This window comes from Candidatus Tisiphia endosymbiont of Nemotelus uliginosus, from assembly GCF_964264755.1.
Taxonomy (GTDB): Bacteria; Pseudomonadota; Alphaproteobacteria; order Rickettsiales; family Rickettsiaceae; genus Tisiphia.
Map to the genome: position 1 here is coordinate 1,210,763 of NZ_OZ183481.1, position 115,343 is coordinate 1,326,105.

The following is a 115,343-nucleotide window of genomic DNA, read 5'->3' on the forward strand; positions in this document are numbered from 1 at the left end:
GTATAAATACTACCAGAAGTCGGTAACATGGTAGCAAGCTCTGTATAAGCAAAGGCAACAAAAATACATGTTCCACCAGCAACAGCGTAGGATAGCATAACTGCAGGACCAGAATATTTAGCCGCTACCATACCTGTTAACACAAATACACCCGTGCCTATTATAGCCCCAAGACCCAATAATATCAGATCAAATGCTCCTAAGTTTTTGCTAAGACCACTAGTCTTCCCTAGCTCTTTTATTGATTCAAAACTTTTTCTTGTTAAAAAACTCATTAATCTCTCCAATTTTAATAATAGAAAATACTCTTGTCATTCCCGCATCTAATATGTCATTCCCGCGTAGGCGGGAATCTAACCCACTACCTACGCAGGGGTGATATAAAATTTGGATTGCTTCGCCCACTAAAGTGGCTCCTCGCAATGACGTTGACGATAAATACTAATATAAAAGTATTTATGCAATTTCTCTAGTAATCCATCCCCCACCAAGAACTCGAGCATTATCATATATGACACAAGCCTGACCAGGAGTTACAGCTTTCTCTGCAGACATTAACTTTACCCTAATTTCTGTATTACTTATCCTACTAATCTTGGCAAAGGTAGCAGGACGAGTCGAACGAATCTTAACTTGCACCTCAACTTCCTCTTGGACAACCATTTCTTTACCAAGCCAGTTAACATTCTTAATAGTAAATTCAGTAGAATCTAATGCCGAATCTGGACCAACATAGACAATTTTTGTATTAGGGTCAATTCTTACTACATAAAGTGGCTCATGAAAAGCTATGCCAAGTCCACGACGTTGACCTATAGTATAGTTGATAATACCATTATGTGTCCCGAGTTCAAAGCCGTCTACATGGATTATTTTACCTTTTTCATTAACATCGGTTCGGATATTACTAATTACCTTCCTATAATCACCATCTGGTACAAAACAAATATCTTGGCTATCAGGCTTATCTGCAACGCCTAAGTTAAATCTAGTAGCAATATTTCTTGTTTGCTCTTTGCTTAATTCTCCCAAAGGAAAAGATAGATAATTTAGTTGTTCTAAAGTAGTTGCAAACAAAAAATAACTTTGGTCTTTGGCAATATCAATACCAGTATGTAATTCTTCTCCATCTATACCTTCGACTTTCCGAACATAATGACCAGTAGCAAGACAGTCAGCTCCTAAATCTTTTGCTACTTTTAGTAAGTCCTTAAATTTAACTGACTGGTTACATTGTACACATGGCGAAGGTGTTTCGCCTCTAATATAACTATCGGCAAAGTTATAAATTACTGATTCTTTAAATTTAGACTCGTAATCCAATACATAATGCGGAATATTTAGCATATCCGCCACCATTTTTGCGTCATAAATGTCTTGCCCAGCACAACAAGCATTCTTTTTCTTGGTGGCTATGCCGTGATCGTATAACTGCAGTGTTATACCAATGACTTTATGTCCTTGTTCACAAAGCATAGCAGCCACTACTGAGCTATCAACCCCACCAGACATTGCAACTACTATTGTAGATGGATTACTTATTCTATTATTCATTGCATTTATAGTAAATTTATGTTATGGTAAATATAGAATTACTTTAGTTATTGCAGGCAGTCTCCTAGATAAAAGAAACAATACATTAACCTAAATTCGATATAACAAATTATGCCAAATTCAGTTATATATAGCAGATTTTTTTGCTCCACTAATAGCTATTTTCATTATTTCTGTGATATTGCTTATTTTTTTACTTCCTAACTCAGTACATTACTATTACCCATTCTTTAAAAGGCTTATTCTTATCCAGAATTGAGGTTACATTATAATAAATTTATAGTTAAATTACAATAGGCTTTTAAATTGTCCTGAGTTTTATAATCATCCATCATTCTTAATGGCATTGTTGCATGAATAGAAATCAAGCTTGAGTTACGTGAGTGTTCACGGAGAAAAGTTAAAGTACAAGACGTCATTGCAAGCGAACTTACGTGAGCGTGACAATCCATTGTTCTTGGATTCCTTCTTGGCTTACGCCTTCTCACTAATAGATGTCTTGTACTTTAACTTTTTTTCTGTGAACGCTCACTCACAACTTATCGTTCAATATGCCGTTCTAAAGAATTACTTCTTTGCAATTTCTTCTGGTGGGTAAGGTTACTCTCTTTTTGCGATAAATCTGGCACAGATTTACTTCTTCGTAATTGTTCTATAACCGCAGGTGTTACGATTTCCTCAGCAGATTTCTTGGCAGCCCCCATAGCTTTAGTTAATGAACTATCACCTTTGACCTCAGGTTGTTCATAAAAAGGATCATGTGCTCTACCCAAATCTTTTAAAAAGCTTACCATATCTTTTGCCGCTGATACCAGTATATTACTATTTTTTTTCTTTTCTTTAGTTTCAGCTTCTTGTTCACTAGGCTTTTCATTAGATTTATCTTCCAGCTTATTTACTACTGCATGCAGCATAACTCGTTTTTGCTCATCAGTTAATTTTCTATAATCTTTGTCGTGGCTTATTTCAGTTAAAGCTTCTTGATATATATCAAATTTATTTTGTTTTTGTTCATCAGTTAACTTGAAATAATCTTTATCTCGGATTAACTCAGTCAAAGCAGCAGTTTGAATATTTTGTTTTTGGGCGATTTCACGCAGCTCTTGTAAATTCTGATAATTGGCAACATCACTCTTACGGAGTTCACCATTAATATTAATTTTAAATGCTGTGACAAGATCAGCTGATTGTTTTTCAGTTAACCCTGAGGTAATCAAAGTAATCGCTGAAGCCGTACCAGATTTAACCGCTGCAGCAATCTTAACAGGATTACCAGTGCTAGCTGCAACTATATTAGATGCTAAAATAGCTGCGTTCTTAATATTATCCATAAAAAATTTACTTGTACTAAATGCCATTTCTGCTTTGGAAGATACGTGATGATAATGTCTATTTTCTTCACCTGGGACAGATGTGGGGACATATAATTTATTTTCCAACAATTGAGCTAATTTGGAATCCAGTGTTAATAAATATTGTTGTTTGCTTATATCTCCTCGATTCTGCATTAATAGATCATTTTCTTGGGCAAGTTTACGAAGCTTTCTTATTTTAATAGTTTCAGCTACCATTCCGCCAGCTACCCCAACTAATGTTACTGCAGCCATAGCTAAGGCTATAGGGGGTGATATCCCAGATAATACTACTACTGCAAATATAGTCGTAATAACACGACTTACAGCACTACCAAGTGCAATTTTGCCTAATCTTGTATTTAACAGCCAATCTACAGCTTTGAAAACCTTGGTATTTTTTGTCCAATTCCAAGCAGATTCAGCTTTATTAATTATGTAAGAAAACGCTCTTTTTATTTTTGATTCTGTCTTTATTTCTTTATTTTCTTGTTCTAAATATTTTAGAAATTCATTTGAAATTCTAATCTCATTTGTTTTAACCGATTTTAATTTCTCACTTTTTTCTTGCTCAATTATCGACAAATCATCCTTACTTCTTACTGCTTTTGCAGGAGAAGTAGCTTCTAACTTATTTGCACGTTCAAGCTCCATATCATCAAGGCTTTTTACAACCCTTGCTTTTCTTTCTTTTGGTTGAATTATTTGATTATCTAAAGAATTACTTAGTACTTCATCTAGAGGCAACACTTTTGATTCATCTGGCTTCTCTTGACCACTAAAACCTTCATTTATAGACTCCTCAATTGCAGTACTATTCGCCTCAGAACTTTTAAGGTTTTCAAACAACGTAGATTCTTTTTCATCATATATCATAATGCACCACACTCTAAATATAACATAAAGTTAAAGACTGATTCTATAGCTTTTCCGTCTATTAGCGAGGAACCACTTTCGACAATTGTACTACTTTAGTGGCAACGAAGCAATCCAGGAAAGTGATTATATTTGGATTGCTTCGTCGGCTAACCCCTTCTCGCAATGACTGCTTTCCAATTATTACCTTCTTAAACTAACGCCCATGCACAATAACGGGGTATAGCTATCTAACTATACCAGTTTTTACCGATAATGTTTTTTGTATCGTTCCCTTAAGCTTGCTTGTAGCTTTTTTGAGATTATCCCACGCTTTCTCTTGCGTTTTATCATCTTTAAGAATAGAAGTGAACACCGTTCCCATACTTTTTAAGAAATTTTTCAAATCTTTTGTAAACGATACATTTTTATTGAATGGAACCTTATCATGCAATTTTTCAAAAATCTCTCCTGCTCCAGCAGCGTCTTTCGCTTCTTTTAACCCTTCTTTTACTGCCTTAATTACAGGAACAAATATATCCTTTATATCGCCTTTTAAATTTTTTCCTTCTTTTTCTAAATCATTAAGCATATCCGCACCAACTCTTTTAACTTCTTCAAAAGTACTTGGAGGCTTTATGTCATCACGGATTTCTCTACGCAAATTTTTAGCCTCTTTAGCAAGATCTTCTTTTATAGACTTAACTTCTTTTCGTAACTTATCTACAAGTCCCATAATTCCTCCTTTAGGTTATAATTATTTCTAATATTCTTCCAACTCTATTTCTACCGTCAACTAGTTTGCTGTGAATCAATAAGCGATTTAGGTTTTTTCGTATCAATTGATAAGGCGTGTAATCCACTAGTTAGCTCATCTGCTAAAAGATTGTTAATCATTTTATGTTGTTCTAGCAAGCTTTTTCCTATAAAAGCTGCTGAAAAAATTTTAACCCTAAAATGGCTCTCAGTAGTTCCACCAGTATGGCTGGCATGTTTGGAACTTTCATCAACTATTTCACAATAATGTGGTTTTAACACATCTAATTTGCTTTTTATTCTATTTATTTTGCTCATAATTTTATAATATAAAATTTTTACTTGTATCATTCTACTAGGATTTTAGTATTTAGTAAATTTATATTATTTGAGTTATGGTGAAATTAGATACAAAAATTAGAAATTTACAATTTGAGCTTGATAAAGTAGAGCGTGGATATTGCATCTCTTTTAAGCTATTAAATTATGACGAATTAAATGCTATGATGGCAAAAGACATTCACATAATTGACAAACTTAATAAAATTATTTCTGAAATTTGCAATGAATTAATTAGCAATTCTGTCACATCAATTTATAAACACATTGAACATGATCGAATATTATTAGTTCTACCGATATTAGACCCAAATCTAGTTAAAGAAATTGCCCTAAAAGCACATTTATTATCCCAGCTTTATGTTGATGATCTATTACCTACAGTTTATATGAATTGTAGTATTGCTAGCATAGAATTTCCCAAATTTAGCAATAAAGCTGAAGAAATTTATAATTTATTGAACTGGCTAATTTCTTATCCAGGTGACCAAAATTATTATCGTGAGTATGACTCTAAATATTATAATATAGAATACATTAAAGAGTCCAATAAACAGCTTAATCTCTTAAGAAAATCCCTATTAAACAAAACAATGGTTTTTGCTTATCAGCCAGTTATTGACCGTAAAACAATGAAAGCTCATTACTATGAATGTTTATTAAGGGTTCCTGATACAAATAACTATCTGTGTTCTGTAGGAGCAATAATCCCAGAGGCTGAAAAGAAAGGTTTAATTTTTATAGTAGATCAAGTAGTGCTAGAAATGGCAATCAAAGAATTAAACGCTAACCCAGACTTAACGCTTGCAGTTAACATTTCAAATATTGGTACATTAGATGCTCCTTTGCTAGTAATAGCAGAAAAATTATTACAAACATATGATGTTTCAGGAAGATTAATTATCGAAATTACTGAGACTAGCCTTAATCAGCATTATCAACAAATAACGTACTTCATGCACAGATTAAGAAAATACGGTTGTAAATTTGCTTTAGATGATTTTGGCTCTGGGTTTACTTCATTTAAACAGTTACAAAATCTGCCAATAGATATTATTAAAATTGATGGTAGTTACGTACGTAACATCACTAGCGATCTGCAAAGTCAAGACTTCATTAAAAGATTAATTAACCTCTCTGAGGATTTGGGTATTCAAACTGTAGCAGAATTTGTTGAGAATGGTAAGATAGCCAAATTCTTAATCAATCTAAAAATTGATGCTATGCAAGGCGATTTTTTCTCACCTGCCTCGGTTAATAGAATAAAATAATCAAATATAGTAAAGCAATTGAATTAGGTGATAATAGACTTCCTGCATAAGTCAATCTCGTTGGTGATTTTGTCGTCGAAACCCGCCTCCACTCCGTAACAATCGTCTATATACGCTGCGGTGTTCGGCTTCGTTTCTCCTAAAAATCCCCTAACTATTTTTGACTTATGCAGGAAGTCTAATATATGAGTGAGCATTCACCGTCATTGCGAGGAGTCAGTTCGCAATGACATTTTTATATATATCTATACATAACATTAAGTTAATGATTCCCTTTTAAAACTTTGATATAAAACTGGAATAACAAATATAGTAAATAGAGTACCAATAGTCATACCACCCACTATTACTAAACCAATAGACTTTTGAGCTTCGGCTCCTGCTCCTGAGGCAATAACTAATGATACTGCCCCAAAAATGGTTGCTAAAGTAGTCATTAGAATCGGTCTAAACCTTAAGCTAGAAGCTTTAGTTACAGCTTCTCTAATATTTAATCCTTGGCTTCTTAAGTTATTAGTAAATTCTACGATCATAATAGAATTTTTTGTGATCAAACCAATTAAAGTGAGCAAGCCAATACCACTATACATATTAAACGTATTACCAAATATCCAGAGTGCTAATACGCCACCAGTAAATGAAAATGGTACAGCAATAAGGATTAATATCGGATCAGTAAAACTTTCAAATTGTGCTGAAAGCACTAAGTAAATAAACAATAAAGCAAATAAGAACGTAGTAGCCATAGTACCTTCTGATTCAGCCTTTTTCTTAATTTCGCCAATATATTCTAGAATAGTGGTATTATTATCCAATAATTCATTAGCTATGTTATTCACTTGCTTTATTGCATCGGTAATTTTTTGGTTTGGGGCTAAATCTGCCGAGATGGTTACTGATCTAGCATTATTATAATGATTATAATATTTGATAGATACTTTCTCAACTATATTAGCCACGACATTTAATGGCAATAAATTATTAGTTGGTTTATTGGTTGATATCAGTATCTTACTAAAGTGTTCGATATTACTACGATGTTTTAAATTATACTGCATAGTTATATCATACAGTTCATTGCCCATTCTAAAATCACCAAGCCGCTTTCCTGCTAGCAAATATTGCAATGTTAACCCTATATTTTCTAAACTCACACCATAAAGGTAAGCTTTATCTCGGTTAACAATTACGTCAATGATCGGAGAGAAATCTACATTACCATAAACATTCATATTCATAAAAGCTGGTTTTTTCTTCATAGCATCGACGAATTTCTCTGATATTTGAACTAATTGCTCATATTCAAGCGAGGATTGCAAAGTAAATTCCACAGCATGTCCAGCATTGCCGCTAATTGGTGAACGGTGTGGCATTGCAAAAACCGATATTCCAGTTGTTTGTTGAAATTGCTGATTAAGTAAGTTTATTATAGTTGTTTGTGACATTGACCTTACTTTCCAATCTTTAAGAGGTATAAAACCATGACCATGCCACCCTTTTATTACTATCAAATAACCTGCGATATCTTTGTAAGAACTAAGTATTTTTTCAACTTCTATTATTGATTTTTCTGATTGTTCACTATTAGAACCTTGGGGACCAAAGAAGGAAAGATTCACAATGCCATTATCCTCCTGAGGAATAAACACCCTTGGGACAAAGATAAAACTAACGACTAGCAGCACTAAAGATAGGGCAATAATAAGCGAGAATTGCTTTTTATGATCAAAAGCAAGATTTAAATAGACCAAATACTTGCTTTGGACTAATTTAATAAACTGGTCAAATTTAACTAAAAACCCTAAGGAAGGTTGGTCATTTTTACCAATCATGCGACTTGCCATCATTGGCGTCAAAGTTAAAGCAACAAAACCAGAAACTAACACACAGAATGCTAAGGTCCAAGCAAATTCAATGAATAACTTACCCATATCTCCGTCAATAAAACCTATTGGTAAGAATACTGAGGCAAGTGTTATAGTCATTGCTATAATAGCAAAACCAATTTCCTTAGATGCCAGAGTGGCAGATTCCATAGCAGAATGCCCCATCTCATTGTATCTAAAAATATTTTCCAGCATTACTATTGCATCATCTACCACCAAACCAATAGCCAATATCATTGCTAAAAGGGTAAATATGTTAATAGAAAATCCTAAATAATACATGACAATAAATGTACCAATCAGCGATACAGGAATGGTTACAAGTGGTATCAGAGTGATTCTTACTGATGCCAGAAATAAATATACTACTATTATAACTAAAATTAATGCTTCAAAGATCGTGAAGAATACTGATTTGACTGAGGCATTAACTGGAATTGACGCATCATAGGCTATATCAATTGTTACCCCATTAGGTAAATTCTTTTTAATTTTATCTAGTGACGACCTAACCTCTTTAGATAACTCAAGTATGTTTGCCTTTGATTGTTTGACAAGACCAAGTATTAATGCACTTTTGTCGTTATATCTAACAATTGTATTATTTTCTGGAGGAGCTAAATACACTTTAGCAATATCTTGTAATCTTAATATACTGGCATCTGTTACTTTTAATATAATTTGTTCAAACTGTTCCGGTTTACTTAAAGAACCATCTAATCTTATATCAAAATCACGGTTGGCGGTTTTAATAATTCCTGCCGGATAATAGATATTTTGTTTTTTTATAGCATTTTCAATTTCCAACACCGACATTTTATGCTGATATAATTTTACCGGATCTGGCTCTATCCGCATAGAATAATATTTACCACCACGCACTTCTACTCGACCTATTGTTTCAAGTTTTTCTAAAAGGTTGACTACATTCTCTTGAGCAATCTGAGTTAATTGCAAATTATTATATACGTCACTACTAATGCTTAAGAACAAACTAGGATAATTATTAGCATCGTGCTTACCAATATAAGGAGCTTGCATATCTTTGGGAAATATATAGCTTATCTCAGCAATTTTAGACCGAACATCGTTTAAGGATACTTCGATATTAGCCGATGATAAAAATGTTAAAGAGATATAGCTACTACCTGTCGCACTTTGGGAAGTGATAGAATCAAGATTTTTTATAGTTTTTAGAGCCTTTTCAATACGAGTGGTAATTTCTTTTTCCATATAAAGAGCATCCGCCCCAGGATAATCTGCATATACTGTTATTACAGAAGAAGAGATATCGGGAATACCCCTAATTTGTAGTTTAGTAAAAAATACAGCTCCTAAAATAACAATTACTAGACTCAGAACTGTTGCAAATACTGGACGCTTGATGCATATTTCACTTAAATACATATAAACAAATCCTATTCAATACCAATTGTTAATTTTTTCTCAAGAATTTTGGCTAAGTTACTAATAATTATTACCATAACATAATAACAAAGCCCTGCTATTAACAGAGGCGTAAAATAAGTAAAATGTTCAGCCGATACTAGCTGAGCTCTCCGCATTAAATCCATTCCACCGATCGTTGATATAATCGATGATTCTTTGATTAGGTTAATAAGCTCATTAACCAATGAAGGTAAAATATTTCTTATAGCTTGCGGTAAGATGATATCTTTGATCATTAATCTTTCAGGTATGCCTAACGCCTTAGCCGCTTCAATCTGCCCCTTGTCAACAGCATTCATTCCAGCTCTAATTATTTCCGAAACATATGCCCCTGAATTTAATGAGAAAGCTATGGTACCTGCAGCGAATACTCCAAGCTTAATACCAATTACCCCAGGCAAACCAAAATAAATTATACTAAGTTGGATAAGTAGTGGTGTACCACGAAAAATTGATGTATAAAAATTAGCAAATAACCTTAAGGCATGACTTTTGCTTAACTTACAAATTGCTAGTAAAGTACCGATAATCAATCCAAATAACACTGAAACTAAGCTATATTTCAGTGTTACTACCATCCCTTCTATAATATATAATATAGAAGAGAAATCAAGTAATTGCTCAAACATCTAACACTCTTAAATTTCCTGAATTCGTTTCAATACAGGAGATAATTAAATCTATATTCTATAAGTCATTGCGAGACCATGTACCATTAGCTACAACTTACTTTTGCCCATATTTTTTCCACTAAAAATACCTTGTTATAAATATATATACAACAAATTAATGCTAGCACTAAGTAATTATTGACGGATATGTCTTAAATTGCTAATTTTTGTAATATCTAGATTGCTACTAGACCTTATAGGGTTAATATCTATGCCCCCACGTCTTGTATATCTGGCATAAACAGTTAACTCATCGGGAATACAAAACTTACTAATATCACAAAAAATACGCTCAACACATTGTTCATGAAACTCATTATGATTACGAAATGACACCAAATATTTTAATAAAGAACTATGGTCAATTTTTTTGCCTCGATAGCTAATTTGTACTGATGCCCAATCTGGTTGATTAGTCACTAAACAATTTGATTTAAGCAAATTAGAATATAGTACCTCATCGACGATCTTCGTATTATCTTCCAATAATTTTGGCAAATTTTGACTAATTTCAAAACTAGTAATCGTCACATCTAACCTATCGAGATTTATACCTGAAAAAGATTGCAGCCTAGTACCATCATATGACTCTAAATCTTTTAAAAACACTATTACATCTGACCCAAATATTAGACTTAAATCCCTGGTAATTAACTCTATTACTTGCTCTGAACTGCTAAGCTTAGTATTACTAAAAGAATTTAAGTAAAGCTTTAGTGATTTTGATTCTATAATATTAGGTGAATCGCTACTCACCATAAATTCCAATATCCGTATCTCAGGTTTACCAGTTTGGTTTAGCCAAGAGACCTCATAACAATTCCAAATATCAAAGCCATAAAAAGGTAAATCACCTATTATCTGTAATTGCTCTCTAGCAAATTTACGACTAATTGGCTGTAATAAACTATTATCATAAACATCTATATACGCAGTTTGCTTGCCGAGTATAGTTTCCAAATCCATTTTATTTTATCCAGTAAGTCATGTAGTTCGGATGTTCTACACCATTTAATAAATATTTAAAACCCATAGCAATCCTTAATATAAACCACACCAACAAACATATATACAATACAGGTCCAATTAGTATTATAGTGGTTATTATAGATATCATCATACCAACAAGCCCTATCCAAAAAGTACGAAGTATAAAAATGTAATGACTGGCTAAATATTTATTTTTAATATCCTTATTAATATAGGCAAAAACTGCTCCAATAATAGGTAGTAACGGAGCAACTATTCCACATAAAAATAATATATAAGTTACGACAAGATTAGTTTTTCCTGCTGCTATATATTTTTTAATTTCCTTATCCATTTTCATCTCTTCAACTTTTTAACTACTAAAATTCTTAACCACTAAGTGCATTATACTACCATATTTGATATAATCTATCTCATTATCTGTAAAAGCTTGTAATATTACGCCGATAGTTTCAATTATACCACTTTTCCTCTTGATAACACAACTAAGTTGTTTATAAGGCTCTACTTTATTACTTAAGCCTGTAATTGTAATATATTCAGAACCATCAAGTTTTAAATCACTTACCGTAGTAGAAGTGAGTACAAGCGGTAACACACCCATACCAACTAAATTTGACCGATGAATTCTTTCAAAACTTTCAGCAATTACCGCTTTTACTCCTAGTAAACTAGTACCTTTTGCTGCCCAATCTCTCGACGAACCAGAGCCATATTCTTTACCTGCAAAAATTACTAAAGGGATAGAATGAGCCTTATAATCCTGAGAAGCGTCATAAATACTCATTTGTTGACCATTCCGTTGATTGATCGTTATCCCCCCATCAATTCCAGGACACATAGCATTTTTAATTCTATTATTGGCAAAAGTCCCACGCATCATTACTTGATGATTGCCACGCCGTGATCCATAAGAGTTAAAATCTGCTGGTAAAATACCCTGCTCGGTTAAATATTTAGCAGCAGGGCTTGTTTTACTAATATTTCCGGCTGGCGATATATGATCAGTAGTAATAGAATTGCCAAAGATGGCTAATATCCTAGCAGATTCTATATCCTCCAATTCACTCGATATATGCTCGATACCTTCAAAATAAGGTGGATTATTGATATAAGTGCTATTTTTATTCCAATTATAAGTATCACTTTTAGTTACCTTAATATTTTGCCATTCCTTATCACCTAAGAATATATCACTATATTTCTCCTTAAACATTTTACAGTCAATAGATTCCTCAATTATTTTCTGTATCGAATGTTGAGTAGGCCAAATATCCTTAAGATAAACATCCTTACCATCACAACTTTTTCCTATCACATCCGTCTCAAGATTAATGTTGATAGTACCGGTGATAGCATAAGCAATAACTAGCGGCGGAGAGGCAAGATAACTAGCTATGGTTAGAGGATGTACCCTACCCTCAAAATTTCTGTTACCAGATAATACCGAAGCAACAACCAGATTGTTTTTGGTAATAGTCTCTTCTATTTCCGGCAACAGTGACCCAGAATTGCCAATACATGTAGTACAACCATAGCCAACAAGATTAAAACCTAAATCATTGAGATATTGATCAAGCCCACTTTTCTTCAGATACTCTGTCACTATTTTTGAACCAGGAGCCAATGAGGTCTTAACCCATGGCTTTTTCACTAATCCAAGTTCTACTGCTTTTTTAGCCAGCAAGCCGGCAGCAACCATTACATTAGGATTGGAAGTATTGGTACAGCTAGTAATTGCCGCTATTACGACATCACCATGACTAATTGCATATTCATCAGTCACAGGGTATTTTTTATCAATATTAACATCACCTTTGGTTAAAGAAGCTAGTTCACTGTTAAAATTACTAGCGGCATTTCTTAGGTTAACTCGATCTTGCGGACGTCTTGGTCCTGCTAAAGAAGCTTCGATAGTAGATAAATCCAACTCTAATGTCTCAGTATATTCTGGAATAATTGTCGATTCGTACCATAATGACTGTAGCTTAGCATATTGCTCTACTAATTTTATGCGATTTGGCTCTCTAGCCGTCAAGTTAAGATATTTGATAGTCTCATTGTCAATTGGAAAGAAGCCACAAGTAGCACCATATTCAGGAGCCATATTTGAAATAGTTGCCCTATCTGCCAATGTTAAAAAGTCCAATCCATCTCCATAAAATTCAACAAATTTGCCAACGACATTTTTCTTCCTTAACATTTGGGTAATGGTTAGCACCAAATCTGTAGCGGTAATCATCCCATTTAAAGAGCCAGTCAATTTAAAGCCAATTACCTCAGGTATAATCATTGATAGAGGCTGACCAAGCATTGCCGCCTCAGCTTCAATCCCCCCTACTCCCCAACCAAGAACTGCCAGACCATTAATCATCGTAGTATGACTATCTGTACCAACCAATGTATCCGGATAAGCAAAAGTTCCCCCTTCTTGTTGTTTAGTCCACACAACATTAGCTAAATATTCCAAATTAACCTGATGACAAATACCTGTTCCCGGGGGTACTACTTTAAAATTATCAAATACTTCCTGCCCCCATTTTAAAAACTCATAACGCTCTATATTCCGAGCTACTTCCATTGTAACATTTTTATCAAAAGCTTCACTTGTTCCATAATAATCGACTTGTACCGAATGATCTATTACCAGATCAACAGGTATCAAAGGATTAATCTTTAATGGATTCTTCCCTAGTTTTTTCATAGCATCACGCATAGCAGCTAAATCAACAATAGCCGGAACGCCAGTAAAATCCTGCATCAGTACCCTAGCTGGCATAAATGGTATCTCAGCCTCAGATTTCCTTGCCTTAAGCCATTCTTTAAATAGCAACAACTTCTCTTGGCTACCAGTTAGACGCAGAACATTTTCAAATAATATCCTTAAACTATAAGGTAAACGCTTTAACTCAAGCCCAATATCACTTGCCGCCTTATTTATATCAAAAATTTTATAAACATCCTCTCCAACAGATATTTCTTTAAGATAATCATAATTCATACTAACCACTCCAAATTTGTTTTATAGCTAACTCGACTAGTATTATGCTGTCATTGCGAGCGAACGTATGTGAGCGTGGCAATCCATTTCTAATCACTTTCCTGGATTGCTTCGTTGCCACTAAAGTGGCTCCTCGCAATGACTAAGTAATACTATTCGGGATAGCTATAACCATTAACTTTCATTTTGAGTATACACTAAAAATACCTAACACTAAGCTTTTCATGCAATTTAATTTGAAAAATATTTATATTTTATATCATCCCTGCGTAGAATGCTATACCACAACTGTTGAAAGTTAGAAGGTAGAACGGGTTTTAGATCACTTTTCCGTCATTGCGAGCCACCGTAGGTGGCGTGGCAATCCATTTTTGGTTACTTTTATGGATTGCTTCGTCGACCTAAGGTCTTCCTCGCAATGACGGTTTCTCAATTATTGTTTTCTTAAACTAACGCTTATGCGTAAGCAGGGGTCTAGATTCCCGCCTACGCGGGAATGACAATAGTGGGCGAGAATGACAAGGAGAAGCAAGAATGACAAAAAAAACCAGATTTCACTATTTTTATTAAACAATTTTAAAATTAAATCTTGACTTCTTTATGAAAAAGCTATTTTATCAATTTTGATAGTTTATATTAACTATCTTGTTAAAAAAAATGTTAACCAATGTTATTAAATAGGAAATAAATTTTTATGACACCAACACACAATATTAAAGCATCTACACGTAGTAAGTATTTTAAAACTAAGAAAAAGGAAGCTAAGAACGTAGAACAAAGTCTTACTGAAACTCAGCTTAATAGTCTGAAAAATGCCTTTAACCACCCAGATAGTGAAGAGTTACTTAAAAAATTCTCTGATTCACAAAAAACAGCCTTCCTAAAATATATTATAAAAAAATACGCCACCCTTGACGAGCAAGGAAACATTGACAAAGATATGTTTAACGAGACAGAGCAAAGCGAAGCTATCCGTCTTAAACTCGTTGAACCTGAGGCAAGTCCTCAATCAGGCAATTTGCTTGATATGGCTGCTAAGGTTATTTCATCTATTCCTAAAGGGCTTGTCTTAGGGCTAATGGCCAGCGAAGCATTGAAAAGCGTTGGAGCATTTCCTACAGAATATAATCCTAATCATCAATCTGCAGAATCTCCAGAAAATTCTAATGTAGTTCATCATAGGAGTGCTCGTGACGCTTATTATAAGGTTATCAATCAAAACGCTACTCTACCAAATCAGCACTGCTTTGTACTTGAAATGGAGCAAAATTTATACAACGATTGGCTAATGTCTTCCTCTACAACAACACTATATGCTTACTGTCAGGATAAGCCTTGCGACCAAAAAGGCAATATTGTAGGAAATAAACGAAGGATTGACTCTAGCGAGTCAGCTAGTGAACTCGCACCAGGTGCTTGGGTAGGCAAGAAATCTATAGGCCATGATAATGAAACAGTAATAACAGAATATTCCTTTGATGGACCTAAAGAAAATCCTATAGCAGGTTTTGTTACAATCGAACATACATGCCATGAACCAGCTTATCAGCTTGTAAAGGAGGCTGACCTTTTATTGGCTAAGAAGGAACCTCTAGCAGCTCTAAAAAAATACCAGGATGCTCTCGACCTACGTGAGGATTATTCTCTTGCATTGGAAGGTAGGGCTAAAGTATTAGCAGAATTAATCAAAACCACTACTGCTGAACCAACTTCTTCCACCTCTAACGAGAATTCTAGCACAACAACTACTACAGAAGCTTCTACTACTAAAGAAAATTCTTCTACTGCTATGCCGAAAGATACCAATACCCAGGCAAAATCTTCTACACCAACAGCACCACAAGACCAAACTACCCCTTCTAATGAAGAATGGACAGTGAAAGGTATAGTGGGTACTGCAGTTTCCAGTGGGGCTGCAATACTTACAGCATTGGCTGTTGCTGGTGTTCTTTACAAGAAAGGTGGCAATATTTACAATGCTTGTTTGAAGTATTTGAGTAAATCAGACCCAGAACTTAAAGATTGTAATGAGCATGGTGTATTTGAGTCAGATCAATTCATCCCAAGTAATGATAACGGTGATGCAAAGGTAACACAAGATTCATCAGTTTCACCGTCAGAAGTTTTACTGGCAGGAGCTGAGGACTCAGTAACATCAGAGGTATAAGTCGCTGAAAAAACAAAAACCGATACTATAACTAATCTACTAAGGCTCTTTATAGCCCCTCGCAATGACCTGGGTAAAACTCGTCATTGCGAGAAGCCACTTTAATTACAACAAAGCAAAAAAGTGACCAAAAATGAATTGCCACGACCACTATGTGGTCTCGCAATGACGATGAAATACTATTCAGGTTGCTATAATCATTAAACTTTTATTTTGAGTATACACTAAAAATACCCACCACTAAGCTTTTCATTTAATTTAACTTTAAAAAAATAAATATTTAAAGTAAATTATATAAGAACTTTTTAGCACACTGTTATTCACTTTTTATATAATTAAACCTTGACTTCATATATAAAGAACCTATCCTATCAATTCAGATAGTTTATTTTAACTATCTTGTTAGGTTAAATGTTAATTAATATACTAAAATAGGAAATAATTTTTATGAAAATTTTCTCTAGTTCTGCTGGACCAATATTTCTACTGGCTACTTCAGCCTTACATCCTACCGTTAATTCCTTTCCTATAGAAAGCACCACTAGTATACTCCCTAGTGATGCTTATTCTACTAGCCCAAAGGATCATACACTTTTAAGTAAGCTTGAAGGAAGTTACATTGCGAACAATTCTGTAGAAACATTGAACCATTTTTTAAAAAAATTAAATGACTCTTTAACTCTATCACAAAAACTATATGAAGAAGATTCATTTTCAAACACATTGGATGACGATTCTTTTAAACCATTCGACAATCTTCCTGAATGGAAGAAGTATAATACAAAATATCCCCCTTTAAACACATCTGCGGAAAGTACTATTACAGCTGAGACAGATTCTACTGCTACTCCACTTGAAGTAACTTCTAGTATTTCTGAGGAAAGTACTATTACAGCTGAAATAAATTCTACTGCTACTCCACTTGAAGTAACTTCTACTACTTCTGCGGAAAGTACTATTACAGCTGAAATAAATTCTACTGCTACTCCACTTGAAGTAACTTCTACTACTTCTGCGGAAAGTACTATTACAGCTGAGACAGATTCTACTGCTACTCCACTTGAAGTAACTTCTACTACTTCTGCGGAAAGTACTATTACAGCTGAGACAGATTCTACTGCTACTCCACTTGAAGTAACTTCTACTACTTCTGCGGAAAGTACTATTACAGCTGAGACAAATTCTACTGTTTCATCTACAGCATCCTCTCAAGAGCAAAACTCTAATCAAGGATTATGGTCATATTCTATAGCTTTAGGACTAACTATAATAGGGGCTGCTACTATGCTTATCAAAAATAAGTTTTGTAGTAATGAAACACAAGAAGAGTCAAATAAAGAGATGGATACGTTTGATCTATCAGATTTTTTAACTCCTGTAAACAATGTTACATTAGAACTTGATAATGTAGCACTTATGGCGGAGCCTACAGAGGATACTCAAGCATAAATGTTGTCATTTGAGCAAGTCACTCTTATTATAGAGCAAAAAAGTATCTTCACTAATATTAGTATGACTTTTTTACCGTCATCTATAGTTTATTTTCAAGGAACCAATGGTTGTGGAAAGACTTCATTACTTAGGATTGTAGCTAATATACAAAATCCAACAAGTGGCAATGTTTTGTATAAGTTATTGAATTGCAAATATTTAAAAAAACCTTATTGCAATTATATTGGACATAATCTTGGATTAAAATCTCAAATAACTGTATTAGAACATCTAAGATTTTGGTCCACAACTTACGGTTCCCTTGAAACATTAGAAGCTTCAGTACATTATTTTAAGTTATATAATATTTTGCATGAGAAATGTTACAGGCTTTCTGCTGGCAACCAAAAGAAAGTTGCCTTAGCAAAGCTCATTGCTTGCCAATCAAATTTATGGTTATTGGATGAAGTAGAAGCAAATCTAGATCAAGAAAATAAAGAATTGCTATATAATTTGATGATTTCAAAAGCAAATAATGGGGGGGTGATTTTGGCTACCTCCCACTCCAATATAGATATTAAGTCAGCACAAATAATTAATCTTGAGGATTATCTGTTGTTGAACAAATAACTTTTGATATTTCAAGAAATGAGGGTTGACTTTAGTTGTTAAAATATATATATTTTGATGTATACTTGATGGATTTCAATGTATATATTAAATGTCGAAATTATGAGATTATAGAGCGTGACAAAAATTATTAGTTCTAAATATAAGGCAAGCAGAAGACTAGGTGTAAGCCTGTGGGGCGATAGCAAAGATGCCTTCAATACAAGAAATTACCGTCCTGGTCAACATGGCCAGAATAGTATGATTAAAACTTCTGATTATGGGGTCCACTTAAAGGCTAAACAAAAGCTTAAATGTCATTATGGTCGGATTAACGAAAAACAATTTAGAAACACCTTTACTCTTGCACAAAAAATGAAAGGCAATACTGGTGAAAATTTTATAGGTCTATTAGAGAGAAGGCTTGATGCTGTTGTATACAGAATGAATATTGCCCCAACGATTTTTGCTGCAAGACAATTTGTCACACATGGTCATATTAAGGTAAATGGCAAAAAGGTTGATATTCCAAGCATGCGATTAAAAGAAGGCGATGTCATCGAGCTAAAGGAATCAGCAAAACAAATTCCTGTAATACTCGAGACAGCTAACAAACAAGAAAATACCGTACCAGGTTATTTAACTTTTGATGCTCATTCATTGTCTGGTAAGTTCGTCAGAATTCCAGTAATTTCTGACGTTCCGTACCCTTTCGAACCAGAAGTACATTTAGTAATTGAACTTTATTCAAGATAGTGGACCAACCATCTATTAGTGAGGAAGATAGTAGGTCAACTGTCGAAAGTTAGAAGAGGAAGTGGTTTTAAACAGGGAAGTTTAAAACCTGTATGTGGTCAACGTCTATTAGCGAGGAAGACCGTAGGTTTACAAACAAATCCAGAAAAGCAACCACATCCCCTCTAAGTTTGTATTTTTCTCTATCATAAACAATTTCTGTTTTTCTATTTTTTCTGCCAGGGATAACGGTAATATTATTCTGAGACTCAAGGTTTGGTCTATTTTTATTACTATCATATCCACGATCTTGGATAACATCACATCCAACGATGTCTGCGGTTAACTCTTCTACTACAGCAATATCGTTCCTATTGCCAGCAGTTAAAAATCCTTCTATTATGTGCCATGATGTAGTCATAGCAAGATGTAATTTTGCACTCATTCCTCCTTTACTTTTTCCGTTGCTTTGCCCCCCCTTTTAAACCACACCCCACCTTCCAATAGATATAGAGGTGATAAATTCAATAAAGTGATAGACATATTAAACTGTGATATTCATAGTCTTGTAAGTTTTAGCCTACATATTGAAATATACCTGGCATAAACACAATATAAATTTTATCAGTAAGTAATTTTTTCTTAGCCAGAAGACTTGACTTAGTTGGATTAATAAAGTTATATTATATAAGTGGATTTAAGAATATAAATTAATTTATGAGTGTTGTATGAAAAGTGGCAATGAAAATGATACAAGTTTAACCGTTGCCAATGAAGCGGTGAATAAGGTAGCTGAGGCTGTAATTACAGTGAGTGCTAATTTGCCAGCATCTTCTGCCGAGAAAAAAGATTTAGACGATATGGCTAAGATTCTAGTTGGTGCGATGAATGTCTTGGAAAAAAGTAACTCACTTCAAAATGTAACAGCTAAAGATATAAAAGAGTTGGAAGAAAAAGCTGAGAGCATTAAGAGTCGTTCGTCAATTGGTACCCAAATAAAGGCATGGTTTAAATCATGGTTCATCCCTCTCATTAATTTTTTAAAATCTTCGTTTAGTAAACAACATCAAGAAAAATTACAACAAGCAACAGAAGATTTTGTTAAAGGAACTGAGGATATACGGAAACAAACTATACAGGAACAAGTTGTGCAGGAACAAATAGCTGTAACTATTCCAGTAAAAGAAACCCCGGTGCAACCGTCTTTGGTGGGAACTCCTAAACCTCAAGTGATATCTACACCAGTACCGTTAGTAGTGCTAGAAAAAACCTCTATACAAGATGTTGTTCCAGGTGCTCCACCGCCCCCTCCACCACCACCGCCCCCGGCATTTACTACCCCACTTGATCCTTTGGCAGCTCGAGGTAAGGAGAAGAAGTCAGTAAATCAAGCAGTTGCAGAACCAGTAGAGGATATGGTGAATGAATTGAAAAAAAAGCTTGAGGCATGGGTGGTAAAAGCTGGTGCAGTTGAATTTAAGCCAGACTCTCCTAAACATCTTAAAGAGTTCGCTGAATTTGACAAGCTGAGAAAAGATGAGATAACCCGCCAAACTAGACAAGACGAAATAGACACTCAAAGAATAGCAGCGGCACTGAAAGCAGAAGCAGAAAAGCAAGCAGCAAGTGCAAAAGTTCCTCCTAAGGTTGAACTTAATAAGGAAGGAGGAGTACCAATACCACCACCTCCTCCACCTATACCTGGTACAGCTGGTGTTCAACCATCTAAACCAGTAGTAAACAAACCCCCGGCAGCAGGAGCGAAGGTACAGGCGAAACCTGTTCAATTTGCTGTCGATAAGAATGCTATCATGGAAGCGGCAAAAGGCTTGAGGAAACTTAGTGAAGATTCTACCCCTATAAAACCAACAGAAAAGCCTGTGACAAATTTTAAAGCACATCTTAAACCAAGAGAGAGTAATAGTAGATAACTGCTTAGTCCAAAAGTTGTAGTAAGCGTTTACGGAAAAAGAGTTAAAGTACAATACGTCTATTAGCGAAAAGGCTTAAGCCAAGAAGCAATCCATTACTGGTCATTTTTTGGATTGCTGCGTCGCCACAAAGCAGCTCCTCACTAATAGACGTTTGACGAGCAGATTTTTTATTCATCATAAGAAAATAGCAAAAAAACCGTGAACGTTCACAACCTAGTTTTATGATTGAAAGCTTTTTACCTTAAAACTTTTTCTATGGTAAGACGAAAGACCATGAAGGCTTATAGCGTTTAGATGCTCTTTCGTCCCATAGCCGAAGTTTTTGTGCCACATATATTCTGGAAATTCTTTGGCATATTCAAGTAATAAACGATCTCTAGTAACTTTTGCAATAATAGATGCTGCTCCAATAGAAATCGATAAATTATCGCCATTTACTATACTAATAAATCTTGGATCGTTAAATTTCATGTTACCATCTATTAATACTGTATCCGGTTTAACAGAAAGATTTGCCACTGATATAGTACAAGCCTTTTTAGTTGCTTCAAGGATATTAATTATATCTATCTCATCGTGATACACTATACCAACAGACCAAATATAATTTTGAGTTATTTGTTCATATAACAAATTCCTCCTTTCTCTAGTAAGTTTTTTGGAATCTTTGATACCATTTATGATTTTTGTTTGATCAATAATAACAGATGCAGCCACTACAGGACCAACTAGCGGTCCTCTACCAGCTTCATCTACTCCAGCTACTAATCCAATATATTTTTGTTCTAATTCAAACATAATACCTCTTATTTGTACAACTAACCTGATTAGTTTAGTATTTTTACATTAGTGGGAGTTGCCCCAATATCTAATGACAGTGGTAGGTATAGTGGGTATAGGTATACAACTCATGGGCAAATTTTGTAAGACCTATGTTGTTTGTAGCTGCTATGGCCACTATAAACTCTAACTCTGAACTGAAAGTATTTTATGAGAATCTGATCAATATAGGAAAAAAGAAAATAGTTGCACTGGTAACGTTAATGCGGAAGATCATTGTGATTGCAAACGCTAAGTTACGTGATTTAACTAGCTCCGCAGAAGCAATAAAAATTTAAACCAAATTTATTTAAATTTTTATTGCTAACATAATTGATCCATTCCTGGTCATTTTTTGGATTGCTTCGTCAACCTTACTGTCTCCTCGCAATGACTCTTGGTGACCGGATTTTTTATTCATCATAAAAAATAGTAAAAAAGATGTAGGGTACTATTATGTAATCGTTGAAATACCACATGTTTCATTACTTGAACCAGCTACTATATTTATAATTTCAGGAGCTTTAAACAATATTATAACCCCAGTTATAATAACTAGTGCCACTTCCCATTTTAATTGTCCTCTGAGAGTTTGAATTCCTAGAACAACTATACCAATAACTGCTATACCACGAGCCGTATTTCCACGAAATACTTTAATCATATTGCACAACACATTACCTACTGGATCAGCAGTAGCTGCAGCAGCAAAAACATCTGATGCTGCAATAATCAGAGCAACACTGCAAAGAACAAACAGCAAACGCAAGACAAAGTTATTATCAGACTGTTCAGAATAGGGTCTATAAATATTCATGTTTTACCTCATTAACGAATTATTAGACATGCAGCTGATTCTATATGGTAGTTTTTTACAATTCAAGGATTAATATAATAATAGTTGCAATCTAGTTGAATAATTGCCGGAGAATACAGGCTTGCGTGGTGTTTTAGTCACAATTTTTACAAGTTAGTTAATTCTAAAATTTATTTCCCAAGAACATATATAAAAGTGAATAAAAATAACCATACTACATCGACAAAATGCCAGTACCAAGCGGCAAATTCAAAACCTAAATGACCATTGCCTTTAACAAAATCACCTCTTCGTGCTCTATAATAACAAACAGTTAAGAATATAGTGCCAATTATTACATGAGTACCATGAAAACCGGTTGCTAAATAAAAATTAGAAGAATAGATACCGTCTTTAAATTTAAAAGTTGCATGATGATATTCGTAAGCTTGCATTAAACTAAAAAATATCCCCAATATTATGGTCAAACCAAGAGCTGTTACACAATCTTTCTGATTATTTTCCTCAACAGCATAATGTGCCCATGTTACTGTTGTACCAGATAATAAAAGAATCAATGTATTAATAAAAGGGATGTCAAAAGGATCAAATGTTTGAATAGATGCAGGAGGCCATATACCAGGCTTTACTACCCATACACCATCTAGCAATCCTACAGGAAAAAGACTTGCGTTAAAAAAGGATCCAAAAAATGCTGCAAAAAACATTATCTCTGACAAGATAAATAATGCCATACCTATCCTTAAGCCAATTCTTACTGGCTCAGTATGATGTTTTCCAATTAATCCCTCTTTAATTACATCTCTCCACCAGGAAGATAAACAAAAAATCACCGAAAAAATACCGACCCCAAAAACATATGTTCCAAATCGATATTGATGCATAAACATTATGCTACCAATAGCTAAAAGCAATAAGGCAAATGCAGTCAGAATGGGCCAAGGGCTGGGATCGACAAGATGGAATGGATGCTGTTTTCCTGGTACAGAAACAAAACTATTATTTTTAATAGACCCATGTAACATAAATTAAAGACTCATAAACAATTTATTGCTTGGTATATTCTATGCTATCTTCTATAAATATCAAGATATAGTCTTCAAAATAATCTTATTTTACTTGTTATAACTAACCCGATTAGCATTTATCTATAGTAAACTAACATCTATTTCTGGCGTCATTGCGAGCAAACATACGTGAGCGTGGCAATCCATGAAGCTTGTTTATGGATTGCCGCATCCGCCGCAAAGCGGCTCCTCGCAATCTGATGTATCCCCACGAAATTCTTGCTACATGAAACCTAGATGTCAAGCAGTTTACGAACTATTTGACACGTGGAAAGTATAATCAAAACGCTATGTATTTTAAAAAATTTCTAATTTTGAGAATTTATTGCATTTTTTGACCTGATTAAATGTTCTTCAAACCTTGTGAAGTCTAGGGTTTACTAAAATCAATTAATTGGCAACTCGCATTATTTTGCAACAATTTCGTGGGGATACATCAGCTCGCAATGACACTTAGAGAACAGCTTTATAGACAACCCCAATTAATACACCGTATCAACATAATAATGTGCCATCTCTGACCCCCTTCCATCACAAGCTACTTCTTCATTATGGTATTCTTGAACACAGCTAATAGCATCATTAATAATATTATCTTCATGTTCAAACATTGAACTAAAAAATTTAAGAAATTTATTCTGAAAATGACTAAGTTCAGATATATTGATATTTTTAAAATTGCCATCAGCAATTAAAGGCAGGTGAGCAGACAAAGCTACAAGCTGTGCGTCATTTAATCCTTTTAAGAATACTTGCAGAACATCATATTCTTTGGGTGATAATTTCATTAAGCCTTCTTTTAAAGACTCAGCTTGCTTCTCACTTAAGTTTATCGCTAATTTTGCTTCAAATTCTTCTGATATTACGTGAGTATTAACAGTATCCTTATCTTGTCCTTTTTTGTCAATATTATCGTTCTCTTTATCCTCGCTAAGAACACTAGACTCCTCAACACTTTGTGCCTCATGAAGCTTTAAGCTTTCCTCTCTAGCTTGAACATTCTTAACCAATGTTGCACATAGCTTTTCAATCAATTCTTTATTATCTTCGACATATTTCTTACCAACTTCTTTTAATTTAGCTATATTAGATGGACTAACATTATCTAACTTCGTACATCCTTTTGGCAGATTAAGTACAATTTCTATAAATTGTCCATCTTCCGATAGGTCTCGCCTAACTTCATCCGTAGCATCCTTTTCATTAGCTCTCAGAATTTTATTCACCAGGTTTCCCTTAGTTACCCAACCTATCGAACCATCAAGTTTTTTTGATGGTATCTCTCTTGGTATATCCGGTGGTTCAAAATTAAGAGCACAAATTGTCGTGTTTTTTAGCATTTCTCTTTGTTGCTCAATATTTAATCCTTCTTTAAGCTTTTTTAGGATTGATGCAGCCGGACGATTAGCCCCTAACCCTCCATCAACAAAAGCAGTACCATTATCTTCGTCAATAACAGGTTTAAAATAGGTAGGAGCAGCTGCACTACAACGAGCTGCCCATTTTGCAAGAATACCTTTGTCAGCAGGGTTATCACTATCCCAAAACTTATTAGGATTATCTTCTTTACCACTTACGTCAAAAGCAGAAATAAAAGCACGAGTTACACTATCTCCCAAAGTAGTATCACCTGCATATTCTTCTAGTGCTGCTTTAAGAGGTTTTTGACTATATTGATGCTTAAATATTTTAAGAAACCCTCCTCCAAACTTTGGTGGAAAAATTTCAGCTGCTTTATTTTCAAACATCTCTAAAACTTTTTCTGCTGAAAAAAGCGGTTCTGTTGAGCCTGGTTCTTTAGGGCGTGTCAATGCAACTGTAATTATTGCACCGACACTAGTACCAGCAATACCGTCAAATAATTTAGATATAGGCATGCATGTAATTTTTTCGATTTTTGCAAGCACCATCAACTGAGAGACTCCTTTGATCCCGCCTCCTGAGAGCGAGAGAAACATCTTTTGTAATGTTGGCATGATAACAACCTCATAAAATTTAAGTTTAATAATAAATATTATATAGCTTATTACAGCATAGTAACTATCTTGTTTAAGAAAATCAAGCAATAGATGAAATAAGTTGCTAATTATTAGATAAAAATTAATTATATAGTAACAATTATGTTACTGCGAAACTAAGGGTTGACAAAACTGCAATAATATGGTAAATAAGGTTATGATATAATTGGTTGTGTAGATTTTTTTAAAGATACTTACCACAAGAAAATAAAATTATTTTACGCTTTATAAGTTGGTTAAGTTGTCTATAATCCGATTTAATTAAATTTATTGATAAGATATAGATGAGTAAACCTAAGTCCGTTTTTTTATCAGCAATTTCAGGAAATATACTAGAATATTACGATTTCACAGTATACTCAGTATTCTCACTAACGATTGGTCGTACGTTTTTTTCTGAAAGTTCAGAATTTATGCAAATAATGTTAAGTCTCTGTGTATTTGCAGTAGGGTTTGTTACTAGACCAATAGGCGGCATATTTTTTGGTTATATTGCAGATAAATATGGTAGGCGGATATCCTTGATTATTTCTATGCTTGGTATGACTATACCAACATTCACTATGGGGTTAATCCCTTCTTATTCTAGTATAGGAATTTGTGCACCTATAATATTGATTATAATGCGTCTCTTACAAGGTTTGTGTATTAGTGGCGAAGGTGCTGGAGCGGCTATTTTTATTCTAGAGCATCATCAAAATTTACGCCCAGGTTTTACAGCTGGTTTAGTAAATGGTTCAAACATTGCTGGTACATTAATTGCTATTCTTGTAGGAATTATTATTGAGCAATATTTTCATCATCTTGACTTTGCCTGGCGTTTCGCGTTTTTATTAGGTGGAGTTCTGGGGTTGGTTGGCTTTTATTTACGCCTTCGTGTATCAGAGACTCCCATTTTTAAAATGTTAGCTGAACAGAAAAAAACTTTAAAAGCTCCTTTTATCAACGTAGTAAGGACAGCTTGGAAGGCAATGTTTTTAACATTTTGTATTGGGGCAGTTGCTAGTAGTATCACATATTTAATAAAAACTTATACCAATGTGTATTACCGCGATGTTATGCATTTTGATAATACAACTGCCCTTATTTATTTATTATATGCCAACTTTATAGCAATGATATCTATGCCATTATTTGGTGGATTAACTGATATTATGGGAAAATTTAAGGTGCTAGTTTTAGTAAGTATAGCGGGCTTAATACTAATTTTACCTACTCTATTATCTATGTCATTACCGTCCATATGGCAACAAATTTTTGCTCTAACTATCTTGGGTATTCTTGGTGGGTCAATAGCTGGAACAGCCTATAGTGTCATTATAGTGTTATTTTCTCCTGAACAAAAATTTTCTGGGGTAGCTTTTAGTTACAATTTGGGTATTGCCATGTTTGGTGGCACTTCTAGTGTTATTTCGCGTTGGCTTGTTGAAGAAACAGGTTTGTTTTATGCTCCTGCTTTTTATATTATAACTATTTATAGTATATTTTTAGTTATCATTTATTTTATGAGAAATGAAATAAGACGATTAATTAAGGCTAATAACTACAAGAGAGAAATAAATTGAGAAATTATTTTTACTTAAAGTATTAGTGGAAGAAAATTTTGGGGTATAATGTAAATAAATTGGAAAAATTATGACAACTGATAAAGAAAAAACGATAACATGGTTTAGTGATTTACGCGATCAAGTATGTAGCAAATTAGAAGAAATTGAGCTTGAATATAGTAAGGCGAAAGGTTTAGAACCAGCAAAATTCATACGAACACCCTGGGATAGAAAAAGCGGTGGTGGTGGAGTAATGTCTATAATGCGTGGCAACTTATTTGAGAAAGTTGGGGTAAATATTTCTACAGTTTTTGGAGAATTATCTTCAGAATTTAGTAAAAATATACCAGGTACAGAAAATAGTAGGAAATTTTTTGCTACTGGTATTTCTATCGTCGCTCACCTTACTTCTCCATTAGTACCAGCAGTGCATTTCAACACCCGCTATATCGAAACTGCTAATCGTTGGTTTGGCGGTGGTGGCGACCTAACACCATTTTATCCTGATAAGAATGAGACAGCAAAATTTCATACTGCTTTTAAACAAGCTTGTAATAAACATGATCCAAATTATTATCATAAATTTACAAAACAATGTGATGAATATTTTTACTTAAAACATCGGAATGAACCAAGGGGAGTAGGAGGTATATTTTATGATTATTTAAATACCGGAGATTTTAACAATGATTTTTCTTTTACTAAAGATGTAGGACAAGCATTTTTAACAATATATCCTGAAATTGTTAGAACAAAAATGTTTCTACCTTGGAGCAAGGAACAAAAAGATTATCAATTAGTACGTCGAGGCAGATATGTTGAGTTTAACTTATTATATGATCGTGGTACATTATTTGGCTTAATGACAGACGGTAATGTTGAAGCAATATTAATGTCTCTGCCTCCAGAGGTACGCTGGTAGCCTATAATTTTTCAGAGGAAAGCATTGTTAAAAAAGATAAGATATACGTGAGCATTCACAGTTTTTTTGCTGTTTTTTATGATGAATAAAAAATCTATTTGCCAAGTGTCATTGCGAGGAGTCGCTTTGTGACGACGCGGCAATCCAAAAAATGGTCAGGAATAGATTACTTCGACTACTACGTAGTCTCGCAATGACGTCTTGTACTTTTTTCCGTGAATGCTCACAGATATGCTTAATATATGACAATGCAGGACATCACATAATTTGAAAAATACAGGTTTTTCAGTATATATACTAAGTTCTGTTGACAAAATATTTTTCCAAGGATCATTTACTCATGACTAAACTTACCACTGAAGAAATTAGAAATAAATTTATAAGTTATTTTGTTGCCAATAATCATTTACACATTCCAGCTAGTTCTCTTATTCCTCATAATGATCCTAGTTTAATGTTTGTTAATTCTGGGATGGTACAATTTAAAAACGTTTTTACCGGTCAGGAAAATAGAAATTATCAAAGAGCGGTTACTAGTCAGAAATCACTACGGGCTGGTGGTAAGCATAATGATCTTGAGAATGTTGGTTATACTGCAAGACATCATACATTCTTTGAAATGTTGGGCAATTTTTCTTTTGGTGATTATTTTAAGGAAGAAGCAATATATCATGCTTGGAATCTTTTAACCAAGGAATTTGCTATAGCTAAAGAAAAACTATATGTAACGGTTTATTATACTGATGAAGAAGCAGCTACATATTGGAAAAAAATTGCTAATTTAAGCGATGAGCGAATTATTAAAATAAAAACCACTGATAATTTTTGGTCAATGGGAGATACTGGACCTTGTGGACCATGTTCAGAAATTTTTTATGATCATGGAGAGCAGATACAAGGCGGGTTGCCAGGAACGCAAGAGCAAGATGGTGATCGCTTCATTGAGATTTGGAATATGGTCTTTATGCAATTTGAACAAGTCGATAGTGATACTAGGATTGAATTGCCTAAAAAATCCATTGATACTGGTATGGGGTTGGAGCGTATTAGTGCTGTGATGCAAAATGTCTATAATAATTATGACACAGATTTATTTAAGGAAATAATCGCCTATACCGAGAATATAGTAAAAGTTAAGGTAGAAGGAGAGGCTAAGTTTTCTTACCGGGTTATTGCAGATCATTTACGAGCTTGTGCTTTTTTAATTAGTGATGGCATCATGCCCTCAAATGAAGGTAGAGGATATGTACTTAGGCGTATTATGCGTCGAAGTATGAGGCATGCCCATATACTTGGTAGTAGTGAACCTTTAATGTATAGACTGCTTCCTAAATTAGTAGAGATTATGGGAACAACTTATCCCGAACTGAGAAGGGCTGAGGATTTTGCCAGTAATATCCTGGAACAAGAGGAAATAAGATTTAAAGCAACTCTTGAAAGAGGTCTTAAATTACTTGATGATGAAACAAACCATCTTAGTAAAAATTCAGAGCTTTCAGGAGAAATAGTTTTTAAATTATATGATACATACGGCTTTCCTGTCGATTTAACTGAAGATATATTAAAATCTAAACAAATCTCCATTGATCTTGATGGCTTTAATAATAAGATGCAAGAGCAAAAAGACAGGGCAAGAAAATCTTGGTTAGGTTCGAATGAATCTAAAACAGATAAGATGTGGTTTGATATTAAAGCAGAATTTGGTAGTACCGAATTTTTGGGTTATTATTTGAATGAGGCGGAAGGTAAGATATTAGCTCTTATTAAAGATAATAAATTAGTTGATACTATAGAAACTAATGAGGAGAGATTTATTTTAATTAGTAATCAAACTCCTTTTTATGGGGAATCTGGTGGACAGATGGGGGATATAGGTTATATCAAATCTAGCAACAGTAAAATTAGAGTAGTAGATACGGTAAAATATCTTGGTTCAATAATTGCTCATATATGTATTTGGCAGGAAGGAACCACCATTAAGGTTGGAGATAGTGCCGATTTTGCTATTGATGTCAAATATCGTAATAATTTAAGAATTCATCATTCGGCAACTCATATATTACATGCAGTATTACATCAAGTACTTGGTAAACACGTAACGCAGAAAGGATCGCTGGTAGCATATGATCGTTTACGTTTTGATATTAGTCATATGGCGGCATTAACCCAAAAAGAAATTATCTTGATAGAAGATAAAGTAAATCAGATTATTACTGATAATTCAAAAGTTACCACAACATTAATGTCAACAGACGATGCTATTAAAGCAGGGGCTATGGCTTTATTTGGTGAAAAATATGATTCTGAAGTACGGGTGGTAGCGATGAATTCGCTTGAACTAAATTCACTTGAGTTATGTGGTGGTACACATGTTACTAGAACTGGTGATATTGGGATGTTTAAAATTACCAGTGAAAATGCTATTGCAGCTGGCGTTCGGAGGATAGAAGCGGTTTGCGGTGAATTTGTCTTAAAACTAATTAGGCAGAATGATGCGATGATTGAAAATATATCTGCCGCTTTAAAAATAGGTAAGAATGAACTTATTGATAAGGTTAATAGTCTAATTGCTAGTAAGAAACAATTAGAAGATCAGTTAGTATCTCTGCAGGTCTCGATGCTTGATTTGAATATTGAACAGATTGCCAAAGAATCAGTCAGTGTTTCCGATATAAAGTTTGTTTACAAGCTAGTACATAATATAGATAGTAAAATATTACGCTTATCTGCTGAACGAATAGTTGATAAGTCTGATAATCTTGTAGTTATATACATAGCTATGCCGGAAAAATCTAAAGAGGTTAGTGGTAGCACAGGGCATAATACTTGCAAATTATCAATTACAGTTGCTGTTAGTAAAAAAATCAGTAATAAGGTTCATGCTGGTAATTTGGCTAAAGAAATATCTATATTCCTTGGCGGTAGTGGCGGTGGTGGTCAAGCGAATATAGCTCAGGCAGGTGGTACAGATGTAAGTAAACTAGGAAAGTTACCAGATATGATAAAGGGGGTGTTATCAGAACTTTAACGGATTATAGTCAATTCAGGAGAAGTTGATGCTAGGAGCGATGGAGCGACGCCTATAAGTAATAGGCGAGTGACGAGTGACGACGTCACCAACTTCTCATCAATTGACTATAGATATATGGTATTTCTGACACAGATACTAAAGAGTTTAAAATGTAATATTAGAATAATTTTATGCTTTTAAGTAGTGATATGATAGTATATAATGCAGGCAATGGGTGTTTGACAATTTTTTGTTAGGCAAATGTAAATCAGTAGCTTATTTAATAATTTAAGGAGTTTGTTATGATACTAAAAAAAACCACAATAGCTTTTTTAGCACTATTTATGCTTTCTGGGTGTGGTGCAAAGAAAAAACCGATAGATACGGGTATAACTAATGAAGTTGAGGAAAGTTCTCTAGCTTCTGATTTTGAAAGACGTGCTGGTGACAGGGTGTTTTTTGCTCTTAATAAATCAGATATTTCACCTCAAGCAAAAGAACAGCTAAGTAAACAAGCTAATTGGTTAAAAAGCCATCCTAAAGTGACAGCCACTATTGAAGGGCATTGTGATGAGAGAGGGACAAGAGAGTATAACTTGGCACTTGGTGAAAGAAGAGCAGAGGCTGTTCGAAAATACTTGGCTAATAATCTAGGAGTTGAGGAGAGCAGACTTGATACTATCTCTTATGGTAAAGAGAGACCAGCTGTTCCTGGTGATAATGAAGCAGCTTGGGCACAGAACCGTAGGGCTGTAACTTCTATAAAATAAGGTATGTTAAATGATTTAAAGAATTGGAACTAAACAAGAACCAGTTCTTTAGAGCAGAAAAATATATAAAAGGGTCAGCATATTTATTGTTGACCCTTTTTCTATTATCTTAATATAATCTTTCAATAAATCTCTTTTATGTGATTAATAAGGGGTGATAGATTTTTAGGACGTACAAAATTCCCTTTGCTGCTATCAAATTACACCTTTGTTAACAGTATAGTCAATTGATGAGAAGTTGGGGACGTTGTCACTCGTCGCTCGCCTATTACTTATAGGCGTCACTCCATCGTTCCTAGCCCCAAATTCTCCTGAATTGACTATAATTATCTTTTATCTAAGATTTAAAAAAAATAAAAAATATTATCTTTATGAACATTAAAGTTAAAAGATTAGAACATTCTGTAGACATTTTGCCTGGTTATGCTACCCAGCAGAGTAGTGGTATGGATCTAATAGCAGCAAATATTGAGCCAATAACTATAAAATCACAAGAAGTAAAGTTAGTACCCACAGGAATTTGCATAGCTTTACCTACTCATTTAGAAGCTCAAATCAGACCAAGGTCAGGTTTAGCACTAAAACATGGCATTACTGTACTAAATTCACCTGGTACAATTGATGCCGACTATCGTGGTGAGATAAAGGTAGTTTTAATTAATCATGCTAAGGAAGATTTTGTAATTGAACGTGGTATGAAAATTGCTCAGATGGTTATCGCTAGATATGAACAGATATTATGGGATGAGGTGGATTTGTTAGATGAGACACCTAGAGGTTCTGGTGGATTTGGTTCGACTGGAAAATTTTAAGTTATACTAGTACTACATTTGTAGATTGAATGTGAGTGTTCACGGAAAAAAGGTTAAAGTATAAGATGTCATTGCGAGGAGGTTGCCAGACCGACGAAGCAATCCAGGAAAGTGATTAGAAATGGATTGCTTCGTTGACCTTACGGTCTCCTCGCAATGACGCTTGGTGATCAGGTTTTTTTATTCATCACAAAAAAATCGTGAATGCTCACATTCAATCTACAACTGTAGTACTAGGCTCTGTGAACGCTCACCTAATCTTTTTGTCATGTAAGATTATTGTCATGTATTTTTTGGACTAGAGATAATCCGCTAAATATACATATATAAACTGCTAATGAATATATACATTTAAATAATACTTCTTGGTAAAATATCGATAAAACTCTACTTGTAGAGAATATATTTATAAAAAATCCTAACATCACAACACCATCTACAATGGCACACACTATCAAACTAATAAAATTCCTAGTATTAAAAGAATATGCTGATGATGACTTGAGATGTAAAAATACACTTGTACTACAATATGTTGACAGCAATACAGAAACAAAAGCTGCAAACACAACTCCCTTAATAGCATAACCATTAATATAATAATCTAAATTCCATAACAAACCAAAGCTTACTATCGTACTCAACACTACAGCAATCATAGCTTTTTTCTTGCCATATAGCTCGGATATAATATTGACAGTTAACGTTAAAAAGACAAATACTAAAGAACATTGAGCTATTTTATTAAAGAAATTTAATAAATAAGTAAATATACAAAGTAACGTCACTAATGGCATGTAAAATTTATTATTAATATGGTGCATATTCCTTTCCTCTTTTTTTGGTCTAATCTTAGATAACCTGAATTATAATAACAAGTTATTCTAAAATCTGTTATATTTATAAGTATAACAGATTTTTATGATCCATTAATAGCTGTTTTCATTATTTTTGCGATATTGCTTATTTTTTTCATGTATAGACCTACCCGATAATCCAAGAAAAAAAAATAATATATAACAGCAAAAGAATTGAATGTAGCCATGTATCCGACTTATAGTTAATAAATTACTTTAAATTTACCATATAGCCCTGATGGAATTCATTGGCTTACAAACTATATTACTTATCATTCCCTCGGCTTCTAAACGAACCCATGAAAAAATCAGTTTTTTTGTAAGTCAAGGTTCGTCTTATTTACCATCATTTTAGAATGTTATTGGCACTAATATATGATTTAAGTTGATAAATTTACTATTGCCATTACAATGCTTATAACTCTAGCATTTGAGCCTTCCAATATCTCTCTAGAAACCTGGATGTTATATATTTAGACAATATATTAGTTTTTTTCGATTTAAAATATATAGTAGTATGAATAAATTTATCCTTTACAACAATGGGGAATATGTCCTAGAACACGAAGCTAAGGTTTCTTTTTTAGATAGAGGTTTTCAATTTTCAGATGGTGTGTATGAGGTTATATCAATACACCTAGCTCATCCAGTAAAATTATCAGAACATTTAGAAAGGATTAACCGATCTTTCTCTATTATCAGGATGGTACCACCATTTTCAAGTGATGAAGCGTATAAAGATATCATACGTGATTTAATGAGTAAGAATAATATACAAGAAAAGGAAATAGAAGAAGGATATATTTATATACAAGTAACACGAGGAGTAGCACCAAGAAGCAGACCTTTTCCGAAAGAAGCCAAACCTACGACTATCATTAGTGTAAAACCATATGATTTTCCAATCCGCTATAATCCTGTTAATGATAGTTATGAAGGTTATGTTAATGGAGTTAAAGCAATAACAGTACCTGATGAACGTTGGAAGCGTAGTGACTTAAAATCCTTAGCGTTATTACCAACTGTTTTAGCAAGTCAAAAAGCATCAGAAAATGATGCTTTTGAAGCTATAATGGTAAAGGATAATGGAGAAATAAGTGAAGGAACAGTCTCAAATGTTTGGATAGTTGATTCTAATGGAGTACTGAGAACTCATTATGAAGGGTTTAGTATCTTACCTGGTATAGTGAGGAAAACTATAAAAGAATTTGCTTATAAGCAACGTTTAAATTTCGAAGAAAAACCTTTTTCAGTACAAGAAGCTTTAAATGCAAAAGAAATATTCTTAACTGGTACTAGAACTAAAATATTACCAGTAACTCAACTTAATGATAACTTAATTGCAGATGGTAAACCTGGAATTATTACGATGAACTTTCTTAAAACTTATTGGGAATTTGTATATTCTGGTATTTGGTTTGATTGGTAAGTGTCCAGTAAAGGAGGTCTACCAAAAGAAATTATTCTAAGAAGCTGCCTACGATAACTAATTAATTATATTTTGAGCTATTTTTTGACGAGAATAAATATGATTTTTGAAGGAATAACGTACCTATTGCAAGAAAATCATGTTTATACTCAAATGATTTGAAGAATTGGGACGTAAAACTGCGGGGAATTCGCACACTCAAATGTACACTCCGCTCGCTCACCCCTTGTTTTATGCTCCAATTATCCAAATCATTTGAGTATATCCGCAGCTAAAAAGAGCTAAATATAGAATTATACTTTAGTTATTGCAAAGTTCCCTAGGTTCCATGAACATATAGCTAACCCGATTAGCTATATGTTCGTCTATTAGCAAGCAACAGCAAAACAATCTAAACCCAATCATTTTCTTGGATTATTTCGTTGCTACTAAAGTAGCTCCTCGCAATAACGAAGTACCGCCAATCTAGATAGCTTTAAAAATTTGTATTGCAAGCTTGGCAGTGACTTACTCTCCCATGCCTCAGGGCATAGTACCATCAGCGCTACAAGGTTTCACGTTCGAGTTCGGTATGGGATCGGGTGTTTCACTTGTGCTATAACCACCAAGCTAGCAATACAAATTTTTTACATCATAAGTCAACAAATATCTTTTACAACTCTACTTCTGCTGGTAATTTGGACAATGATGCGGTACCTGAATCCTCACATACATTATAGTACGCTGCGATTCTGAGTCCGCGTCTCCTTCAAATCCTTGCACATAAGCGAGTTTTCAAGAGGTATAGTTGGTAATTTGTTGATAAAACTGAAAACTTGGTATGTTTTTTACAGAATTAATGCTGCACACAAAGTACAACCTCAGCAAAGTAAATCAATCGAGCTATTAGTACCAGTTAGCTACACACGTTACCGTGCTTCCACACCTGGCCTATCAACGTGGTGGTCTTCCACGGCTCTGATAGGGAAGTCTAGTTTTGAGGTAGGTTTCCTGCTTAGATGCATTCAGCGGTTATCCTTTCCGTACTTAGCTACCCAGCTATGCCGCTGGCGCGACAACTGGTCCACCAGAGGTACGTCCACCTCGGTCCTCTCGTACTAAAGGCAGATCCTCTCAAACTTCCTACACCCACGGCAGATAGGGACCAAACTGTCTCACGACGTTCTAAACCCAGCTCACGTACCACTTTAATCGGCGAACAGCCGAACCCTTGGGACCTTCTCCAGCCCCAGGATGTGATGAGCCGACATCGAGGTGCCAAACGATTTCGTCGCTATGGACGCTTGGAAATCATCAGCCTGTTATCCCCGGAGTACCTTTTATTCGTTGAGCGATGGCCCTTCCACTCGGGACCACCGGATCACTATGACCGACTTTCGTCTCTGCTCGTCTTGTCAGACTCGCAGTCAGGCTAGCTTATGCCATTGCACTCTAATAGTTGATTTCCGACCAACCTGAGCTAACCATCGCGCGCCTCCGTTACTCTTTGGGAGGCGACCGCCCCAGTCAAACTACCCACCATGCATTGTCTCGGATCCTGATTCAAGGATCGCGGTTAGATATCAAGAATCAAAAGGGTGGTATCTCAAGGGTGACTCCACAGTGGCTTGCGCCACCGCTTCATAGTCTCCCACCTATCCTGCACATCTAATTCCTAATACCAGTGCAAAGCTATAGTAAAGGTTCACGGGGTCTTTCCGTCTAACCGCGGGAACTCCGCATCTTCACGGAGAATTCAATTTCGCTGAGTCGATACTGGAGACAGCGGGGAAATCGTTACGCCATTCGTGCGGGTCGGAACTTACCCGACAAGGAATTTCGCTACCTTAGGACCGTCATAGTTACGGCCGCCGTTCACTGGGACTTCAATTCAGAGCTTGCACCCCTCCTCTTAATCTTCCAGCACTGGGCAGGCGTCAGACCCTATACTTCGTCTATTGACTTTGCAGAGCCCTGTGTTTTTAATAAACAGTCGCTACCCCCTAGTTTGTGCCACCTATAAATGGTTGCCCATTCACAGGTCATCCTTCTCCCGAAGTTACAGATGCAATTTGCCTAGTTCCTTCAGCATCGTTCTCTCAAGCGCCTAGGTATACTCTACCTGTCCACCTGTGTCGGTTTGGGGTACGGTCTTTAACGAGGGTGTTATTTCCTGGAAGATATTCACCGCACACGCAATCCAATAAGCGTATACAATTTACTATCTCCGTCACATCCCTCAGGTTCAGGAATATTAACCTGATTCCCATCGATTACGCCTTTCAGCCTCACCTTAGGAGCCGACTAAGCCTGCGCAGATTAACTTTACGCAGGAACCCTTGGACTTTCGGCGAGAATGTTTCTCACATTCTTTATCGCTACTTATGTCAGCATTCTCACTTCCGATACCTCCAGCAAACTTCACAGTTCACCTTCACAGGCTTACGGAACGCTCCGCTACCATCTGCACTATTAAAGTGCAAATCCGCATCTTCGGTACATGACTTGAGCCCCGTTACATTGTTGGCGCAGGAAAACTTATTTAGACTAGTGAGCTATTACGCTTTCTTTAAATGATGGCTGCTTCTAAGCCAACATCCTAGTTGTTTTGGTTTTCCCACATCCTTTAACACTTAGTCATGATTTAGGGACCTTAGATGGCGGTCTGGGCTTTTTCCCTCTCGACTATGGACCTTAGCACCCACAGTCTGTCTGCTATGCTGTACTCGTCGACATTCGGAGTTTGGTTGAGTTTGGTAAGTCTGTAGGACCCCCTAGCTCATCCAGTGCTCTACCTTCGACGGTAATCGCTATAACGCTCTACCTAAATAGATTTCGCGGAGAACCAGCTATATCCGAGTTTGATTAGCCTTTCACCCCTAGCCACAGCTCATCCCCTACTTTTTCAACAGTAGTGGGTTCGGTCCTTCAGCGGATATTACTCCACCTTCAACCTGGCCATGGCTAGATCACTCGGTTTCGGGTCTAATTCATCTAACTAAAATCGCCCTATTCAGACTCGCTTTCGCTACGCCTACACCTAACGGCTTAAGCTTGCTAGATAAACTAAGTCGCTGACCCATTATACAAAAGGTACGCCGTCACAGAACATAAATGTCTGCTCCGACTGCTTGTAAGCATTCGGTTTCAGGTCTATTTCACTCCCCTTGTCGGGGTTCTTTTCACCTTTCCCTCACGGTACTTGTTCACTATCGGTCACTAGAGAGTACTTAGGCTTAGAGGGTGGTCCCCCTATGTTCAAACAGGATTTCACGTGTCCCGCCTTACTCAAGGACTCCAAAACTTTTTACCTATAAGGGGCTATCACCCTCTATGGCCAACCTTTCCATGTTGTTCTAGTTTTTATTCTGAAGCCACTGGCCTGGTCCGCGTTCGCTCGTCACTACTAACGGAGTCTCGGTTGATGTCCTTTCCTCCAGCTACTAAGATATTTCAATTCGCTGGGTTTGCTTCGCATAGCTATGTATTCACTATACGATACCTGCTAAGCAGATGGGTTTCCCCATTCGGAAATCTTCGGATCAAAGCTTATTCGCAGCTCCCCGAAGCTTATCGCAGCGTATTACGTCCTTCATCGCCTTCTAGTGCCAAGGCATCCACCAAATGCTCTTATTTTATTTACTTTAATTTTTTCAAACTTGAGATTGTACGATGTGTACAGAACTAATTCTGCACCATTACAGTATCCACTCGCGATCATAGAATTTTTATTAATCGCAGTGTGTATTTAGTTTTCAGCTTTATCAACTTGTCAAACAGCTACAGGATTTATTTACCCTGTGTGAAGTTTTATACCGATTATTCAAAACAATGTCAAACATTATTTTATAAATAATTCCGGAGGCAGGCTAAAGTTACAACTAATAACAAAAAATACTCCATTATAAAAACGAATAATTGACATTGCCAGGAGACTGCCTACGATAATTAATTATATTTTGTGCCGTCCCTGCTCAATTTAATGTCATACCTACTTCGGTGCGGTATCCAGATTCCCGCCTACGCATAAGCATCAGCAGAAGTAGAATTTTGCAAGAGGTCTATTTTAGTCTCTCGATTTGCTTTTTAGATAAGCCTGTTAATTCAATGATCTCATTAATAGTATTATGTTTAAGTAGCATAGTTTTTGCTATAACTTTCATTGCTTCGGCTCTACCCTCGGCTCTACCTTTAGCCTCTCCGATTTTGATACCATCTTGTAGCCCAATCTCTATCCCTTCTTCTTTCCATACTTGAGCTATACTAGGCATAAGTTCTTCTCCTTTTTCTTTAGTTAAACTATTTTTTAATATTTTTTCTAACTCTATTTTATCATTTTGCTCAATAAAGATCAAAGTATACTGTAATAGATTTCTTATATGGTCATAGCCTATTGTTATTTTACTCAATTTAGGCAAGAGATAAGAGATTTCTTGCCATCTTTTCAGTAATTGACGTTCGTGGATGTGCTTGAGGAAAAATAACAAAATCCCAGACCATACTTTTTCCTTAAGTTCTTCATCAGGAATATCATGTACATTAATAAGCTGACAATCATTTGTCCAAAAGCCTCTGGCTAAATAAATTCCATATATTGAGCGATGCGTTATATTTCTTCTTGCCATTATAAAGTATTAAGGGATAAATTAATGGAAGGCTTTTATAGTCAATTGATGAGAAGTTGGGGACGTCGTCACTCGTCGCTCGCCTATTACTTATAGGCGTCGCTCCATCGTTCCTAGGGTATGTCGTCACGAGATTGTGATTGCATAATTTTATGTGATTTGTTATTATAATTGTAGTAATAAAAATAGGCGATAAGAAGCAATGAGTTTAGCACATAGAAGACATGATATAAGCGATGAGCTTTGGAATAAGATAGAAAGTAATTTACCTGGTCAGAAAGGTTGTTGGGGAGGTATTGCAAGAGACAATAGAACTTTTATAAATGCAGTGATGTGGATATTTAGAACGGGAGCTCCATGGAGAGATTTGCCTCCTGATTATGGCAATTGGAAGAATGTACACAGAAGATTCTGTAGATGGCGTGATAATGGGATATGGGAGAATTTGCTAAATATTTTTATAAATGCTCCTGATTTTGAATGGTTAATGATAGATTCTACATTTGTAAAAACTCACAAAGCAGGACTTGGAGCGAAAGGCGGGAATCAAACGGTTAGTCGCACAAAAGGGGGCTCAATACAAAGGTACATATGGCCGTGGATGCGTATGGTATGCCGGTCAGAATTATTGTTACAGAAGGTTCCAGAAATGATTGTACTCAAGCTTGTGAGTTAATCCAGAATATGGAGGCACAACATCTTATGGCTGATAAAGCTTACGATACAAACGCCATAATAGAATCGGCTGTGAATGCAAACATAATTCCTGTAATACCATCAAAAAGAAACAGGAAGATTCAAAGAGAGATAGATAAATATCTATATAAGCTAAGGCACATTATTGAAAATACATTTCAAAAATTTAAAGAATGGCGTGGTATAGCAACAAGATATGCTAAAAATACAAAATCATACATGGCGGGTCTTTGTTTAAGGGCTTTACTAATGTGGGCTCAAATCTCGTGACGACACACCCTAGCCCCAAATTCTCCTGAATTGACTATAGCTTTAGGATTAGTAGTTAAATATAGATCACAAATGTTAATCATATATTTAAATAACCTAAATGCCATCATTTTATCAACAGTACTTTGATGTTCCAATAACAAAAAAATATAGCCATCCTGATCATTAAACTTAACAGAAAATAATACATCTGAAATAGTTTCAGAAAGGTCTGGCTCAATAAAACTATCTTTTTCTAATTTTACAGTTGTGCTATCGATTAAAGCCAGTACATCTTTAGGCAAATGAGTTGCCAAAAACTCTTTAGCAACTATTGGATTCTCCATAGATTTGCGAAAGATTTCGTCATGTTTTGGCTTGTCTGAAGTCATAATAAAATTTACTTATATATTCACCTTACCCACATCTATTAGCGAGAACACATAGTGGTCGTGGCAATCCAAAAAAAAAAAAAAAATGATTATAACTGCTTTCCTTACTTTGCTAGAGTTCCACTATGCTCTCTTTTACTTCGCTCTATCAATATTGCTTGACCAAGCTTAGATGCTGGTACTGGTGAGGCAATTTCTATTTTTTTTACAGTGGCTTTAGTTAAATCTGCATTTTCTAACAAAGGATTTGCTTTATCCTCTTCTTTTATATCACCAACAACTTTTATCTTATCTAAATTCATTGTTTTTTCTGGATGCTTTTTGTTATATTCCTGAATTGCTGGCAGAAGTGTAATTAAAGTACTGCCATCAATGGTAGCCCCTTCAAAGTCTATATGTTCTTTAAAAATAGCTTTCTTAAAAGAACATCCTTTAAGTACCGCACCTTTAATCGAACATTTGCCTAATGTTACCTTATTAAAGTTAAATCCTTCAACTTCGAAATTATCTAGGTTCATATCAATGGTCTCAAAAGACAATCCTCTTAAATCTTTATTACTTAAGGAATAATCCAGTATCGGTGAGTATTCATTAGATAGACGAGCTTCTTGACTATACTGATAAGCCCGCTCTTGAAAAATTTTAGACAAATCTCTTTTGTCATTTGGTTTAAGATTAAGCAAAATATCTACCATCATCTTGCTCATTTCTTCACCAATTACTTTTCTACGTGTTGAATTAGACACAAAATGCTTTTGAAAATTATGATTCAAAATACTAGCTACAGCTCCTACAGCTAAAGTTAGAACTTTTTTATCAAATAATAAGCCCATCAATGGACGAACCATTGCCCCATATTCTTTTTTACTATATGCAGTAGTTATTGCTCCTAGATCTTTAGAATGATCCCCTAATACCTTAACAACTGCTTCACCTTTCAGTTTTAGTTTTTTACCCATCTTGGTTTCATTAAGAAATTTCTCAACCACAGGACCGAGATCTTTAGCATGTTTTATTAAAAGATCGGGGATTTCCTTCTGTAAAACCTTTTTGACATCAGGATTATCTTTATTAAATTTAATAAGAGAATCGACTAATTTACTAACCTTTTCTGATTGTTCAGATTCAGGTGCGTTCATAGTATCTTTAGTTTGCTCAATGATTAGCCTTAAACCGTCTCTGTCTTTTAAACAATTTTCAGTAAGCTCTGTTACTATCGGCAATACATCAACAATAAACGGAATAGTTGCGGCTGTTGCATCATATACAAACTTAGGGTTCAAACCATAAAATCGTAAATTTTGTTGAACTTCTGGTTTATCCAAAAACTCTAGAATATTTCCTTTATTTTTAACAAAATATTGCGGTAGAGTATTTTTTAAGTCATAAGATAGACTTTGAACAACCTTATCAATATTATCCACAATAGACGATACCATAAATTTTTGTGTTAGTATTATTTCTTCTTTTCTGTCAGAAGATAAATTTCCACCACCAATCAACAGCTCTAAAGCAAGGTCTTGATGCTTCATATATGACTCATAGATTCCAACCACTTTAGGAGTATGATCTAATATTGTGCTACTTGCATTAATTGCCAGTGATATAGTATCGTCCAAAAACTCTTTGGACACGAATCTAGTAAATTTATCGTCTAAAATGTACCTAGCAATTTGGGTAATTTCTTTTTGATTAACTGGGTTGCGTAAAAACTCAACTAAGTCTTTCTTGACCACTGCTACCACTTGAGGACTAACAAATATTTCCAAAGCGTTTTTTATGATATTACGTCCTGATTTTTTATCAGGAATTATAAGATTCTTACAAATTTCTTGTACTTTTTTGTTTGATTCTCCTTCTAACACCCCACTTACTAAATTTACTGATAACGGTACTATTCTTCTAATAAAATCTTTATCTACTTCATCAAGTATATTAGTACCAACTTTCTTCTTGCCAACAACAGGATTTAATACAGCTTTTAAAACTGGCAATACAGCATATTTGGCTATAATGTCTTTCAAAAGATTAGATTGTTCTTCATTCAAACTAGCAACATGTCTATCAAGTACTGTACCAGCACCCTTGATCAAATGAGATGCATACTCCACTTGTTCTGTTTGTAATTTTTGTCTTGTTTCAACTAGCAACTCACCACTTGATAAATTTGAACTCACTTCTTGAAATTTAAGGAAATTTGCATACATATCATTTACATCAGGCATACTCTTAACAGTTGAAGGTAATACATTAATAGCATCAAGAAAAAATGCACCAGCCTCTTTTAACAGACCTACAGCAATATTCGGTGAATTATCTTTTTTCCGTTGCAATTCTACCTGCTCAAGTATTATTTGCTGTTCTTGGAGCTTCTGCGGGGTGATTTCTTGACCATTTTGAATAAATTTGCCTTGTAAATCACGCAAATCGCTACCAATAATATTAGTATCAACATCGATTATCGCTTTAGCCATGTTAGCCTCAGCTAATTTTGCTGCCCGTAAATTAACTCCTTCTAACCTAACCTTTTCGGCTTGAACTTTTTCCAATATTGCTTTTTGTAGGTTTGATCTTGTGAGATCAGCATTGGTAAAATTTACCTCAGTAAAATCGGCTTGCTGAGCTTCCACACATCTTATTATACTATTTGAAAAATCAGCCTTCTTGGCATAAACTTCTTTTAGTGTACTATAACTTAAATTAATTCCGTGAAGTTTGGCTCCTTCGAAAACAGCTTTGGTTAAATTAGCACATTTCATGTTAACATCTTCTAAAATCGTATTCCTAAAATTTGCATTTTGGGCATCCACCATGTTCATATTAGCTCGAATAAAATTCACCCCTTCAGCATTAATCTTTGTTAAAATAGCTTTTTCTAAATTCGCCTCATCCAATTTGACAAAACTATCTAACTCAGCTTCTGATAAATTTATACCTTTTCCTTCTATACCGTTTAGTATAGTATTTTGAAATTGTGCTTTATGTGCCTTAGCTTTACTCATTAAAGCATTCGATAAATCACTATCTATAACTTTACACTCCATTAAAATAGCCTGCTCTAATATTGCATGCTGCATTTGTACTTTTCGTAAATCTGCTGAGATTAAAGAAATACCCTCTAAATTTGCATGATTAAATGTTGAATTAGTAAATTTTGCACGATCCCAATTACCATTTTTTATATTCGCATAATCAAAATTAGAGTCGCTTATCAAAACTTCCTGACCATTAGAACCAGACATAAAAGCATGAACAAACTGGCTCTTATCAGTAACTGTTGATTTACTTAGATTACTGTTAAAGAAATTTGCGTTATCTGCTTTAACTCCAACAAAATTAGCCGCTACCAGCTCCGCACCTTCAAAGCTTGCTTCACTAACATCAGTACCATTAAACGCACATCCGGATAAAACGGATCCTGAGAAAACAGCCCCTCGTAAATCCGCCCCTGAAAAATCTAAGCCAGATAAATCGACCCTATCATGCCATTCATTATTAGTAGAAGTATCAACTCTACTTGAACAATCTGCAATAATTCTTGCTCCCTCCTTTATCTGCGATTGCTCTAATTTGCTTTTAGCAAAATCATTTAAACTTAAATCTTTATCATCCTTTCTCGCCTCTAAATATTTCTCTATATCCTCTCGAGCTAGACGTACATATTGAGTTTCTTGATCCCGCTGTTCTTTAGTTGACCCTCGTACATAAGCTGGATCAAAAATACAGCTCTCACTGCCAAAAATATTTTGAAAAGTTTTATGCATTACATTATCTTTTCTAGGAAATATTTTTTGCTCAACCATTAGCTTCAACTCTTCTACCAATCTGTCATATTGCTGATTACCAGTTTCACGCTTTAGTACTATCTTTGCTTGTTGCATATAACTTAAATTTGCATATGCATCAGCTACTTCTTTTGTCTTACTATTTATAAGTTCCTTCTGCTCTTTTTGGCGAACTAAATCACTTTTTATATCAGCATATTTTCTGCCTAAAGAAGAGGTCGTACTGAATTTTATTCCTTCAATATCATGTTCCTTACCCATTTGAGAATATCCCTTATAATCTTCAGAGAACTGACAATTAGCAAGATCAGCTCCTCTAAAATCTACATTTCTTAGAACAGTATTTTCGAAATAAGCCTGATTAAAATCAACATCGCAAAATACCGCATCCTCTAAATTACATCCTCTAAAAGTAGTATTTTTAAATATACAACCAGTAAAATCTCCTCCACTTAGATCGGTTATAGTATCAGTTATATTATCAGATACACCAAAAATCATATTAGACAAATCCGCTGCTACCACTACATTCTTATCAGGAAAATATATGTTCTTTAAATATTGGTTAAGACTCAAACTTCCCTTAGGGTCGTCTACCAAAGCTGCATGCTGAGCTGCAATATATTTCCCTATATCCTCAATAGTAGGACGATATTTCTTAATTTTAACAGCAAGATCATCAAAAACAGATTTTTCTTTTACCATAACTTCTACTCCTAATTACTTTTGTGCTTATCATACTATAACTTAGAGATTTAATAACAAACGATCTGGATTCTCAATTAATTCCTTGATTTTCACAAGAAAAGTAACAGCTTCCTTACCATCAATAATACGATGATCATAAGATAAAGCTACATACATCATCGGACGTATTTCTATTTTGCCATTAATCGCTACTGGTCTTTCTTCGGTCTTATGAAGACCTAAAATACCTGATTGAGGAGGATTAATAATAGGGGTTGATAATAATGAGCCATAAACACCACCATTGGAAATAGTAAATGTTCCTCCTGATAAATCAGACATCGATAACTTTCCTTCTCTAGCCTTTTTACCCAGACCGGTAATTTCTTTCTCAATACCAGCAAAACTCAATTTGTCAGCCTGCCTGACTATTGGTACTACTAACCCCTGCTCTGTTCCTACTGCCACACCAATATCGTAATAATTCTTATACAGAATCTCATCCCCTTCTATTTCAGCATTTACCGAAGCTACTACTTTCAGAGCTTCAATAGTAGCTTTTACAAAGAATGACATGAACCCCAGCTTAACACCATGCTTCTTCTCAAACTCTTCACGATACTGCATACGCAAATTAATAACTTTCAACATATCAATTTCATTAAAAGTTGTTAAAATAGCTGCGGTATTTTGCGATTGTTTCAAACGATCTGCAATAGTCTTACGAAGCCGTGACATTCTAACGCGTTCTACCGCCCCTGCATTTGCTAATGCAATATTGCTCACAATAGGTGATTCAGTTGCCTGTATAGATGAAGCTGTTGTTGGACTATTTATAAATTCTAATACATCTCCCTTAGTTACCCTACCCTCTCTACCAGTGCCTTTTATGTCATCTAATGACAGTTTGTTTTCACTCACTAATCTTCGTACAGAAGGTGGGGAAGCAATGCTGTTTATATTTGCAGGTTGTTGTTGCACCTCTTTACCTGACGTGCTAGGTAAAGCTACAGCAGAAACTGCTCCTTCGGTAATTTGCCCAACGCTATCACCGACAGATACCGTATCTCCCTCATTCTTAAATATTTTGCTTATTACCCCAGATGAAACTGCATTTACTTCCAACGTAACTTTTTCTGTTTCAAGCTCTAAAAGTAGTTCATCCACTTTAACCACATCTCCTTGTTTTTTATGCCACTTGGCAATAGTAGCCTCTGATACTGACTCTCCAAGGGATGGAACTGTAATTTCAATAGTCATATTATTTTATTCTCCAATTATATTCTATATTATACTATATATTATCTTCCCCACTAATAACAAAAATTGTTTTAGCACTCAAATGATTTTAAAAACATCTATTTTTTGCAGTCATTTTAGTATACTATTATTTTATTTATACTCAAATGATTTGGAGAATGGGGACAATAAACAAGGGGTGAGCGAACGGAACGTACATGAACACAAATATTTGCGAAACCAATTCTTCAAAGCAAAAGAGTATACCACTCAAGTAATATATTATAGGAATGCAATGAAAGATCGGAAAGAAATTGAGCCATATATGGCATATAAGCCTACTCAGGTATATAATGTCTTGAAAAATTTATCTAAAAGACAAGGATATAAACTATCAGCAGAGACATATGAAAATCCGGGAAATCCTGAAAATAAAATCAATTATTATCTTAAAAAGGACAATAATTATATCACTACCCCATCTCATGATGCTGAAAAAGGCAGTCCGCTTACAACAACTGCAGCCCCATTAAAGGATACACTTGGAGTATTAAACCAAGATACTAATTGGAAGAGAGCAATAATTCCTATTTGTCAGTCTAACAAATATTTTCTTGGATTGTTGACAAGAAAACACTTCACATATTTAGAGTTGAATAAAGATAACGCTGGGAATATAACATCTCATCATCATGATTCCAAAGGATGGCTTAGTCGTTTTTATCCACTAAAACCAATTAGAGATTCACTAGAAGAAACATTTGGAAAAGATAGAGTTACCTTTAAATCATCATATCTAGGTCATCAAAAAATAGCTGATAATATAAATTGCGGTCGATTCATCCTGTCTTATATAAAAGACATTATTACTTCGGGTTCTATTAAAAATAAAATAAATCCTCAAACCCAAATAAATTTATTTAGTGATTTTGACACAACAATTAACAACCCACCTACCAATCCACCTAAGGAGGAAAAGATTTCACCTAAAACTAAAGTTCCAACACCATCTCCTCCCAATATGGTAGACCACGTATCTCGCATTAGTAAAAAACCTAATAGTTCAGTAAGAACACATTAACTGGTATACTCTTCTGCTTTGAAGAATTGGCTCCGTAAAACTTCGGGGCATTCGCATACTCACGTAGGTTTACTACGCCTAGCACGCTCACCCCTTGTTTTGCGTTCCAATTCTTCAAATCATTTGAGTATAGCACTCCTCCTACCATCCATATCAGCAAATACCTCTTCCCACGATCCAACAGTTGCAGCTTTGGTATATTCGGTTACCCTTGCTTCAAAGAAATTAGTAAGCTCCATACCGTTTAAGATTTCATCAAGCCAAGGCAACGGATTATTATCAATTAAATAAATTTCTTTAAGTCCAAGCTGCATTAATCGGCGATCAGCAATATAACGAATATATTGTTTTACTTCTCTAGCGGTTAACCCTTCAATACCACCAACTTCAAATGCTAGTTCAATAAAGGCATCTTCAAAATGGACAATAGTAGCACACGCTTCATACAGACGACCACGAACCTCCTCAGTCCATACTTCAGGATTTTCCCTAATAAAAGTTTTAAATAACATAATGATTGAATCAGTATGTAACGTCTCATCCCTTACTGACCAACTAATGATTTGCCCCATACCTTTCATTTTATTAAAACGAGGAAAATTAAGCAAAATAGCAAATGAAGCAAATAGCTGTAATCCTTCAGTAAATGCCCCAAATACTGCTAAAGTTGTAGCAATATCTTCTTTCGTTTCTACCCCAAAACGTTGCATATAGTCGTATTTATCTTTCATTTCTCTATATTTAAGAAATGCTGAATATTCAGTTTCTGGCATACCTACAGTATCAAGCAAATGAGAATAAGCCGCAATATGAATTGTTTCCATATTAGAAAATGCTGATAACATCATCAGTACTTCCGTTGGCTTAAATACCCTGGAGTAATGTTTCATATAGCAATTATTTACTTCAATATCAGCTTGAGTAAAGAAACGAAATATTTGAGTTAATAGATGTTTTTCTCCAGGAGTTAAATTATATTTCCAATCTTTTATATCATCAGCTAGCGGCACTTCTTCTGGTAACCAATGAATTCGTTGTTGAACATGCCAAGCTTCATAAGCCCATGGATAAGAAAACGGTTTATAGATTGGACTAGCATCAAGTAAAGACATATTATATTTCCTTTTTAATTTATTCGAATTTTAATTATACACCTCATTGCGAGGGGATGCTTTGCAACACCGTCATTGCGAGAAGGTCGCCAGACCGACGAAGCAATCCATATGACAAGCTTCATGGATTGCCACGCTCACATACGTTCGCTCGCAATGACGTGCCTAAAAATTATTGACAGGCTAAACACTCATCATATTTAGAAGACTCTTCTTCTTGTTTTTTCTTATTAGCTATTTCAATATCTTTAAAATCTACTTTCTTGACATCATGTGATACTTTATCGGGTCTTTGAATTGAAGTTGATCTACAATAATATAAACTCTTTACTCCTTTTTTCCAGGCTCTAAAATGGATATTATTTAAGTACATCTTACTTACATTACCTACTAAGAAAAGATTTAGAGATTGAGATTGCGAAATATGTGGCGTCCTATCTGCTGCTAAATCAATAAGCCAATTTTGATCAATCTCATGTGCTGTTTTAAAAACCTCTTTTTCATGAGCAGATAAAAAAGTTAAATGTTGAACCGAGCCTTCATGCGTGGCAATTGATGACCAAACTTGATCATTATTAAAACCTTTGCTACTTAACAAGTTTTCTAAATATTTGTTACGCACATTAAAAGATCCGGTAAGAGTCTTTTGGATAAAACTATTAGCCGCAAATGGTTCAATTCCAGGCGAACTATTACCAGCAATAATTGAGATTGATGCTGTCGGAGCAATAGCTGTTTTATTACTAAAACGCTCTTTACTACCTACTTCATCTGCATCAGGACAAGCCCCACGTTCATCAGATAAAATTACGGAAGCTCTATCAACTTCTTTATGAATATGTTCAAATATTTGGTTATTCCAAACCTTTGCCATTACCGATTCTACCGGCACATCCTTTAATTGTAAGAATGAGTGAAAACCCATAACCCCTAACCCTACGCTACGTTCACGCATGGCTGAATATTTTGCTCGCTCCATAGTGTTTGGGGCTTTAGTGATAAAATCTTCAAGAACATTATCTAGAAAACGCATGGCGGTAGGAATAAACTCTGGATCATTTTGCCAATCATCAAAATATTCTAAATTTACCGAAGATAGGCAACAAACAGCAGTTCTCGCTTTACCCAAATGATCAATACCAGTTGGTAAAGTAATCTCACTACAAAGATTTGAAGTTTTTACCTGTAGCCCAAGTTTTTTATGATGTTCAGGAATATATTTATTGATAGTATCAATAAATATTATGTAAGGTTCTCCAGTTTCTATTCTAGTAGTTAATAACTTCACCCATATCTCTCTTGCCTTAACTACCCGTACAACTTTTTTAGTATCAGGGCTAATTAAAGGAAAATCCTCATCATTTTCTACTGCTTGCATAAAGGCATCTGTTACAGCTATACCATGATGAATGTTCAAAGCTTTACGATTAGTATCACCACCTGTATGACGTCTTAAATCGATAAACTCCTCAATTTCTGGATGGTCAATTGGTAAATATATAGCAGCACTACCACGTCTAATTGACCCTTGGGAAATAGCTAAGGTCATAGAATCCACAACTTTGACAAATGGAATAATGCCAGAAGAAGTGCCTTTGCCTTTAATTTCCTCATTAATTGAACGAACATTACCCCAGTAGCTTCCTATACCACCACCACGCGAAGCTAGCCAAACATTCTCCGTCCAAAGGTCTACAATACCTTCTAAACTATCATCTGTTTCATTCAAAAAACAAGAAACCGGCATCCCTCTATCAGTTCCACCATTACTCAGAACTGGAGTGGCTGGCATAAACCACAGCTTGCTTATATACTCATATAATTGCTGGGCATGTTGGGTATTATCAGCATAGTAGCTAGCGACTCTAGCGAATAAATCCTGAAAATCCTCTCCGGCTAATAAGTACCTATCCTTTAGGACGGCTTTACCAAAATTAGTCAATAAATTATCTCGTTTCTTATCAATTTCTATAGGAAATTTAGTATTTGCTTGCGTTGTCATGTTGTATTTCTTAGTTTTTGAATTAAGTTGTGATTATAACTGAATCTGATTATAATAAATGAAAAAAATCTAAATTATAGCAGATTTTTATTTTAACACTAAATACAAAAATACAAGAATTACTGAACTATCAATTACTAATCCCATTTATTCCCCCAATCCGTTAACTTTAAAGACTTAATAACATTAATGTCTTCTTCAAATCCCTCTATATCATCTTTATCAAGATGCGGTCCATTCTCAAAAAATTCATTTAATTCGCCCAACGTAAGCGTCGGCTTGTTTTGTGTTGGTACTAGCCTTGCCACTATACTTGCTCCTTTTTTAATATCAAAACTTTCTCCTTGATAATGCACTCGTCCAATAATGTCTGAAAAAGATCGCACCATATCTGTTACTGTAATGACTTTCGGCATTAATTCCTCACTCTTTAATTGTAGATAATAATATTATCATATAATTTTAAGAAATTCTTCCAATTCTGCTATAGTGGAAACATTAATCAAATTAAATTTATGGTCAGTTTTTTTCAGCATATTGGTCAAAACCTTACCTGCACCGATTTCAACTATTTGTTCTATTTCTAGATTTTCTAATTTATCTAAAGTTTGACGCCACCTCACTCTACCACAAATCTGTGAGATTAAATTTTTCTTTATCTCTATAGGATTAGTTGTTGGTTTGGCTGTAACGTTTTGTATCACCGGAACGAACGGCTTGTTAATTGTTATTTTATCTAAAGCTTGTGCCATTTTATCTTCTGCTGACTTCATCAAACTACAATGAAAAGGACTACTTACATTTAATTTAATAGCTTTGTATCCTAAATCTTTTACAATAGACATTACCCGCTGCACTGCCATAATCTCACCGCTAATTACTATTTGCCCTTTTATATTATCGTTAGCTATATCAAAATTAGCAACTTCTTTAGCGATCTCTTCAAGCTTTTCTAGAGGAATGCCTATACATGCTGCCATTAAACCTTCACCTAGCGGATAGGCTTCTTGCATGGACTTACTACGTACCGCTAGCAATTCGGTAGTTACTTGTAGATTTATACTTTCTGTTGCACATAATGCACTATATTCTCCTAAAGAATGACCAGCAACATATGAACACAGATTACTAATATTGCTATTTGTTTGTTGTTTAATAACATTCACTATTGCCATAGAGATAGTCATTAGTGCCGGTTGGGCATTAATTGTTAAAGTCAAATCTTCACTTGATCCGTTAAAGATAATATGACTTAATTTTCTGCCAAGAGTATCATCGACAATTTCAAAGGTCTCTCTTGCTACTTGAAAATTATCATAAAACTCTTTTCCCATACCAACTATTTGTGATCCTTGACCTGGAAAGACAAATGCTCTATTCATAATAACACCTTATAATAATTATAATTTACACACTGCCGATTATGAGAATTCAGACAATACTGTCAATGATTTTAATCATTCTAGAACTATTAACATCAGAGTCAATGGCATTGATCTATGATAAAGATACTTTTATTAAAAACACTTTTACCCATCTAGACAACAAAGAATGGCAAGATTGTGAAAAGATGGCAAAAGCTTCAAAAGATCAAGCTTTAATCAAAATTGTCATGTCTCAACAGTTCTTAGACCAAAATTATAAAAAGAATAATTTTGCATCGGTAATAAATTTTATACAAGATAATCCCCACTGGCCACATATCAACAAACTAAAAGAGAGAGCTGAACAATATCTAAATTATGGCACAGACAAAACTTTAATCATAAATTGGTTTAATAAAAACGAACCAATCACGCCTTTAGGCTATAAGTTCTACGCTTTAGCTGCTAAACAATTAATAAAAGATCAACAAAAATTAGCAAAAATTATAAAAAACGGTTGGATTTATGGCGTCTTTACTGCCCCAGAAGAAAAACAATATTTAACTAATTTCAAAAATATATTACGTGAAGAAGATCATGTGAAAAAAATTGATCAATATTTATGGGAAACCGATATTAATAGTGCCAAAAAATATATGCACTATGTGAGTAATGGTTATAAGCAAAATTTCCTTGCCCAAATTGCTATACTAAACCAGTCTAGTAATAGTGAGGAACTTTTTCAAAAAATATCAGAAAAATATTATACCCCTGCTTTATTATTTCACTATTTGGATTCCAAAAAAAAAGATATCCCCACCAGCAAAAGTATTGCTCTATTTAAAAAAGTAAAGCCAGATAACATACATTCTGCCCGTTGGGGTCGCCTACAATCCTATTACGCCAGAGAATTTATTGACCAAAAAGATTTTGCCAATAGCTATAAAACAATTACTATACCTCTTACTGTAAGCCATGAATATATCAGAGAAGCAGAGTGGCTTAGTGGTTGGCTTGCTCTTAGATTCTTACATAAACCTGACCTTGCTTTAAGTCATTTTAATAAATTTATGAAACTTACAACAAAGCCATTAAGTATATCAAGGGGACAATATTGGCTAGCTAGAACATATCAAGCAAAAGGGGATATGAAACAAGCAAATAAATTTTATAATATGGCGGCTAAATATTCTGATCGTTTTTATGGGCAGTTGGCAAATATTGAGCTTAAAACGAATCACTTAATTCTACCACAAAAACCTAAATCCATTAAGCCTAATTTGGAAAATAGTGAAATTATTAGAGCCATAAAACATTTAATTAAATATGGTAAGTATGGTTTAGCTTTTTTATATGCTGATACGGCTATTAGAAAATCATCAGAGCCATCTGAAATTTTATTAATTACTAAGCTAATTAGCAGCTATGATAATATTTTCCATATGGTAGAAATAGCAAGAATCGCTTGTCAATATCATGTTTTTATTAAAGATTATGCTTTCCCTATCACGCATATAAAGGCAGTCAAAACCTCTCCTGTAGAGGAAGCTTTAACATATAGTATTATCAGACATGAATCGGGTTTTAATCAATACACCATTAATGACGCTAAAGGTCATGGGCTAATGCAACTTGAAAAAGCTGCTGCCTGTGATACTGCAGAATCTCTTAATCATCAATGTAACATTAAAAAACTAACTACTGATCCTGAATATAATATTATGTTAGGTAGCAATTATTTAAAAACACTGTTACAACGATTTGATGGGTCATATATTCTAACTATCGCATCTTATAACGCTGGTCCTAATACCATATCAAAGTGGATGGATCTATTTGGTGATCCACGAAAGCTAAAAAATTTATGGCAAGTAATTGATTGGATTGAGCTAATACCATATCCTCACACTAGGAATTATGTGCAACGTGTGTTGGAAAATATACAAGTTTATAGGACTATAATTAATAAAAATAATAATTTAAAATTAAAACACGATCTTTTAACTTAGTGGTAATACAATTATACTATATAATATAGGAAGGATACTTATGAAATTATCAAAAAATAAGAAACAAAAAAACTATACTCTACTATATATACTTGTGATTATGATTATATTAGTGTATTTTGTAACTTTAATAAAGCTTTCGAGTTAAAATTATGAAAAGAAAAGCTACCATTGGACTCTTTATAGGCGTTGTTCTATTATCAGGAATAATAATTTTTATAATTAATAATAAAGTTGAATCTGAAAATAATACAGATAATGCTATATTAGAAATTGTAACAGTCATAAAAAATCATAGATTTGAGCCTGATGTTATTACAGTACCTAGTGGTAAGAAAATTCGTTTTATTATCCACAATCAAGATAATACTGTAGAGGAGTTTGAAAGTCATGATCTGCACCGCGAAAAGATCATTATGCCAAATGACTCTATAAATATAATAATTGCTCCTTTAGCTCCTGGTAAATATGATTTCTTCGGAGATTTTCACCAAGAGACGGCTCAAGGGGTTCTCATTGTTAATTAAATTTATTTATGGTTTAAATGTTTAAAATAGCGTTAGTAGTATTTAGAGAGTGTCTGGAAATAGCTTTGTTGCTTGGGGTAATACTTGCTGTAACAAAACAATTAGAAAAATCTAGAATTTATGTAATTGCTGGGGTTATGCTTGGTACGGTTTCTGCTGCATTATTTGCTTTCTTTACTCGTACCATATCCATATCATTTAGTGGCATGGGCGATGAGATATTCAATTCTGGAGTTATTTTGCTAACAGTTGTGTTAATTGGTTGGACTATAGTATGGATGCAAGGTTATGCTATTAAGATAAAGCGACATCTTAATGATTTGTCCGTAAAAATTAGTAGCGGTGATAGTAGTTATATAATGCTAGTATTGATTGTTGCAGCAACTATCCTTCGAGAAGGAATGGAAATTATTCTATTAGTTTACAGTATTTCCTCAGTAGAGATTATTGACGCTAATAGTTATCTATTAGGACTAATTATTGGTATGGTTAGCGGGCTAACACTTGGTATCGTTATATATTTAGGTTTTATAAAATTAGCAAACCAAAAATATATATTTCGCATATCTTCAATTTTACTAATGCTTATTGCTAGCGGCTTTGCAGCAGAAGCGGCTGGTATATTGACTTCTTCAGGAATTATTACTATTCTGCCAGACCAGCTTTGGGATAGCTCTTGGCTAATTTCAGATAAAAGTATCTATGGTAAATGCTTAAATATGATTACTGGGTATATTGCTAAGCCCAATGGCTTACAAGTCATTTTTTATATTTGTACTCTAGGTTTAATTAATATCTTCATACAAATAAAAATTAGATGCACAAAAAACTAGTAACAGAGAAATAAACCTAATTTATGCTTAATTTTTTATCGGAAGTTGCTCCTCTTATAGCCTTTTTTGTTGGCTATTTTTATGGCGGTAGCATGCAAAGTGCAACGTTATATATACTTATTACTTCAATTATTTGCGTTAGTTTGTGTTATTTTATAGAAGGCAAAGTTTCAAGATCATCATTAATATCTTCTGGAGTGTTATTAGTCTCAGCTAGTATAGTTTTGATCAGTGGTAACTCTATGTATATCAAGATCAAACCAACTATTCTATATTTAATTTTTGGTGGGGCATTTTTTATCAGTGCAGTAAGAAATAAGGCATTTATGAAATATATGTTTAATCATTTTATTCAACTTGAAGATAGAAATTGGAATATTTTAAGCTATAGAACCTCAGCTTTCCTCCTGTTCATGGCAGTATTAAATGAAATAATATGGCGTAATTTTGCAGAATCTACATGGGTTATATTTAAAATATTTGGAGCAATACCTATGATGTTCGTTTTCCTATTGCTACAAATACCTTTTATCTTAAAGAACAAACTGCCAGATTCAACAGATGACACGTGAGTGTTTACGAAAAAAAGCCGTGAACGCTCACAATATATTTACTACTAAAGGTTATAATTTTCCTACTATTTTAAACCATGTCCGATAGAATCTTAGTACGACATCCCTTTATTTTTCGTTTCAATTATTCAAATCATTTTACCACATATATCTATAAATATTAAGATAGTTTAAAATATTTATAAATTTTTATCTCGAAACTATTAGTACAACCATAAAAATCATTATACTTCTTAGGTTCTGCATGCAGAACCTAATTAAAATCAATATAATGGTAATAAATTTATGGTAAATAAAGTAAATATATCTTCTAATGTTATTAAGTTCCCATCCCCATTTGAACGCCTTAAATCATACACTAATTCACCTGATGTCATGTTACGTAAAGCTATTATTACTCAGGCAATTATTGATGCAACCAATATATCAGAATTCCGTGCTGCAAAAAAGATAGAACAAGAAGCAAAATCATGGATTTTTGGTAACGGCGAATCTTTTAAGGCAACTTGTATGGAAGGTGATATTGAACCATCTTTTGTGGTAAGAGTAACCAAGGAAATTATAAGACTACATAAGAGTAAATCTAGTTTTAGGAAGCAATCACAACAAAATTCAGTAGATAATAAAAATAAAAAACCATCATTTAAAACAAAACTATAGACATATTTTTTATCTATAAAATGACTATAACAAATATGTTATAATTTAGGTAAAATTACGACTATAATCTCGCCTTTTAGTTGAATGTCAACTAGCACAAATAGCTTAAAGTAAGTGCTAGGGCTTATATTTTAGCTAAAGAAATTATCAAGCCATTATAAAAATTCAAAATAATGGCTTGAAATTCATATGATTATACAGTAGTTGTATAGATAGTTGGGTATATACTCTTCTGCTTTGAAGAATTGTTTTTTGAAAATATCAGGGACTCGCATACTCACGTACCTCATGTACGCTGCCGTAGTCTCACCCCTCATTTTCAAGTCCAATTCTCCAAATCACTTGAGTATACTACGAGACTGCCTGCGATAACTAATTAATTATATTTAAGCTTAACTTGACTAAATTAAAAGGGGATTTTATGCAAGTATCAGTATCAGGTCAACATATTTCTATTGGCAATTCTTTACAAGATTATGTAAAAAGCCGTACTACGCAAGTAGCAGCAAAGTACTTTTCTACTATAATTAATGCAAACGTACATTTCTCTAAACAAGGATTTCAACTGGTTTGCGATATTGTAGTGAATGATGGTACCGGCAGACATATAATATTGAAAGGCAATGCTGCTTCAGATGACATATATTCAGCATTTGATGCTGCTCTTTCTCGACTTGAAAAGCAGCTTAGAAAGTACAAATCTAAACTCAAAGATCGTCATGATAGAATTAAAATATCCGAGGCGGCACCTAAAGCAGTCAAATATATTATCACGCCCCATGAACATGAAGACGAAGATAATGTACCAGCCTCTGATAATCCTGTAATTATCGCAGAGAAATCTGTAGAAATATTAACTTTATCAGTAAGTGAAGCAGTTATGAAAATGGATCTTGAAAACCTGCCTGCTTTAATGTTTCAAAATAGTAATACTAATCGTATTAATATAGTTTATTACCGTCGAGATGGCAATATATCTTGGATAGATTCAAAATAGAATAATTTAAATTTATTCAGTAAATTTAGACTGGGTAATTAAAAGTCGTATGTGATCAACGTCTATAGTCAATTGATGAGAAGTTGGGGACGTCGTCACTCTATCACTCCTGCTACCCAATTCTCTTGAATTGGCTATATCCGTCATTGCGAGGAAGACCGTAGGTCGACGAAGCAATCCATAAAAGTAACCAAAAATGGATTGCTTCGACCATTAAATGGTCTCGCAATGACGGAAAAGCTATCTAAAACCTGCTCCACCTTCTATAGTCAATTGATGAGAAGTTGATGATTTCTTAGAGCCGGAAACCAATAAAATAAATAACCACCATCATATTATTCTTTTTTTAGTTGTTTATTTGCTAAACTGAGTAATTTTTGATCAAAAGAAAGAATGGGTAAATCTGTAGTAACTGCTTTAGCTAGAAGAATACAATCAACTATATGCAAATTATATTTTAAATAATAATCTAAAGCTAATAAAAAATAGTTCTTATCACTTTGAATTCCTTTATAAGTTAGCATCTCAGATAAGGTCAAAGTTATTTTATCCCTGGGAACTTTATAGAAAGAAGATAAGACAAATATTACCTCCGTAAATACTGTTTGTTCAATTATAAGAGTAATATGACCAGTTTTAACTTGTTCAAATATTTCTTTGGTTTTACTAAACATTTCTGGATTATCGGCAATAAGATAACGAAGGATAAAGTTGCTATCACAAATATATTTCACTTCACTATAGTCAATTCAGGAGGATTTGGTGCTAGGAGCGATGGAGCGACGCCTATAAGTAATAGGCGAGCGACGAGTGACGACGTCACCAACTTCTCCTCAATTGACTATACCTTATTAGCTTCTTTAGAATAGGTATTATCAAACCATGCTTGTTGTCTGATTTCATCAAATGAAGGCTCTGAATCTTTCCGATAAATAGAAAGAACTCCCCCAAGGTCACAGACAGGGGATAATATTAATTGATTATTATCATTAACCTCTAAGGTAACAATGTTAGATTTTAAAATATCTCTAACTTTCTTTGGTAAGACAATCTGCCCCTTAGAACTAATAGTAAACGTATTAATATACATTTGGATAATACCTAAATAGTTAATTTATATAATATTTTATTATAGTAAAATAAATTACTAAATACAAGTATTTTCATATAAAGTAAGATAGATTATAAAAGTACACAACTTGTGCAAAATTAATATTAAATTGTTTTCATATTTAGATCAGTTAATTTCTTACTTATAGATTTAAGGATGTATTTAGTAATTATTACTATATAGTCAATTGATGAGAAGTTTGTGACGTCGTCACTCCATCACTCCTGCTACCCAATTCTCTTGAATTGGCTATATCCGTCATTGCGAGGAAGACCGTAGGTCGACGAAGCAATCGATAAAAGTAACCAAAAATGGATTGCTTCGACCACTATGTGGTCTCGCAATGACGATAATGGTTCGTTGCAAAGCAGTTTCTCAGCAATAATCAGGAACTTTAGTAAAAATAATAAAAATATTTTTTATAAAACACTTAGTGTACATTATAATTAGTATATACTCAAATCATTAGAGTAAACATGACCCAATTTTTTAACTATAACCCAGATAATAAGGCTTACTTTTACCCACAATTTTGGGAGAGAAATATAGATAATATTTCGATACTTTCTGTAAGATTTTCGTAGCCCCTCCATAGTGTCATAGTTCCTGGTAATTTATCATTTTTTCTATTCATAAATCCTCCTAATTTACCAAGCCAGATAATAGCTTGTTTCATAGTTGGAGGTTCTTCAGGTATGGAAATAGTTTTATGCTCTCGAATATAAAGAGTTTGCCATTCTTGTGAAGTTAAAATCTTAGTACACACTTCTTGCGGATGAGATATTGCTACTTTTGATAAATATAAAATTTTAAATGCAATGATGCTTTTTATGGCAATTAATTTTTCTAGCCTTTCTTTTGTAGCTAAACGAGAATTTTCTATTTTACATCCAGATTTTAGAACTCTAAAATATTCTTCAATTCTCCATCTTAACTTATACCAATTTATCCTTTCAATCGCATCTTCAAAATTACTGACAGGAACATTAGTTAGCAAGAGCCAATCAATTGCTTCCACTCCTTTAGGGGGGACTTGTTCTTTAGCTCTTACAACATAGAGCACTACTTTATCACTGATTTTGTGTTCAGTATTTTTTGAACCATATAATGAAGGGGTTCTAATTGGTATTAAACCAGACATATATTTTATTTCAATATTTGCCATTCTTGCTGCTTCATTGTTCTTTTTTGGAACTTGAATTACTATTTCTTTCTTTGCTGATATCTGATTTATATGGGTTTGCAAATTTGTTTTTCCTCCCTCTGTAGAAATAAATTTTCTATTTTGTCTATTACGAACAATAAACAAACTACCCATTTCTTGACACGACCATAATAGTTCAAAGATATCTGCTTCTCTGTCACCAATAGTTATAACTTTAGTGTCTTTAGGTATAATATGCATAGTGTCCTTAAGTGCTGCTATCCACTTATAACTTTCTTTATCTTCAGTAGAAGAGATATATTTTCTTCTTGATTTTTCTTGTGCAGTTTCTTCACGTATAACACGAGTCCAACATTGTTGAGAAGATAATCCTAAAGGTAATCCTTCCATTGTAAACATCAAGGCACTATGCACAATCAGCCCCATTTTATGTTTTGTATAAGACTTTGAGACGCTACCGAGCCCTTTAGTTTTAATATGAGAATCAAAATCTAGGTATGTTGTATCCTGAACTGAAAATACAAACTCATTACCTTTAATCCTTTCTTGTGTTTCTTTATAATGTGAATAATAAATTCCCGCTGGATCAAATTTTTTATTGCTAAATAATCTATACGCTCCTTTAGCCTCTTTCCAACTTCTGCAACTTTGATTTATTGAACCAGAAGCTTTGCTTTCTATAAGTGAGCTAGTTTTAATAAGTCTTTTTATAAGCCTTTGATCTCCAAAGTTAACATGCCTAAATTCCCTTTCTAACCACTTATTACCTAAGTTGTAAGCATTAGATAACGCTTGCATATTCCTCATTCTTTCCCCTTCTTATATTTTAAGTATATAATTCAATATTAGTTTATACTTAATTTTATATTTGTGGGTAAAAGTAAGGATAATAAGGTAGCCGTTCTTGCTCTTAAGGTTAAAGCTAATGCAAAGGCAGATAAGATAGGTGAGTTTATGATAATTAATGATAAACATTATCTAAAATTATTTATAAAATCAGTTCCAGAGGATGGTAAGGCTAACCATTCCATTATCAATTTTCTATCTAAAAAATGGAAAATTAATAAAAATAATTTTGAGATAATATTAGGTTGGACTAATAGCTTAAAATTATTAGCAATAAAAAATATTGAATTAGACTATTTAAATTTGCATTTAAAACACTATATTAATAACATTAAATAGTATTATAGGACTTGACTATGACCCAAGAAAAAAAGAAGTTTGACGCTGAAGTTGGTAAGATTTTGAACTTAATGATCCATTCTCTTTATACTAATAAAGAGATTTTTATGCGTGAGTTAATATCGAATGCTTCTGATGCTTGTGATAAATTAAGGTATTTAGCACAAAGTGACGCAAAACTTATTGCAGATGATCCTACCTTTAAAATTACTGTGAGAATTGATAAAGATAAAAAGCAGATTATTATTAGAGATAATGGTATTGGTATGAACCGAGAAGATTTGATCGATAATCTAGGAACTATTGCAAAATCTGGTACAGGAAATTTCTTAAACAACATGTCTGGAGATGCTAAAAAAGACAGTATGTTGATAGGGCAATTTGGCGTTGGGTTTTATTCAGCTTTTATGGTTGCTGATAATATTACTGTTACCTCAAGAAAAGCAGGAGAAGAGAAATCTTATGTTTGGCAGTCAGATGGTCTTGGAGAATATATAGTTGATGATTTTGACCATGATTTTACCAGGGGAACTGAGGTGGTTATTCACGTTAAGCCAGAAGAAGATAGTTACATTGATCATTTTAGATTGAAGCATATAGTTAAAAGCTATTCTGATCATATAGCCATACCTATATATTTTATTGATGAATCAACTAATAATGAAATACAACTTAACTCAGCTTCAGCATTATGGACAAGACCTAAATCTGATTTGACTTTTGAGCAATATAAAGAATTTTATAAAGCTTTGTCTTATTCGATGGATGATCCTTGGTTAACTATTCATAATAAAAATGAAGGTACGGTTGAATTTACTAATTTGTTATTTATTCCATCAACTAAGACTTTCGATTTATTTCACCCTGATCGTAAGAGGAGAGTGAAATTATACATCAAGAGAGTTTTTATTTCTGATGAGAATGTAGATTTAATACCTTCTTACCTAAGATTCCTAAGAGGGGTAGTAGATTCAGAGGATTTACCTCTTAATATTAGTCGTGAATCTTTGCAGCATAATAGTACTTTAGAGAAGATTAAGTCAGCAATAACCAAAAGAGTTTTAGGTGAACTCAAAAAGAAAAAAGATGAGTCTATAGAGGAATATAGCAATTTTTGGAGCAATTTTGGTGCTGCTTTAAAAGAAGGATTGTGTGAGGCAACTAGTGATCATGATAAATTGCTTGAGACCTGTATATTTAAAAGTAGTCTTTTAAGTAAAATGATTAGCCTTGACGATTATATTAGTAACTTTAAAGAAGGGCAGAATACTATATATTATCTTAGCGGCGATGATTCAGCAAAATTACTTTCTAGCCCTCAAATAGAAGGATTCTTAAGTAAAAATATAGATGTACTTCTGTTTACTGATACAGTTGATGATTTTTGGGTTAATGTTAATAGTAGCTATAAGGGTTATGCAATTAAATCCGTTACTAGGAGTGATATTGATTTAGAAAAATCTGAGCAAAAAACTGAAGAGACAAAAGAAGACAAGGACGAGTACGCTAAATTAACAGAATATTTTAAAGAAATATTAGGTAATTTAGTAAAAGATGTAAGGATTTCTAAAAAACTTACTCTAAGCCCTGCTTGTCTGGTAGTTGGTGATGGAGCTATGGATATTCGTATGGAAAGATTTTTAATTGAGCAAAAACAGTTAATGGCATCATCGGCTAAAATACTTGAGTTAAATCCTAAGCATAAAATTATTGAGAAAATTAACGCTGGTATAATCTCAAATAGTAGAGACTATGCTAACGAGGAGTTGGTGAAATTAATGTATGATCAAGCATGTATTCTAGAAGGTGAGCCAGTCAATGATACTGGTGAATTTGCAAAAAGACTCAATGATATTGTGCAAAAAGCTATCTTATAAGCTGAGCTTGGAAATCAATGCTAACAAGAAGTGAGCGTTTACGGAAAAAAAAGTTAAAGTACAAAACGTCATGGCTCAGAGCCGCTTTACGACGACACGGCAATCCAAAAAATGATTAGAAATGGATTGCTTCGTCGGCTTACTCCTTCTAACAATGACACTTGTGGCGAAAAGATTTTTTATTTATCATAAGAAAATAGCAAAAAAACCGTGAACGCTCACGAAGTGACTATATATTCTCGATTTATGCAGCCAGTTTATCTTTCAATACTTCAACTAATTTATTAATTGCTTCATCAGGATTTATATTCTCAAGAATTGCAAGTTCCCCAGCAAGCCTATTTAATGCCGATTCATAAATAGTTCTTTCACTATAAGATCTATCACTATCAACATTCTTGTAGAGATCTCGTACCACTTCCGCTACGGCTACTATATTGCCAGAATTTATTTTACTTTCATATTCTTGTGCTCTTCTACTCCACATCCTATTACCTTGCTTAGCTTTACCCTGAAGTGTTGAATATATTATAGTCAGATCAGTCTTGCTAACAAGCTTTCTAAGACCCGAAATAGTCGCTCTATTTACAGGTACTTTTAGAATCATTTTGTCTTGGGGAAACGATATTACATAAACCCTAATATCAGCACCAGCTATGATTTGCTGTTCTACATTTACTATTTCTCCAACTCCATGGGATGGATATACAATTCTTTCTCCTACTTTAAATTCAGATGACATTGACATGCTTACTCCTTTCCATTATAAAAACTTAAATTATAGTCAACTAATTTGAATTTGCCTAAGAAAGTTGTTCCTCACCCTAAATGTTCTGTCAATAGAACCTAGGAATCAAATCCAACTGAATTAACCATTAGTTCTTTTGCAAATTCACTATACTAAAGATAATAACATAACTGTAGAGTATAACATATTTTGGAAGAATAACAAAGTGTAAGTTATAAAATTAAGGCACCCCTCTTTAAAACTTTCTTCAAGATAACCTATAAACTTCATGATTATACTCTTTTGTAAGACATTACAGCTAATTCGGTTAGCTATATTTTCTTAACAATTAAACTTGCATTAGTTCCACCAAACCCAAATGAGTTAGAAAGTGCGTAATTAATTTTTGCCTTTCTAGCTTCTAAAGGAACTAAGTCTATCTTTGCTTCTGGTACCGGTTTATGCAAATTTAGAGTTGGTGGGGCAATTTGATCCTGCATTGCAAGAATTGAATATATTAACTCCACGCTACCAGTTGCTCCAAGCAAATGACCGATAGATGATTTCGTTGACGACATAAGAATATTCGGCTTAGCGTCTAAAAATAATTTTTGAACAGCCAATAACTCTATACTATCACCAACCTGGGTAGAAGTACCGTGGGCATTGATATAATCAATAAGACTTGCATCAATTTTTGCATCTTTAAGAGCATAAAACATAGCTCTATAAGCTCCTCTTCCTTCAGGATGAGGGGAGGTCATATGATAAGCGTCTCCAGTAGAACCATATCCAATAATCTCAGCATAAATCTTGGCATTTCTGCTAATAGCATGCTCATATTCTTCAAGTACTACAACACCAGCTCCTTCTCCCATTATAAATCCGTCACGATCTTGATCCCATGGTCTTGATGCAATTTCAGGTGTAGAATTATATTTAGTAGATAACGCTCTTGCGGCAACGAACCCCGCCACTCCAACCGGAGTAACCGGTGCCTCGGCTCCACCAGCAATCATAACATCCACATTACCATACTGAATCATCCGCATAGCATCTCCTATGGCATGAGCCCCAGTGGAGCAAGCTGTTGCTACTGCTTGATTTGGTCCAGTAAATCCGTATTTAGTGGAGACATGACCTGAAAGGAGATTAATTAATGAGGCGGGGATAAAAAATGGGCTAACTTTGCCATTATTTTCTTTATGAAACTTTACTGATGTCTCTTCGATCATCTTAAGTCCACCGATTCCTGAACCTAATATTAAACCTGTTCTATCTCCTGATAATTCATCTTTTACTTGCCACCCACTATCCTCGATTGCTTCAGTAGCTGCTGCGATACCATATTGGATGAATAAATCCATCTTATGTACATTACGAGGATCAATAAACTTCTCCGGGTTAAAGCCATTATCAGTTGAATGATCCACAATACCAGCTATTTTACAAGCAAGGTTGGAGGTGTCAAACCCGGTGATTGTCTTAATACCACTACGCCCACTTATAATACCATCCCAAGAGGGTTTTACACCAACCCCCAATGGCGTGACTAGTCCGATACCGGTTATAACGACTCTTCTAGTTGACATAATTATAACTTATGAATTATTATTTTTTTTTATATATTGTACCACATCAGAGACAGTTAAAATTTTACTAGCCTCTTCATCTGGTATATCACATTTATACTTTGCTTCTATTGCCATCATTAATTCAACTATATCTAAACTATCTGACTTAAGGTCCTCAACAAATCTAGATTCAGGAGTAATTAAATCCTTCTTTACTTTTAATGTGTTAGCAACTATTTCAATAACATCTTGTTCGATAATATTTTCATCCATAATTAGAACCTCATAACATAAATTAAATTTAGTAAAACATTCAAACTCTAGCCACTTATAACAATTTGTATAGAATAAACATAATTTCATACATAAGTAAGTTTCGAGTAGATCGATACAACAATTTCAAACTTCTAGCATAAAAATATATTTTATGCCAGCGGAAAATAAACAAGACGATAGCATTGTTTATAAATCTTCACATTTAAAGATGTCTATCACCTAACCTGTGAGTGTTCACGGTTTTTTTGCTATTTTCTTATGATAAATAAAAAATCTGCTCGCCAAACGTCATTGCAAAAAGGCATAGCCAACGAAGCAATTTTTAATCATTTTTTGGATTGCCGCGTCGCCGCAAAGCGGCTCCTCGCAATGACATCTTGTACTTTAACTTTTTTCCGTGAACACTCACCATAACCTAATCTTTTTAATTTTATGCTTTACAATAATTAAGAAACCATAGTTGTTTCTTATTATATAATTGTTAGCTTATTACATTATTATATACGCCTTTTCTTAATAATAGAAATAATAATGCCAAACGACAAAAGAATAATTGTCATAGCCAGTGTAGTATAAGATGGAATATCAATAACATGTTCAGCGAATATTTTTATACCAATAAATATTAATATTAATGCTAGCGAATATTTTATATAACTAAATTGCTTAACAACATTAGCTAAGCACAAGAATAAGGCACGTAGACCTAATATGGCAAAAATATTAGAAGTATAAATTATATAAGGATCCTTAGTGATAGCAAATATTGCTGGTATACTATCAATGGCAAACACAATATCCATAACTTCTATCATTATTAATGATGCAAAAAGAGGAGTAATGCTGATACCTTTGCTAGTTTTAACAAAAAATTTGTAACCCGAGATTTTGGGGGTAATGCTAAAGTATTTTTGTAGAATTCTATAAATAGACGATTCTTGCACTTTTAAATTTTTATTTGATAGATAAAAAGTTTTTATACCTGTAATTATAAGAATAATTGCAAAAACATATAATAACCAAGAAAATTTTGAGATAACAATGACCCCTAAATATATAATTATAGCTCTAGACACTATGACACCTAGAATTCCCAAAAACAATATTCGATGTTGATAGATCAAGGGAATAGAAAAAAACTGGAAAATCATTAAAATAATAAAAATATTATCCAATGACATGGCTTTTTCTATAAAAAAACAAGTATAATATTCTTGGGCTTTTTCTCTTCCCATATCAAAGAAAATAAAAACACCAAAGAGGCATGCTATAATTAAGTAAAAAAGGCTAAAATAAATGGTTTGGCGAAAGGTTAATACCTTATTTTCTTTGTTAGCAAAACCAAGATCATAGATTAATAAACCTGCAATCACTATACAAAAAACAATCCACGTCAAATTCTCCTCCTATAAGCTATTATAATCATTTGAAGAACTTATTGCTTCAAGGCTATTGGTTTTTAATATTAAGCATTACCCATTCGTGAAGTAAAGTGCGATTCTTTGATACCAAGATTTTGCAAGGCATTGTGCCACTTATGCTCTGGACGACCAGAAAAAATAAAATCTTTATCACAATCTGTTATTATCCACAAATTATCCTTAATCTCTGCTTCAAGTTGCCCTGCTTTCCAAGAAGTATAGCCAATAATAAATAAACTATTTTTAGGACCATTACCAGAAGCAATATCATGAGGGATTTGAGGATTAGAACTAACTGCTAAATGATTTTGAAACTTCAATAATAAATTCTCATTATAGTCATCAGAATGTAAGAAAAAACCACGATCATGCTCAACTGGTCCTCCCAAATAGATAGGCATCATAATATTACCTACCTGATCATCAGATATTTTAAAGAACGATTTTATTTCTATATGATTCACTAAATTATTGAAAATTAAGCCCATCGCTCCCTCTGCTGTATGAGATAGCATATAAACAAGTGATTTATTAAATATACCATCAAGCATATAAGGAGTAGCTATCAAAACCTTACCAGACAAATTATCAAAAATTTTATTGTTTTCATTCATAATGTTTATTGTACTGTTAAATTTATTTAGTCTATAATTATATTAATACACTAGCTTTCAGATACATATAGTGTTAAATTACACCTATTCAATAAAAATTTTGAATATGATAATAAATATATCCTACACTTATTCTAAACCTAAAGTAATTTTTAGAAAAGTCTAATGTTTACTTGGTTTGATATAACAATACTGGCAATTATTACCGCCTCATCAATGCTCGGAGCCTATGGGGGACTAATAAAACTTACTATTAGGTTACTCGGCTTTATATTTTCAGTTCTTTTTGCCTATTACTTATCTCTATACATTGCTGAAATTATTACTCGATATTTTATTAACCATATTGCATTGATAATTACCTCTGGAGTTATTTCATACATTATATCTTTGATCCTATGCTCTTTCTTAACCCACCAATTTCTTTTGATAATTTCCTTTATAAGTGGTGGAATCATTGACAAATCTCTAGGTCTAGCCGTCGGCATGCTTAGAGGTATGATTATTTGTTTGTTCATATTCCTAGTCCTAATAATTTTCTTTTCTGGTAGTTATTTACAAGCAAAAACCCTAAAAGACGTTATACAAAATACTAATATTGATAAATATCCAAAATGGCTTAAAGAATCCGCAACTACTCCCTATCTAGATAATTTAAGTAAAAATCTTATAAAGACTCTACCACAAAATAGTTTGGAATCCATTAAATTACCCATAAAATCAAAGATTGTTGATACTACAAATGTGTTAAAAGAATCACAATCTACAGAACCTCCCAATAAAATAGAAAAACTTCCTGAAGAACTCAGGCAAGAACTTGATGAAGTATTGTCGCAAGAATTAGAAAAAGATGACTAATTATATTTTTGCAACCAAAAAGAGCCAAATATAGAGTTACTTTAGTTATTGCAGGCGGTTTCCCAGGAGGATCCTACGATAGCGAAACTTTTACAGCAATATATTAATTTATGAAATCATATACCTTTAAAGAACATTTTTTAGAGTTAAAAGCTAGATTATTACGAATATTTGCTGCATTCATTATTGGTTTTATTATTTGTTATTATTTTAGCAGTGATATATATAATATTTTATTAGAACCACTTGCAGAATTAAGTCATACGAATATAAAAAGAGTGATCTATACTGGTCTTACTGAAGCATTCTTTACTTACATAAAACTTGCGGCTTTTGTTTCTTTTGTCATGATTATACCAATTATTAGCATAGAATGTTTTTTGTTTATAAAACCTGGACTATATTCACATGAGAAAAAATATGCGGCTTTTATCCTCTTTATGGCACCTATTTTGTTTTGGTGTGGGGGTGTCTTTGTTTTTTACTTTGTTATGCCGCGTGCATGGCAATTTTTTTTGAGCTTTGAAGATCATAATGTCGTTATTCCACTAATTCTAGAAGCTAGAGTTAGCGAATATTTAAATTTAGTAATTCAGCTAATTATTGCTTTTGGTATAGCCTTTCAATTGCCTATTATTATGCTAATATTAAATTTATTAAAAATATTAACAGCAAAAGACTTAGTGAACAAGCGAAGATGGTCTATAATAATTATTTTCATTATTGCTGGTATTTTAACTCCACCGGATGTGCTTAGCCAATTTGCCCTTGCAATACCAATGCTTTTATTATATGAAACTTCAATTATTATGTGTAAATTTGTAGAAAACCGAGGAAATTAGATGTTAGATATAAAATGGATTAGAGAGAATAAACAGGAATTTGATGATTTACTTATCAAAAGGGGAATTCCTCCAATGTCCGATAAAATTACTAAACTAGATGAAAGCAAACGTCAGCTAACTAATCTTATTCAACAATTCCAGCATGCGAGAAAGAAAAAATCTAAATATTTAGGTAATATGCCTAACAAGAGTAGTAAGGAATTTGAAGAACTAAAGCGTGATGTGGACCATATAAATGAAAAATTAGAAGAACTGACTCTAAAATTAAATAGTAATCATCAGCTCAACGATATGCTGGAAGTACTGCCAAATCTTCCTGATGATGACGTACCATACGGTACTGATGGAAGTATGAATAAACTGATTAGAACAGTTGGAGATATTACCACCAAAGCATCTCCAGTACTAGCTAAGCAACATTTTGAGCTTGGTGAGAGTTTAGGGATGATGGATTTTGTACGTACTGCTAAAATGTCTGGGAGTAGATTTGTAACTCTCAAAGGAGATTTAGCAAAGCTAGAGCGGGCATTGATTAATTTTATGATTGATACTCATACTCAGGAATTTGGTTTTACTGAATTATCTCCTCCATCTTTAGTACGACCAGTTGCTATGTATAATAGTGGTCAATTGCCAAAATTTGCAGAAGATTCGTTTGAAACGGCGAATAATTACAGGCTAATTCCAACAGGCGAAGTACCTCTTGTTAATATGGTATCTGATACTATAATAGCTAGGGAAGAATTACCTATACGTTATGTTGCTTATACCCCCTGTTACAGATCAGAATCTGGGAGCAGTGGTAAGGATACTAGAGGTATGATACGTATGCATCAGTTTGGTAAAGTTGAATTGGTCACAATAACTACTGTAGAAGAGTCTAAATGTGAACATGAGTATATCACTAATGCTGCTGAGACTATTCTAAAAAAACTTGATTTACCATATAGAGTTATGTTGCTTTGTACTGGGGATATGGGGTTTACTGCTCAGAAAACCTATGATTTGGAAGTATGGTTGCCAGGTCAGAATTTATATCGTGAAATTTCAAGCTGTTCTAATTGTGGAGATTTCCAAGCTAGAAGGATGAAAGCTAGATATAAAGAATTTGGTAGCAACGACACTACTTTTGCTCATACGTTAAATGGTTCTGGTTTACCAATTGGTAGAACAATAATTGCAATTCTAGAAAATTACCAGAATGCAGATGGCTCAATAACGGTTCCAGATGTTTTGGTAAGTTATATGGGTGGGTTAGAGCGAATTCATGCTACTAAATGTTAAGTATGAGAGATTAAGATAATTATGTTAAAAACAAAAGAATATAAGTAATATATGTTTATTTAATAGGTATCATTGGTGTTCAAAATAACTAGCAATTCGAGGAAAATTGATAAGGATTTGTATAATAATTCTGCAGAGAATTTCATTCCAATTGCTTGTCACTATAATGAAAACACTCTGTTAACTAAGAATGGAGAACTACTCCAAACTATCCAAATAAATGGTATTAATGCAGAAAATATTAGTGATAAGTTATTCAATTTACGAGAAGTAGTGCGTAATGCTATCAAGAAAAATGTTCATAATAAAAGTTTTGCATTCTGGATACATACGGTACGGCGTAAGACAAATTTAGATGACACAACTCCGTACAATAAATTGTTACCAGCTAATATTCACAATCTATGGCAACAAAAGAATTATTGGGATGATAAATTTGTTAATACTTTATATATTTCAATAATTTATGATTCTGATAACATTAAAGTTAAAGACTTAAACTCTTTAATAGCTTCTTTGTCTTTTGATAAACTTATCAATTACCAAAATAACTACTTAGATAGTGTTTTTAAAATACTAAATAGTACTGTTGATACAATACTTTTGGATTTGCAAGGTTTTGGTGCAGTAAAGTTAGGAATAAGATTTGAAAGAGAGGAATCTTACTCTGATCTGATGTTTTTATATCGCAGAATAGTCCATCTTAACGAGGAATATTGTTTAGTGCCGATTGCCAATTTATCTAATGCTTTAGCCTCTAATCAATATGCAGTTGGTAATGATAAGATTGAAGTAATAAGTCAACATGGTAAAAAATTTGCATCCATTATTTCAATAAAGGAATATCAAGAAGTATCATCGGATGCCCTTGATGGATTCCTACAATTACCTGTAGAATTAATAGCAACAGAAATATTTTATTTCGTTGATAAAAAAGAAGTATCTAAAGCATTTGAAGAACAGGCCTATATTTTACAAGTTAGTAAGGATGCTAAGCTTGCTGAGATTACAGGAATAGATAAGATAATGAATCTTGATGCTTCAATTCCAAACCAATTTTGTAAACAACAAATTTCCATTGCTATTATAGGATCGGACTTGAACAAATTGGATCAATCAATTGCCCAGGCATCTAGGGAACTTGCTAAAATTGGAATTGTTCATGTACGAGAAGATATAAACTTAGAATCGACATTTTGGGCACAACTCCCAGGCAACTTTTCCTATATTAGAAGGTTAGCCCCAACAATTATTGAAAATACAGCTGCCTTAGCTTCATTACATAATTTTCCAACTGGAAGCCAAAATAACATATGGGGTAAAGCGGTAACTTTGCTTAGAACGGAAAAAGGAACGCCTTACTTTATGAATTTTCATGCTAAAAGTAATAATAGAGGAAATGTTTGTATTTTTGGCACAGCTAATACTGGCAAGACAGTATTAACAAATTTTTTGATTTCTGAAGCTACTAAGTATAAGCCAACAATATTGTATCTTTCCAACAATAATGATTCAAAGATTTTTGTTGAATCAATTGAAGGGCAGTGGATTGAAAAGGAAAAAAATCTAATAAATCCATTTATACTAGATGATACTCTAGAATCAAGACATTTTATTGTTGAATTTCTTAAAATAATTTGTAATCATTCTTTTTATCCTCTAAGTGAAATTGAATTAGCTTTTCTAGAAATCTTTGCCGATAAAATTCATAGTTTAGATAATAAGGATCGTAATTTTTCATCCATTTTAAAAATAATCGATTTCTCAATAGAAGGTGGAGAGTTAATTAAACTAAAATTAACAGATTATGCAGAAGGTGGATTATATGATAGTATATTTGATAGTGATAAATTTCCTTTATCCGAAGGCAATATAATAGGATTTAATTTATATTCTTTTTCTGAAAAATCTTTTATTAAACGTTTTTATCCAACAGATAAAAAACTTTTAGAAGCATTCTCAATGAATTTAACTAAGCATAATAGTTTATGTGTAGGGTTAATATATGCTTTTAATTATCATTTAACTATTACAGGGAAGAGTCCAAAAATATTAGTAATAGATAGTCTTGATTCCTTGTATAGACCAGAAAATTTTGATAACATATCAGAAATGATTTCTGATAGATTAATGAAAAATAATGGGATCATGGTTAGTAATTTTAATTTTAGTTATTTGCAATCGATAAAAACTAGGGTGTTACAGAATTGGTTAGACTTGACAGACACTAAAATTATTTTACCATCAGAAATAAAATTGCAATATTTAGAGCAAATTTTAGGATTAAATGAATCAGAAATAAAGAAATTATCGAAATTTACAATTACTTCTAGAATGTTCTTAATAAACCAAGACGATCAATCTATTGCTGTGGAATTAAGTATAGGAAGCTTAATTGGTATTATCAAGATTTTATCCTGTAGAGCTGAGGAATTAAAAATATATCAAAAAATATTACAACAATATCCAGGACATCCTGATAATTGGATTAATCCTTTGTATATGGCATTAAATCGTATTTAGTTGAAAGAGGAATTTGGTGCTAAAAAAATATTATCTAGTATTCTTCTTGTTGATTTACTCGGGCAATAGCTATGCAGCATCATTTTGGAATGAAGTTGCAAAATGCATAACTAACCCTTGCAATTGTGGTTATGGTAAGATAGATGAAACATGGAACAAAGTTGTCAAAAGAACAATATATCCAGACCCCTTGTGTCCACCATGGAACAAGCGGGATGGACGCGATACAGATAATTGCTTGGTTCAATTTGACCCCCCTAAAAGTGGAATTGGATTTTATCTGCAGCATTGTGCAGAACATACAACAGAAAGCTCCTATTTTGCCCCAAAAATTCGTATAAGAACTCAAAGTTGTAATGCATTTGCCTGCTGGAATCAATCCACTACTTTACATTGGGATGGTGAATGTGTAGTATGGCCTGGAGCTTATGCCTTACCCTTACTCAGAATTTGTGCTAGAGTTGCTATTCCGGCAGTTGAACCAACTCATCTTAATAAAACAGGAACGCCAGCAGATCCTGGTTATACTCCTGGAAAACACTTAAATGATGTTGGTTTTACAGAAGATGATAAATTGATCATTGGAGATGATGGAACACCTATTAAATTTGATAGACCAAAGTTGTGTGCATATAGTGATCCTGGTTTGGTAAATCTTGTTTCAGCTACCGGAGTTCACTTAGATCCGCTGGACTGGAATCCAGTGAGACAACCTCTTCATAAAACAGATGCGTTACACCCTCTTACAAAAGTCCTAATATTTTTAATAGAAATTAAGGAGGGGTTGAGTATATCGGGATTATTAGGTAAGTTGTTAGATATGATGGGTTCTGACAATACACCAGGTCTTGATACTATAAAAGAAATAGTTAAATGGATAGGAAGAATTTTTGAGCAGCAATGGATGTATGATATAGCAAAAGAGATCCTAAAAACAATTGGTACACTAAATCGTACTGTTGATGATTATCAATTTGGTTGCGTTGAATTGCCATTTGGTCCTTTTCCACCACCATATTGTCCTAAATTAGGTAAATTCATTATTACTCCTACTACCAAATCTGTATGCAGCAAGAAGAATAAAAACGGTTTATTTGTTCAATCTTCAGATGCACCATGTGTAGTATCTAAATTAAGGAATAATCTTATTCATAATGTTGTACGTGTTAGTTTAGACAATCTTGTCCCTCTTTGTAAAAATAAAGAAAATCCTCAAGAAACCGATAAATGTGTAGTAATAAACAATCTTGGTCCATTTTCTTCAGCCCAAGGGATGCATATTGCTACCGCTCAACGTGATGCAATAAAAAAATGTTCAGTTGGTGATACAAAACCTTGCGTTAATACAAAAATTGACTTTAAATGTAGCATTACTGAAAATGGTTGTGAAGATGGCTTTAGAATAGTTTACGCACAAAAAGTAGGCAGTCACTCTACACCAAGTAGTTACTATGTTGATAATTTACCTGATTGTAATAGTAGTGGTGCAAAAGATAAAACTACCTGTCAAGAAATATGGGGGATTAATATTGGTGAGTTTATCGATGCTAATATTGAATTTCCCAAGTTACAAAATCAGGATGGTAACAATTTATTAAAACTACAAGAAATCTTTGAACTCAACGATAATAATGACGAGAAGCGGTCTTTTGCGGTGTCAATTGTTAGAAATACTTTTTTAGACACTGATTTAGAACCTAGTTTTCGTTATGATCCAAAATCTATTTGTGTAACAGAAGGAGATCAGCTAATTGGCTGTGAAAAAAGAGTGACAGATGGCTACCAAATCTTAACCCAAAAATGTGGAGTAATTCCCGAGGTTATTTGCCCTAATAATAGCTATTATACCCCTCAATTTGTTGCGTCAATCCAAGTATTAGACAAAGAAGGGAAAGTGGTTGATTTAACTAGCACTGTTGTTACTCCATTGTCGATATACTCAACTGAGACACAAAAGACAGAAGAAATAATAAATTTAGCAGGATATAATTTTACTTCCTTCATGACATATATTTCTAATACTCCACCAGTTACATATACTGCTATGCCATTTTCTGGAAAAAAATCTATGAATCCTTTAACAATATATGGTGAATATAAAAACGACAAGGCTCCCTACGATACTGAAGGAAAACCTACTACAGATGCGGTATATTTGAAAGGTCTTGAATATATAAATGGTAAATATCTGCAAGGAGCAACGCATGGTTGTTTACAATTAAAAGATATAGAAAAATGTATTCCTGGAGTAAATAATACTAATTGTGTGCTAGCAAAACTACTTGAATCAGATACCATTGATTGCTTGAAATTTAAGGAAAAAAGTACCCAATATCAAAACTTTCTTCCTCTATGTAAAGGTACTACTAATTGTAAATCTAAAGAGACTGTGGAGGGTATTACAATTTATCAATGTGATAATGTGTATTGTTATGTAAATAATCGTAAACAAGGTGTTGAAGTATGTAAAGTCTCTTTAGATACTAATAATAGGATTTACCCCCCCTCATCACAAGGATATCCGATAAATACCGGACAACATTACGATTTTGCCTCTAAGGAAGAGGGCTATCCTATATACGATCAGAAGACTACTGCAATCCGAGATAAAACATCCCAGGAATTAGGTCTTTGCACCACAATTGATGCCCCTAAATGCAAAGCAATTTCTACCCCAACTGATATTAGTGGTAATGCAACATGGAAGTCTAATAACATAAGTGATCCAGATACAGAAATAGGTCACTTGGCACAAGGTACTTGCAAGGATGGTTGGGTATTAATTGATCCAAATAAACCACTGCAGCGTTATTGCCTATTAAATATAGCTACTAAAAGCGTTGATTTCGAAGCCTTACCGGAGGGAGTTGGTTGTAAAGAGAATAATGGTCTTAGTTTCAAATATACAAATGACTTTAAAAGTAATTTTCCTGTCAAAAATAGCTATGATACTTCAACTAAAGTTGGTACATTGGTACTTGGTGGTTCATACAATTCTACAGCCTACCTAATAGATACATTACATTGGGCAAATTATGAGATTGATGTACCCAATACTAATATGCTAACCTCTTTCACAATAGGTGAGGCTAATTCCTATTATGATGATTACTTAATGATTAAAGTCAATGATAAAATTATTTATACTGGTCTCCCTAATCATGAGTTTAAGGATATAGAATGTAGAGATTATCAAGCTGACAAATGTGTTGTTTACATTTCTAAAACTGGTAAAAAAGAAGATTTTGTGCAAGCTCCTGATATATATAAATCTACTAAGTTACCACAACTTGATCTGATGCCACATTTACGAAATGGTAAGAATAATATTAAGATTTATGTTGGAGTTATTGGTGGTGGGGTGTTGAATCTTACTATTAAATACCGATTAAAATAGCATAAATCTTAATATAACTAACCAAGGCTAACATTATACTCAATTTACAAACGTCTATTAGCGAGGAGCTGCTTGGGTTAGTTATAGATTCTGTTAATAAAATTTAAATATAACTTGTTATATCAAATTCAGCTATGTAAAATATGGAAATTTATAGGAGTTTTCACCTACTAGGATTTCAGTATGCTAGATGATTGTTAAGGATTCGAGGATAAAATCACCTATTTTAAAGAAGAATGTTTACAACAACCTAATATATTTGAAACTTATTTTATAAAATTACTTGCTCTTATAAAGATAAAATGAGAACATAGCGTGTAACAAAAAGAATAATTTACTAAAAAAATTTGTTAAGGAGAAAGATGCAATGAGGGTATTGTTAGTAGAAGATAATAGTGATATAGCTAGTTCTATTGAATTAACCTTAGCTTCAGAAGGAATTATTTGTGAAGTGGTGGAGTTTGGTACAGAAGGAATAGAAATAGCAAAAGTTTACAATTATGATTTGATTATCTTAGATCTTATGCTGCCAGACATTAGTGGATTCGAAGTATTGCTAAGATTACGTTCTGCCAAAGTAAAAACGCCCATATTGATTTTATCAGGTATTACTACAGTTGATCAGAAAATCAAAGGGCTTACATGCGGGGCAGATGATTATATCACAAAACCATTTAACCGCGAAGAGTTAATTGCTCGTATTTATGCAATTGTTCGTCGTTCTAAAGGACATTCTGAGTCAGTGGTTAGGTTTGACAAGGTAAGTATTCATCTTGATACCAGAATTGTAGAAGTTGATGGCAAAAAGGTTCATTTAACAAATAAGGAATATGCCATTTTAGAATTATTAGTATTACGTAGAGGAACAGTATTGAATAAGGAGATGTTCTTAGATCATCTGTATAGTAGTGTTGATGAACCAGAGATTAAGATTATAGATGTATTTGTTTGCAAATTACGAAAGAAATTAGCTGCTGCTGGTGGTACAAACTACATTGATACAGTATGGGGGCGTGGTTATATGTTAAAAGAATATGATGAACAAGATCCAATATTACATCATTTTTAAGGAGAAGTTATTAGACCTCTTGGATAACCTAAAGATAATTGAGTAATTTTGTTGTCAAAACTCGTCTCCGTTCCTCACGTACATCTTAGTACGCTGCGGTACTCGACTTCGTTTTTCTTAAAAATTACTCAATTATCTTTAGGTTATCCAAGAGGTCTATTGAGCCATCTCAGAAACCAAGATAGAAGATTATGATACCTAGCACGATAGAACTAACCGGTAAGGTCTATATTAAATATGTTGATCATATAGTAAATTCATATGTTGGGGATGTTAAGCTTTTGTTAAATGACGATGCATTAAACCTTAATAAAGGGGACTATGAGAATTTAAAGTCAAGCGGTTATATTAAAGCAAAAATTTTTGATGGAGTTGTTTGGCAGAATATTAGTATAAGTGAATTATGTCCAGAAAAAGAATACAAATTTACTAAAAGACAAAAAGCTATTGACTCAGCCTTATTATGCAAAACTATAATTGAAGAGCTTCGAGGGGTTATGTTATATAGAACTTATAGAGGACACTTTACTACTCAAGAATGATTAGCTAATCCTTTTCCTGGATTTGCTTAGTTTGAGTAATTGGTAAATAGGAGGCTAACAAATGGAAACAGATAACAAAAAACCACAAGATTCTAGAAAATTAGCAGACCAAATTAAGGATGCATTGGCAGGTATCACTAATGATGATGAACTTGGATCCGATGAGGCAATGGAAATTTTCAATGAGTTAAGTGCAAACGACACTTTCGAGCAAGAGATAGAACAAATATTAGCTTGTCTTAACGAACAAACAATGGATCTAACAAAATTACAGACACAAATTATCATATTAATACAAAAATATTTAGGTAAACTCAATAACAAGAAATTAAATCTTAAAGTTGATGAACAACTTATCAGTAAGAATGTTACGGAAGTAAGTAGTTACTTGATGCAACAACATTCACAATTGGTAAAAGAAGCTAACCGAGGCTTGATAAAATCAAAAGACAATCTACATGGTATAAGTCGTCAATCTAGATTGGAAGCAAGGCGTTTAGTTAAAAATTTTGCTTTATACCAAGTTTATAAATTTATGAATCCTAAAAGAATAGCTGGAGAAACAAAAAAAGAAAATTTTGCTTATAATATGATTAAAGGCGGGATGGATTTAGCTACAAAATATGAAGGTGGAGCAAAAAGTGATATTAAATCATATTCTCCAGAATTTCTTAAAAAATTAAACAAGGCTCATCAAAATTTTAAAAGTGGTGGGAAGACAATTTATTGATTAATAATATTTACTTACAAAAATTAAAGCTACTAAATTATCGTAATTTTCAGGATTTAGAGATTAATACTGGTAATAACCCTATTATATTAATAGGAGCAAATGGTAGTGGTAAAACTAACATCCTAGAATCAATATCACTATTTTCTCCTGGTAAAGGTTTGAGATCAGCAAAATTAGATGATGTTTGTCAAAGAGGGGCAGAGCATTGTTCGGCTTATGGGCTACTACACAGTAAACTTGGACTAGTTGAAATTTCAACAAATTTAAAACGTCAATCTAATAGGCGACTTACAGAATTTAACGGTGCTAAAATACAAAATAATGAATTGAGCAAGTTCTCTGCTATGATTTGGCTTACTCCCCAAATGGATGGTATTTTCTCTTCTGGTGTTAGTGATAGACGTAAATTCTTTGACAGGATTGTCTATAATTTTAATCCATCGCATGCAGGGATAGTGACTAAATATGAATATTATATGCATGAACGCAGTAAAATCCTATTACAAGATCAAGTTGATACAAATTGGCTTGGAGTAATTGAAGAGAAAATGGCAGAATTATCAATTCAAATTGCTATTAATAGGTTAAAAATTTTAGAACATATTCAAAAAACCATTGATGATTTGGATAATGACTTCCCTAAAGCTGTTTTATCAATTAATGGGGTTATAGAAGAAAAAATATCAAAAAATTATGATATAGATGTAGATTTTATAAAAAATGAATTAGTGGGCTGTCGTATTCGTGATAGAATGTCTAATCGTACTAATTTTGGAGTTCATAAAAGTGATTTTATAGTTATTCATAAAGAAAAAAATGCCCCAGCTAAACACTGCTCTACCGGTGAACAGAAGGCTATGCTCATTGCAATAATACTTGCCCAAGTTAATTATTCTATTAAAGAAAATATCGCTATGCCTATTTTACTGTTAGATGAGGTTTTTGTCCATCTTGACAAGAAAAGGCGAGAATATTTAATTGATCTTTTCCTAGAATTAGGATTACAACTATGGGTAACTGCTACTGACTTAAATGGCATAGAATCCTTAACCAAAAAAGCAGAATTAGTGAAATTATATAGCTAGCCTTCCTAGTACTACAGTTGTAGATTGAATGTGAGTGTTCACGGAAAAAAGGTTAAAGTATAAGATGTCATTGCGAGGAGGTTGCCAGACCGACGAAGCAATCCAGGAAAGTGATTAGAAATGGATTGCTTCGTTGACCTTACGGTCTCCTCGCAATGACTCTTGGTGATCAGGTTTTTTTATTCATCACAAAAAAATCGTGAATGCTCACATCTAAACTACAACTGTAGTACTAGGGTATGTCGTCACGAGATTTGAGCCCACATTAGTAAAGCCCTTAAACAAAGACCCGCCATGTATGATTTTGTATTTTTAGCATATCTTGTTGCTATACCACGCCATTCTTTAAATTTTTGAAATGTATTTTCAATAATGTGCCTTAGCTTATATAGATATTTATCTATCTCTCTTTGAATCTTCCTGTTTCTTTTTGATGGTATTACAGGAATTATGTTTGCATTCACAGCCGATTCTATTATGGCGTTTGTATCGTAAGCTTTATCAGCCATAAGATGTTGTGCCTCCATATTCTGGATTAACTCACAAGCTTGAGTACAATCATTTCTGGAACCTTCTGTAACAATAATTCTGACCGGCATACCATACGCATCCACGGCCATATGTACCTTTGTATTGAGCCCCCTTTTGTGCGACTAACCGTTTGATTCCCGCCTTTCGCTCCAAGCCCTGCTTTGTGAGTTTTTACAAATGTAGAATCTATCATTAACCATTCAAAATCAGGAGCATTTATAAAAATATTTAGCAAATTCTCCCATATCCCATTATCACGCCATCTACAGAATCTTCTGTGTACATTCTTCCAATTGCCATAATCAGGAGGCAAATCTCTCCATGGAACTCCCGTTCTAAATATCCACATCACTGCATTTATAAAAGTTCTATTGTCTCTTGCAATACCTCCCCAACAACCTTTCTGACCAGGTAAATTACTTTCTATCTTATTCCAAAGCTCATCGCTTATATCATGTCTTCTATGTGCTAAACTCATTGCTTCTTATCGCCTATTTTTATTACTACAATTATAATAACAAATCACATAAAATTATGCAATCACAATCTCGTGACGACATACCCTAGCATGTGAGCGTTCACGGAAAAAAGTTAAAGTACGAGACGTCTATAGCGAGGAGCTACTTTAGTAGCGACGCAGCAATCCAAGAATAATAGATTGCCACGACCACTACGTGGTCTCACTAATAGACGCTTGGTGAGCAGATTACCGCGTTGCAGCAAAGCTACTCCTCACAATGACAAGATAATGCTAATCGGTTTAACTATAGAGACTAGTTCATGTTTTTAATTTTTTGAGATAATTTACTGTGTAACGGTACACCAAGGGTATGATATTTATTATTTCATTCTACTATTAACTAAACTACCATGCCATTTACCTGGTGTTCCCATAGTTCCTTAAACTTACCATTTGGAATTGTAAGTAAGTCTAAAAAGCTTCCGTCTTCAACAATTTTTCCGCCTTCCATAACAACAATTCTATCTAAATGCCTTATAGTTGAAAGACGATGTGCTATAGCAATTATTGTTGTATTATTTATCTTGAGCATGGTATTAATGGATTTTTGAATTTCTTGTTCAGTGTGGCTATCAAGTGAAGAAGTCGCTTCATCTAAAATTAAAATGGGAGCATTTTTAAGAATAGCCCGTGCAATTGCAATACGTTGACGTTGCCCCCCACTTAGTTTTACCCCTCTTTCTCCGACAATAGTGTCGTATTTTGCAGGTAAAGTTTCAATAAATTCATGGATATTCGCTGCTTTTGCTGCATTTTCAATTTCAGTTTGTATGACATTTTCTTTGGCATATCCAATATTCTCACCAATTGTACGATGGAAAAGCATAATATCTTGAGGAATTAATGATATTTGGGATCGTAAACTATCGGAAGAAATATCATAGATGCTTTGATTATCAATCATAATATCACCATTTACTGCTTTAAAGTTTTTGAGTAACAACGATATTAATGTTGATTTTCCCGCTCCAGAATGTCCAACTATCCCAACCTTTTGACCAGCTTTAATATTAAGATTTAGATTATGAAATATGCTGTTGTTTGCATAACTGAAAGATAAATTTTGAAATACAATATCACCCTTTGAGATATTTAATTGAAGCGAATTAGGTTTATCGATTGTATCTTGGGGAATTTGCATAACTGTAAATGCAGAACAAAAAGCAGCAACGTCTTGTAAAAAATCTTTAATCCTGATTGTTGTATCCCAAGCATTTTCAGTAAATAAAAATGCAAGGGACATAATAAAGGCAATGTCTCCTATTGAAATATCACCCCTATTGCGTATATGGATAACATAGAAAAATAAAGATATTAAAAATACCCAATAAAATAGACATAGTATTATAGATATAATTAAATCATACTTGTAATATTTGATAAGTAATGGGTTATGGATATTATTGTAATAATCTTGTATTTTTTGTAATTCACGTTGTTTGGTAACGAAAGAAAATATTGTAAAGATATTAGTAATACAATCTGCAACCGTTCCAAATAAGTGATACCAGGAATCTTGTTTTGCTTGCTCCATTTTAGCAAGCTTTGTAAAAAATTTAAATGATACAGGTGAGTAAATAACTGTAAATATTAAAACAAAAAGAAATATTTTTATATTAGTGCAAGCTAGGGCAATACCAGAAAACAATGTAATTAACAATGGTTTACTAAGCTGGAATTCGAGAGCGTTATGCATCTTATAGTAGCTATCACCAATTCCTTTTATCTTTCCAACCACAGCCCCAGAAAGATTATTTTGAAAAAATGCATATGGCAGATCAAAGCAATGTTTGCAAATTTTATCCAACATATTTTGGAAAATATAAGGCATGCATTTTAATTGAGCAAAATTATGTGCACGCCATGCCCCATCAAGAACAACTTGTGCCCCTACAAATACCATTATTGGTCGCCAGCATTGTGTAAAAGTAATATGTTGGTTTTGAGTAAATAAATCAATTAAAAGTTTCACAGCATAATTATGTATAATTGGATACACTCCATTGGCAAATGGAGCTATCATCATTATAAAATATTGATATTTATATGGTTTTATAACTGACCATAGAAAGAAAAACCGATTATTCATTTAGATAATCCCCATGCCTTAAATTATCAAATGGTTTAATAATAGACCTATTGCAAAACTCGCTTATGCTGAGGAATTTGAAGGAGACACGGAACGCAGAACCGCAGCGTACTCAAATGTACGTAAGGATTCGAGTAGCACATCGACGTACAAATTACTAGCAGAAGTAGAGTTTTGCAATAGGTCTTTTGCGTAAGTATTTTTTAAAGTGAGTCCAGCAATGTTCTATAGGGTTAATGTCAGAGCTTGTCTGCAAACTAAGTAATAGAGATATACTCTTCTGCTTTGCAGAATTGTTTTTTGAAAATATCAGGGACTCGCATACTTACATACCTCATGTATGCTGCCGTAGCCTCGCCCCTCATTTTCAAATCCAATTCTCCAAATAATTTGAGTATAAATAGAATAAGTAATCGGCTTATAACCAAAAATTATGTTTTCACTAGAATCAGTAAGAAAACCATATTCTTAATAGCGACGAATCAATCCAGGGAAATAATTAGATAGATCACTTCATCGACCTACGGTCCCCTTATTAATATACGAAGTAATGCTAATCGGTAATTATAGAGGCTAATTCATGTTTTTAATTTTTTGAGATAATTTACTGATTTTACGTGAGGCGGTATTTAACTTGATAATATTCTTTGTTACGCCTTTCATTATTTCAGATTGTGCAACAATCAACGCTAATCTGGCCGATTCTTTTGAACCGCTAGCAACTTCTTGCAAAACTTTTTTTAAATAGGTTTTAATTCTACTCGCTCTATTCTTATTTATTAAAGTTTTTTTAATTGTTTGTCTTATTGCCTTTTTTGCTGATGAATGATTAGCCATATTTATTATTTTCCTACAGATTCATTAATTTTGTTCTTCATGATTATGACTTTCTGCTTGTGGAGTCATACAACCTTTACTATTTACATCTCTATCAACGAACTCAATATAAGCCAGTGGTGCCATATCGCCATAGCGAGAACCAGCCTTTATTATCCTAGTATATCCACCTGGACGTTCACTATATCTTTTACCTAAAACACTAATAAGTTTTTCAGTTGCCACTTTATCTTTGATTTTAGCAAGCACCATTCTTCTAGTGGCTAAATCAGATTTCTTGGCCTTAGTTACTAGCACCTCAATATAAGGTCTAAGCTCTTTAGCCTTAGGTAAAGTTGTTTTTATTTGCTCATTCATCACAAGTGCCACAGCCATATTAGCAAACATTGCCTGCCTATGACTACTTGTTCTGTTGAGTTTTCTACCCTTAATTTTATGTCGCATATTGTTACCTTAAATTAATATGGATCTTCATAACGCTTAGACAAATCCTGAATATTTTCAGGAGGCCAGCCTGCTACGTCCATTCCAAATTTCAAGCCAAAACTGTCTAATATAACTTTAATCTCATTAAGAGATTTTCTACCAAAATTTTGAGTTCTCAGCATTTCTCCTTCTGTTTTGATAACAAGATCTCCTATATAGATTATATTATCATTTTTTAAACAATTTTGAGATCTGACAGATAATTCTAATTCCTCAACTTTTTTCAACAAGGCTGGATTAAATGATAATTCTTCTAATTTATCCTGCTTATCTTCCATTTGTTCTTCAAATGTAATAAATAATTGCAACTGATCCTGCAAAATTCTAGAAGCAATGGCTATAGACATTTCAGGAGAAATACTACCATTAGTTTCAACGATCATAGTTAGCTTGTCATAATCTGTAACCTGACCAACACGTGTATTATCAACTTTATAAGTAACCTTCCTTACAGGACTAAATAACGCATCTATTGGGATTACCCCAATAGCAGCTTCTGAATCAACATTACTCACAGCAGGAACATAACCTTTTCCTGTCTCACACACTAGTTCCATTTCAAGTTGGGCTCCTTTTGCCAAGGTACAAATCATATGATTAGGAGTTAATATCTCCACATCATGACCTGCCCCAATCATACCGGCAGTCACCACACAAGGTCCAGTAGCACTTAATCTTACAACCTTCTTTTCGGAAGAATGCATCTTAATGACTAAGGACTTAAGATTTAAAACTACATCAACTAAATCTTCTTTAACACCAGGTATAGCAGAAAATTCATGCACCACCCCTGGTATTTTTATCGAAGTTATTGCAGCACCCTGAAGAGAAGAAAGCAAAATTCTCCTCATAGCATTACCTATTGTTAGACCAAAGCCTCTCTCTAGAGGTTCAACTACAACTTTTAATATATTAGTATTCTTATCAGGACTGTCATACACGATCTTCGGCTTGATCAGTGAGTTCCAGTTTTTATTTAATGATAACATTATTTACTACCTATCTCTCTATACTCTTCTTCTCTTTGGCGATCTAACACCGTTATGAGCAACGGCTGAAACATCCAAAATTGAGGTAACTATAAAATTTTGACTAAACACTGCCCGCATAGCCGATTCTCTTTGCGCCCCTGCCCCTTGCACTCTAATTGAAACAGTTTTAAGACCATGCTCTTTTGCTGCTTCTGAGGCTTTATCAACAGTTATTTGAGCAGCATAAGGAGTAGCTTTTCTAGCCCCTTTAAAACCATGTGTACCGGCTGTTGAGAACGCTATAGCATTACCTTGCACATCTGTAAAAGTCACAATAGTATTATTAAAAGTTGTTTTTATATGAACAACACCAAGAGTGATATTTTTTCTTTTTTTCTTGATCTTAGTATTAGCCTGACTCATTATTATACCATATTACTTTGTAACTTTTTTCTTACCGGCAATTGCAATAGCTTTGCCTTTTCTTGTTCTAGCATTAGAATGAGTATTTTGTCCTCGCACAGGCAGTTTTCTTATATGCCTGAGACCTTGGTAACTTCTAATATCTTTTTTCTTCTTGATGTTAAGAGTTACTTCTCTTCTTAAATCACCTTCTACTTTATATTCTTTTTCAATAACACTACGTAAAACAATAAGTTCTTGATCAGTTAAGTCTTTAACCCTTTTACTCTCAGATATCCCAGTCTTCTGACAAATTTTTCCTGCAGCAGAAGAGCCGAGTCCATAAATATATGTTAAACTCACTACTAATCTTTTGTTTGCTGGAATGTTAACACTCGCTATTCTTGCCACAAATAATCTCCAAATTTTGATAACAACCAAAAGGGAATAATATAAAAATATCCCTTAAAGTCAAATAATTTCTAACATTTTATCTAAAACATCTTCTACTTCTTGCTTATCCTTACTTGCATCAACAACATAGAATTCACTATTATCTCTATAATAGCTAAGTAACGGATAAGTTTCTATCTTATATTCTTCTATTCTATGTTTAATAGTCTGTTCATCATCATCTTGTCGATGAATGAACTTATCCGATCCACAAACATCACAAACATTATCAATCTTAGGTTTAATAAAGTAACTATTATAAATTTGTTTACAATTTGCACAACTAAATCTACCCAAAATCCTCTTAATAATTACTTGATCGTCTATCTCAAAAAACACCACTTTAATCTTTTGACTAGCAAATTCTCTAAGAAAGCTAGCTTGCTCTAGATTACGAGGATAACCATCTAGAACATAACCATTTTTATATATATCCTGAGTTAAAAACTTTTTAACTACATTATTTACCAATTGATGAGGGACAAGTTTTCCTTGTGCCATATACTGTTGAATTAACAACCCCTCTTCATTATTGACCTTTACCATTTGTCTAAATATATCGCCTGTAGAAACATGAGGTAAATTTAACTTTCCTGCCAATAACTGCCCTTGAGTTCCCTTCCCTGAGCCAGGAGATCCTATAAGCACTATAATCACTTTAAACCCATCTTTAGATATATAACATAATATATACTTACCACTAAGTATAAAAGTACATTATTTTAAGAATTAGCTACAAAAACTCTAAAATATTCACAAAGCAATTTAAAAATCGCAAAAAAACAGTCTACAAACCCAAAGAGTCTATTACTCAATAATCAAATTTTTTGCAAAGCTTATAAATAGTAGGTTGTTCAAAGGAAATTTGAATATATCCAAATCACAACATCTATCTTTAAACGCAAAATTTATCATTCCAGACTACTATTGTCATTCCCGCTTCAGTGCGGAATCTAGATACCTGCTTACGCAGATATGACACTAATCAAGTTTTAGTTTTTTAATTTCATTTTTTTTATTAACCCCTCATATCTATTGCTAAATAAATGAGTTTGAATTTGGGCAAATGTATCTAAAACAACATTAACAACAATTAAAAAACTTGTTCCCCCTAAAGCAAAAGATACAGAATATTTATTCATTAACATTTCAGGAACTATACATATAAAACTTAGATATATACCACCTATGACAGTTAATCTAGTTAGCAAATAATCAAAATATTCCGAAGTATTTTTACCAGGTCTTTTTCCAGGAATATATGCCCCATATTTCCTCAAATTATTTGCTGTTTCTTCTGAATTAAAAACTATTGCTGTATAAAAAAAGCTAAAAAACATTATCAACGCAACATACAACAAAATATATAGAGGTTTTCCATGCCCTAAATGGAAAGTTACTAAATTCATAATTTCCGAATTATTGCTAGAAAAATTAGCTATTGTTACCGGAAACAATAAAATTGCACTAGCAAATATTGGTGGTATTACCCCAGCAGTGTTAAGCTTAAGAGGCATATGAGTTGAATCACCACCATAAATCTTATTACCAACCTGTCTTTTTGGATATTGTACCAAAACTTTCCTTTGAGCCTTCTCAAAGAAAATTATCATGGCTATAATCAAAATAACTCCTAAACAAATAGCCATCACCACGATAGGAGACAATCCTCCACTTCTTGACAACTCAAACATACTTATAATAGCACTTGGTACTCCAGATACTATACCTATAAATATAATCAATGAGGAGCCATTACCAATACCTCTACCAGTAATCTGTTCACCAAGCCACATTAAGAACATAGTACCTACAACTAAGGTTATAACAGTAGTAACCTTGAAAAAAAGCCCAGGTATAATCACTACAGGACCTACATTAGTTACAACATGTTCCAAACTTATTGCCACACCATACGCCTGAAAAGAAGCTAATAAAACAGTTAAATATCTAGATAACTGATTGATTTTTCTTTTACCAGCCTCACCTTCTTTTTTTAAATTCTCTAACGGCTTGTAAATTATTGACATCAATTGAATAATAATTGATGCAGTTATATATGGCATAATTGCTAAAGCAAAAATAGACATCCTACCTAGAGAACCACCAGATAGCATGTTAAACATACCAAGTAAACCAGATTGGTTTTGTTCAGCCACACTGCTCAACGCAACCGAATCAATACCCGCTATAGGAATAAATGAACCAAATCTACATATTATAAGAGCTAGAATAGTAAAAATAACTCTATTAGCTAAGTCTTTATTAGATTTTTGTGTGGATTTTAAGCTCATAAATTACAATATTTGACCACCAACTTGCTCAATTATCTTTTTAGCAGATGCCGAATAAGCATCTAATTGAAACGATAAGGGACTATTAAATTCACCGCTGCTAACAGATAATAATTTAACCAACAACTTACTATTCTTAATTAACCCTACTTCAACTAACTTATCTTTTGTGATAACTTCCGCTGAATTCAAACGACTTTCTGATATTAAAAATTCTATATCGGCAATATTCACTACATTATATTTCTTAGAACTAGGACAATTAAACCCTCTCTTTGGTAATCTTTTAATCATTGGCATCTGCCCGCCTTCAAAACCCTTGATAGCTACACCAGATCTAGATTTTTGACCCTTAACACCTCTACCGCATGTTTTGCCTTTACCGCACCCAATACCGCGTCCTACCCTTTTTTTATCTCTCTTGGCACCAAAATTGTTAGATAACTCATTTAACTTCATTTTATAAACTCTAATTTATATTTTCTACTTTTAATAAATGTTGTACCTTTCTGATCATCCCTCTAATAGAGCTTGTATCTTTTAAAATAACAGATTTATGCATTTTATTTAAACCCAAGCCTATCAAGGTTTCTTCTTGATCATATTTACGACCTATAGTACTACCAATTTGGGTAACTTTAACTTTTGCATCATTCATTTTTTCTTTACCACTATTCATAAATTTCTACAACCCAATTATTACTTATAACATTACTTTAACAAGAAACTATAGCTATAGTCAATTGATGGAAAGTTGGTGACGTCATCACTCACCGCTCGCCTACTTATAGGCATAGAGTTTTGCAGGAGGTCTAATGCTTCATGCCACTAAAATAACTCACTCTAAGTGACTGCTCACTAATAGCCCAGTTTGATTCGCCTCATCCCAGATTTCACTGGTCTTCCACAATTGCGATATCTTTTTATCAGCCCCCTAAAGAATATAGCTCAAATTATTCTGATATTACTTCTTGTTGCCCTTTTATAGACTGAGTCGATATCTCATTTAAGTTCTTCCCTCTCCTTTCAGCAATATTCTTTGGAGAAGAAAGTTGAGATAACGCATCAAAAGTCGCAGCAATCATTGCATATACATTACTAGACCCTAAAGATTTAGCAACAATATCATGAACCCCTAAAGAATCAAAAATAGCCCTCATAGCACCACCAGCAATAACACCAGTACCCGCCTTGGCTCTTCTTAAAATGACCTTTGCTGCTCCACTTTTACCAATAACATCATGGTGAATGGTTCTACTCTGATAAAGAGGAACCCTAATCATATCTTTCCTTGCTTCTTGGGTAGCCTTAGCTCTAGCCTCTGTTACCTCTTTCGCCTTACCATGACCATAACCAACCTTACCGGATTTGTCACCAGCTACAATACAAGCAGAAAAAGAGAATTTTCTTCCACCTTTTACTACTTTAGTAACTCTGTTTACATCCACCAAAGTTTCGGTTAATGCTTCACCCATATTTTTTTTAGCTTTAGCCATTTCTTAAACCTAAAATTAGAAATTTATTTTCTTTCTTGCTGCATCAGCCAATGCCTTAACAACACCGTGATATTTATAACCACCCTTATCAAATACAACCTCTTGCACTCCTTTAAGCGATGCTCTTTCTCCTATCAACTCACCTACTTTTGTAGCTGTACCAACATTACAGCTAGATTTTTTTAACTGTCTAATTTCTTTATCCAAGGTTGAAGCAGAAGCAATAGTAATTGACTGTTTGTCATCTATAACTTGTGCATATATATGCTTTCCAGATTTAAAAATAGACAATCTGATTCTGTTTGATACCTTTGATATCTTAGACCGTACTCTAGCCTTTCTTGTCTCAAATCTTAACTTTGAACTACGCATACTTAACTTTTAACCCTTAAATTTTAGTTTTTCTTACCTTCTTTTCTTTGAACATACTGACCCTTACGTTTAATACCTTTACCCTTATATGGCTCAGGCGGTCTCTGCTTTATAATAATTGATATAAACTGACCTAGTTTTTCTTTATCAACACTTTGCAATATAATCTGATTTTGTTTAGGAGCGGTAACTTTTATATTCTGAGGTATCTCGATTTTAGTATTATGACTTTTAGCGAGCATTAAGTTTAAATATTTATCTTTCACCAAAGCCTTATAACCAACACCATTTATTTCAAGCTCTTCTGTAAAACCTTCACTAACACCTTTCATCATACCATTTATTATACTTCGTGCCGTACCCCACATAGACCTAGCACTTTTAGTCTCTGCTAATGGTTTAACAACAAGCTGATTATCTTGCAATGAAATTGCTATATTCCCGGCAAAAGTCTTTGATAATTCTCCCTTAGGACCGACAACATTGACTTTCAACCCATCAAGCTCAACTTTTACCCCTTCAGGTACAGGGACTGGCAATTTTCCAACACGTGACATTTTTATACCTTAAAACACTTTACAAATTACTTCACCGCCAATCTTTTGGCTATGTGCTTCTCTATCAGATAACACGCCTCTAGAAGTAGAAAGAATATAAATACCCATATTGTTATAATATCCTTTTAATTTATCAATGGAAGAATAAATCCTCTTACCTGGTTTTGAAACTCTATTTATTTCACGTATAGCAGGTTTTCCATTAACAGAATATTTTAAATCCACCTCAATGTGACTTATATTATCATTCTTAACAACTACATACTCTTTGATATAACCTTCTTTTTTTAAAACATCCAAAATGGCACATTTTATTTTTGAAGAAGGTAGAGATATACTCATCAATTTACTTTTTTGACCATTTCTAATTCTAGTCAACATATCTGCTATATTATCTGTCATTGACATACGATAAACCTACTTTTTACCAACTTGCTTTAACTAAACCAGGAACCAATCCCTTACTACCAAGCTCTCTCAGCTTATTTCGTGATAAACCAAATTTACTGTACACTCCTCTTGGACGCCCAGTAAGTTCACACCTATTTCTAACTCTATTCATAGCTGAATTCCTAGGTAACTTAGCCAGAACCATCACTAGCGAAAATCTCTCTTCTAAAGATAAATTTTTGTCGTAAATCTTGTCTCTTAACTTAGCACGCTTATTATACAAACTTTGTGCCATCTTTCTTCTTCTATTATTCTTTTTTATAGAACTTACTTTAGCCATCTTCTTTCTTCAAAAATTAATTATAAAAAGGCAAATTAAAGCCTGAAAGTAATGATTTACCCTCTTCATTATTTGTAGCACTTGTAACAATCGTAATATCCATACCACGAATTACATCTATCTTATCGTAATTAATCTCTGGAAAAACAATTTGCTCTTTTATCCCAAAAGTAAAATTACCTCTACCATCAAAACTTTTACTTGAAAAGCCTCTAAACTCTTTTATACGTGGTAGAGCAACAAGTACTAGCCTTTCAAGAAAATCATACATTCTATCTTTACGCAAAGTAACTTTGCAACCAACTTTCATACCTTCACGAAGTTTAAAAGTAGCAATAGACTTCTTTGCCTCAGTTACCAAAGGCTTTTGCCCTGAAATTAAAGTTAGATCATTAACAGCATGATTAATTATCTTAGAATCAGCAACCGTTTCACCAACTCCCATATTAACAACAATTTTTATAACCTTAGGTATCTGATGTTTATTATCATAGGCAAACTTTTTTTGTAAGCTTGGGATAATCTCTTTACCGTATAAATCTTTAAACCTGAACAACATTACTTACCTTCCTTGCTGATAATTTCACCAGACTTCTTAGCTACTCTTACTTTAGAACCATCATCTAGAAATTTAAAAGCAATTTTTGTACCAGTACCTGTCTTAGGGTCTACATGAGCAACATTGGATATATGTATTGATAATTCCTTTGAAACTATGCCACCTTCACTTGCTTTACTTGGCTTAACATGCTTGCGAGCAATATTTACCCCTGAAACAATGGCTCTATTTTGTTCTGGGAAAACTTTTAACACTTTACCCTTTTTTCCTTTATTTTTTCCGGTGATAACAATAACTTCATCACCTTTCTTGATTTTTAACTTAACCATTACAATACCTCTTCTGCCAACGACATAATCTTAACGAATTTTTTTGCCCTTAATTCTCTAGTTACAGGACCAAAAACCCTCGTACCTATCGGCTCTCCCTGTTTATTCAAAAGTACTACTGCATTGGAATCAAATTTAATTGTACTACCATCTGCTCTTCTAACACCCTTTTTTGTTCTAACAATTAGAGCTCTATGTACGTCACCTTTCTTTACTTTTCCACTTGGCAACGACTCTTTTATAGATACTACAATAACATCCCCAAGATTTGCTATCATGTGATGTGAACCACCAAGCACTTTAATACACATAATTTTTTTAGCACCAGAGTTATCCGCAACATCTAAGATGCTCTGCATCTGAATCATAACTTACTTCCACTTGAGAATTTAATAACGCAACAAAATAAACAACCTAAATAACAAAGTCAAAGAATAAAACTCATCATTCTCCAACTTGTGCCAGAATATACTAAAATGATCTGGAAAATTGGATTTGGAAATGAGAGGTGAGTACACACAACGTACATGAGGTACGTGAATATGCGAGTCCTTGATATTTCCAAAAAGCAATTCTTCCAATCACTTTAGTATACTTTTTAATAAGTAGGTTTACAACATTTATACTAAGAAAAAACCGCACGGTTAAATCTATCATTAAAGTGACACCTTAACATCCCCTAACACCACCCAAGACTTAGTCTTAGATATAGGGCGACTTTCAACTATACTAACTTTATCACCATCCTTATACATATTTTCTGGATCATGAGCAGCATATTTCTTAGAAACTTTTACAATTTTTTTATACATAGGATGCTTAAACCTACGTTCCACTTTAACTGTAATAGTTTTATCGGTTTTTGAACTCACAACAACGCCCTGCAACACTCTTCTCGGCATTTTTCTATTCTCCAGTTTTTGATCTTGTGGTTAATTCTGTATTAATACGAGCTATTGTTTTTTTTACAAAAGAAAACCTACTAGTATTTTCTAATTCACCTAAAGTTTTTTGAAACCTTAGATTAAAAAGCTCTTTTTTAAACAAAATTCTTTTTTCGTGGAGTTCCTCCATGGTTTGTCCAACCAACTCCTTTGGTGATAACCCCAATTTACTCATAACGCCTCACTATCCTTGTTCTTACAGGCAATTTGGCACTAGCAAGCTCAAGTGCCCTAGTAGCTACATCATCTGTAACCCCTTCAACTTCAAACATAATTCTGCCAGGTGATACCCTTACTGCAAAAAATTCAGTAGAGCCTTTTCCTTTACCCATTCTAACTTCCGCAGGCTTCTTTGACACAGGCAAATCAGGAAAAATCTTAATCCATAACCTACCCTGCCTTTTCATACAACGAACAGCTGCCTTTCTTGCTGCCTCTATTTGCCTTGCAGTAACCCTTAAACCATCTAACGATTTCAAGCCAAAAGAACCAAAAGCTAGCATAGTGCCAGATTTCGCCTTTGAGGAAACTCTTCCTTTATGTGCTTTTCTAAATTTTTGTTTTTTCGGAGCTAACATTATCTTACTTCAAAATTAATTATGTTTCTTTCTATTTTCCACATGATCACCCCTATAGACCCAAATCTTTATACCTATAACTCCATAAGTTGTCATAGCTTCAGCAGTTGCATAGTCAATATCAGCTCTCAAAGTATGCAAAGGTACTCTACCTTCTCTATACCATTCTGTTCTTGCTATTTCAGCTCCAGCCAAACGCCCAGAACAAGCAACTTTTATACCTAACCCTCCTTGCTTAAAGCAAGCTTGAATAGCGGTTTTCATAGCTTTTCTAAAAGACACTCTTTTCTCAAGCTGCACAGCAATCGTTTGAGCAATAATACCAGCGTCTATATTAGGTTTCTTTACTTCATGTATGTTAATATATATTTCTTCTAAACAGGTAATTTTTTGGACATGTTTTTTTAATTTATCAATGTCGTTACCACTTTTACCTATAATAACACCAGGCTTTTTAGCAAAAATATTAATTATAACACTTTTATTAGAAGGTCTTTCTATTAACACTCTACTAACTTGTGCTTGCATATAGTTTTTATTAATCAGATTTCTAACCTCTAAATCTTGAATAAAAAGAACTTTATACTGCTTTTCAGCATATAGCACTGAGTCCCAACCTTTAATTAATGTTGGACCAACTCTAAAGCCATGCGGATTAACTTTTTGCCCCATATTTTACTTCCCCTCAACTTCAGTAACTGTAATATATAAATTACTAAAAAATTTATTAATCCTTGTTGCTCTTCCTTTAGCTCTTGGCATAATTCTTTTCATTACCAATGCCTTACCTACCGTTGCAGAAGTAACAAACAACGCATCAATATCTAAACCAAAGTTATTCTCAGCATTAGCAACAGCAGACTGTAAACATTTTTTTACATCTTTAGCAATTCTTTTCGGGGAAAAGGTAAGCTGAACCATAGCTTCCGATACTTTCATATTCCTAATAGAAGTTGCAACCAAATTCAATTTCCTTGGACTCACTCTAAGAGACTTAGCAATTGCTGTAGTCGAACCTTTATTCACCTTTACCATATTTATTTTCTCTTAACTTTTTTATCTGCCCCATGACCATGGAAAGTTCTAGTTGGAGAAAATTCACCTAATTTTTTACCAACCATTTCTTCACTGACAGTGACAGGTATAAATTTATTTCCATTATGCACAGCAAATGTTACTCCAACAAAAAATGGTAAAATTGTTGACCTCCTAGACCAAGTCTGAATCATTTCTGATTTACCGGACTCAATCAATTTTTGTACTTTTTTTATCAGATAACCATCTACAAAAGGTCCCTTCCAAACTGAACGTGCCATAATTACTACCTAATTATTTTCTTCTCTTAATAATAAACTTTGATGTAGACTTATTCTTACGGGTTTTCTTACCCTTAGTTGGGAAGCCCCATGGAGTCACCGGATGACGACCACCAGAAGTTTTTCCCTCTCCACCACCATGTGGGTGATCAACTGGATTCATTGCAACACCACGAACATGCGGTCTCCAACCTAACCATCTATTTCTTCCAGCCTTACCCAAATTTGTATTTTTTTGATCGGGATTTGAGACAACACCCACCGTAGCTTTACAATCTAACGGCACCAACCTAAATTCTCCAGACCGAAGTTTGATCTGAGCATAACCCGAATCCTTACCTACTAAATTAACCGAAGTCCCCGCCGATCTTGCAATCTGACCACCTTTGCCAATTTTCATTTCCACATTATGCAAAGTAGTCCCAATAGGGATAGATTTCAAAGATAAACAATTTCCAACTTTTATGTCAGCATTATCGCTTGACACTATTCTATCGCCTACAACAAGATTTTGTGGTGCTATAATATAAGAATACTCACCATCATCAAATTTAATCAGAGCAATGAAAGAGGTTCTATTAGGATCATACTCTATTCTTTCAACTGTAGCGAATATATCTTGCTTATTTCTTTTAAAATCAATTATACGATAAAGCCTTTTATGCCCCCCTCCTCTATGCCAAGAAGTAGTTCTACCAAGATTATTTCTACCACCAGTCTTACATAAACCTTTAGTCAAAGGTTTATGAGGTTTACCCTTCCAAAGATCAGATTTATCAACCTGTATTAATTCTCTAAGAGATGGAGTAACTGGATTAAACTTTTTTAAAGCCATTTTATTTAATACCCCCAGTAAAATCAATAGTATAATCTTTTTCTAGCGTCACGATAGCCTTCTTTTGATCTGATTGTCTACCGTTAACACCTTTGAATCTTTTTTTCTTACCTTTTACATTCATGATGTTAACTTTTTTAACCTTAACCTCAAAAATTTTCTCAATAGCTGTCTTGATAGAAGCCTTTTCAGCACTATCAGCAACATGAAAAGTAAACTTATTTTGTTCAGATAAAATATTGCTCTTCTCAGTGATCACAGGATTCCTAATAAGATCATAATGTTTATAAGATTTCACTTCAACCTCTTTTCTAAAGCATCTACAGCTTCTCTTGATAACAAAACATAATCATGGCGTATTATATCATAAACATTTGTACCAATTTGTGGTACCGAAATAGTATTAGGAATATTTTGTACTGCCAAAGAAAAATTAGTATCAACTTCATTACCACTAACAATAAAATAACTCTTACCATGAAAATTATTTAATAATTTTGCAAGATTAGAAGTTTTTGATTCATCTAATTTTAAAGAATCTAATATTAACAATTTCCCTTCTGTCAATTTTTCTGACAATGCATGTTTTAAACCAAGTTTTCTAACTTTCTTTGGTAATTTTGTAGCATGACTCCTTACTACTGGACCGTGAGAAACCCCACCGCCCCTCATTTGTACAGATATTAAAGACCCCTGCCTTGCATTACCGGTACCTTTTTGCTTAAAAGGTTTCTTTGTAGTACCAGATACTTGCGATACTGTCTTCGTTTGATGTGTACCAGCCATAGCTTTCGCTCTTTGCCAATCAACAACAAGCTTGATAATATCTTGTCTAACAAAGTCTATGGCAAATACTTCATGATCTAAATCAACCTCACCAACAACTTCATTTTCAAGATTTAATAATTTAGCTTTCATATAGTTTATCCTGCAGCTGTAATGGTTTTCTTAATAGCATCCTTAATGTAGACATAAGATCCTTTCGAGCCTGGGACATTACCACTAACTATGATTATACCTTTTTCTATATTAGTATCAACTATCTTCAAGTTCTGAATAGTAACTCTTGTACTCCCCATGTGTCCGGCCATTTTCTTATTCTTAAATACCTTACCAGGGTCTTGTCTACCACCAGTAGAACCATGTGAACGATGAGACACAGATACACCATGTGAAGCTTCAAGCCCTCTAAAATTGTGCCTCTTCATACTACCAGCAAAACCTTTACCAATAGTAGTACCTACAACATCTACAAACTGCCCAACAACAAAATGATCAACTCGCAATGTAGAACCTATATCAATGAAAAAAGAAGCAGAAATTCTGAATTCCTTCAATTTTTGTTTTGGTGCAACGTTAGCATTAGCAAATACTTGCCTCATTGGCTTTGTTACTTTAGATAATTTCTTATCCTTTACCCCAACAACCAAGGCGTTATAACCATCCCTTTCTTGGGTCTTTTGTCCCACTACTTGACAATCTTCAACTTGCAGAAAAGTAACGGTAGTTCTCTCTCCCTTTTCATTAAAAATTGAACTCATGCCAATTTTTCTAGCGATTAAACCGGTTCTCATCACTCAATACTCTCTAACTTAATCTCAACATCAACACCAGCAGGCAAATCAACTTTCTTTAAAGCATCAACAGTCTGAGGGGTTGGATAACTTATTATTAAAAGCCTTTTCTGAATTCTAATCTCAAATTGCTCCCTTGATTTCTTATTGACATGTGGAGACCTATTAACGGTAAATCTTTCAATTGTCCTTGGAAGCGGAATTGGACCAATTATATCTGCACCAGTTCTTTTAACAGCCCCTACTATCTCTCTAGTACCTTGCTCAAGCGAACGGTGATCAAATGACTTTAGACGAATTTTAATTTTTTGATTATTTTTCATTAACTAAACCTTTTTATAAACAGCCCGACCATCCAAAATACGCTTCTTTAACAGACTTGCTCAAATTTTTTGCAAACACAACTTGAGGCAAGTTCAATTAAAAGCATTTTGCCTAGCCATTAAAAAATAATCATCCTAAATTATTTCAGAATGATTATTTCTATGTTATTTTATAATTTTTGATACTACCCCAGCTCCTACTGTCTTACCGCCTTCACGGATAGCAAAACGTACGCCTTCTTCCATAGCTATCGGAGAAATCAATGTAATATGCAAATTCGCATTATCACCAGGCATAACCATCGTTTTACCATCTTTTAAAGCAATCTCCCCAGTCACGTCAGTAGTTCTAAAATAAAACTGTGGACGATATTTATCGGTAAACGCTGTATGACGACCACCTTCTTTAGTGGTAAGCACGTAAGCCTCAGCTTCAAATTCAGTATGCGGAGTTATGCTCCCAGGTTTAGATAGTACCTGTCCTCTACATACCTCCTCTCTTTTAGTTCCACGTAGCAATATACCAACATTGTCACCAGCTTCACCTTGATCCAACATTTTCTTAAACATTTCCACACCAGTACAAGTAGTTTTTTGAGTATCCCTTATACCGACAATCTCTACCTCATCACCAACTTTTATTACACCTTTTTCAATTCTACCAGTAATAACAGTCCCTCTTCCAGCAATAGAAAATACATCTTCTATTGGCATTAATAATGGTTTATCTGTATCTCTCTTAGGCTGAGGTATATATTCATCAATAGCATTCATCAATTCTCTGATCGCAGCTTCACCTTCAGGTTTCCCTTCTAAAGCCTGCAAAGCTGACCCCCTGATAACTGGTATCTCATCTCCAGGAAAACCATACATTGAAAGAAGCTCTCTGACTTCCATTTCTACTAAGTCAACTAACTCTGGGTCGTCAACCATATCAACTTTATTCAAGAAAACAACCATTGTAGGCACACCTACTTGCTTAGCAAGCACTATGTGTTCCCTTGTTTGGGGCATTGGACCATCACAAGCAGATACCACTAATATAGCACCATCAGTTTGAGAAGCACCGGTTATCATATTTTTTACATAATCTGCGTGACCAGGACAGTCAACGTGAGCATAATGCCTTTTTTTAGTTTTATATTCAACATGGGCAGTAGCAATAGTTATACCCCTTGTCTTCTCTTCAGGAGCAGCATCAATTTCATCATAGTTAGTAGCCTTAGCACCACCTTCTTTTGACAATACTAAAGTTATTGCAGCTGTTAAAGAAGTTTTGCCATGATCCACGTGTCCTATAGTACCTACGTTACAATGGGGCAGGTCCCTCTCAAATTTTACCTTTGCCATAATTCATTCTCCACAATTTAAGATTTAATACAAATTTAACAATAAAAATAACAAATTTATCCAATTTCCAATTATCACCAATAGTTTTGGAGCGGGTGATGGGAATCGAACCCACGTGGCCAGCTTGGAAGGCTGGAGCTCTACCATTGAGCTACACCCGCGTATTTCACCTAACCAATCTGTGGTGGAGGAAGAAGGATTCGAACCTTCGTACGCTCACGCGGGCGGATTTACAGTCCGCTGCCATTGACCACTCGACCACTCCTCCAAAGAATTCACGCAAGCATTAAATAGCCTAATTAAAAGTAAAGCACAATATAAATTAGTGTAAATGCCAATAAATCTTCTTCGCCCTTTTCTTGAGTCTTCTAATAAGCTAATATTAAACTTATATATACTCGATAAAAATCAACAAATAATAAAACTATAGCTAAAATCTATACTAATAATTTCTATTAAAATTTTATTCACAGCAACTTAGAACGTTTATCTAGTTGTAACTTTCTATAATAAATAGTAGTTTGTGTCAAGAATAAATTACTGCAGGTTCTAATAAGATGAGAAATAAATCTAAGATTTCTAAAGATTTCTACTACATATATGGCAAACATCCAGTATTTGCAGCACTAAGTAATCCAAAACGTCATATTCAAAGAGTTTTATGTACAGAAGATATTTTTAATTTGAACAAAAATTTAATATCTAATCATCAATATGAAATTACCAACACAGATTCCTTAACACGCCTTCTTGGTCCAAATCATAATCATCAGGGAATAGCCGCTAACGTTAAAAGCATTTTCTCTAATCATATTGAAGATATTGACATAACTACTGCCAATTGTAAAGTAGCTATTTTAGATCAAGTAACCGATCCACAAAATATTGGTGCTATTATTCGTAGTGCGGCTTCTTTTGGTATCACAGCCATAATATTACCCGCCGATAATGCCCCAGATGAAAATGCCACTATAGCAAAAACAGCTTCTGGAGCTTTGGAACTAGTACAAATGGTTAAGGTAACTAATTTAAGGCGGTCAATAGAATATCTAAAGAAACATGGGTTTTGGATTATTGGTCTGGATGGTAAAGCAACCCAATCCTTAGATAATAAAATATTTTCAGATAAAATGGCAATAATACTTGGGTCTGAAGATAAAGGAATAAGGCGGCTAGTTAAAGAGCAATGCGATTATCTGGTTAAAATCCCAATTTCCAGTAAAGTAGAAAGCCTAAATGTTTCAAATGCTGCGGCAATATTGTTTTATTTAACCTCATTAATAAGATAGACCCCTAATATCTTAATCTTCTACAGCTTCAACCGATTCTACCTCAGGAATAAAGTGCTTAAGCATTGACTCAATACCATTTTTTAAAGTAATACTCGAACTAGGACAGCCATGGCAAGCTCCGCGAAGCTCTAATTTTACCACTCCATTTTCAAATCCTCGATATATTATATCACCTCCATCCATGGCAACCGAAGGACGTACACGTGTTTCAATAATTTCTATAATCTGCTGTTCAACTTCAGACATCTCGTCCAAATCATTTACACTAGATTTATCAGTAGATATATTATTTTGCACATCAAACACAGTAAAACCAGAAGTAAAATGATCCATCATAATCATTAAAATCTCAGGTTTTAAAACCAGCCAATCACTTTCTTCTTCCTTAGTAATAGTAATAAAGTCACTACCAAGAAATACCGATTTTATGTTATTTACACCGAATAATTGAACTACCAAACTGCTTTTACCCCTTACCTCATCAAGATTACTAAAATGAAAAGGTTGATTAGGGCTAATGGGTATATTAGGAAAAAATTTTATTGCATTAGGATTAGGAGTAATTTCAGTTTGAATAAACATATACATCTTCCTTGATAAAAAACAAATGGTACCCGCGGCCAGACTTGAACTGGCAAGGGCTTGCACCCCACGGATTTTAAGTCCGTTATGTCTACCATTCCATCACGCGGGCAGTAAGTTAGTTCAATCCTGACTACTTACACAGCTAACCACATTTGAAATAATCTGCTATTCCAAATTCACGTAGATTCTGTGAAGATTGCACAGACTAATAAAAAAAACATCAAAAAGCAAGTATTTTTATAAATTACCCATAATTATAAATTCAAAATGTAAATTGCAGTAATATTTTTGTACAAAGCCACTCCTACAGACCATTATTCCCATTACACCCCCTGACACTAAACGCCTCTATTAGTATATTGGCTATGTTTTTTAGGCAAAACTTTCCTATCTATAGGACTATTGGTGGTATGGGTAGCATTAGCATGTAATACTTGAGATGCTATCTTAAAACTAGCATCATCTTTTAACCTCTCAGATCGTCCATCTTGAGAAGCACCTGAATTTATACTAACAATAGCACCAGAAGCATTTTTAACTATTCCTACATATTCTCCTTTGTTTTTAAGAACTTCTTTCTCAAGCTGTTCAAGGGCATATTTATTTACTGGTAAAGTATATATCTTACCATCACGTTTTAAATATAAAGGTGAATTCTTATCATCAGAACAAGCAAATATTTCTGTAGGCTTGGTTAGATGCACTAATTTACCATTATTATAGTGAGCAGTTAAATATACAGCATTTTCTTTACTAATACTACGTCCATTTGTATCTTGTACGGCAAAAGACATATGGCACGATCCCTTAATATCCATAGATAACGGTATATTTACCGTACGAGCATTTTTAATTGATTCTCCATCACTAGTTTTATATTCAACATCGTTATCATAACTCAATTTTTTCTCACTTATTATAGCAACATCCTTACCATTTTGTTGTAAACTAAAGCTTTTCTCTGCATCTTTACTTTGCCATATAATATCTTTATACTCAGATGCAAATTCTTTATGAATATCCGCATAACCTTTTTGTTCAATATTTTCTATATCTCGCAATATTTGTGTATCCTGAAATACCTCAGATAATTTATTGACATCTTCTTTGGCAAATTTAGCAAAATTGCTGCCAGATTCCAACCCACATTTATCAATAATCGGCTGAACTTGATCTCTTGACAATTTTTTAAAAGCCTGCAATATTTTATCATCATCATTATCGTGAAATAACATTTTATCAATAGTTTGTCTTTCAGTTATAGGAGATACTGTCTGTTCCTGAATAATTACCTCTGTCGTATTAGTCATAGCTTCCTTAGTTGACACACCACTACCCATAACCGGCTCTGTTCCCGTACCTACTGACCTCATCTCATTGCTAAGAACCTCATCCGTTTGCATCTCAATTTCACTTGTCTCCACCTTAACATTTAAACTTGCTAACTGAGCTAAAAGTTCAGCATTTTGGGATTCAAGCTCTGTTATCCTACTTGCATTCTTTCGGTTCTCTTGAGCCTGTTCAGCAGCAACCTTAGATTGTTTATCAAGCTCATTTTCAAGACTGTCTTTTTCTGCCTTTAATTCATTATACACTAAATCTTTCTCTACACTAAGTGCCTCTAGCTGATTTTTTGCATTTTTTTCTGCTTCTTCTAATTTAGTCGTGAACTGTTGCTGAGCATTAGTTAACTCGCCCTCCTGAGTTTGTAATTTTTTATTGGTGTTCTCTAGTTTGTCTCTAGCATTGGCTAATTCTTCTTGGGATTTGTTTAGCTCTTTCTGTTTCTCTTGCTGTTGTGATTGCAGTTGGGTTCCCAGATTCGATAATTCCTTATTTTCCGCTTGTAGCTCTGCTAATTGCCTATTAAGTTCCTCTTTATGCTTTTCTTTTTCTACCTTTAACTCATTTTGCAAGTCACCATAAGACTTGGTTAACTCGCCCACTTGAGTTTGTAATTTTTTAGTTTGCTCCTCTTCTTTTCCATATAATTCTTTGGTTTTATTTACTTCGTCTCTAGCGTCGGATAATTCTTTTTGGGATTTGTTCAACTCTTGTTGCTTTCCCTCTAGCTCTTCTTGCCTACCTTGTTGCTCTGATTCTAGTTGAGTTTGTAGATTCGATAATTTCTCACTTAGCTCTCGTAACTCTGTTACGCCTGCTTCGGCTTGCTCTGATTGTTTCTTAAGTTTTACCTCAAGCCTTTCTTTTTCTGCATTTAACTTATTATACTCTAAATCCTTATTTGCACTAAGTGCCTTTAGCTGATTTTCTGCTTCTTCCAATTTAGTCGTGAACTGTTGCTGAGCATTAGTTAACTCGCCCTCCTGAGTTTGTAATTTTTTATTGGTGTTCTCTAGTTTGTCTCTAGCATTGGCTAATTCTTCTTGGGATTTGTTTAGCTCTTTCTGTTTCTCTTGCTGTTGTGATTGCAGTTGGGTTCCCAGATTCGATAATTCCTTATTTTCCGCTTGTAGCTCTGCTAATTGCCTATTAAGTTCCTCTTTATGCTTTTCTTTTTCTACCTTTAACTCATTTTGCAAGTCACCATAAGACTTGGTTAACTCGCCCACTTGAGTTTGTAATTTTTTAGTTTGCTCCTCTTCTTTTCCATATAATTCTTTGGTTTTATTTACTTCGTCTCTAGCGTCGGATAATTCTTTTTGGGACTTGTTCAACTCTTGCTGCTTTCCCTCTAGCTCTTCCTGCCTACCTTGTTGCTCTGATTTTAGTTGAGTTTGTAGATTCGATAATTTCTCACTTAGCTCTCGTAACTCTGTTACGCCTGCTTCGGCTTGCTCTGATTGTTTCTTAAGTTTTACCTCAAGCCTTTCTTTTTCTGCATTTAACTTATTATACTCTAAATCCTTATTTGCACTAAGTGCCTTTAGCTGATTTTCTGCTTCTTCCAATTTAGTCGTGAACTGTTGCTGAGCATTAGTTAACTCGCCCTCCTGAGTTTGTAATTTTTTATTGGTGTTCTCTAGTTTGTCTCTAGCATTAGCTAATTCTTCTTGGGATTTGTTTAGCTCTTTCTGTTTCTCTTGCTGTTGTGATTGCAGTTGGGTTCACAGATTCGATAATTCCTTATTTTCCGCTTGTAGCTCTGCTAATTGCCTATTAAGTTCCACTTTATGCTTTTCTTTTTCTACCTTTAACTCATTTTGCAAGTCACCATAAGACTTGGTTAACTCGCCCACTTGAGTTTGTAATTTTTTAGTTTGCTCCTCTTCTTTTCCATATAATTCTTTGGTTTTATTTACTTCGTCTCTAGCGTCGGATAATTCTTTTTGGGACTTGTTCAACTCTTGCTGCTTTCCCTCTAGCTCTTCCTGCCTACCTTGTTGCTCTGATTTTAGTTGAGTTTGTAGATTCGATAATTCCTCATTTTCCACCTGTAGTTTTGCTACATCTATTGCGGTCTGTGCTAATTGTTTACTAAGTTCCTTTCTATACCCTTCTTCTACTACCTTTAACTTCTCATCTTTTTCTGCACTAAGTGTTTCTAATGCTTCTAATCTACCTTTTAAGTCGCCATTCTCTTTGGTTAACTCACCTATCTGCTTTTCTAGCTGTACAAGTTTATTTGCTTCACCTATCCTTTCTAGCTCTTCTGCCCAATTAGGACCTTGAGGTGTTATAAGTTGTTGCTCTTTTTCTTCCTCCAATCCTTTTATCTTTTCCCGGAGTTCTTTTATTACTATTAGATTACCTCTTATTTGTTCATCTGCAGATAATTTTAATTTCTCTAATTGCTGGGCTAAACTATCTGCTCTATCTTTTTCAATATTAATCTTATCTCCTTGCTGTTCTATCAGATCATTCAATTTATTAAGCTCAATTTGATGTTTAATCGATGCGATAACATCATTAGTTCTTTCTTGTAATATAGGATATTGATTGACTATTTCTTCTCTCTTGTTTTGAACTAAACTGGGGAATTGAAGACTCTTGTTGCAATTGCTCTAATTTGGCAAACAACTCTTCTTCTTTCTGCTTGGTTTGTTTAATAATTTGATTCTTTTCTTCTATTTGATTCTGGATTAATTTTATTTCTTCTTCCTGGAGTTTGACATTTTCATATTGCTTCTTTAGCTCACTATCATCTTGCTGCGATATAATATTATCTATTTTTTTTGTTATATCTGCTTGTCGTTCCTCGAATAATCTTTGTAGTTCGGCATCATCTGCTAAATTATCAGAGAAAGAGTAGTCCTTTAATTTCTGTTCTTGCTTTGTTAAACTTTCATGTTCCTTCTCTAGGTCTGTTATCATAACATTTAAAGCTGCAATATCTTGAGAATTTTCTTTGAGTAATTTTTGTTTATCACCTTCTCCAACCAGTTGAGAAAATTCAGCTCTTGTATCTCGATCCATCAAATCAATGTTCCCTTGTAAAAACAAATTGAACTTTTCTCTTGCACTAATCTCTGTTCTAATATCTTTATATTTTGATTCAATTTCATTCAATTGTGTCTTTAACGTGGTAGTCTGCTCTTCGATGGCTTTTTTTATTCCATTTTCTGACCAATCAGACAACTGTCTTTTAATTCCTTCCTGCTGCTGCCAAAGCCTTTGTAACAGTTCTGATGCATCATTATCTTGTTCTTGCAAATTCTCTTTTAAACTTTTTAACTCTATTTGCTTGTTTTTTAGATCTCTTTGCAGTGATTTACAGACTATATCAGCTTCATTAAATATATTTTGCTCACTTGTTATTTCTGCTTGAAATTGGGCTATTTTGGATAAAATTTCTGTAGGTTCTGGTAATGACATTTTATTTACCTATGATTTAATTTATACAAGTATATTATAGTGTAAAATAGTTGTCTATAATATAGCAAAAAGTCAGCAATTCCTGATGAAGTTATAGAAACGGGATTATCAATTTAAATAATATACCACAAAGTAAAGCATGGTTGATATTGGTCTACAGGTGTGATAGGTGAGATAAATCACCATAGTGCGTTTATTATACGAACTAGTTTTCTTATAAAGCTTGTTTTCTAAGACTTTATGTCTTTTTCTATTTTTCCAATATTTGACCCTTTTTGAGTCTGTCATAAAGATTGTGAGAGTTCATGGAAAAAGACTAAAGTACAAAACGTCATTGCGAGACCATGTAATGGTCGAAGCAATCCATTTCTAATTACTTTCCTGGATTGCATCAATGCTACTAAAGTAGCTCCTCGCTAATGGTTGTGAGGTTAGATTGCTTCTAGGCTTACGCATTCTCGTTAATATACATCGTGTACTTTAACTTTTTTTCCGTGAACGCTCACAAACTATAACTGGTACCTTGAGGTCTAACAGTAATAATTGGTTTCTTCTTGGATACTTCATCAATTTTATCTAGTAGGAATACTTGTAACTGTATATTACCTTTAACATTAGTATGTTCTGCTTTCCGTTGTGTATGTCCTATTTTTGATAATTCTTCTCCATCTACTCTCCTACCTTCTGTCATCAATCTAACCTGCTCTGCATCTGGTTCGTTTTTACCAACTTTCTTAAACTCTTCCCATCCTTTCTCCACTACAGCCTTTGATAACCCCCTCAACAAGCCTATTTTTTCTTGAGGGGTTGATAAATTTTTCAACTCTTTATCAATATCTTTCTTTTGATTTTCAAGTTCTTTACCTTCCAAACTTTTAGACAGCTCTCCTACCAATTTTGTAATATCCTCCTCACTTTTCCGAGCTAGAGGACGTATATGTTGTGATTTTAATAAACTTGCTCTGATACTTTCAGTCTTATCTCTAGCCTCACTATTTATTAACACAGCTTGAGAGATTCCAGGGGCATGTTCTACTGTTTTTTCTTCTATCTCTAATACCACTTCCTTCCTTTTAACTATATCAATAGGCACCATATTTTCTTGTGCTTTACACAACTGTGCTTCTTCAATACCTTGTCTAGATATTACCATAATATCCGGTGCATCAATAGATTGTGAAATATCCACACCATGCCCTAGATTTTTGGCAACTTCTTGCATCATTTCTTTATATTTCTGTTGCGTTACTGGCAAGGTATATATCTGTCCGCCATGCTCTATATAGCCAACTGCGTCAGGGCTATCCCCACTGAACTTCACTGGATGTGGTGAGCTAACCTCGACAAGCTTACCATCATCATCATAGTGAGCAGTAAAATATACAGCCTTACTTGCCGCAATATTTTTGCCATTCTGATCCTTGACAGCTAAAGATAAATGCATCGGACCATTATTATCAAGTGTTATCGGAAAATCTATCGTCCTATAATTGTTAATTGTAACGTTAGTACCATCACTCTTTTGTACTGTATGAGGAGGATTTATTTTATGGGTTGCTTCTGCTAATGTTGCAATTTCGATACCGTTTGCATCTCGTACCACCTGTTTCCTAGTAGTAATACCACTATCATTTTCTACAGCTCCATCCTTCCATTCCATAGTAGTGAATATACCAGCAAACTCCGTATGGACGTTTTGATAGCCGATAATTTCGACTTGCTCTAGAGCCCGTTTTAAATCTTTATCTGTTTTTAGAATCTCACTGATTTTTTCTTTATTTTGTTCATTTTCAAAGTACTTACGAAACTCATTTATATCATCAATTTTTTCTTTTTCTACTGTACCATTCTTTACTAAAGCTATAACTATTAGCTCCCTCTGCTTGGTTAATATCTGGGTTCTAATTGCTCGGGTTATAGGATCAATAGCTCGATCAGCAGCAGAAAAAACAGGAGTGTTAACATCAGAAAAAGATTCCCCTAATTCTATAGGTGGATTTTCCACTTCTGACTCTGACAAGAACAAGACGTCCTGGGCAAGTTCTTGGGGCTTGGTAGCAGCTACGATTGCCTGCAACTGCTCTTCATATTTTTGGAGAATTTTAGTAGGTGTTTTATCATCCTGTATGTATCCTGATAATTTTTCAGCAAATTTATCGAACACTATGGATGGTGTTTCTATTTTGTCAGATTCTGGCAACTCATGTAGTTCTTCTATATTATTCCTAATTGTTTCAGCAAATCCATCTAATATAGATTTTTTCTCTACAGAACTAGCTACACTAGTTTCTAAGGTTCTCTTTACGATTTCAAACAAAGATAGAGCTATAGGTTCAGCTTCCTCAATATTTGTTTCTTCTCTACTTCTATTTACTTCTATAAGAAAATCTCCATAATATTCAAAATATTCTCTAGGATTTTTTTCTTCACTAATTTCTTTACCCATTGTCCCCACCCCATTCTTAAATTCTAATTATTATTTGATGCTAAATAATATTCTTCTTTAAAGCAACTAATTTGTTTTATTTTTAAGACAACCTCATTAAATAAGAAGCTCATTATTTTTCTAGGTTGAAAATAACTATTATATCATATAATTAGTTAGCACTAATAGCACAAGAGTATATTATATGAAAAATAATAATTTTTATTCTATAGTGATATTGTTTGCAGATTTAGTATTATCAGGATAAAGCCAAGTAAAGAGTACGACAAATAATAAAGAGAGATTTAGTAACAAATTCCATTCTGTCATCGATATGCCAAATAATTTAACTGTTGCTTTGGTACAACTCGTGATCGGTTGGCTATAAAATATCTCTTTAATATCTTGGATTGATAAGTGTTTAGGAATATGGATTAAAGTTGAACAAAGAACACTTGGATTAACTATTCCCCTTTCTACGGTACTATGATAGCCTGCTAATATGCAAGCACCTAATAAATTTAGAGTGATAAAAAATAAAGTATATTTGCTTATTTTTTTAATAATTAATGCTACAACTGAAATCTTGATGATAAATAAATATGGGAATCTTTGATAAATACATAAAGGACAAGGTATAAAATGTAATATATATTCAACAAAATAAGCTAAAGATAAGGCAAAGATGCATATGCAAATTAGGGTTATATGTAAAATTCTAAAGCTATCTTTACGAAAAAAATGTACAATAGAAGGAATAGTCATAAGTAAATAATAATTTTTAATCGGTTATTGTCTAAGAATATTATAAAAAACTCAAGAGATATATTTATAAATTTACAAAAAACCATGTATATTTATAATCTTGGTAAATCGAATCAAACTTATGGATATTATAGATGTCAGAACTAGAAATTTTAGAAGATGCGGTTAAATCAAACGCTTGGACTTTTTTAGAAGCAAAAAGAATATTAGATCAATTGGGCGGCAAAACCCCAGCTAAAGGCTATGTATTATTTGAAACGGGCTATGGACCGTCAGGGTTACCGCATATTGGTACATTTGCAGAGGTTGCTATATCTATAATGGTGCAAGAAGCGTTTAAACAACTATCGAATATTCCAACTAAGATGTTCTGTTTTTCTGATGATATGGATGGTCTGCGTAAAGTTCCAAGTAATATCCCCAACCCTGATATGGTGGCATTGCATATTGGCAAACCTCTTACATCTGTGCCAGATCCTTTTGGTAAGTGTGAAAGTTATGGGCATTACATGAACGCCAAACTTCGCTCATTCTTAGATAAATTTGGCTTTAAATATCAATTTGTTAGTAGTACAGAATGTTATAAATCCGGTTTATTTGATCAGATGATGCTAAAAGTCATAGACAAATATGAGGAGATAATGGCTCTAATGTTACCAACCTTTCGAGCCGAAAGAAAAGCAACCTATTCGCCTTTCATGCCGATTTGTCCAAAAACCGGCATTGTCCTGCAAGTACCTATTAGCAAAGTTGATCGTTTAAACGGCACTATTAGCTATCAAGATGAAGAAGGAAAATTGGTTGAAGTTCCTGTGACCAAGGGGCATTGCAAACTACAATGGAAACCTGATTTTGGCATGCGTTGGGCTTCGCTACAAGTTGACTATGAAATGTATGGCAAGGATCATATGACTAACGCCAGGTTATACTCTGGAATTTGTCGAATTTTGGGTGGCATTGAACCAGTACAATTTTTTTATGAATTATTTCTTAATGAAGATGGAGAGAAAATTTCTAAATCTACAGGCAACGGTATTACAGTTGATCAATGGCTACAATATGCCCCTATGGAAAGTATGGCATTATTTATGTACCAGAATCCAACAAGAGCCAAACGTTTACATTTTGATGTAATACCTAAAAATGTTGATGAATATATTACGTTTAATAAAAAATATCATTTAGAAACTGATCAAGTAAAGCGTTTTGCTAATCCAGTACACCATATTCATCATGGGAATGTGCCTATTATCGAAACTTTTGGCATTAGTTTTAGCCTATTGCTCAACCTAGCATCAGTTTGTAATCCGGAAGATAAATCGGTACTTTGGGGATTCATCAGTCAGTACGCTCCAGATGCAACACCGCAAAATGCTCCGTACCTTGATCATTTAACAGATTTTGCCATTGGTTATTATAATGACTTTATTAAAGCGAATAAGTGCTATTTAACGCCTAATATTCAGCAAAAAGTTATCTTACAAGAAATTAGCACTATGTTATCTTCTTTACCAGTAGATAGTACTTCCGAACAGATTCAGGAGAAAATTTATGATATAGGTAATAATCATGGTTATCATAATTTGCGAGATTATTTTAAAGAATTATATCAAATATTACTTGGTCAAACTGAAGGGCCAAGGCTTGGGTCTTTTGTTAAACTTTTTGGTATTCAAGATACTATAAATTTGATTGATGAAAAAAATAAGGCTTGACCAGCATTTAGTAGAATGCCAATTAGTTGATGATATTAACATCGCACGAAGCTTAATAATCCAAGGCAAAGTATATGTTAATCAGCAGCAAAATACTAAACCAGGTACGGGAGTATCAATTGATACTCGTGATATTATTATAAAACGCCCGATACATGATTATGTATCACGAGGGGCGTTAAAATTAATTGCTGCTCTAGACCATTTCAATATTGCTCCACAAGGGCTGATTTGTCTAGATATAGGCTCTAGTACCGGTGGTTTTACTGAGGTTTTGCTTCGTAGAAAGGCTGAAAAGATTTTTGCGGTAGATGTCGGATATGGTGAACTACATCATAAACTGCGTAATAACCCTAGAATTTCAGTAATTGAAAGAACTAATGCCCGGTATTTAACAATTGAGCAAATTAGTTTGCCACCAGATATTATCGTTTGTGATGCCAGCTTCATTAGCCTTACTACCATATTACCCACTGCATTTGGTTTAGCAAAAGATAATTGCCGTCTAATTGCCTTAATTAAGCCGCAATTTGAAGTGGCAAAGAATGAGGTCGGGAATGGTGGTATTGTTAGAAGCCAACTCTTACATCAAAAAGTATGTGATAAAATTCAACAATGGCTAGAATCAAATTATAATTTTAACATATTTGGGGTAATACCCAGCCCTATTCTAGGAGCAAAAGGCAACCAGGAATTTTTAATTTATGGACAACGTATAAAAAAACTATAAATCATCCCAAAGCCAAAGAAGAAGAGAAATTGATTTTCCATAATAAAATTAGTGACCATAAAAAAGATGGGAAACCTATTGTATATTTAGATGAAAGTGGTTTTGCTCATGATATGCCTTGTACTCATGGTTATGCTGTAAAAGGATAAAGATGTTTTGGTTAGCAAGATTGGGGGGCTAAAGGACGAACTAATGTTATAGGTGCATTACTAGGAATACACTATTAACAGTTAGTCTTTTTGCCTTATTACTCATTAAATTGCTCTTTGATAATTCGATTTTCAAGGCTATTTTTTTTATCAAATAGTAATTTGATCATCTTGTTTTTTGCTGATTTAATTAATACTGACTTAATATCGTCAAATTCCTGAAAATCGGCAGCTGCATTTACTGGTCTTTTATTACTTTCTAAAATTTCAAATCTTATAGTAGTGGAAAATGGTAATAACGCACCGTGCCAACGTCTTGGACGAAAAGGACAAATTGGCGTTAGACATAATACATTTGACTCAAGTGGTAAAATAGGTCCCCCGGCAGATAAGTTGTAAGCACTGCTACCAGCTGGAGTCGCAACCATTGCCCCGTCAGCTACTAATTCACTCATACGTTCAACTTGATCAATTTCAATCTTAAATTTAGCTGCTTGGTTGGTTTTACGAAATATCGAGACTTCATTAATAGCTAGGGCGGTATAGGTTTTACTATCTACAGTTTCTACTTGCGTCTCTAAAGGGTATAAATGAGAAACTATTGATTCTTGTAAATTATCTATTAATTTTTCTATAATAATTGAATTCATTAAAAACCCAATATTGCCAGAATTAATTCCATAAAAAGGAACGTTCAGGTGCATATAACGATGTATCGCATGTAATAATTCGCCATCTCCGCCAACTACAATAATTACTTCTGCTTCTTCCACTTTGCAGAATTTATAGAATAGTTCGAGCTGCTTAACTAGTTCTAACGATTTCGTGGAATTGTTAAAAATAATTGCAATTTTATTTATATTAATTTTAGTTTTTGCCAACATAAATACAATATATGGTTAATTATTAATACAAAAAAACATGAGGCTAATACATCACTTAAAAAATGCCCCCCCATTAATATGCGACTTAACCCAATTAATGAGCCGAAAATTAAGGTGATACTGTAGATTCTTGAGAAATATATAACAGGAGCAATATACGCAAGGCTAGTTAAACTATATCCCATAGCTGCATGTCCTGATGAAAATGAGCAGTTATGTACACATTCATTAGAAATTAAAAAAGCTCGAGTAAAATTTTTGGAACCATTAAAATTTTTAATTTGCACAGGACGAGCCCTGCCAAAATGTTCTTTAAATAGATGATTCACCAATAATCCAGGACCTATTGCTGTAGACAAAATTATATAAAAGCTCCCAGAAATAATAAGTCTATTAAAAGTTTTATACTTAACAATTAAGTAAATTAAGTATAATAATGTTACTGTAAGTAGTAGTTTAGTTAATATTGGAATAATTTCAAACAATAATTGGACAATGCTATTGTTACGGTAGATAAATCCATCGTTACTGTCGTAGAATAAATTTGAGAAATCTATATCAAAATTAGGAAATAGTACGATCAATAATAAGACTATACCAAAGGCAAATATGTTCGCATAAACTAAATTAGTATTAATCATAGACTAAAAGCCGAAAATAAGGTATAAAAATATACTTAAACCATACATAATATAGAAGTTAACATGCCATTCAACATTAAAAACCATAAAAATGCTTTACTATTCTTACCACTTGGCGGGTCAAATGAAATCGGCATAAACGTCAATCTATATCATTATAAGGGAAAGTGGTTGATGGTTGATTGTGGTAGCGGCTTTGCTGATAACTATTTACCAGGTGTTGATATGATAATTGCTGATATTAGCTTTATCGAACAATATAAAAAAGATTTGTTAGCTTTAGTCCTAACTCACGCACATGAAGATCATTTGGGAGCAATCCAATATTTGTGGAGCAGTCTAAAATGCCCAATATATGCAACTACCTTCACTGCAAATTTTCTGAAACTTAGATTAGCTGAATATGATTTTGCTAAAACTATAAAAATTCATGAAGTAAAACCTTCGGCAAAAATAAATCTTGATCCATTCCAATTAGAAATGGTACCACTTACCCATTCAGCTCCCGAAATGCAAGCAATTATGATACGCACAGAAGCTGGCAATGTTTTCCACACTGGAGATTGGAAATTTGATCATGATCCTTTACTCGGTGAAAAAGCTAACAAGGATTTACTAAAATCCTATGGCGATGAAGGGGTTTTAGCTTTAGTTTGTGATTCAACTAATGTATTTAATGCAGGGACTTCTGGCTCTGAAGGAGAAGTGCGTAAAAGTTTAATAGATATTATAGCAGGTTGCCCCCAAATGATTGTGGTAACAACCTTTGCTTCAAATTTGGCACGACTTGAAACTATAATTCATGCAGGTCAGATGGCAGGAAGAAAAGTAGTGCTATCAGGAAGAAGTTTGCATAGAATTTTGCTCGCAGCTCAGGAAAGTGGTTATATGAAAGATATTGCCCCTTTAATTGATGAGCGGGATGTTGCAAGATTTAAAAGGCAAGAACTTTTAATTATTGCTACTGGCTGTCAAGGGGAACCTCTAGCAGCTACTGCCAAAATGGCAAATAATAGTCATCCTAGTATCAAGTTAGCTCCTAAAGATACAGTTATATTCTCTTCAAAAATTATTCCTGGCAATGAAAAGAAAATTTTCCGTATGTTTAATATTTTCGTAAAAGCAGGAATTGAAGTGATAACTGAACGAGATCATTTCGTTCATGTTTCTGGACATCCATCAATTGACGAACTCAAGCAAATGTACGCCTTAATTAGACCTCAGATTTGCGTGCCAGTACATGGTGAACCGGTACACATACATGGGCAAGCAAAATTAGCTCGTAAAAATGGTATAAAGCATGCTATTGAAGTAGAAAATGGTAGCCTAGTATTACTTGATCCTCATAATCCACGTATTTTAACTAAAGTAACAACGGGTTATTTGGCTGTTGATGGCAATTATCTTTTACCAGCTGAATCATCAATTTTCAGAACCCGCAGACGTATGCGTGATGATGGTATAGTAGTTGCTTCTCTGATACTAAATAAGAAGGGCGAACTTACTTGTAGACCTATTTTATCTATGCCAGGACTTCTTGACTCTAATGATGATGCACAGCTAATTAATCTAATCAAAGATAATATTGCTGAAACAGTAGAAATTCAGAGAAAATCAAAAGGTAATCTCCTCGATGATCAGGTCGAAAATGCTGTAAGGTCAGCTATTCGCA

108 protein-coding genes, 3 tRNA genes, 2 rRNA genes and 2 pseudogenes (2 of these 115 running past the window's edge) are annotated in these 115,343 nt (G+C 33.8%); 37 read left to right on the forward strand and 78 right to left on the reverse strand.

The features are described 5' to 3' along the window. The 6 genes from ACFELW_RS06155 to ACFELW_RS06180 all read right to left on the reverse strand — a co-directional run. A protein-coding gene (locus ACFELW_RS06155) for an amino acid permease (protein WP_341759397.1) crosses the window boundary here: on the reverse strand, nucleotides 1-275 show its 5' end (the start). Its footprint begins 1,120 nt before the window's first position; 275 of the gene's 1,395 nt are visible here — the first part of the coding sequence; it begins with the start codon at nucleotides 273-275; its stop codon lies off the left edge, out of view. Further along, the gene (locus ACFELW_RS06160) at nucleotides 247-405 is read right to left on the reverse strand and encodes a hypothetical protein (protein ID WP_375329965.1); all 159 of its coding nucleotides are present in this window, start codon (nucleotides 403-405) and stop codon (nucleotides 247-249) included. The genes ACFELW_RS06155 and ACFELW_RS06160 overlap by 29 nt, the downstream gene beginning before the upstream one ends. A 51-nt stretch (nucleotides 406-456) precedes the next feature. After that, a complete protein-coding gene (mnmA, locus tag ACFELW_RS06165) occupies nucleotides 457-1,554 on the reverse strand; it encodes a tRNA 2-thiouridine(34) synthase MnmA (protein WP_375329966.1) in 1,098 nt (365 codons plus the stop codon). Between the two features lie 539 nt (nucleotides 1,555-2,093). Continuing rightward, the gene (locus ACFELW_RS06170) at nucleotides 2,094-3,782 is read right to left on the reverse strand and encodes a hypothetical protein (RefSeq protein WP_375329967.1); all 1,689 of its coding nucleotides are present in this window, start codon (nucleotides 3,780-3,782) and stop codon (nucleotides 2,094-2,096) included. 226 nt (nucleotides 3,783-4,008) lie between these two features. Continuing rightward, nucleotides 4,009-4,497, reverse strand: coding sequence for a hypothetical protein (locus tag ACFELW_RS06175; protein ID WP_375329968.1), 489 nt, complete (start codon nucleotides 4,495-4,497; stop codon nucleotides 4,009-4,011). A gap of 56 nt (nucleotides 4,498-4,553) precedes the next feature. Then, the gene (locus ACFELW_RS06180; protein WP_375329969.1) at nucleotides 4,554-4,835 is read right to left on the reverse strand and encodes a BolA family protein; all 282 of its coding nucleotides are present in this window, start codon (nucleotides 4,833-4,835) and stop codon (nucleotides 4,554-4,556) included. Between the two features lie 77 nt (nucleotides 4,836-4,912). Here ACFELW_RS06180 and ACFELW_RS06185 point away from each other — a divergent pair, with 77 nt between their 5' ends. Continuing rightward, the gene (locus ACFELW_RS06185) at nucleotides 4,913-6,127 is read left to right on the forward strand and encodes an EAL domain-containing protein (RefSeq protein WP_375329970.1); all 1,215 of its coding nucleotides are present in this window, start codon (nucleotides 4,913-4,915) and stop codon (nucleotides 6,125-6,127) included. A gap of 257 nt (nucleotides 6,128-6,384) precedes the next feature. Here the strand turns inward: ACFELW_RS06185 and ACFELW_RS06190 are convergent, their stop codons facing one another. The 5 genes from ACFELW_RS06190 to acnA all read right to left on the reverse strand — a co-directional run bounded on the left by ACFELW_RS06190 (nucleotide 6,385) and on the right by acnA (nucleotide 14,124). Beyond that, a complete protein-coding gene (locus tag ACFELW_RS06190; protein WP_375329971.1) occupies nucleotides 6,385-9,420 on the reverse strand; it encodes an efflux RND transporter permease subunit in 3,036 nt (1,011 codons plus the stop codon). An 11-nt stretch (nucleotides 9,421-9,431) separates the two neighbouring features. Beyond that, nucleotides 9,432-10,091 carry an amino acid ABC transporter permease gene (locus tag ACFELW_RS06195; protein ID WP_375329972.1) on the reverse strand — a complete coding sequence of 220 codons (660 nt, stop codon included), beginning with the start codon at nucleotides 10,089-10,091 and terminating at the stop codon, nucleotides 9,432-9,434. Nucleotides 10,092-10,268: 177 nt separating this feature from the next. Then, nucleotides 10,269-11,099 carry an NADPH-dependent 7-cyano-7-deazaguanine reductase QueF gene (gene queF / locus ACFELW_RS06200; protein ID WP_341759406.1) on the reverse strand — a complete coding sequence of 277 codons (831 nt, stop codon included), beginning with the start codon at nucleotides 11,097-11,099 and terminating at the stop codon, nucleotides 10,269-10,271. Nucleotide 11,100: 1 nt separating this feature from the next. Further along, nucleotides 11,101-11,457 (reverse strand): DUF4870 family protein, encoded by a 357-nt coding sequence (locus tag ACFELW_RS06205; protein WP_341759407.1) that lies wholly within the window; start codon nucleotides 11,455-11,457, stop codon nucleotides 11,101-11,103. Nucleotides 11,458-11,475: 18 nt separating this feature from the next. Then, the gene (gene acnA / locus ACFELW_RS06210) at nucleotides 11,476-14,124 is read right to left on the reverse strand and encodes an aconitate hydratase AcnA (RefSeq protein WP_341759408.1); all 2,649 of its coding nucleotides are present in this window, start codon (nucleotides 14,122-14,124) and stop codon (nucleotides 11,476-11,478) included. A gap of 694 nt (nucleotides 14,125-14,818) precedes the next feature. Between acnA and ACFELW_RS06215 the strand changes: the two genes are divergently transcribed. The 4 genes from ACFELW_RS06215 (at nucleotide 14,819) to rpsD (ending at nucleotide 19,087) form a co-directional block, all read left to right on the forward strand. Beyond that, nucleotides 14,819-16,291 carry a hypothetical protein gene (locus ACFELW_RS06215; protein ID WP_375329973.1) on the forward strand — a complete coding sequence of 491 codons (1,473 nt, stop codon included), beginning with the start codon at nucleotides 14,819-14,821 and terminating at the stop codon, nucleotides 16,289-16,291. A 447-nt stretch (nucleotides 16,292-16,738) separates the two neighbouring features. Continuing rightward, nucleotides 16,739-17,740 carry a hypothetical protein gene (locus ACFELW_RS06220; protein WP_375329974.1) on the forward strand — a complete coding sequence of 334 codons (1,002 nt, stop codon included), beginning with the start codon at nucleotides 16,739-16,741 and terminating at the stop codon, nucleotides 17,738-17,740. Continuing rightward, a complete protein-coding gene (ccmA, locus tag ACFELW_RS06225) occupies nucleotides 17,741-18,352 on the forward strand; it encodes a heme ABC exporter ATP-binding protein CcmA (protein WP_341759411.1) in 612 nt (203 codons plus the stop codon). A 117-nt stretch (nucleotides 18,353-18,469) separates the two neighbouring features. Beyond that, complete coding sequence (gene rpsD, locus ACFELW_RS06230; protein ID WP_341759412.1) at nucleotides 18,470-19,087, forward strand: 30S ribosomal protein S4; 618 nt, start codon at nucleotides 18,470-18,472, stop codon at nucleotides 19,085-19,087. 67 nt (nucleotides 19,088-19,154) lie between these two features. Here rpsD and ACFELW_RS06235 read toward each other — a convergent pair. Next, nucleotides 19,155-19,529 (reverse strand): annotated as a pseudogene (locus tag ACFELW_RS06235) (transposase); the annotation flags it as partial. 265 nt (nucleotides 19,530-19,794) lie between these two features. On the opposite strand from ACFELW_RS06235, the gene ACFELW_RS06240 reads away from it, so the two are divergent. Beyond that, entirely contained in the window at nucleotides 19,795-20,997 is a 1,203-nt protein-coding gene (locus ACFELW_RS06240; RefSeq protein WP_375329975.1) for a hypothetical protein, read from the forward strand. Nucleotides 20,998-21,219: 222 nt separating this feature from the next. On the opposite strand, the gene ACFELW_RS06245 is transcribed toward ACFELW_RS06240, so the two are convergent. Continuing rightward, nucleotides 21,220-21,798, reverse strand: a complete 579-nt coding sequence (locus ACFELW_RS06245) for a ribonuclease HII (protein WP_341759414.1) — start codon at nucleotides 21,796-21,798, stop codon at nucleotides 21,220-21,222. Between the two features lie 134 nt (nucleotides 21,799-21,932). Here ACFELW_RS06245 and ACFELW_RS06250 point away from each other — a divergent pair, with 134 nt between their 5' ends. Further along, nucleotides 21,933-22,118 (forward strand): hypothetical protein, encoded by a 186-nt coding sequence (locus ACFELW_RS06250; RefSeq protein ID WP_341759415.1) that lies wholly within the window; start codon nucleotides 21,933-21,935, stop codon nucleotides 22,116-22,118. Between the two features lie 155 nt (nucleotides 22,119-22,273). On the opposite strand, the gene ACFELW_RS06255 is transcribed toward ACFELW_RS06250, so the two are convergent. From ACFELW_RS06255 to ACFELW_RS06265, 3 genes are all read right to left on the reverse strand, one after another. Further along, the gene (locus tag ACFELW_RS06255) at nucleotides 22,274-22,636 is read right to left on the reverse strand and encodes a TrbC/VirB2 family protein (RefSeq protein ID WP_375329976.1); all 363 of its coding nucleotides are present in this window, start codon (nucleotides 22,634-22,636) and stop codon (nucleotides 22,274-22,276) included. A 170-nt stretch (nucleotides 22,637-22,806) separates the two neighbouring features. Next, nucleotides 22,807-23,661, reverse strand: a complete 855-nt coding sequence (locus ACFELW_RS06260; protein WP_341759417.1) for a cytochrome c oxidase subunit 3 — start codon at nucleotides 23,659-23,661, stop codon at nucleotides 22,807-22,809. A gap of 524 nt (nucleotides 23,662-24,185) precedes the next feature. Beyond that, on the reverse strand, nucleotides 24,186-25,769 hold the full coding sequence (locus ACFELW_RS06265) for a patatin-like phospholipase family protein (RefSeq protein ID WP_375329977.1): 1,584 nt from the start codon (nucleotides 25,767-25,769) through the stop codon (nucleotides 24,186-24,188). Nucleotides 25,770-26,005: 236 nt separating this feature from the next. Here ACFELW_RS06265 and ACFELW_RS06270 point away from each other — a divergent pair, with 236 nt between their 5' ends. The 5 genes from ACFELW_RS06270 to dut all read left to right on the forward strand — a co-directional run bounded on the left by ACFELW_RS06270 (nucleotide 26,006) and on the right by dut (nucleotide 32,782). Next, nucleotides 26,006-27,286 carry an MFS transporter gene (locus ACFELW_RS06270; RefSeq protein WP_375329978.1) on the forward strand — a complete coding sequence of 427 codons (1,281 nt, stop codon included), beginning with the start codon at nucleotides 26,006-26,008 and terminating at the stop codon, nucleotides 27,284-27,286. A gap of 70 nt (nucleotides 27,287-27,356) precedes the next feature. Continuing rightward, nucleotides 27,357-28,190, forward strand: coding sequence for an oxygen-dependent coproporphyrinogen oxidase (hemF, locus tag ACFELW_RS06275; RefSeq protein WP_375329979.1), 834 nt, complete (start codon nucleotides 27,357-27,359; stop codon nucleotides 28,188-28,190). Nucleotides 28,191-28,530: 340 nt separating this feature from the next. Continuing rightward, on the forward strand, nucleotides 28,531-31,218 hold the full coding sequence (gene alaS / locus ACFELW_RS06280) for an alanine--tRNA ligase (RefSeq protein ID WP_375329980.1): 2,688 nt from the start codon (nucleotides 28,531-28,533) through the stop codon (nucleotides 31,216-31,218). A gap of 287 nt (nucleotides 31,219-31,505) precedes the next feature. Then, complete coding sequence (gene pal / locus ACFELW_RS06290; RefSeq protein WP_375330533.1) at nucleotides 31,506-31,970, forward strand: peptidoglycan-associated lipoprotein Pal; 465 nt, start codon at nucleotides 31,506-31,508, stop codon at nucleotides 31,968-31,970. Between the two features lie 371 nt (nucleotides 31,971-32,341). Continuing rightward, nucleotides 32,342-32,782 (forward strand): dUTP diphosphatase, encoded by a 441-nt coding sequence (dut, locus tag ACFELW_RS06300; RefSeq protein WP_341759421.1) that lies wholly within the window; start codon nucleotides 32,342-32,344, stop codon nucleotides 32,780-32,782. Nucleotides 32,783-33,048: 266 nt separating this feature from the next. On the opposite strand, the gene ACFELW_RS06305 is transcribed toward dut, so the two are convergent. After that, on the reverse strand, nucleotides 33,049-33,606 hold the full coding sequence (locus tag ACFELW_RS06305) for a VUT family protein (RefSeq protein ID WP_375329981.1): 558 nt from the start codon (nucleotides 33,604-33,606) through the stop codon (nucleotides 33,049-33,051). Nucleotides 33,607-34,156: 550 nt separating this feature from the next. Here ACFELW_RS06305 and ACFELW_RS06310 point away from each other — a divergent pair. Further along, the gene (locus tag ACFELW_RS06310) at nucleotides 34,157-35,068 is read left to right on the forward strand and encodes an aminotransferase class IV (protein ID WP_375329982.1); all 912 of its coding nucleotides are present in this window, start codon (nucleotides 34,157-34,159) and stop codon (nucleotides 35,066-35,068) included. Between the two features lie 494 nt (nucleotides 35,069-35,562). Here the strand turns inward: ACFELW_RS06310 and rrf are convergent. The 4 genes from rrf to ACFELW_RS06330 all read right to left on the reverse strand — a co-directional run bounded on the left by rrf (nucleotide 35,563) and on the right by ACFELW_RS06330 (nucleotide 39,802). After that, nucleotides 35,563-35,677 (reverse strand): 5S ribosomal RNA (rrf, locus tag ACFELW_RS06315). Between the two features lie 255 nt (nucleotides 35,678-35,932). Then, nucleotides 35,933-38,692 (reverse strand): 23S ribosomal RNA (locus tag ACFELW_RS06320). Between the two features lie 416 nt (nucleotides 38,693-39,108). Continuing rightward, complete coding sequence (locus ACFELW_RS06325; protein WP_375329983.1) at nucleotides 39,109-39,672, reverse strand: hypothetical protein; 564 nt, start codon at nucleotides 39,670-39,672, stop codon at nucleotides 39,109-39,111. Next, nucleotides 39,602-39,802: a palindromic element RPE2 domain-containing protein gene (locus tag ACFELW_RS06330; RefSeq protein ID WP_375329984.1), complete on the reverse strand. Its 201-nt coding sequence runs from the start codon at nucleotides 39,800-39,802 to the stop codon at nucleotides 39,602-39,604. Before ACFELW_RS06330 ends, ACFELW_RS06325 begins: the two co-directional genes overlap by 71 nt. Before the next feature lie 72 nt (nucleotides 39,803-39,874). On the opposite strand from ACFELW_RS06330, the gene ACFELW_RS06335 reads away from it, so the two are divergent. Next, nucleotides 39,875-40,638, forward strand: a protein-coding gene (locus tag ACFELW_RS06335) for an IS5 family transposase (RefSeq protein WP_375329687.1) whose coding sequence is annotated in 2 segments (ribosomal slippage) — nucleotides 39,875-40,232 and nucleotides 40,232-40,638 — 765 coding nt in all. Because the reading frame shifts where the segments join, the coding sequence is not laid out codon by codon here. On the opposite strand, the gene ACFELW_RS06340 is transcribed toward ACFELW_RS06335, so the two are convergent. The 3 genes from ACFELW_RS06340 to odhB all read right to left on the reverse strand — a co-directional run bounded on the left by ACFELW_RS06340 (nucleotide 40,626) and on the right by odhB (nucleotide 46,741). Further along, entirely contained in the window at nucleotides 40,626-41,009 is a 384-nt protein-coding gene (locus ACFELW_RS06340) for an Rpn family recombination-promoting nuclease/putative transposase (protein WP_375329985.1), read from the reverse strand. The two genes, ACFELW_RS06335 and ACFELW_RS06340, sit on opposite strands and share 13 nt — an antisense overlap. Nucleotides 41,010-41,113: 104 nt before the next feature. After that, nucleotides 41,114-45,499, reverse strand: coding sequence for a pentapeptide repeat-containing protein (locus tag ACFELW_RS06345; RefSeq protein ID WP_375329986.1), 4,386 nt, complete (start codon nucleotides 45,497-45,499; stop codon nucleotides 41,114-41,116). Between the two features lie 42 nt (nucleotides 45,500-45,541). Beyond that, nucleotides 45,542-46,741, reverse strand: coding sequence for a 2-oxoglutarate dehydrogenase complex dihydrolipoyllysine-residue succinyltransferase (gene odhB, locus ACFELW_RS06350; RefSeq protein ID WP_375329987.1), 1,200 nt, complete (start codon nucleotides 46,739-46,741; stop codon nucleotides 45,542-45,544). 274 nt (nucleotides 46,742-47,015) lie between these two features. Between odhB and ACFELW_RS06355 the strand changes: the two genes are divergently transcribed. Then, nucleotides 47,016-47,801, forward strand: coding sequence for a hypothetical protein (locus ACFELW_RS06355; RefSeq protein ID WP_341759427.1), 786 nt, complete (start codon nucleotides 47,016-47,018; stop codon nucleotides 47,799-47,801). Nucleotides 47,802-47,920: 119 nt separating this feature from the next. On the opposite strand, the gene ACFELW_RS06360 is transcribed toward ACFELW_RS06355, so the two are convergent. The 4 genes from ACFELW_RS06360 to fabD form a co-directional block, all read right to left on the reverse strand. Continuing rightward, complete coding sequence (locus ACFELW_RS06360; protein ID WP_341759428.1) at nucleotides 47,921-48,913, reverse strand: ribonucleotide-diphosphate reductase subunit beta; 993 nt, start codon at nucleotides 48,911-48,913, stop codon at nucleotides 47,921-47,923. Nucleotides 48,914-49,085: 172 nt separating this feature from the next. Next, nucleotides 49,086-50,915 (reverse strand): ribonucleoside-diphosphate reductase subunit alpha, encoded by a 1,830-nt coding sequence (locus tag ACFELW_RS06365; protein WP_375329988.1) that lies wholly within the window; start codon nucleotides 50,913-50,915, stop codon nucleotides 49,086-49,088. A gap of 137 nt (nucleotides 50,916-51,052) precedes the next feature. Continuing rightward, complete coding sequence (locus ACFELW_RS06370) at nucleotides 51,053-51,331, reverse strand: antitoxin (RefSeq protein WP_375329989.1); 279 nt, start codon at nucleotides 51,329-51,331, stop codon at nucleotides 51,053-51,055. 36 nt (nucleotides 51,332-51,367) lie between these two features. After that, entirely contained in the window at nucleotides 51,368-52,297 is a 930-nt protein-coding gene (gene fabD / locus ACFELW_RS06375) for an ACP S-malonyltransferase (protein WP_375329990.1), read from the reverse strand. Between the two features lie 68 nt (nucleotides 52,298-52,365). Here fabD and ACFELW_RS06380 point away from each other — a divergent pair, with 68 nt between their 5' ends. The 6 genes from ACFELW_RS06380 to hpf all read left to right on the forward strand — a co-directional run bounded on the left by ACFELW_RS06380 (nucleotide 52,366) and on the right by hpf (nucleotide 57,877). Further along, on the forward strand, nucleotides 52,366-54,288 hold the full coding sequence (locus ACFELW_RS06380) for a lytic transglycosylase domain-containing protein (RefSeq protein WP_375330534.1): 1,923 nt from the start codon (nucleotides 52,366-52,368) through the stop codon (nucleotides 54,286-54,288). Between the two features lie 152 nt (nucleotides 54,289-54,440). Continuing rightward, on the forward strand, nucleotides 54,441-54,815 hold the full coding sequence (locus tag ACFELW_RS06385; protein ID WP_375329991.1) for a cupredoxin domain-containing protein: 375 nt from the start codon (nucleotides 54,441-54,443) through the stop codon (nucleotides 54,813-54,815). A gap of 17 nt (nucleotides 54,816-54,832) precedes the next feature. Continuing rightward, nucleotides 54,833-55,648: an FTR1 family protein gene (locus ACFELW_RS06390; RefSeq protein WP_375329992.1), complete on the forward strand. Its 816-nt coding sequence runs from the start codon at nucleotides 54,833-54,835 to the stop codon at nucleotides 55,646-55,648. A gap of 23 nt (nucleotides 55,649-55,671) precedes the next feature. Next, nucleotides 55,672-56,220 (forward strand): septation protein A, encoded by a 549-nt coding sequence (locus ACFELW_RS06395; protein WP_375329993.1) that lies wholly within the window; start codon nucleotides 55,672-55,674, stop codon nucleotides 56,218-56,220. 285 nt (nucleotides 56,221-56,505) lie between these two features. Further along, the gene (locus ACFELW_RS06400; protein ID WP_375329994.1) at nucleotides 56,506-56,880 is read left to right on the forward strand and encodes a hypothetical protein; all 375 of its coding nucleotides are present in this window, start codon (nucleotides 56,506-56,508) and stop codon (nucleotides 56,878-56,880) included. A gap of 421 nt (nucleotides 56,881-57,301) precedes the next feature. After that, on the forward strand, nucleotides 57,302-57,877 hold the full coding sequence (gene hpf / locus ACFELW_RS06405; protein ID WP_341759437.1) for a ribosome hibernation-promoting factor, HPF/YfiA family: 576 nt from the start codon (nucleotides 57,302-57,304) through the stop codon (nucleotides 57,875-57,877). A gap of 335 nt (nucleotides 57,878-58,212) precedes the next feature. Here the strand turns inward: hpf and ACFELW_RS06410 are convergent, their stop codons facing one another. Beyond that, a complete protein-coding gene (locus ACFELW_RS06410; protein ID WP_341759438.1) occupies nucleotides 58,213-58,551 on the reverse strand; it encodes a PIN domain-containing protein in 339 nt (112 codons plus the stop codon). On the opposite strand from ACFELW_RS06410, the gene ACFELW_RS06415 reads away from it, so the two are divergent. Further along, the gene (locus ACFELW_RS06415) at nucleotides 58,504-58,746 is read left to right on the forward strand and encodes a palindromic element RPE2 domain-containing protein (protein WP_341759439.1); all 243 of its coding nucleotides are present in this window, start codon (nucleotides 58,504-58,506) and stop codon (nucleotides 58,744-58,746) included. The two genes, ACFELW_RS06410 and ACFELW_RS06415, sit on opposite strands and share 48 nt — an antisense overlap. Here ACFELW_RS06415 and ACFELW_RS06420 read toward each other — a convergent pair. After that, on the reverse strand, nucleotides 58,719-58,967 hold the full coding sequence (locus tag ACFELW_RS06420) for an AbrB/MazE/SpoVT family DNA-binding domain-containing protein (RefSeq protein ID WP_375329995.1): 249 nt from the start codon (nucleotides 58,965-58,967) through the stop codon (nucleotides 58,719-58,721). The genes ACFELW_RS06415 and ACFELW_RS06420 overlap by 28 nt on opposite strands. Nucleotides 58,968-59,508: 541 nt before the next feature. After that, nucleotides 59,509-60,951, reverse strand: a complete 1,443-nt coding sequence (locus ACFELW_RS06425) for an IS4 family transposase (protein ID WP_375329996.1) — start codon at nucleotides 60,949-60,951, stop codon at nucleotides 59,509-59,511. 72 nt (nucleotides 60,952-61,023) lie between these two features. Between ACFELW_RS06425 and ACFELW_RS06430 the strand changes: the two genes are divergently transcribed. After that, nucleotides 61,024-61,338 (forward strand): DUF167 family protein, encoded by a 315-nt coding sequence (locus ACFELW_RS06430; protein WP_375329997.1) that lies wholly within the window; start codon nucleotides 61,024-61,026, stop codon nucleotides 61,336-61,338. 17 nt (nucleotides 61,339-61,355) lie between these two features. Then, nucleotides 61,356-63,215: a molecular chaperone HtpG gene (htpG, locus tag ACFELW_RS06435; RefSeq protein WP_375329998.1), complete on the forward strand. Its 1,860-nt coding sequence runs from the start codon at nucleotides 61,356-61,358 to the stop codon at nucleotides 63,213-63,215. A 244-nt stretch (nucleotides 63,216-63,459) separates the two neighbouring features. On the opposite strand, the gene ACFELW_RS06440 is transcribed toward htpG, so the two are convergent. The 5 genes from ACFELW_RS06440 to ACFELW_RS06460 form a co-directional block, all read right to left on the reverse strand. After that, entirely contained in the window at nucleotides 63,460-63,963 is a 504-nt protein-coding gene (locus ACFELW_RS06440) for a CarD family transcriptional regulator (RefSeq protein ID WP_341759443.1), read from the reverse strand. Nucleotides 63,964-64,274: 311 nt separating this feature from the next. Next, nucleotides 64,275-65,534, reverse strand: a complete 1,260-nt coding sequence (gene fabF / locus ACFELW_RS06445) for a beta-ketoacyl-ACP synthase II (RefSeq protein ID WP_341759444.1) — start codon at nucleotides 65,532-65,534, stop codon at nucleotides 64,275-64,277. A gap of 9 nt (nucleotides 65,535-65,543) precedes the next feature. Continuing rightward, nucleotides 65,544-65,789, reverse strand: a complete 246-nt coding sequence (acpP, locus tag ACFELW_RS06450) for an acyl carrier protein (RefSeq protein ID WP_341752469.1) — start codon at nucleotides 65,787-65,789, stop codon at nucleotides 65,544-65,546. A 500-nt stretch (nucleotides 65,790-66,289) separates the two neighbouring features. Continuing rightward, complete coding sequence (locus ACFELW_RS06455) at nucleotides 66,290-67,189, reverse strand: TerC/Alx family metal homeostasis membrane protein (protein WP_375329999.1); 900 nt, start codon at nucleotides 67,187-67,189, stop codon at nucleotides 66,290-66,292. Nucleotides 67,190-67,257: 68 nt separating this feature from the next. After that, nucleotides 67,258-67,827: a YqgE/AlgH family protein gene (locus tag ACFELW_RS06460; RefSeq protein ID WP_341748533.1), complete on the reverse strand. Its 570-nt coding sequence runs from the start codon at nucleotides 67,825-67,827 to the stop codon at nucleotides 67,258-67,260. A gap of 165 nt (nucleotides 67,828-67,992) precedes the next feature. On the opposite strand from ACFELW_RS06460, the gene ACFELW_RS06465 reads away from it, so the two are divergent. The 9 genes and pseudogenes from ACFELW_RS06465 to recF all read left to right on the forward strand — a co-directional run bounded on the left by ACFELW_RS06465 (nucleotide 67,993) and on the right by recF (nucleotide 80,163). Then, nucleotides 67,993-68,685 carry a CvpA family protein gene (locus ACFELW_RS06465; RefSeq protein WP_375330000.1) on the forward strand — a complete coding sequence of 231 codons (693 nt, stop codon included), beginning with the start codon at nucleotides 67,993-67,995 and terminating at the stop codon, nucleotides 68,683-68,685. A gap of 110 nt (nucleotides 68,686-68,795) precedes the next feature. Next, nucleotides 68,796-69,550 (forward strand): annotated as a pseudogene (gene tatC, locus ACFELW_RS06470) (twin-arginine translocase subunit TatC). Beyond that, nucleotides 69,528-70,814, forward strand: a complete 1,287-nt coding sequence (serS, locus tag ACFELW_RS06475; protein ID WP_375330001.1) for a serine--tRNA ligase — start codon at nucleotides 69,528-69,530, stop codon at nucleotides 70,812-70,814. Before tatC ends, serS begins: the two are co-directional and overlap by 23 nt. 84 nt (nucleotides 70,815-70,898) lie before the next feature. Further along, nucleotides 70,899-73,337 carry a VirB4 family type IV secretion/conjugal transfer ATPase gene (locus tag ACFELW_RS06480; RefSeq protein ID WP_375330535.1) on the forward strand — a complete coding sequence of 813 codons (2,439 nt, stop codon included), beginning with the start codon at nucleotides 70,899-70,901 and terminating at the stop codon, nucleotides 73,335-73,337. A gap of 16 nt (nucleotides 73,338-73,353) precedes the next feature. Beyond that, on the forward strand, nucleotides 73,354-76,734 hold the full coding sequence (locus ACFELW_RS06485; RefSeq protein ID WP_375330002.1) for a hypothetical protein: 3,381 nt from the start codon (nucleotides 73,354-73,356) through the stop codon (nucleotides 76,732-76,734). Nucleotides 76,735-77,101: 367 nt separating this feature from the next. Further along, a complete protein-coding gene (ctrA, locus tag ACFELW_RS06490) occupies nucleotides 77,102-77,803 on the forward strand; it encodes a response regulator transcription factor CtrA (protein ID WP_375330003.1) in 702 nt (233 codons plus the stop codon). Nucleotides 77,804-77,994: 191 nt separating this feature from the next. After that, nucleotides 77,995-78,345 carry a hypothetical protein gene (locus ACFELW_RS06495; RefSeq protein ID WP_375330004.1) on the forward strand — a complete coding sequence of 117 codons (351 nt, stop codon included), beginning with the start codon at nucleotides 77,995-77,997 and terminating at the stop codon, nucleotides 78,343-78,345. 61 nt (nucleotides 78,346-78,406) lie between these two features. Beyond that, nucleotides 78,407-79,075 carry a DUF5394 family protein gene (locus ACFELW_RS06500; RefSeq protein ID WP_375330005.1) on the forward strand — a complete coding sequence of 223 codons (669 nt, stop codon included), beginning with the start codon at nucleotides 78,407-78,409 and terminating at the stop codon, nucleotides 79,073-79,075. Further along, entirely contained in the window at nucleotides 79,075-80,163 is a 1,089-nt protein-coding gene (recF, locus tag ACFELW_RS06505) for a DNA replication/repair protein RecF (RefSeq protein ID WP_375330536.1), read from the forward strand. Before ACFELW_RS06500 ends, recF begins: the two co-directional genes overlap by 1 nt. Before the next feature lie 245 nt (nucleotides 80,164-80,408). Here the strand turns inward: recF and ACFELW_RS06510 are convergent. The 33 genes from ACFELW_RS06510 to ACFELW_RS06675 all read right to left on the reverse strand — a co-directional run bounded on the left by ACFELW_RS06510 (nucleotide 80,409) and on the right by ACFELW_RS06675 (nucleotide 99,977). Beyond that, nucleotides 80,409-81,172, reverse strand: a protein-coding gene (locus ACFELW_RS06510; RefSeq protein WP_341749137.1) for an IS5 family transposase whose coding sequence is annotated in 2 segments (ribosomal slippage) — nucleotides 80,409-80,815 and nucleotides 80,815-81,172 — 765 coding nt in all. Because the reading frame shifts where the segments join, the coding sequence is not laid out codon by codon here. A gap of 382 nt (nucleotides 81,173-81,554) precedes the next feature. Beyond that, a complete protein-coding gene (locus ACFELW_RS06515) occupies nucleotides 81,555-83,303 on the reverse strand; it encodes an ABC transporter ATP-binding protein (RefSeq protein WP_375330006.1) in 1,749 nt (582 codons plus the stop codon). 573 nt (nucleotides 83,304-83,876) lie between these two features. Further along, nucleotides 83,877-84,140, reverse strand: coding sequence for a 30S ribosomal protein S20 (gene rpsT / locus ACFELW_RS06525; RefSeq protein ID WP_250310928.1), 264 nt, complete (start codon nucleotides 84,138-84,140; stop codon nucleotides 83,877-83,879). A gap of 24 nt (nucleotides 84,141-84,164) precedes the next feature. Continuing rightward, complete coding sequence (rplQ, locus tag ACFELW_RS06530) at nucleotides 84,165-84,584, reverse strand: 50S ribosomal protein L17 (protein WP_094648910.1); 420 nt, start codon at nucleotides 84,582-84,584, stop codon at nucleotides 84,165-84,167. Between the two features lie 14 nt (nucleotides 84,585-84,598). After that, nucleotides 84,599-85,615, reverse strand: coding sequence for a DNA-directed RNA polymerase subunit alpha (locus tag ACFELW_RS06535; protein ID WP_375330007.1), 1,017 nt, complete (start codon nucleotides 85,613-85,615; stop codon nucleotides 84,599-84,601). An 18-nt stretch (nucleotides 85,616-85,633) separates the two neighbouring features. Continuing rightward, entirely contained in the window at nucleotides 85,634-86,020 is a 387-nt protein-coding gene (gene rpsK / locus ACFELW_RS06540) for a 30S ribosomal protein S11 (RefSeq protein ID WP_094648908.1), read from the reverse strand. Nucleotides 86,021-86,032: 12 nt separating this feature from the next. Continuing rightward, nucleotides 86,033-86,410, reverse strand: coding sequence for a 30S ribosomal protein S13 (gene rpsM, locus ACFELW_RS06545; protein ID WP_341749194.1), 378 nt, complete (start codon nucleotides 86,408-86,410; stop codon nucleotides 86,033-86,035). A 60-nt stretch (nucleotides 86,411-86,470) separates the two neighbouring features. Beyond that, nucleotides 86,471-87,109 (reverse strand): adenylate kinase, encoded by a 639-nt coding sequence (locus tag ACFELW_RS06550; protein ID WP_094648906.1) that lies wholly within the window; start codon nucleotides 87,107-87,109, stop codon nucleotides 86,471-86,473. Nucleotides 87,110-87,444: 335 nt separating this feature from the next. Continuing rightward, nucleotides 87,445-88,746 (reverse strand): preprotein translocase subunit SecY, encoded by a 1,302-nt coding sequence (gene secY, locus ACFELW_RS06555; protein ID WP_341759453.1) that lies wholly within the window; start codon nucleotides 88,744-88,746, stop codon nucleotides 87,445-87,447. Nucleotides 88,747-88,749: 3 nt separating this feature from the next. Beyond that, the gene (rplO, locus tag ACFELW_RS06560; RefSeq protein WP_375330008.1) at nucleotides 88,750-89,205 is read right to left on the reverse strand and encodes a 50S ribosomal protein L15; all 456 of its coding nucleotides are present in this window, start codon (nucleotides 89,203-89,205) and stop codon (nucleotides 88,750-88,752) included. 10 nt (nucleotides 89,206-89,215) lie between these two features. Next, complete coding sequence (gene rpmD / locus ACFELW_RS06565; protein WP_375330537.1) at nucleotides 89,216-89,404, reverse strand: 50S ribosomal protein L30; 189 nt, start codon at nucleotides 89,402-89,404, stop codon at nucleotides 89,216-89,218. A 295-nt stretch (nucleotides 89,405-89,699) separates the two neighbouring features. Further along, nucleotides 89,700-90,242 (reverse strand): 30S ribosomal protein S5, encoded by a 543-nt coding sequence (gene rpsE, locus ACFELW_RS06570; protein ID WP_094648902.1) that lies wholly within the window; start codon nucleotides 90,240-90,242, stop codon nucleotides 89,700-89,702. A 15-nt stretch (nucleotides 90,243-90,257) separates the two neighbouring features. After that, nucleotides 90,258-90,614, reverse strand: coding sequence for a 50S ribosomal protein L18 (gene rplR, locus ACFELW_RS06575; protein WP_094648901.1), 357 nt, complete (start codon nucleotides 90,612-90,614; stop codon nucleotides 90,258-90,260). 23 nt (nucleotides 90,615-90,637) lie between these two features. Further along, nucleotides 90,638-91,171 (reverse strand): 50S ribosomal protein L6, encoded by a 534-nt coding sequence (gene rplF, locus ACFELW_RS06580; RefSeq protein ID WP_341749199.1) that lies wholly within the window; start codon nucleotides 91,169-91,171, stop codon nucleotides 90,638-90,640. Nucleotides 91,172-91,180: 9 nt separating this feature from the next. After that, complete coding sequence (rpsH, locus tag ACFELW_RS06585) at nucleotides 91,181-91,579, reverse strand: 30S ribosomal protein S8 (RefSeq protein WP_094648899.1); 399 nt, start codon at nucleotides 91,577-91,579, stop codon at nucleotides 91,181-91,183. 16 nt (nucleotides 91,580-91,595) lie between these two features. Further along, the gene (rpsN, locus tag ACFELW_RS06590; protein WP_341759454.1) at nucleotides 91,596-91,901 is read right to left on the reverse strand and encodes a 30S ribosomal protein S14; all 306 of its coding nucleotides are present in this window, start codon (nucleotides 91,899-91,901) and stop codon (nucleotides 91,596-91,598) included. 16 nt (nucleotides 91,902-91,917) lie between these two features. After that, a complete protein-coding gene (gene rplE, locus ACFELW_RS06595; RefSeq protein WP_094648924.1) occupies nucleotides 91,918-92,457 on the reverse strand; it encodes a 50S ribosomal protein L5 in 540 nt (179 codons plus the stop codon). Nucleotides 92,458-92,459: 2 nt separating this feature from the next. Then, nucleotides 92,460-92,789 (reverse strand): 50S ribosomal protein L24, encoded by a 330-nt coding sequence (gene rplX, locus ACFELW_RS06600; protein WP_094648897.1) that lies wholly within the window; start codon nucleotides 92,787-92,789, stop codon nucleotides 92,460-92,462. Next, nucleotides 92,789-93,157 (reverse strand): 50S ribosomal protein L14, encoded by a 369-nt coding sequence (gene rplN / locus ACFELW_RS06605; protein ID WP_341759455.1) that lies wholly within the window; start codon nucleotides 93,155-93,157, stop codon nucleotides 92,789-92,791. The genes rplX and rplN overlap by 1 nt, the downstream gene beginning before the upstream one ends. A 288-nt stretch (nucleotides 93,158-93,445) precedes the next feature. Beyond that, a complete protein-coding gene (gene rpsQ / locus ACFELW_RS06610) occupies nucleotides 93,446-93,691 on the reverse strand; it encodes a 30S ribosomal protein S17 (RefSeq protein ID WP_341750565.1) in 246 nt (81 codons plus the stop codon). 4 nt (nucleotides 93,692-93,695) lie between these two features. Next, entirely contained in the window at nucleotides 93,696-93,908 is a 213-nt protein-coding gene (gene rpmC / locus ACFELW_RS06615; protein ID WP_094648894.1) for a 50S ribosomal protein L29, read from the reverse strand. After that, the gene (gene rplP, locus ACFELW_RS06620; RefSeq protein WP_341750563.1) at nucleotides 93,901-94,311 is read right to left on the reverse strand and encodes a 50S ribosomal protein L16; all 411 of its coding nucleotides are present in this window, start codon (nucleotides 94,309-94,311) and stop codon (nucleotides 93,901-93,903) included. The genes rpmC and rplP overlap by 8 nt, the downstream gene beginning before the upstream one ends. Nucleotides 94,312-94,326: 15 nt before the next feature. Next, nucleotides 94,327-94,983, reverse strand: a complete 657-nt coding sequence (rpsC, locus tag ACFELW_RS06625) for a 30S ribosomal protein S3 (protein WP_375330009.1) — start codon at nucleotides 94,981-94,983, stop codon at nucleotides 94,327-94,329. A 3-nt stretch (nucleotides 94,984-94,986) separates the two neighbouring features. After that, on the reverse strand, nucleotides 94,987-95,346 hold the full coding sequence (rplV, locus tag ACFELW_RS06630; RefSeq protein ID WP_094648891.1) for a 50S ribosomal protein L22: 360 nt from the start codon (nucleotides 95,344-95,346) through the stop codon (nucleotides 94,987-94,989). A gap of 2 nt (nucleotides 95,347-95,348) precedes the next feature. Further along, nucleotides 95,349-95,627 (reverse strand): 30S ribosomal protein S19, encoded by a 279-nt coding sequence (rpsS, locus tag ACFELW_RS06635; protein WP_094648890.1) that lies wholly within the window; start codon nucleotides 95,625-95,627, stop codon nucleotides 95,349-95,351. A gap of 13 nt (nucleotides 95,628-95,640) precedes the next feature. Further along, nucleotides 95,641-96,462 (reverse strand): 50S ribosomal protein L2, encoded by an 822-nt coding sequence (rplB, locus tag ACFELW_RS06640; RefSeq protein WP_375330010.1) that lies wholly within the window; start codon nucleotides 96,460-96,462, stop codon nucleotides 95,641-95,643. Between the two features lies 1 nt (nucleotide 96,463). Continuing rightward, nucleotides 96,464-96,760: a 50S ribosomal protein L23 gene (locus tag ACFELW_RS06645; protein ID WP_094648888.1), complete on the reverse strand. Its 297-nt coding sequence runs from the start codon at nucleotides 96,758-96,760 to the stop codon at nucleotides 96,464-96,466. Further along, nucleotides 96,757-97,380, reverse strand: a complete 624-nt coding sequence (gene rplD, locus ACFELW_RS06650; protein WP_094648887.1) for a 50S ribosomal protein L4 — start codon at nucleotides 97,378-97,380, stop codon at nucleotides 96,757-96,759. Before rplD ends, ACFELW_RS06645 begins: the two co-directional genes overlap by 4 nt. A 5-nt stretch (nucleotides 97,381-97,385) precedes the next feature. After that, the gene (rplC, locus tag ACFELW_RS06655; RefSeq protein WP_341759897.1) at nucleotides 97,386-98,036 is read right to left on the reverse strand and encodes a 50S ribosomal protein L3; all 651 of its coding nucleotides are present in this window, start codon (nucleotides 98,034-98,036) and stop codon (nucleotides 97,386-97,388) included. Beyond that, nucleotides 98,036-98,359: a 30S ribosomal protein S10 gene (rpsJ, locus tag ACFELW_RS06660; RefSeq protein ID WP_094648885.1), complete on the reverse strand. Its 324-nt coding sequence runs from the start codon at nucleotides 98,357-98,359 to the stop codon at nucleotides 98,036-98,038. Before rpsJ ends, rplC begins: the two co-directional genes overlap by 1 nt. Nucleotides 98,360-98,524: 165 nt before the next feature. Then, nucleotides 98,525-99,709 (reverse strand): elongation factor Tu, encoded by a 1,185-nt coding sequence (gene tuf / locus ACFELW_RS06665; protein WP_375330011.1) that lies wholly within the window; start codon nucleotides 99,707-99,709, stop codon nucleotides 98,525-98,527. Nucleotides 99,710-99,796: 87 nt separating this feature from the next. Next, nucleotides 99,797-99,870, reverse strand: a tRNA-Gly gene (locus ACFELW_RS06670). A gap of 21 nt (nucleotides 99,871-99,891) precedes the next feature. Further along, a tRNA-Tyr gene (locus tag ACFELW_RS06675) sits at nucleotides 99,892-99,977 on the reverse strand. Between the two features lie 289 nt (nucleotides 99,978-100,266). On the opposite strand from ACFELW_RS06675, the gene rlmB reads away from it, so the two are divergent. Further along, nucleotides 100,267-100,998, forward strand: coding sequence for a 23S rRNA (guanosine(2251)-2'-O)-methyltransferase RlmB (rlmB, locus tag ACFELW_RS06680; protein ID WP_341759459.1), 732 nt, complete (start codon nucleotides 100,267-100,269; stop codon nucleotides 100,996-100,998). A 12-nt stretch (nucleotides 100,999-101,010) separates the two neighbouring features. Here the strand turns inward: rlmB and ACFELW_RS06685 are convergent, their stop codons facing one another. The 7 genes from ACFELW_RS06685 to ACFELW_RS06715 form a co-directional block, all read right to left on the reverse strand. Beyond that, nucleotides 101,011-101,583, reverse strand: coding sequence for a NifU family protein (locus tag ACFELW_RS06685; protein WP_375330012.1), 573 nt, complete (start codon nucleotides 101,581-101,583; stop codon nucleotides 101,011-101,013). A 26-nt stretch (nucleotides 101,584-101,609) separates the two neighbouring features. Further along, nucleotides 101,610-101,695 (reverse strand) — tRNA-Leu (locus tag ACFELW_RS06690). 229 nt (nucleotides 101,696-101,924) lie between these two features. Next, entirely contained in the window at nucleotides 101,925-104,498 is a 2,574-nt protein-coding gene (locus ACFELW_RS06695; protein WP_375330013.1) for a Sca4 family protein, read from the reverse strand. A 156-nt stretch (nucleotides 104,499-104,654) separates the two neighbouring features. Continuing rightward, entirely contained in the window at nucleotides 104,655-105,413 is a 759-nt protein-coding gene (locus ACFELW_RS06700) for a hypothetical protein (protein WP_375330014.1), read from the reverse strand. A 43-nt stretch (nucleotides 105,414-105,456) separates the two neighbouring features. After that, entirely contained in the window at nucleotides 105,457-106,362 is a 906-nt protein-coding gene (locus tag ACFELW_RS06705) for a hypothetical protein (RefSeq protein ID WP_375330015.1), read from the reverse strand. Nucleotides 106,363-106,864: 502 nt separating this feature from the next. Then, on the reverse strand, nucleotides 106,865-108,808 hold the full coding sequence (locus ACFELW_RS06710) for a Sca4 family protein (protein ID WP_375330016.1): 1,944 nt from the start codon (nucleotides 108,806-108,808) through the stop codon (nucleotides 106,865-106,867). Between the two features lie 201 nt (nucleotides 108,809-109,009). Next, the gene (locus ACFELW_RS06715) at nucleotides 109,010-109,552 is read right to left on the reverse strand and encodes a disulfide bond formation protein B (protein ID WP_341759463.1); all 543 of its coding nucleotides are present in this window, start codon (nucleotides 109,550-109,552) and stop codon (nucleotides 109,010-109,012) included. 134 nt (nucleotides 109,553-109,686) lie between these two features. Here ACFELW_RS06715 and ACFELW_RS06720 point away from each other — a divergent pair, with 134 nt between their 5' ends. Both ACFELW_RS06720 and ACFELW_RS06725 read left to right on the forward strand, forming a co-directional pair. Further along, complete coding sequence (locus tag ACFELW_RS06720) at nucleotides 109,687-111,267, forward strand: lysine--tRNA ligase (protein ID WP_375330017.1); 1,581 nt, start codon at nucleotides 109,687-109,689, stop codon at nucleotides 111,265-111,267. Continuing rightward, a complete protein-coding gene (locus tag ACFELW_RS06725; RefSeq protein ID WP_375330018.1) occupies nucleotides 111,248-111,997 on the forward strand; it encodes a TlyA family RNA methyltransferase in 750 nt (249 codons plus the stop codon). The genes ACFELW_RS06720 and ACFELW_RS06725 overlap by 20 nt, the downstream gene beginning before the upstream one ends. A gap of 247 nt (nucleotides 111,998-112,244) precedes the next feature. Here the strand turns inward: ACFELW_RS06725 and ACFELW_RS06730 are convergent, their stop codons facing one another. Next, nucleotides 112,245-113,012: an NAD kinase gene (locus ACFELW_RS06730; protein WP_341749448.1), complete on the reverse strand. Its 768-nt coding sequence runs from the start codon at nucleotides 113,010-113,012 to the stop codon at nucleotides 112,245-112,247. Beyond that, nucleotides 113,003-113,671, reverse strand: coding sequence for a phosphatase PAP2 family protein (locus ACFELW_RS06735; protein ID WP_094648998.1), 669 nt, complete (start codon nucleotides 113,669-113,671; stop codon nucleotides 113,003-113,005). The genes ACFELW_RS06730 and ACFELW_RS06735 overlap by 10 nt, the downstream gene beginning before the upstream one ends. A gap of 63 nt (nucleotides 113,672-113,734) precedes the next feature. On the opposite strand from ACFELW_RS06735, the gene ACFELW_RS06740 reads away from it, so the two are divergent. Next, nucleotides 113,735-115,343 carry the 5' portion of a ribonuclease J gene (locus ACFELW_RS06740; protein ID WP_375330019.1) on the forward strand. It continues 65 nt past the right edge of the window, so the window shows 1,609 of its 1,674 coding nt (coding positions 1-1,609); it begins with the start codon at nucleotides 113,735-113,737; the stop codon falls past the right edge of the window.

Coding starts and splice junctions, on each gene's coding strand:
- ACFELW_RS06685 (WP_375330012.1), bottom strand. CDS start 101,583: ATGTTTATTCAAACTGAAATTACTCCTAATCCTAATGCAATAAAATTT.
- rpsK (WP_094648908.1), bottom strand. CDS start 86,020: ATGAGTCAGGCTAATACTAAGATCAAGAAAAAAAGAAAAAATATCACT.
- ACFELW_RS06390 (WP_375329992.1), top strand. CDS start 54,833: ATGTTTAAAATAGCGTTAGTAGTATTTAGAGAGTGTCTGGAAATAGCT.
- ACFELW_RS06310 (WP_375329982.1), top strand. CDS start 34,157: ATGAATAAATTTATCCTTTACAACAATGGGGAATATGTCCTAGAACAC.
- ACFELW_RS06460 (WP_341748533.1), bottom strand. CDS start 67,827: ATGAATGAAAACAATAAAATTTTTGATAATTTGTCTGGTAAGGTTTTG.
- ACFELW_RS06270 (WP_375329978.1), top strand. CDS start 26,006: ATGAGTAAACCTAAGTCCGTTTTTTTATCAGCAATTTCAGGAAATATA.
- rpmC (WP_094648894.1), bottom strand. CDS start 93,908: ATGAGTAAATTGGGGTTATCACCAAAGGAGTTGGTTGGACAAACCATG.
- rlmB (WP_341759459.1), top strand. CDS start 100,267: ATGAGAAATAAATCTAAGATTTCTAAAGATTTCTACTACATATATGGC.
- tuf (WP_375330011.1), bottom strand. CDS start 99,709: ATGGCAAAGGTAAAATTTGAGAGGGACCTGCCCCATTGTAACGTAGGT.
- ACFELW_RS06305 (WP_375329981.1), bottom strand. CDS start 33,606: ATGCACCATATTAATAATAAATTTTACATGCCATTAGTGACGTTACTT.
- rpsJ (WP_094648885.1), bottom strand. CDS start 98,359: ATGAAAAATAATCAAAAAATTAAAATTCGTCTAAAGTCATTTGATCAC.
- hemF (WP_375329979.1), top strand. CDS start 27,357: ATGACAACTGATAAAGAAAAAACGATAACATGGTTTAGTGATTTACGC.
- ACFELW_RS06500 (WP_375330005.1), top strand. CDS start 78,407: ATGGAAACAGATAACAAAAAACCACAAGATTCTAGAAAATTAGCAGAC.
- ACFELW_RS06415 (WP_341759439.1), top strand. CDS start 58,504: ATGACCAGTTTTAACTTGTTCAAATATTTCTTTGGTTTTACTAAACAT.
- ACFELW_RS06720 (WP_375330017.1), top strand. CDS start 109,687: ATGTCAGAACTAGAAATTTTAGAAGATGCGGTTAAATCAAACGCTTGG.
- ACFELW_RS06170 (WP_375329967.1), bottom strand. CDS start 3,782: ATGATATATGATGAAAAAGAATCTACGTTGTTTGAAAACCTTAAAAGT.
- ACFELW_RS06495 (WP_375330004.1), top strand. CDS start 77,995: ATGATACCTAGCACGATAGAACTAACCGGTAAGGTCTATATTAAATAT.
- acnA (WP_341759408.1), bottom strand. CDS start 14,124: ATGAATTATGATTATCTTAAAGAAATATCTGTTGGAGAGGATGTTTAT.
- queF (WP_341759406.1), bottom strand. CDS start 11,099: ATGGATTTGGAAACTATACTCGGCAAGCAAACTGCGTATATAGATGTT.
- ACFELW_RS06400 (WP_375329994.1), top strand. CDS start 56,506: ATGGTAAATAAAGTAAATATATCTTCTAATGTTATTAAGTTCCCATCC.
- ACFELW_RS06245 (WP_341759414.1), bottom strand. CDS start 21,798: ATGTTTGAATTAGAACAAAAATATATTGGATTAGTAGCTGGAGTAGAT.
- ACFELW_RS06710 (WP_375330016.1), bottom strand. CDS start 108,808: ATGGGTAAAGAAATTAGTGAAGAAAAAAATCCTAGAGAATATTTTGAA.
- ACFELW_RS06385 (WP_375329991.1), top strand. CDS start 54,441: ATGAAAAGAAAAGCTACCATTGGACTCTTTATAGGCGTTGTTCTATTA.
- ACFELW_RS06260 (WP_341759417.1), bottom strand. CDS start 23,661: ATGTTACATGGGTCTATTAAAAATAATAGTTTTGTTTCTGTACCAGGA.
- fabD (WP_375329990.1), bottom strand. CDS start 52,297: ATGAATAGAGCATTTGTCTTTCCAGGTCAAGGATCACAAATAGTTGGT.
- acpP (WP_341752469.1), bottom strand. CDS start 65,789: ATGGATGAAAATATTATCGAACAAGATGTTATTGAAATAGTTGCTAAC.
- ACFELW_RS06440 (WP_341759443.1), bottom strand. CDS start 63,963: ATGTCAATGTCATCTGAATTTAAAGTAGGAGAAAGAATTGTATATCCA.
- rpsE (WP_094648902.1), bottom strand. CDS start 90,242: ATGGCTAAAGCTAAAAAAAATATGGGTGAAGCATTAACCGAAACTTTG.
- ACFELW_RS06195 (WP_375329972.1), bottom strand. CDS start 10,091: ATGTTTGAGCAATTACTTGATTTCTCTTCTATATTATATATTATAGAA.
- rpsN (WP_341759454.1), bottom strand. CDS start 91,901: ATGGCTAAAGTAAGTTCTATAAAAAAGAATAATAGAAGAAGAAAGATG.
- rplR (WP_094648901.1), bottom strand. CDS start 90,614: ATGCGTAGTTCAAAGTTAAGATTTGAGACAAGAAAGGCTAGAGTACGG.
- rplD (WP_094648887.1), bottom strand. CDS start 97,380: ATGAAAGCTAAATTATTAAATCTTGAAAATGAAGTTGTTGGTGAGGTT.
- mnmA (WP_375329966.1), bottom strand. CDS start 1,554: ATGAATAATAGAATAAGTAATCCATCTACAATAGTAGTTGCAATGTCT.
- rpmD (WP_375330537.1), bottom strand. CDS start 89,404: ATGAATGATGCAAAAGTTAAAGTTACCCAAATTGGTAGTACTATAGGT.
- ACFELW_RS06250 (WP_341759415.1), top strand. CDS start 21,933: ATGTTGTTTGTAGCTGCTATGGCCACTATAAACTCTAACTCTGAACTG.
- ACFELW_RS06215 (WP_375329973.1), top strand. CDS start 14,819: ATGACACCAACACACAATATTAAAGCATCTACACGTAGTAAGTATTTT.
- ACFELW_RS06255 (WP_375329976.1), bottom strand. CDS start 22,636: ATGAATATTTATAGACCCTATTCTGAACAGTCTGATAATAACTTTGTC.
- hpf (WP_341759437.1), top strand. CDS start 57,302: ATGCAAGTATCAGTATCAGGTCAACATATTTCTATTGGCAATTCTTTA.
- ACFELW_RS06370 (WP_375329989.1), bottom strand. CDS start 51,331: ATGCCGAAAGTCATTACAGTAACAGATATGGTGCGATCTTTTTCAGAC.
- ACFELW_RS06410 (WP_341759438.1), bottom strand. CDS start 58,551: ATGTTTAGTAAAACCAAAGAAATATTTGAACAAGTTAAAACTGGTCAT.
- rplC (WP_341759897.1), bottom strand. CDS start 98,036: ATGAGAACCGGTTTAATCGCTAGAAAAATTGGCATGAGTTCAATTTTT.
- ACFELW_RS06220 (WP_375329974.1), top strand. CDS start 16,739: ATGAAAATTTTCTCTAGTTCTGCTGGACCAATATTTCTACTGGCTACT.
- ACFELW_RS06240 (WP_375329975.1), top strand. CDS start 19,795: ATGAAAAGTGGCAATGAAAATGATACAAGTTTAACCGTTGCCAATGAA.
- ACFELW_RS06395 (WP_375329993.1), top strand. CDS start 55,672: ATGCTTAATTTTTTATCGGAAGTTGCTCCTCTTATAGCCTTTTTTGTT.
- rplF (WP_341749199.1), bottom strand. CDS start 91,171: ATGTCACGTGTTGGAAAATTGCCAGTCCCTGTACCTGAAGGGGTAAAA.
- rpsC (WP_375330009.1), bottom strand. CDS start 94,983: ATGGGGCAAAAAGTTAATCCGCATGGCTTTAGAGTTGGTCCAACATTA.
- ACFELW_RS06725 (WP_375330018.1), top strand. CDS start 111,248: ATGAAAAAAATAAGGCTTGACCAGCATTTAGTAGAATGCCAATTAGTT.
- ACFELW_RS06365 (WP_375329988.1), bottom strand. CDS start 50,915: ATGACAACGCAAGCAAATACTAAATTTCCTATAGAAATTGATAAGAAA.
- serS (WP_375330001.1), top strand. CDS start 69,528: ATGTTAGATATAAAATGGATTAGAGAGAATAAACAGGAATTTGATGAT.
- ccmA (WP_341759411.1), top strand. CDS start 17,741: ATGTTGTCATTTGAGCAAGTCACTCTTATTATAGAGCAAAAAAGTATC.
- rpsS (WP_094648890.1), bottom strand. CDS start 95,627: ATGGCACGTTCAGTTTGGAAGGGACCTTTTGTAGATGGTTATCTGATA.
- rpsH (WP_094648899.1), bottom strand. CDS start 91,579: ATGTCAATGACAGATAATATAGCAGATATGTTGACTAGAATTAGAAAT.
- ACFELW_RS06345 (WP_375329986.1), bottom strand. CDS start 45,499: ATGGTAAAAGAAAAATCTGTTTTTGATGATCTTGCTGTTAAAATTAAG.
- rplV (WP_094648891.1), bottom strand. CDS start 95,346: ATGGTAAAGGTGAATAAAGGTTCGACTACAGCAATTGCTAAGTCTCTT.
- ACFELW_RS06535 (WP_375330007.1), bottom strand. CDS start 85,615: ATGTTATCATTAAATAAAAACTGGAACTCACTGATCAAGCCGAAGATC.
- ACFELW_RS06735 (WP_094648998.1), bottom strand. CDS start 113,671: ATGATTAATACTAATTTAGTTTATGCGAACATATTTGCCTTTGGTATA.
- ACFELW_RS06705 (WP_375330015.1), bottom strand. CDS start 106,362: ATGTCATTACCAGAACCTACAGAAATTTTATCCAAAATAGCCCAATTT.
- secY (WP_341759453.1), bottom strand. CDS start 88,746: ATGAGCTTAAAATCCACACAAAAATCTAATAAAGACTTAGCTAATAGA.
- alaS (WP_375329980.1), top strand. CDS start 28,531: ATGACTAAACTTACCACTGAAGAAATTAGAAATAAATTTATAAGTTAT.
- ACFELW_RS06340 (WP_375329985.1), bottom strand. CDS start 41,009: ATGACTTCAGACAAGCCAAAACATGACGAAATCTTTCGCAAATCTATG.
- ACFELW_RS06325 (WP_375329983.1), bottom strand. CDS start 39,672: ATGGCAAGAAGAAATATAACGCATCGCTCAATATATGGAATTTATTTA.
- odhB (WP_375329987.1), bottom strand. CDS start 46,741: ATGACTATTGAAATTACAGTTCCATCCCTTGGAGAGTCAGTATCAGAG.
- ctrA (WP_375330003.1), top strand. CDS start 77,102: ATGAGGGTATTGTTAGTAGAAGATAATAGTGATATAGCTAGTTCTATT.
- htpG (WP_375329998.1), top strand. CDS start 61,356: ATGACCCAAGAAAAAAAGAAGTTTGACGCTGAAGTTGGTAAGATTTTG.
- ACFELW_RS06175 (WP_375329968.1), bottom strand. CDS start 4,497: ATGGGACTTGTAGATAAGTTACGAAAAGAAGTTAAGTCTATAAAAGAA.
- rplP (WP_341750563.1), bottom strand. CDS start 94,311: ATGTTAGCTCCGAAAAAACAAAAATTTAGAAAAGCACATAAAGGAAGA.
- ACFELW_RS06420 (WP_375329995.1), bottom strand. CDS start 58,967: ATGTATATTAATACGTTTACTATTAGTTCTAAGGGGCAGATTGTCTTA.
- rplX (WP_094648897.1), bottom strand. CDS start 92,789: ATGGTTAAGTTAAAAATCAAGAAAGGTGATGAAGTTATTGTTATCACC.
- ACFELW_RS06360 (WP_341759428.1), bottom strand. CDS start 48,913: ATGTCTTTACTTGATGCTAGTCCAATCTATAAACCGTTTTCTTATCCA.
- ACFELW_RS06205 (WP_341759407.1), bottom strand. CDS start 11,457: ATGGATAAGGAAATTAAAAAATATATAGCAGCAGGAAAAACTAATCTT.
- rplN (WP_341759455.1), bottom strand. CDS start 93,157: ATGATTCAGATGCAGAGCATCTTAGATGTTGCGGATAACTCTGGTGCT.
- dut (WP_341759421.1), top strand. CDS start 32,342: ATGAACATTAAAGTTAAAAGATTAGAACATTCTGTAGACATTTTGCCT.
- ACFELW_RS06715 (WP_341759463.1), bottom strand. CDS start 109,552: ATGACTATTCCTTCTATTGTACATTTTTTTCGTAAAGATAGCTTTAGA.
- rplB (WP_375330010.1), bottom strand. CDS start 96,462: ATGGCTTTAAAAAAGTTTAATCCAGTTACTCCATCTCTTAGAGAATTA.
- ACFELW_RS06515 (WP_375330006.1), bottom strand. CDS start 83,303: ATGAATAATCGGTTTTTCTTTCTATGGTCAGTTATAAAACCATATAAA.
- rplO (WP_375330008.1), bottom strand. CDS start 89,205: ATGAAGTTAAATGAGTTATCTAACAATTTTGGTGCCAAGAGAGATAAA.
- rpsT (WP_250310928.1), bottom strand. CDS start 84,140: ATGGCTAATCATTCATCAGCAAAAAAGGCAATAAGACAAACAATTAAA.
- fabF (WP_341759444.1), bottom strand. CDS start 65,534: ATGTCAACTAGAAGAGTCGTTATAACCGGTATCGGACTAGTCACGCCA.
- rplQ (WP_094648910.1), bottom strand. CDS start 84,584: ATGCGACATAAAATTAAGGGTAGAAAACTCAACAGAACAAGTAGTCAT.
- ACFELW_RS06190 (WP_375329971.1), bottom strand. CDS start 9,420: ATGTATTTAAGTGAAATATGCATCAAGCGTCCAGTATTTGCAACAGTT.
- ACFELW_RS06465 (WP_375330000.1), top strand. CDS start 67,993: ATGTTTACTTGGTTTGATATAACAATACTGGCAATTATTACCGCCTCA.
- ACFELW_RS06425 (WP_375329996.1), bottom strand. CDS start 60,951: ATGCAAGCGTTATCTAATGCTTACAACTTAGGTAATAAGTGGTTAGAA.
- ACFELW_RS06355 (WP_341759427.1), top strand. CDS start 47,016: ATGAAAGATCGGAAAGAAATTGAGCCATATATGGCATATAAGCCTACT.
- rpsQ (WP_341750565.1), bottom strand. CDS start 93,691: ATGCCGAGAAGAGTGTTGCAGGGCGTTGTTGTGAGTTCAAAAACCGAT.
- ACFELW_RS06180 (WP_375329969.1), bottom strand. CDS start 4,835: ATGAGCAAAATAAATAGAATAAAAAGCAAATTAGATGTGTTAAAACCA.
- ACFELW_RS06185 (WP_375329970.1), top strand. CDS start 4,913: ATGGTGAAATTAGATACAAAAATTAGAAATTTACAATTTGAGCTTGAT.